Source organism: Streptomyces sp. CB01373, from assembly GCF_002803075.1.
Classification (GTDB): domain Bacteria; phylum Actinomycetota; class Actinomycetes; order Streptomycetales; family Streptomycetaceae; genus Streptomyces.
The window spans coordinates 56,813-167,391 of record NZ_NNBK01000011.1 but is presented as its reverse complement, the minus strand read 5'-3'; the positions used below and the strand labels follow the sequence as shown (position 1 = coordinate 167,391).

General features: G+C 70.0%; 119 protein-coding genes and 4 tRNA genes (2 of these 123 running past the window's edge). 30 read left to right on the top strand and 93 right to left on the bottom strand.

Translation table 11 applies throughout. The features are described 5' to 3' along the window. The 4 genes in view from CG719_RS18665 to CG719_RS18650 are tightly spaced (at most 58 nt apart) and all read left to right on the top strand, a layout consistent with a single transcriptional unit that may run on beyond the window. Positions 1 to 933, top strand: the 3' portion of a protein-coding gene (locus CG719_RS18665) for an ABC transporter substrate-binding protein (RefSeq protein WP_100569786.1). 375 nt of this gene lie to the left of the window's left edge; 933 of the gene's 1,308 nt are visible here — the last part of the coding sequence; its start codon lies beyond the left edge, outside the window; its stop codon occupies positions 931 to 933. After that, positions 930 to 1,826, top strand: coding sequence for a carbohydrate ABC transporter permease (locus CG719_RS18660; RefSeq protein ID WP_100569785.1), 897 nt, complete (start codon positions 930 to 932; stop codon positions 1,824 to 1,826). The genes CG719_RS18665 and CG719_RS18660 overlap by 4 nt, the downstream gene beginning before the upstream one ends. Positions 1,827 to 1,830: 4 nt before the next feature. Then, positions 1,831 to 2,730, top strand: a complete 900-nt coding sequence (locus CG719_RS18655) for a carbohydrate ABC transporter permease (protein ID WP_100569784.1) — start codon at positions 1,831 to 1,833, stop codon at positions 2,728 to 2,730. A 58-nt stretch (positions 2,731 to 2,788) separates the two neighbouring features. Then, positions 2,789 to 5,113: a glycoside hydrolase family 3 N-terminal domain-containing protein gene (locus tag CG719_RS18650; RefSeq protein ID WP_100569783.1), complete on the top strand. Its 2,325-nt coding sequence runs from the start codon at positions 2,789 to 2,791 to the stop codon at positions 5,111 to 5,113. 403 nt (positions 5,114 to 5,516) lie between these two features. Here the strand turns inward: CG719_RS18650 and CG719_RS18645 are convergent, their stop codons facing one another. From CG719_RS18645 to tsaB, 4 genes are read right to left on the bottom strand one after another with little or no spacing between them, the layout of a single operon-like run. Further along, positions 5,517 to 5,780: a hypothetical protein gene (locus CG719_RS18645; RefSeq protein ID WP_100569782.1), complete on the bottom strand. Its 264-nt coding sequence runs from the start codon at positions 5,778 to 5,780 to the stop codon at positions 5,517 to 5,519. Further along, positions 5,777 to 6,883: a tRNA (adenosine(37)-N6)-threonylcarbamoyltransferase complex transferase subunit TsaD gene (gene tsaD / locus CG719_RS18640; protein ID WP_100569781.1), complete on the bottom strand. Its 1,107-nt coding sequence runs from the start codon at positions 6,881 to 6,883 to the stop codon at positions 5,777 to 5,779. The genes CG719_RS18645 and tsaD overlap by 4 nt, the downstream gene beginning before the upstream one ends. Next, a complete protein-coding gene (gene rimI / locus CG719_RS18635) occupies positions 6,876 to 7,406 on the bottom strand; it encodes a ribosomal protein S18-alanine N-acetyltransferase (protein WP_324838210.1) in 531 nt (176 codons plus the stop codon). Before rimI ends, tsaD begins: the two co-directional genes overlap by 8 nt. Further along, positions 7,403 to 8,056 (bottom strand): tRNA (adenosine(37)-N6)-threonylcarbamoyltransferase complex dimerization subunit type 1 TsaB, encoded by a 654-nt coding sequence (tsaB, locus tag CG719_RS18630; protein ID WP_100569780.1) that lies wholly within the window; start codon positions 8,054 to 8,056, stop codon positions 7,403 to 7,405. The genes rimI and tsaB overlap by 4 nt, the downstream gene beginning before the upstream one ends. Positions 8,057 to 8,168: 112 nt before the next feature. On the opposite strand from tsaB, the gene CG719_RS18625 reads away from it, so the two are divergent. Then, positions 8,169 to 8,726 carry a hypothetical protein gene (locus CG719_RS18625; protein ID WP_199836681.1) on the top strand — a complete coding sequence of 186 codons (558 nt, stop codon included), beginning with the start codon at positions 8,169 to 8,171 and terminating at the stop codon, positions 8,724 to 8,726. 289 nt (positions 8,727 to 9,015) lie between these two features. Here CG719_RS18625 and CG719_RS18620 read toward each other — a convergent pair whose 3' ends face one another. From CG719_RS18620 to CG719_RS18585, 8 genes are all read right to left on the bottom strand, one after another. Next, positions 9,016 to 9,204, bottom strand: coding sequence for a hypothetical protein (locus tag CG719_RS18620; protein WP_199836680.1), 189 nt, complete (start codon positions 9,202 to 9,204; stop codon positions 9,016 to 9,018). Positions 9,205 to 9,334: 130 nt separating this feature from the next. Continuing rightward, on the bottom strand, positions 9,335 to 9,853 hold the full coding sequence (gene tsaE, locus CG719_RS18615) for a tRNA (adenosine(37)-N6)-threonylcarbamoyltransferase complex ATPase subunit type 1 TsaE (RefSeq protein ID WP_100569778.1): 519 nt from the start codon (positions 9,851 to 9,853) through the stop codon (positions 9,335 to 9,337). Further along, on the bottom strand, positions 9,822 to 11,075 hold the full coding sequence (locus CG719_RS18610; RefSeq protein WP_100569777.1) for an alpha/beta fold hydrolase: 1,254 nt from the start codon (positions 11,073 to 11,075) through the stop codon (positions 9,822 to 9,824). The genes tsaE and CG719_RS18610 overlap by 32 nt, the downstream gene beginning before the upstream one ends. A gap of 95 nt (positions 11,076 to 11,170) precedes the next feature. Then, positions 11,171 to 12,379: an alanine racemase gene (gene alr, locus CG719_RS18605; RefSeq protein ID WP_100569776.1), complete on the bottom strand. Its 1,209-nt coding sequence runs from the start codon at positions 12,377 to 12,379 to the stop codon at positions 11,171 to 11,173. Positions 12,380 to 12,469: 90 nt separating this feature from the next. Beyond that, on the bottom strand, positions 12,470 to 13,906 hold the full coding sequence (locus CG719_RS18600; protein ID WP_100569775.1) for an NAD(P)H-hydrate dehydratase: 1,437 nt from the start codon (positions 13,904 to 13,906) through the stop codon (positions 12,470 to 12,472). 71 nt (positions 13,907 to 13,977) lie between these two features. Further along, entirely contained in the window at positions 13,978 to 14,349 is a 372-nt protein-coding gene (locus CG719_RS18595; protein ID WP_100569774.1) for a holo-ACP synthase, read from the bottom strand. Positions 14,350 to 14,394: 45 nt separating this feature from the next. Next, positions 14,395 to 14,688, bottom strand: coding sequence for a hypothetical protein (locus CG719_RS18590; RefSeq protein WP_159024892.1), 294 nt, complete (start codon positions 14,686 to 14,688; stop codon positions 14,395 to 14,397). Further along, on the bottom strand, positions 14,689 to 16,002 hold the full coding sequence (locus CG719_RS18585) for an RNA-guided endonuclease InsQ/TnpB family protein (protein ID WP_100569772.1): 1,314 nt from the start codon (positions 16,000 to 16,002) through the stop codon (positions 14,689 to 14,691). A gap of 16 nt (positions 16,003 to 16,018) precedes the next feature. On the opposite strand from CG719_RS18585, the gene tnpA reads away from it, so the two are divergent. Then, positions 16,019 to 16,453: an IS200/IS605 family transposase gene (gene tnpA, locus CG719_RS18580; protein WP_100569771.1), complete on the top strand. Its 435-nt coding sequence runs from the start codon at positions 16,019 to 16,021 to the stop codon at positions 16,451 to 16,453. A 118-nt stretch (positions 16,454 to 16,571) separates the two neighbouring features. Here tnpA and CG719_RS18575 read toward each other — a convergent pair whose 3' ends face one another. Together CG719_RS18575 and CG719_RS18570 are read right to left on the bottom strand one after the other, a co-directional pair. Continuing rightward, the gene (locus CG719_RS18575) at positions 16,572 to 17,393 is read right to left on the bottom strand and encodes a hypothetical protein (RefSeq protein ID WP_159024891.1); all 822 of its coding nucleotides are present in this window, start codon (positions 17,391 to 17,393) and stop codon (positions 16,572 to 16,574) included. A 117-nt stretch (positions 17,394 to 17,510) separates the two neighbouring features. Continuing rightward, positions 17,511 to 17,924 (bottom strand): ATP-binding protein, encoded by a 414-nt coding sequence (locus tag CG719_RS18570; RefSeq protein WP_100569769.1) that lies wholly within the window; start codon positions 17,922 to 17,924, stop codon positions 17,511 to 17,513. Between the two features lie 158 nt (positions 17,925 to 18,082). On the opposite strand from CG719_RS18570, the gene CG719_RS18565 reads away from it, so the two are divergent. After that, the gene (locus CG719_RS18565; RefSeq protein WP_100569768.1) at positions 18,083 to 18,925 is read left to right on the top strand and encodes a helix-turn-helix domain-containing protein; all 843 of its coding nucleotides are present in this window, start codon (positions 18,083 to 18,085) and stop codon (positions 18,923 to 18,925) included. Positions 18,926 to 18,933: 8 nt separating this feature from the next. Beyond that, positions 18,934 to 19,152, top strand: coding sequence for a DUF397 domain-containing protein (locus tag CG719_RS18560; protein WP_100569767.1), 219 nt, complete (start codon positions 18,934 to 18,936; stop codon positions 19,150 to 19,152). Here the strand turns inward: CG719_RS18560 and glmS are convergent. Together glmS and CG719_RS18550 are read right to left on the bottom strand one after the other, a co-directional pair. Next, positions 19,113 to 20,960 (bottom strand): glutamine--fructose-6-phosphate transaminase (isomerizing), encoded by a 1,848-nt coding sequence (gene glmS, locus CG719_RS18555; protein ID WP_100569766.1) that lies wholly within the window; start codon positions 20,958 to 20,960, stop codon positions 19,113 to 19,115. The two genes, CG719_RS18560 and glmS, sit on opposite strands and share 40 nt — an antisense overlap. A 100-nt stretch (positions 20,961 to 21,060) precedes the next feature. Then, positions 21,061 to 21,846 carry a hypothetical protein gene (locus tag CG719_RS18550; RefSeq protein ID WP_100569765.1) on the bottom strand — a complete coding sequence of 262 codons (786 nt, stop codon included), beginning with the start codon at positions 21,844 to 21,846 and terminating at the stop codon, positions 21,061 to 21,063. Positions 21,847 to 22,060: 214 nt separating this feature from the next. On the opposite strand from CG719_RS18550, the gene coaA reads away from it, so the two are divergent. Both coaA and CG719_RS18540 read left to right on the top strand, forming a co-directional pair. Then, the gene (gene coaA / locus CG719_RS18545; protein WP_199836679.1) at positions 22,061 to 23,029 is read left to right on the top strand and encodes a type I pantothenate kinase; all 969 of its coding nucleotides are present in this window, start codon (positions 22,061 to 22,063) and stop codon (positions 23,027 to 23,029) included. A gap of 13 nt (positions 23,030 to 23,042) precedes the next feature. Next, on the top strand, positions 23,043 to 23,996 hold the full coding sequence (locus tag CG719_RS18540) for a DUF389 domain-containing protein (RefSeq protein ID WP_100569763.1): 954 nt from the start codon (positions 23,043 to 23,045) through the stop codon (positions 23,994 to 23,996). A 6-nt stretch (positions 23,997 to 24,002) separates the two neighbouring features. On the opposite strand, the gene glmM is transcribed toward CG719_RS18540, so the two are convergent. The 3 genes from glmM to rplM form a co-directional block, all read right to left on the bottom strand. Then, positions 24,003 to 25,361 (bottom strand): phosphoglucosamine mutase, encoded by a 1,359-nt coding sequence (gene glmM / locus CG719_RS18535; RefSeq protein WP_100569762.1) that lies wholly within the window; start codon positions 25,359 to 25,361, stop codon positions 24,003 to 24,005. Between the two features lie 204 nt (positions 25,362 to 25,565). Further along, a complete protein-coding gene (gene rpsI, locus CG719_RS18530) occupies positions 25,566 to 26,078 on the bottom strand; it encodes a 30S ribosomal protein S9 (protein ID WP_010036632.1) in 513 nt (170 codons plus the stop codon). 42 nt (positions 26,079 to 26,120) lie between these two features. Continuing rightward, complete coding sequence (gene rplM / locus CG719_RS18525) at positions 26,121 to 26,564, bottom strand: 50S ribosomal protein L13 (RefSeq protein WP_100569761.1); 444 nt, start codon at positions 26,562 to 26,564, stop codon at positions 26,121 to 26,123. 392 nt (positions 26,565 to 26,956) lie between these two features. Here rplM and CG719_RS18520 point away from each other — a divergent pair, with 392 nt between their 5' ends. Next, positions 26,957 to 27,838 carry a hypothetical protein gene (locus CG719_RS18520; protein WP_100569760.1) on the top strand — a complete coding sequence of 294 codons (882 nt, stop codon included), beginning with the start codon at positions 26,957 to 26,959 and terminating at the stop codon, positions 27,836 to 27,838. A gap of 41 nt (positions 27,839 to 27,879) precedes the next feature. Here CG719_RS18520 and truA read toward each other — a convergent pair whose 3' ends face one another. From truA to CG719_RS18350, 33 genes are all read right to left on the bottom strand, one after another. After that, positions 27,880 to 28,734 carry a tRNA pseudouridine(38-40) synthase TruA gene (truA, locus tag CG719_RS18515; protein ID WP_100569759.1) on the bottom strand — a complete coding sequence of 285 codons (855 nt, stop codon included), beginning with the start codon at positions 28,732 to 28,734 and terminating at the stop codon, positions 27,880 to 27,882. A 92-nt stretch (positions 28,735 to 28,826) separates the two neighbouring features. Next, a complete protein-coding gene (gene rplQ / locus CG719_RS18510; protein WP_100569758.1) occupies positions 28,827 to 29,321 on the bottom strand; it encodes a 50S ribosomal protein L17 in 495 nt (164 codons plus the stop codon). Positions 29,322 to 29,533: 212 nt separating this feature from the next. Then, positions 29,534 to 30,556: a DNA-directed RNA polymerase subunit alpha gene (locus CG719_RS18505; RefSeq protein WP_003966937.1), complete on the bottom strand. Its 1,023-nt coding sequence runs from the start codon at positions 30,554 to 30,556 to the stop codon at positions 29,534 to 29,536. A 199-nt stretch (positions 30,557 to 30,755) separates the two neighbouring features. Then, a complete protein-coding gene (gene rpsK / locus CG719_RS18500; protein WP_003956432.1) occupies positions 30,756 to 31,160 on the bottom strand; it encodes a 30S ribosomal protein S11 in 405 nt (134 codons plus the stop codon). Positions 31,161 to 31,229: 69 nt separating this feature from the next. Continuing rightward, positions 31,230 to 31,610, bottom strand: a complete 381-nt coding sequence (rpsM, locus tag CG719_RS18495) for a 30S ribosomal protein S13 (RefSeq protein ID WP_100569757.1) — start codon at positions 31,608 to 31,610, stop codon at positions 31,230 to 31,232. A gap of 196 nt (positions 31,611 to 31,806) precedes the next feature. After that, complete coding sequence (rpmJ, locus tag CG719_RS18490; protein ID WP_003974245.1) at positions 31,807 to 31,920, bottom strand: 50S ribosomal protein L36; 114 nt, start codon at positions 31,918 to 31,920, stop codon at positions 31,807 to 31,809. Between the two features lie 65 nt (positions 31,921 to 31,985). After that, the gene (infA, locus tag CG719_RS18485; protein ID WP_004927214.1) at positions 31,986 to 32,207 is read right to left on the bottom strand and encodes a translation initiation factor IF-1; all 222 of its coding nucleotides are present in this window, start codon (positions 32,205 to 32,207) and stop codon (positions 31,986 to 31,988) included. Between the two features lie 191 nt (positions 32,208 to 32,398). Next, positions 32,399 to 33,235, bottom strand: a complete 837-nt coding sequence (gene map / locus CG719_RS18480) for a type I methionyl aminopeptidase (RefSeq protein ID WP_100569756.1) — start codon at positions 33,233 to 33,235, stop codon at positions 32,399 to 32,401. Between the two features lie 124 nt (positions 33,236 to 33,359). After that, positions 33,360 to 34,010 (bottom strand): adenylate kinase, encoded by a 651-nt coding sequence (locus CG719_RS18475; protein ID WP_100569755.1) that lies wholly within the window; start codon positions 34,008 to 34,010, stop codon positions 33,360 to 33,362. Then, positions 34,010 to 35,323 (bottom strand): preprotein translocase subunit SecY, encoded by a 1,314-nt coding sequence (gene secY, locus CG719_RS18470; RefSeq protein ID WP_100569754.1) that lies wholly within the window; start codon positions 35,321 to 35,323, stop codon positions 34,010 to 34,012. The genes CG719_RS18475 and secY overlap by 1 nt, the downstream gene beginning before the upstream one ends. Before the next feature lie 169 nt (positions 35,324 to 35,492). Continuing rightward, positions 35,493 to 35,948, bottom strand: coding sequence for a 50S ribosomal protein L15 (rplO, locus tag CG719_RS18465; RefSeq protein ID WP_100569753.1), 456 nt, complete (start codon positions 35,946 to 35,948; stop codon positions 35,493 to 35,495). 2 nt (positions 35,949 to 35,950) lie between these two features. Further along, entirely contained in the window at positions 35,951 to 36,133 is a 183-nt protein-coding gene (gene rpmD / locus CG719_RS18460) for a 50S ribosomal protein L30 (protein WP_100569752.1), read from the bottom strand. Continuing rightward, complete coding sequence (gene rpsE, locus CG719_RS18455; RefSeq protein ID WP_073725073.1) at positions 36,133 to 36,738, bottom strand: 30S ribosomal protein S5; 606 nt, start codon at positions 36,736 to 36,738, stop codon at positions 36,133 to 36,135. Before rpsE ends, rpmD begins: the two co-directional genes overlap by 1 nt. 65 nt (positions 36,739 to 36,803) lie before the next feature. Next, complete coding sequence (rplR, locus tag CG719_RS18450) at positions 36,804 to 37,187, bottom strand: 50S ribosomal protein L18 (protein ID WP_100569751.1); 384 nt, start codon at positions 37,185 to 37,187, stop codon at positions 36,804 to 36,806. A 3-nt stretch (positions 37,188 to 37,190) separates the two neighbouring features. Continuing rightward, positions 37,191 to 37,730, bottom strand: a complete 540-nt coding sequence (gene rplF, locus CG719_RS18445; protein ID WP_100569750.1) for a 50S ribosomal protein L6 — start codon at positions 37,728 to 37,730, stop codon at positions 37,191 to 37,193. Positions 37,731 to 37,754: 24 nt separating this feature from the next. Further along, positions 37,755 to 38,153, bottom strand: coding sequence for a 30S ribosomal protein S8 (gene rpsH, locus CG719_RS18440; RefSeq protein ID WP_100569749.1), 399 nt, complete (start codon positions 38,151 to 38,153; stop codon positions 37,755 to 37,757). A gap of 212 nt (positions 38,154 to 38,365) precedes the next feature. Further along, the gene (locus tag CG719_RS18430) at positions 38,366 to 38,551 is read right to left on the bottom strand and encodes a type Z 30S ribosomal protein S14 (protein ID WP_003948630.1); all 186 of its coding nucleotides are present in this window, start codon (positions 38,549 to 38,551) and stop codon (positions 38,366 to 38,368) included. 5 nt (positions 38,552 to 38,556) lie between these two features. Further along, positions 38,557 to 39,114, bottom strand: a complete 558-nt coding sequence (gene rplE, locus CG719_RS18425; RefSeq protein WP_100569748.1) for a 50S ribosomal protein L5 — start codon at positions 39,112 to 39,114, stop codon at positions 38,557 to 38,559. Beyond that, positions 39,114 to 39,437: a 50S ribosomal protein L24 gene (gene rplX, locus CG719_RS18420; RefSeq protein ID WP_003992365.1), complete on the bottom strand. Its 324-nt coding sequence runs from the start codon at positions 39,435 to 39,437 to the stop codon at positions 39,114 to 39,116. The genes rplE and rplX overlap by 1 nt, the downstream gene beginning before the upstream one ends. A gap of 2 nt (positions 39,438 to 39,439) precedes the next feature. Then, positions 39,440 to 39,808 (bottom strand): 50S ribosomal protein L14, encoded by a 369-nt coding sequence (gene rplN / locus CG719_RS18415; protein ID WP_003998823.1) that lies wholly within the window; start codon positions 39,806 to 39,808, stop codon positions 39,440 to 39,442. A gap of 213 nt (positions 39,809 to 40,021) precedes the next feature. After that, positions 40,022 to 40,306 carry a 30S ribosomal protein S17 gene (gene rpsQ, locus CG719_RS18410; protein WP_100569747.1) on the bottom strand — a complete coding sequence of 95 codons (285 nt, stop codon included), beginning with the start codon at positions 40,304 to 40,306 and terminating at the stop codon, positions 40,022 to 40,024. Further along, complete coding sequence (gene rpmC, locus CG719_RS18405; RefSeq protein WP_018564811.1) at positions 40,306 to 40,530, bottom strand: 50S ribosomal protein L29; 225 nt, start codon at positions 40,528 to 40,530, stop codon at positions 40,306 to 40,308. Before rpmC ends, rpsQ begins: the two co-directional genes overlap by 1 nt. After that, positions 40,530 to 40,949: a 50S ribosomal protein L16 gene (gene rplP, locus CG719_RS18400; RefSeq protein ID WP_100569746.1), complete on the bottom strand. Its 420-nt coding sequence runs from the start codon at positions 40,947 to 40,949 to the stop codon at positions 40,530 to 40,532. Before rplP ends, rpmC begins: the two co-directional genes overlap by 1 nt. A gap of 5 nt (positions 40,950 to 40,954) precedes the next feature. After that, positions 40,955 to 41,785 carry a 30S ribosomal protein S3 gene (rpsC, locus tag CG719_RS18395; protein WP_100569745.1) on the bottom strand — a complete coding sequence of 277 codons (831 nt, stop codon included), beginning with the start codon at positions 41,783 to 41,785 and terminating at the stop codon, positions 40,955 to 40,957. Continuing rightward, on the bottom strand, positions 41,785 to 42,132 hold the full coding sequence (gene rplV, locus CG719_RS18390) for a 50S ribosomal protein L22 (protein ID WP_030936396.1): 348 nt from the start codon (positions 42,130 to 42,132) through the stop codon (positions 41,785 to 41,787). Before rplV ends, rpsC begins: the two co-directional genes overlap by 1 nt. Positions 42,133 to 42,183: 51 nt before the next feature. Further along, positions 42,184 to 42,465 carry a 30S ribosomal protein S19 gene (gene rpsS, locus CG719_RS18385; RefSeq protein WP_100569744.1) on the bottom strand — a complete coding sequence of 94 codons (282 nt, stop codon included), beginning with the start codon at positions 42,463 to 42,465 and terminating at the stop codon, positions 42,184 to 42,186. A 12-nt stretch (positions 42,466 to 42,477) separates the two neighbouring features. Continuing rightward, positions 42,478 to 43,314 (bottom strand): 50S ribosomal protein L2, encoded by an 837-nt coding sequence (gene rplB, locus CG719_RS18380; RefSeq protein ID WP_100569743.1) that lies wholly within the window; start codon positions 43,312 to 43,314, stop codon positions 42,478 to 42,480. 40 nt (positions 43,315 to 43,354) lie between these two features. After that, the gene (rplW, locus tag CG719_RS18375; protein WP_100569742.1) at positions 43,355 to 43,774 is read right to left on the bottom strand and encodes a 50S ribosomal protein L23; all 420 of its coding nucleotides are present in this window, start codon (positions 43,772 to 43,774) and stop codon (positions 43,355 to 43,357) included. After that, positions 43,774 to 44,433, bottom strand: a complete 660-nt coding sequence (rplD, locus tag CG719_RS18370) for a 50S ribosomal protein L4 (protein WP_100569741.1) — start codon at positions 44,431 to 44,433, stop codon at positions 43,774 to 43,776. The genes rplW and rplD overlap by 1 nt, the downstream gene beginning before the upstream one ends. A gap of 8 nt (positions 44,434 to 44,441) precedes the next feature. Continuing rightward, complete coding sequence (gene rplC / locus CG719_RS18365) at positions 44,442 to 45,086, bottom strand: 50S ribosomal protein L3 (RefSeq protein WP_100569740.1); 645 nt, start codon at positions 45,084 to 45,086, stop codon at positions 44,442 to 44,444. Between the two features lie 17 nt (positions 45,087 to 45,103). Continuing rightward, complete coding sequence (rpsJ, locus tag CG719_RS18360) at positions 45,104 to 45,412, bottom strand: 30S ribosomal protein S10 (protein WP_003948644.1); 309 nt, start codon at positions 45,410 to 45,412, stop codon at positions 45,104 to 45,106. Between the two features lie 437 nt (positions 45,413 to 45,849). Next, positions 45,850 to 47,208: a pyridoxal phosphate-dependent decarboxylase family protein gene (locus CG719_RS18355; protein WP_100569739.1), complete on the bottom strand. Its 1,359-nt coding sequence runs from the start codon at positions 47,206 to 47,208 to the stop codon at positions 45,850 to 45,852. Between the two features lie 102 nt (positions 47,209 to 47,310). Then, on the bottom strand, positions 47,311 to 48,084 hold the full coding sequence (locus CG719_RS18350) for a FadR/GntR family transcriptional regulator (RefSeq protein ID WP_100569738.1): 774 nt from the start codon (positions 48,082 to 48,084) through the stop codon (positions 47,311 to 47,313). Between the two features lie 210 nt (positions 48,085 to 48,294). Between CG719_RS18350 and CG719_RS18345 the strand changes: the two genes are divergently transcribed. Together CG719_RS18345 and CG719_RS18340 are read left to right on the top strand one after the other, a co-directional pair. After that, positions 48,295 to 49,656, top strand: coding sequence for an MFS transporter (locus CG719_RS18345; protein ID WP_100569737.1), 1,362 nt, complete (start codon positions 48,295 to 48,297; stop codon positions 49,654 to 49,656). After that, positions 49,656 to 51,011 (top strand): M20 family metallopeptidase, encoded by a 1,356-nt coding sequence (locus CG719_RS18340; protein ID WP_100569736.1) that lies wholly within the window; start codon positions 49,656 to 49,658, stop codon positions 51,009 to 51,011. The genes CG719_RS18345 and CG719_RS18340 overlap by 1 nt, the downstream gene beginning before the upstream one ends. 104 nt (positions 51,012 to 51,115) lie before the next feature. Here the strand turns inward: CG719_RS18340 and gdhA are convergent, their stop codons facing one another. The 18 genes from gdhA to CG719_RS18245 form a co-directional block, all read right to left on the bottom strand. Next, entirely contained in the window at positions 51,116 to 52,474 is a 1,359-nt protein-coding gene (gene gdhA / locus CG719_RS18335) for an NADP-specific glutamate dehydrogenase (RefSeq protein WP_100569735.1), read from the bottom strand. Between the two features lie 229 nt (positions 52,475 to 52,703). Further along, complete coding sequence (locus tag CG719_RS18330) at positions 52,704 to 53,345, bottom strand: PH domain-containing protein (protein ID WP_100569734.1); 642 nt, start codon at positions 53,343 to 53,345, stop codon at positions 52,704 to 52,706. Between the two features lie 190 nt (positions 53,346 to 53,535). Then, on the bottom strand, positions 53,536 to 56,610 hold the full coding sequence (locus CG719_RS18325) for a glycosyl hydrolase 115 family protein (protein ID WP_100569733.1): 3,075 nt from the start codon (positions 56,608 to 56,610) through the stop codon (positions 53,536 to 53,538). 251 nt (positions 56,611 to 56,861) lie between these two features. After that, positions 56,862 to 58,055 (bottom strand): elongation factor Tu, encoded by a 1,194-nt coding sequence (tuf, locus tag CG719_RS18320; RefSeq protein ID WP_100569732.1) that lies wholly within the window; start codon positions 58,053 to 58,055, stop codon positions 56,862 to 56,864. A gap of 173 nt (positions 58,056 to 58,228) precedes the next feature. After that, complete coding sequence (gene fusA, locus CG719_RS18315) at positions 58,229 to 60,355, bottom strand: elongation factor G (RefSeq protein ID WP_100569731.1); 2,127 nt, start codon at positions 60,353 to 60,355, stop codon at positions 58,229 to 58,231. 39 nt (positions 60,356 to 60,394) lie between these two features. Further along, positions 60,395 to 60,865, bottom strand: coding sequence for a 30S ribosomal protein S7 (gene rpsG, locus CG719_RS18310; RefSeq protein ID WP_003992340.1), 471 nt, complete (start codon positions 60,863 to 60,865; stop codon positions 60,395 to 60,397). Between the two features lie 2 nt (positions 60,866 to 60,867). Continuing rightward, a complete protein-coding gene (gene rpsL, locus CG719_RS18305; RefSeq protein ID WP_003948652.1) occupies positions 60,868 to 61,239 on the bottom strand; it encodes a 30S ribosomal protein S12 in 372 nt (123 codons plus the stop codon). 332 nt (positions 61,240 to 61,571) lie between these two features. Then, the gene (locus tag CG719_RS18300) at positions 61,572 to 62,129 is read right to left on the bottom strand and encodes a DUF1707 and DUF4190 domain-containing protein (RefSeq protein ID WP_384317150.1); all 558 of its coding nucleotides are present in this window, start codon (positions 62,127 to 62,129) and stop codon (positions 61,572 to 61,574) included. A gap of 221 nt (positions 62,130 to 62,350) precedes the next feature. Next, entirely contained in the window at positions 62,351 to 66,250 is a 3,900-nt protein-coding gene (locus tag CG719_RS18295; RefSeq protein WP_100569730.1) for a DNA-directed RNA polymerase subunit beta', read from the bottom strand. A gap of 96 nt (positions 66,251 to 66,346) precedes the next feature. Beyond that, complete coding sequence (gene rpoB, locus CG719_RS18290) at positions 66,347 to 69,832, bottom strand: DNA-directed RNA polymerase subunit beta (RefSeq protein ID WP_100569729.1); 3,486 nt, start codon at positions 69,830 to 69,832, stop codon at positions 66,347 to 66,349. Positions 69,833 to 70,441: 609 nt separating this feature from the next. Beyond that, positions 70,442 to 70,828 (bottom strand): 50S ribosomal protein L7/L12, encoded by a 387-nt coding sequence (gene rplL, locus CG719_RS18280; RefSeq protein ID WP_100569728.1) that lies wholly within the window; start codon positions 70,826 to 70,828, stop codon positions 70,442 to 70,444. A 117-nt stretch (positions 70,829 to 70,945) separates the two neighbouring features. Beyond that, positions 70,946 to 71,476, bottom strand: a complete 531-nt coding sequence (gene rplJ / locus CG719_RS18275) for a 50S ribosomal protein L10 (protein ID WP_100569727.1) — start codon at positions 71,474 to 71,476, stop codon at positions 70,946 to 70,948. Positions 71,477 to 71,770: 294 nt separating this feature from the next. Beyond that, positions 71,771 to 72,706, bottom strand: coding sequence for a hypothetical protein (locus CG719_RS18270; RefSeq protein WP_100569726.1), 936 nt, complete (start codon positions 72,704 to 72,706; stop codon positions 71,771 to 71,773). Positions 72,707 to 72,894: 188 nt separating this feature from the next. Beyond that, complete coding sequence (rplA, locus tag CG719_RS18265; RefSeq protein WP_100569725.1) at positions 72,895 to 73,620, bottom strand: 50S ribosomal protein L1; 726 nt, start codon at positions 73,618 to 73,620, stop codon at positions 72,895 to 72,897. Between the two features lie 95 nt (positions 73,621 to 73,715). Beyond that, positions 73,716 to 74,150 (bottom strand): 50S ribosomal protein L11, encoded by a 435-nt coding sequence (gene rplK, locus CG719_RS18260; RefSeq protein ID WP_019756559.1) that lies wholly within the window; start codon positions 74,148 to 74,150, stop codon positions 73,716 to 73,718. Between the two features lie 179 nt (positions 74,151 to 74,329). Beyond that, positions 74,330 to 75,148: a transcription termination/antitermination protein NusG gene (nusG, locus tag CG719_RS18255; protein ID WP_100569724.1), complete on the bottom strand. Its 819-nt coding sequence runs from the start codon at positions 75,146 to 75,148 to the stop codon at positions 74,330 to 74,332. An 81-nt stretch (positions 75,149 to 75,229) separates the two neighbouring features. Next, positions 75,230 to 75,514 (bottom strand): preprotein translocase subunit SecE, encoded by a 285-nt coding sequence (gene secE, locus CG719_RS18250; RefSeq protein ID WP_100569723.1) that lies wholly within the window; start codon positions 75,512 to 75,514, stop codon positions 75,230 to 75,232. 107 nt (positions 75,515 to 75,621) lie between these two features. After that, positions 75,622 to 75,694: transfer RNA gene (locus tag CG719_RS18245), tRNA-Trp, on the bottom strand. 259 nt (positions 75,695 to 75,953) lie between these two features. Between CG719_RS18245 and CG719_RS18240 the strand changes: the two genes are divergently transcribed. Both CG719_RS18240 and CG719_RS18235 read left to right on the top strand, forming a co-directional pair. Next, positions 75,954 to 77,180, top strand: coding sequence for a pyridoxal phosphate-dependent aminotransferase (locus CG719_RS18240; protein ID WP_100569983.1), 1,227 nt, complete (start codon positions 75,954 to 75,956; stop codon positions 77,178 to 77,180). 134 nt (positions 77,181 to 77,314) lie between these two features. Next, positions 77,315 to 78,379 carry an adenosine deaminase gene (locus tag CG719_RS18235; RefSeq protein ID WP_100569722.1) on the top strand — a complete coding sequence of 355 codons (1,065 nt, stop codon included), beginning with the start codon at positions 77,315 to 77,317 and terminating at the stop codon, positions 78,377 to 78,379. Positions 78,380 to 78,413: 34 nt separating this feature from the next. On the opposite strand, the gene CG719_RS18230 is transcribed toward CG719_RS18235, so the two are convergent. From CG719_RS18230 to CG719_RS18200, 7 genes are all read right to left on the bottom strand, one after another. After that, the gene (locus tag CG719_RS18230) at positions 78,414 to 79,136 is read right to left on the bottom strand and encodes a DsbA family protein (protein ID WP_100569721.1); all 723 of its coding nucleotides are present in this window, start codon (positions 79,134 to 79,136) and stop codon (positions 78,414 to 78,416) included. Positions 79,137 to 79,175: 39 nt separating this feature from the next. Continuing rightward, positions 79,176 to 80,231, bottom strand: a complete 1,056-nt coding sequence (locus tag CG719_RS18225) for a UDP-N-acetylmuramate dehydrogenase (protein WP_100569720.1) — start codon at positions 80,229 to 80,231, stop codon at positions 79,176 to 79,178. Positions 80,232 to 80,297: 66 nt separating this feature from the next. Then, positions 80,298 to 80,726, bottom strand: a complete 429-nt coding sequence (locus CG719_RS18220; RefSeq protein WP_100569719.1) for a MaoC family dehydratase — start codon at positions 80,724 to 80,726, stop codon at positions 80,298 to 80,300. 8 nt (positions 80,727 to 80,734) lie between these two features. Then, positions 80,735 to 81,187, bottom strand: a complete 453-nt coding sequence (locus CG719_RS18215; RefSeq protein ID WP_100569718.1) for a MaoC family dehydratase N-terminal domain-containing protein — start codon at positions 81,185 to 81,187, stop codon at positions 80,735 to 80,737. A 109-nt stretch (positions 81,188 to 81,296) separates the two neighbouring features. Beyond that, positions 81,297 to 81,461: a 50S ribosomal protein L33 gene (rpmG, locus tag CG719_RS18210; protein ID WP_006347275.1), complete on the bottom strand. Its 165-nt coding sequence runs from the start codon at positions 81,459 to 81,461 to the stop codon at positions 81,297 to 81,299. Between the two features lie 89 nt (positions 81,462 to 81,550). Beyond that, a tRNA-Met gene (locus tag CG719_RS18205) sits at positions 81,551 to 81,623 on the bottom strand. Between the two features lie 46 nt (positions 81,624 to 81,669). Further along, positions 81,670 to 81,742: transfer RNA gene (locus CG719_RS18200), tRNA-Thr, on the bottom strand. 218 nt (positions 81,743 to 81,960) lie between these two features. Between CG719_RS18200 and CG719_RS18195 the strand changes: the two genes are divergently transcribed. Beyond that, complete coding sequence (locus tag CG719_RS18195; protein WP_100569717.1) at positions 81,961 to 83,223, top strand: amidohydrolase family protein; 1,263 nt, start codon at positions 81,961 to 81,963, stop codon at positions 83,221 to 83,223. 240 nt (positions 83,224 to 83,463) lie between these two features. After that, complete coding sequence (locus tag CG719_RS18190; RefSeq protein ID WP_100569982.1) at positions 83,464 to 84,120, top strand: SDR family oxidoreductase; 657 nt, start codon at positions 83,464 to 83,466, stop codon at positions 84,118 to 84,120. A gap of 3 nt (positions 84,121 to 84,123) precedes the next feature. Here the strand turns inward: CG719_RS18190 and CG719_RS36480 are convergent, their stop codons facing one another. Next, positions 84,124 to 84,336, bottom strand: coding sequence for a hypothetical protein (locus CG719_RS36480; protein ID WP_100569981.1), 213 nt, complete (start codon positions 84,334 to 84,336; stop codon positions 84,124 to 84,126). Positions 84,337 to 84,609: 273 nt separating this feature from the next. On the opposite strand from CG719_RS36480, the gene CG719_RS18180 reads away from it, so the two are divergent. Next, positions 84,610 to 85,056, top strand: a complete 447-nt coding sequence (locus tag CG719_RS18180; RefSeq protein WP_100569716.1) for a hypothetical protein — start codon at positions 84,610 to 84,612, stop codon at positions 85,054 to 85,056. Here CG719_RS18180 and CG719_RS18175 read toward each other — a convergent pair. Beyond that, on the bottom strand, positions 85,031 to 85,486 hold the full coding sequence (locus CG719_RS18175; protein ID WP_234375635.1) for a hypothetical protein: 456 nt from the start codon (positions 85,484 to 85,486) through the stop codon (positions 85,031 to 85,033). The two genes, CG719_RS18180 and CG719_RS18175, sit on opposite strands and share 26 nt — an antisense overlap. 277 nt (positions 85,487 to 85,763) lie before the next feature. Here CG719_RS18175 and CG719_RS18165 point away from each other — a divergent pair, with 277 nt between their 5' ends. Continuing rightward, complete coding sequence (locus CG719_RS18165) at positions 85,764 to 86,339, top strand: DUF1990 family protein (protein WP_100569715.1); 576 nt, start codon at positions 85,764 to 85,766, stop codon at positions 86,337 to 86,339. Between the two features lie 351 nt (positions 86,340 to 86,690). Here CG719_RS18165 and CG719_RS18160 read toward each other — a convergent pair. Continuing rightward, positions 86,691 to 86,772, bottom strand: a tRNA-Tyr gene (locus CG719_RS18160). A 242-nt stretch (positions 86,773 to 87,014) separates the two neighbouring features. Here CG719_RS18160 and CG719_RS18155 point away from each other — a divergent pair. Then, positions 87,015 to 87,503, top strand: coding sequence for a YajQ family cyclic di-GMP-binding protein (locus tag CG719_RS18155; protein ID WP_100569714.1), 489 nt, complete (start codon positions 87,015 to 87,017; stop codon positions 87,501 to 87,503). Between the two features lie 58 nt (positions 87,504 to 87,561). On the opposite strand, the gene CG719_RS18150 is transcribed toward CG719_RS18155, so the two are convergent. Further along, positions 87,562 to 87,828 (bottom strand): GlsB/YeaQ/YmgE family stress response membrane protein, encoded by a 267-nt coding sequence (locus CG719_RS18150; protein WP_100569713.1) that lies wholly within the window; start codon positions 87,826 to 87,828, stop codon positions 87,562 to 87,564. Positions 87,829 to 88,054: 226 nt separating this feature from the next. Between CG719_RS18150 and CG719_RS18145 the strand changes: the two genes are divergently transcribed. After that, positions 88,055 to 89,311, top strand: a complete 1,257-nt coding sequence (locus CG719_RS18145; protein WP_100569712.1) for an APC family permease — start codon at positions 88,055 to 88,057, stop codon at positions 89,309 to 89,311. Between the two features lie 162 nt (positions 89,312 to 89,473). Next, complete coding sequence (locus CG719_RS18140; RefSeq protein WP_100569980.1) at positions 89,474 to 89,875, top strand: YccF domain-containing protein; 402 nt, start codon at positions 89,474 to 89,476, stop codon at positions 89,873 to 89,875. 9 nt (positions 89,876 to 89,884) lie between these two features. On the opposite strand, the gene htpX is transcribed toward CG719_RS18140, so the two are convergent. The 11 genes from htpX to CG719_RS18085 form a co-directional block, all read right to left on the bottom strand. Continuing rightward, positions 89,885 to 90,748 (bottom strand): zinc metalloprotease HtpX, encoded by an 864-nt coding sequence (htpX, locus tag CG719_RS18135; RefSeq protein WP_100569711.1) that lies wholly within the window; start codon positions 90,746 to 90,748, stop codon positions 89,885 to 89,887. Positions 90,749 to 91,037: 289 nt separating this feature from the next. Then, positions 91,038 to 92,561, bottom strand: coding sequence for an NADH-quinone oxidoreductase subunit N (locus tag CG719_RS18130; RefSeq protein ID WP_100569710.1), 1,524 nt, complete (start codon positions 92,559 to 92,561; stop codon positions 91,038 to 91,040). Continuing rightward, positions 92,558 to 94,132, bottom strand: a complete 1,575-nt coding sequence (locus tag CG719_RS18125) for a complex I subunit 4 family protein (protein WP_100569709.1) — start codon at positions 94,130 to 94,132, stop codon at positions 92,558 to 92,560. The genes CG719_RS18130 and CG719_RS18125 overlap by 4 nt, the downstream gene beginning before the upstream one ends. Positions 94,133 to 94,138: 6 nt before the next feature. After that, positions 94,139 to 96,130: an NADH-quinone oxidoreductase subunit 5 family protein gene (locus CG719_RS18120; RefSeq protein ID WP_100569708.1), complete on the bottom strand. Its 1,992-nt coding sequence runs from the start codon at positions 96,128 to 96,130 to the stop codon at positions 94,139 to 94,141. Next, a complete protein-coding gene (nuoK, locus tag CG719_RS18115) occupies positions 96,127 to 96,531 on the bottom strand; it encodes an NADH-quinone oxidoreductase subunit NuoK (protein WP_100569707.1) in 405 nt (134 codons plus the stop codon). Before nuoK ends, CG719_RS18120 begins: the two co-directional genes overlap by 4 nt. Further along, positions 96,531 to 97,151 carry an NADH-quinone oxidoreductase subunit J family protein gene (locus CG719_RS18110; RefSeq protein WP_100569706.1) on the bottom strand — a complete coding sequence of 207 codons (621 nt, stop codon included), beginning with the start codon at positions 97,149 to 97,151 and terminating at the stop codon, positions 96,531 to 96,533. Before CG719_RS18110 ends, nuoK begins: the two co-directional genes overlap by 1 nt. After that, positions 97,148 to 97,699, bottom strand: a complete 552-nt coding sequence (locus CG719_RS18105; protein ID WP_100569705.1) for a NuoI/complex I 23 kDa subunit family protein — start codon at positions 97,697 to 97,699, stop codon at positions 97,148 to 97,150. Before CG719_RS18105 ends, CG719_RS18110 begins: the two co-directional genes overlap by 4 nt. 2 nt (positions 97,700 to 97,701) lie before the next feature. Next, complete coding sequence (locus CG719_RS18100) at positions 97,702 to 98,670, bottom strand: complex I subunit 1/NuoH family protein (RefSeq protein WP_100569704.1); 969 nt, start codon at positions 98,668 to 98,670, stop codon at positions 97,702 to 97,704. Beyond that, the gene (locus CG719_RS18095) at positions 98,667 to 99,869 is read right to left on the bottom strand and encodes an NADH-quinone oxidoreductase subunit C (protein ID WP_100569703.1); all 1,203 of its coding nucleotides are present in this window, start codon (positions 99,867 to 99,869) and stop codon (positions 98,667 to 98,669) included. The genes CG719_RS18100 and CG719_RS18095 overlap by 4 nt, the downstream gene beginning before the upstream one ends. Next, a complete protein-coding gene (locus CG719_RS18090; RefSeq protein WP_100569702.1) occupies positions 99,866 to 100,483 on the bottom strand; it encodes an NADH-quinone oxidoreductase subunit B in 618 nt (205 codons plus the stop codon). The genes CG719_RS18095 and CG719_RS18090 overlap by 4 nt, the downstream gene beginning before the upstream one ends. Next, on the bottom strand, positions 100,474 to 100,881 hold the full coding sequence (locus CG719_RS18085) for an NADH-quinone oxidoreductase subunit A (protein WP_100569701.1): 408 nt from the start codon (positions 100,879 to 100,881) through the stop codon (positions 100,474 to 100,476). Before CG719_RS18085 ends, CG719_RS18090 begins: the two co-directional genes overlap by 10 nt. 215 nt (positions 100,882 to 101,096) lie before the next feature. Between CG719_RS18085 and CG719_RS18080 the strand changes: the two genes are divergently transcribed. The 5 genes from CG719_RS18080 to CG719_RS18060 all read left to right on the top strand — a co-directional run bounded on the left by CG719_RS18080 (position 101,097) and on the right by CG719_RS18060 (position 107,885). After that, positions 101,097 to 102,350: a sensor histidine kinase gene (locus tag CG719_RS18080; RefSeq protein WP_100569700.1), complete on the top strand. Its 1,254-nt coding sequence runs from the start codon at positions 101,097 to 101,099 to the stop codon at positions 102,348 to 102,350. A 120-nt stretch (positions 102,351 to 102,470) separates the two neighbouring features. Next, entirely contained in the window at positions 102,471 to 103,838 is a 1,368-nt protein-coding gene (locus CG719_RS18075) for a sensor histidine kinase (protein WP_100569699.1), read from the top strand. Between the two features lie 181 nt (positions 103,839 to 104,019). Continuing rightward, positions 104,020 to 104,691, top strand: coding sequence for a response regulator transcription factor (locus tag CG719_RS18070; RefSeq protein WP_100569698.1), 672 nt, complete (start codon positions 104,020 to 104,022; stop codon positions 104,689 to 104,691). 157 nt (positions 104,692 to 104,848) lie between these two features. Continuing rightward, entirely contained in the window at positions 104,849 to 106,777 is a 1,929-nt protein-coding gene (locus tag CG719_RS18065; protein WP_100569697.1) for a 2-oxoacid:acceptor oxidoreductase subunit alpha, read from the top strand. Continuing rightward, positions 106,770 to 107,885, top strand: coding sequence for a 2-oxoacid:ferredoxin oxidoreductase subunit beta (locus tag CG719_RS18060; RefSeq protein ID WP_100569696.1), 1,116 nt, complete (start codon positions 106,770 to 106,772; stop codon positions 107,883 to 107,885). Before CG719_RS18065 ends, CG719_RS18060 begins: the two co-directional genes overlap by 8 nt. A gap of 78 nt (positions 107,886 to 107,963) precedes the next feature. On the opposite strand, the gene CG719_RS18055 is transcribed toward CG719_RS18060, so the two are convergent. Further along, a complete protein-coding gene (locus CG719_RS18055; RefSeq protein WP_100569695.1) occupies positions 107,964 to 108,401 on the bottom strand; it encodes a winged helix-turn-helix transcriptional regulator in 438 nt (145 codons plus the stop codon). A 91-nt stretch (positions 108,402 to 108,492) separates the two neighbouring features. Between CG719_RS18055 and CG719_RS18050 the strand changes: the two genes are divergently transcribed. The 3 genes from CG719_RS18050 to CG719_RS18040 all read left to right on the top strand — a co-directional run. Continuing rightward, positions 108,493 to 109,347, top strand: coding sequence for an SDR family oxidoreductase (locus CG719_RS18050; protein ID WP_100569694.1), 855 nt, complete (start codon positions 108,493 to 108,495; stop codon positions 109,345 to 109,347). Between the two features lie 194 nt (positions 109,348 to 109,541). Further along, positions 109,542 to 110,447 (top strand): EamA family transporter RarD, encoded by a 906-nt coding sequence (gene rarD, locus CG719_RS18045; RefSeq protein ID WP_376495499.1) that lies wholly within the window; start codon positions 109,542 to 109,544, stop codon positions 110,445 to 110,447. Between the two features lie 103 nt (positions 110,448 to 110,550). Continuing rightward, a protein-coding gene (locus tag CG719_RS18040; protein WP_100569692.1) for a VOC family protein crosses the window boundary here: on the top strand, positions 110,551 to 110,579 show its beginning. The gene runs 451 nt beyond the window's last position; the window shows 29 of its 480 coding nt (coding positions 1-29); its start codon is at positions 110,551 to 110,553; its stop codon lies beyond the right edge, outside the window.

Genomic DNA, 110,579 nt, shown 5'->3' with positions numbered 1-110,579 from the left:
CCGGTCCTCAAGAGCGGCTTCCTGCCCTCCGTGCTCGCGGCCGGGGCGCTCGGCGGCCGCAACTACGGCGTCCCGATGCGCGGCATGCAGCCGGTGATGCTCTTCTACAACAAGGCCATGTTCGCCGAGCACAAGCTCCAGCCGCCCACCACCTGGGACCAGCTGCTCGACAACAACGCCAAGCTGAAGAAGGCGGGCATCGCCCCGTTCGCGCTCGGCGGCGCCGACGTCTGGCCGGAACTGATGTGGCTGGAGTACCTGGTGGACCGCATCGGCGGGCCCCAGGTCTTCGAGAAGATCAAGAACGGCGACGCCTCCGGCTGGGGGGACCCGGCCGTCCTCAAGGCCGCCCAGACGGTCAAGCAGCTCATCGACGACGGCGCCTTCGGCCAGGGCTTCAGCTCGGTGGCGTACACCAACAAGGGCGCGCCGGCGGTCTTCGCCAAGGGCAAGGCGGCCATGCACCTGATGGGCTCGTGGGAGTACTCCACGCAGCTCGGCGAGTTCCCGGACTTCGCCAAGAAGAACCTGGGCTGGTGTCCGTTCCCGAAGTTCGACGGCGGCGCCGGCGACATCCGCAACGTCGTCGGCAACCCGACCAACTACTGGTCGGTGAACAACCGTACGGCCAACAAGGACGCCGCGATCGCGTTCCTGAAGGAGTGCGCCTCCGAGCAGTACGCCAAGGACCTGATCGCCAACGGCGACATCCCGACCACGTCCAACGCGGCCAAGCTGCTGGACGCCGCTCCCAACCCCGAGTTCGCCAGGTTCCAGTACGAGATGGTGCAGCAGGCCCCCGCCTTCACCCTGAGCTGGGACCAGGCGGTCGACCCGAACATCTCCACGCCGATGCTCACCGAGATCAACAAGCTGTTCGTGGGCAAGTCGAGCCCGAGCCAGTTCGTGTCCGCGCTCCAGGGGCTGAAGTGAGTTCGACGGTCTCCACCGGGACGAAGGGCAGGCCTGGGCAGGGCGTGCGGGCCGGTCGCCCGCACGCCGCCTGGGCCCTGCCCGGCGTTCTGTTCTTCGCCTTTTTCGCCATCGCACCGATGGCCCTGGCCTTCTACCTGTCCTTCACCTCGTGGAACGGCCTGGGCGACCCCGAACCGGCGGGACTGGCCAACTGGCGGAAGCTGTTCAACGACCCGCGCCTGACCCAGTCGATCACGGTGACCGTGCTGCTCACCGTGGTCAGCTGGACCTTCCAGACGGTGATCTCGCTGCTGCTGGGGGTCTGGGCGGCCGGCCGCCAGCGCAACCGGGCGGTACTGTCCGCGATCTTCTTCACGCCGTTCCTGCTGTCCTCGACGGCGATCGCGCTGCTCTTCTACTCCCTGCTCGACCCGAACTTCGGCATCATCCGCGGGGACACGTTCGGCTCGACGTCCGGCGCCTTCCTGGCGATCGTCTTCGTCGGCGGCTGGCAGTTCATCCCCTTCCACACCCTGATCTACCAGGGCGGGGCGCGGCAGATCCCGGAGGTCCTGTACCAGGCGGCGGCCATCGACGGCGCCGGCCGCTACCGCCAGTTCTTCTCGATCACCCTGCCCCAGCTGCGCAACACGGCGACCACGTCCAGCGTGCTGATGATCGTCGGCTCGCTCACCTACTTCGAGACCGTCCTGATCCTGACCCAGGGCGGCCCCGGGACGGACACCGCGATCCTGCCGTACCTGATGTACGAGGCGGGCTTCAAGAGCTACGACTTCGGTTACGCGAGCGCCATCGCGTCCTTCCTCGTCGTGGCCGCCACCGCGCTGTCGCTGCTGCTGGTCCGGCTGACCGGCTTCGGTGCCATGCGCAGCACCAGGGAAGGAATGTGACGAAATGTCACACGACACGCTGCCGCGCCGTCCGCTGGACGCTCCCGAGGCGGGGGTGACCGCGGCCACCGCGCACCGCCGCCGTCACTGGACCAGGCGCCCGAACCCGCTGGCCGGCCTCGGCTCGGTGATCTGGCTGGTCGTCGTGATCATCCCGATCTACGCGATGATCTCGACCTCGCTGACCCGGCAGGACGAGTCGCTGGGCAACGCCCTGGACCCGCCGAAGCACCCGACCCTGGAGAACTACAACACCGTCCTGCACAGCGGGTTCGGCCATCTCCTCGCCAACACGATCACCGTCGCGGCGGCGGTGGTGGCCATCGTCCTCGTACTGTGCGTCCCGCTCGCCTACGTCGCCGTCCGCACCCGCAGCTTCTGGTCGGGGGCGGCCTTCCGCATGTTCCTGCTCGGAGTCGCGATCCCGGCGCAGGCGGTCGTCGTGCCGCTCTACCTGATGATCGCCAAGCTGAACCTCTACGACAGCCTGCTCGCGGTCATCCTGCCGACGGCGGCGTTCGCGATGCCGGTCTCGACGCTCATCCTCACCGGCACCCTGCGGGACATCTCCGAGGAGCTCTACGAGGCGATGGCACTGGACGGCGCCTCCCCCACCAGGATGCTGTTCCAGCTCGTCATCCCGATGTCCAAGGGCGGCATCAGCACGGTCGTCGTCTACTCGGCCCTCCAGGCCTGGAACGGCTTCCTCTTCCCGCTGATCTTCACCCAGTCCGACGGCCCGCGCGTGCTGACCCTCGGACTGTTCAACTACGTCAGCGAGTTCGGAGTGAACATCCCCGCGCTGCTCGCCTCCGTCGTCCTCTCCGGCATCCCGATCTTCGCCGTCTACCTGGTGGCCCGGCGCGCCCTCGTGGGCGGCCTGATGGGCGTGGGCGGCAAGTGACCCGGCCCGACCGGCGGCAGCCGAATCCCCCCTCAGCGACAGACCCGACAGGAGTTTCATGACCACCGCCCCCTGGCGCGACCCCGCCCTGTCCGCCGCCGCCCGTGTCGACGACCTGCTGTCCCGGATGACCCTCGCGGAGAAGGTCGCCCAGCTCTACGGCGTGTGGGTGGGCGCCGCGACGGACGGCGAAGGCGTCGCCCCGCACCAGGAGCAGATGAACACGGACTACGACTGGGACGAGCTGATCACCCTCGGGCTCGGCCAGCTCACCCGCTCCTTCGGCACCGCCCCCGTGAACCCGGCGCTGGGCGCGCAGGCACTGGCCCGCGCCCAGCGCCGGATCGCCGAGGCCGGCCGCTTCGGCATCCCGGCGGTCGCGCACGAGGAGTGCCTGGCGGGCTTCACCGCCTGGGGCGCGACCGCCTATCCGGTCCCGCTGGCGTGGGGCGCCACGTTCGACCCGGAGCTGGTGGAGGAGATGGCCGGCCGCATCGGGCGGGACATGCGCTCGGTGGGCGTGCACCAGGGGCTCGCGCCCGTCCTGGACGTGGTCCGCGACCCGCGCTGGGGCCGGGTCGAGGAGACCGCCGGCGAGGACCCGTACCTGGTCGGCACGATCGGCAGCGCGTACGTGCGGGGCCTGGAGTCGGCGGGGATCGTGTCCACGCTGAAGCACTTCGCCGGGTACGCCTCCTCGGCGGGCGCCCGCAACCTGGCCCCCGTGCGGGCCGGCACCCGGGAGTTCGCCGACGTCACGCTTCCGCCGTTCGAGATGGCGCTGCGCGAGGGCGGCGCGCGCTCGGTGATGGCCGCGTACACGGAGACGGACGGCGTCCCGGCCTCCGCGGACCCGCAGCTGCTCACCGAACTCCTGCGCGACCAGTGGGGTTTCACCGGCACGGTGGTCGCCGACTACTTCGCCATCGACTTCCTGCGGACCCTGCACCGGGTCGCCGGCACCCCGGCCGAGTCGGCGCACCTGGCCCTGGCCGCCGGGATCGACGTCGAACTGCCGACGCTGAAGTGCTACGGCAAGGAACTGGTCGCGGCGGTCCAGGACGGCACGGTCGCGGAGTCCCTGGTGGAGCGCGCGGCCCGCCGTGTCCTGCTCCAGAAGTGCGAACTGGGCCTGCTGGACGAGGACTGGGCCGCGGACACCCCCACCGAGTCGATCGACCTGGACTCGGCGGAGAACAGGGCCATGGCCCGCCGGGTGGCCGAGGAGTCGGTGGTGCTGCTGGCCAACCCGGACGGGGTGCTGCCCCTCTCCCCCGACACCCGGATCGCGGTCGTCGGCCCCCGGGCGGCGGACGCCCTGGCCATGCTGGGCTGCTACTCCTTCCCCTCGCACGTGGGCACCCAGCACCCCGAGGTGCCCATGGGCATCGAGATCCCCACCCTGCTGGACGCCCTGCGCGGCGAACTGCCCGACGCGAAGGTGACGTTCACGGAGGGCTGCGACGTCTCCGAGCCCGACGTCTCGGGCTTCGAGGAGGCGGTCGCCCGGGCGCGGGAGGCCGACGTGTGCGTGGCCGTCCTCGGCGACCGCTCGGGCCTGTTCGGCCGGGGCACGTCGGGCGAGGGCTGCGACGTGGCGGACCTGGCGCTGCCCGGCGTGCAGGGCGCGCTGCTGGACGCGCTGGTGGAGACGGGCGTCCCCGTGGTCCTCGTCCTGCTCACCGGCCGCCCCTACGCGCTCGGCCGCTGGGACGGCCGGCTCGGCGCGGCCGTCCAGGCGTTCTTCCCGGGCGAGGAGGGCGGCCCGGCGGTCGCGGGCGTCCTGTCGGGCCGCGTGAACCCCTCGGGCCGGCTGCCGGTGAGCGTGCCGCGCGGGCCCGGCGGCCAGCCGTGGACGTACCTCCAGCCGCCGCTGGGCCTCGCGGGCGAGGTGAGCAACCTGGACCCGACCCCGCTGTACCCGTTCGGGCACGGGGTGTCCTACACGGCGTTCGAGTGGTCGGACTTCCAGGGCAACGATGTCATCGGGACCGGCACGGAGATCGGCACGGACGGCTCGTACGACGTCTCCGTGACCGTGCGCAACGCCGGTGACCGGGCCGGCGCGGAGGTCGTGCAGTTGTACCTGCACGACCCGGTGGCGTCGGTGACCCGCCCGGACGTCCGCCTGATCGGCTACCGGCGGCTGGAGCTGGAGCCCGGCGAGTCCCGCCGGGTGACCTTCCGCTTCCACGCGGACCTGTCCGCGTTCACCGACCGCACGGGCCGGCGCGTGGTCGAACCGGGCGCCCTGGAACTCCGCCTGGCCGCATCGGCGTCGGACGTCCGCCACACGGCCCACCTGAGCCTGACGGGCCCGGTACGGGAGGTCGGCGCGGAGCGCCGTCTGCACTGCGAGACGGAAGTCTCGCCGACGCCCTGACCCGCCCCTGGGGGCTGCCGCCCCCAGCCCCCCGCTTCGGCCTGAACGGCCTCGTCCTCAATCGCCGGACGGGCTGAAAAAAACAGCCCACCCGGCGATTGAGCCGAAGGAGAGGGGAGCGGGGGTGCAGGGGGCAGAGCCCCCGCCGGGGTTGGGGGCGGAGCCCCGGGGACGGGATCCCTCAACTCACCGAGACAGCGGGAGGGTGGGCGTAGGCCGCAACAAAAACCCCGCCCCCGGAGAACCGGGGGCGGGGTTTCATCGAGCGCCGGGCAGGCCTTGCACCTGCATCTCCCCGCAGGAAGCGGGACGTCTTTCCTTGGACCACCAACGCACTGCTTGCGAACCTCAGTTGGCCGCTTGCGTGTGATGATCATAGACCACCGGAGGGGCCGGAGGCCAATCAGTCGTCCTGGCCGTCCACCGGCTCGAACCGCCACCGATGCACGGCCCGCGTGACCAAGTCCCCCGGAGGCTCGGGGAGTTCCGGAAGCTCGGCGGTGAACTCCGCGTCCCACCAGGTGATGACGAGCACCCGGTCCTGCGGGGCGCGGAAGGTCTCCCGCCGCAGGGGCCGCCGGCCGAGTTCCTGCCGCCGCGCCCAGGCGAGCAGGTCCTCCCCGCGGCCCGCGACCGCCCGCGCCTCCCACATCAGCGCCACTGTCACGGGTACAGGTTCTCCTTGCTGACCTCGTGGACATGGTCGTGGGTGTGCCCGGTGCCCGGCACATGGGGATCCGTCACGGGCAGGGACGAGTCCGCCGACAGGTCCCAGCCGGAGGCCGCGCGGCCCCGCGAGACCATCTCGGCGCCCAGCGCCGCGACCATCGCGCCGTTGTCCGTGCACAGCTTGGGCCGGGGCACGCGCAGCCGGATCCCGGCCGCCTCGCACCGCTCCTGCGCCAGGGCCCGCAGCCGCGAGTTCGCGGCCACGCCGCCGCCGATCATCAGATGGTCGACGCCCGCGTCCTTGCAGGCCCGTACGGCCTTACGGGTCAGCACGTCCACCACCGCCTCCTGGAAGGACGCGGCCACGTCACGCACCGGCACGTCCTCCCCGGCCGCGCGCTTGGCCTCGATCCAGCGGGCCACCGCCGTCTTCAGACCGGAGAAGGAGAAGTCGTAGGCGGGGTCGCGCGGACCCGTCAGCCCGCGCGGGAAGGCGATCGCCGCCGGGTCGCCCTCCCTCGCGTACCGGTCGATGACCGGCCCGCCGGGGAAGCCCAGGTTCAGCACGCGCGCGATCTTGTCGAAGGCCTCGCCCGCCGCGTCGTCGATCGTCGCCCCCATGGGCCGTACGTCCGAGGTGATGTCCGTGGACAGCAGCAGCGAGGAGTGGCCGCCGGACACCAGCAGAGCCATCGTGGGCTCCGGCAGCGGGCCGTGCTCCAGCTGGTCCACGCAGATGTGCGAGGCGAGGTGGTTGACGCCGTACAGCGGCTTGCCCAGGGCGTAGGCGTACGTCTTGGCCGCCGAGACGCCGACGAGCAGGGCGCCGGCCAGACCGGGCCCCGCGGTGACCGCGATGCCGTCCAGGTCCCGGGCGCTGACCCCCGCCTCCTTCAGCGCGCGCTCGATGGTCGGCACCATCGCCTCCAGGTGGGCCCGGGAGGCCACCTCCGGGACGACCCCGCCGAACCGGGCGTGCTCGTCGACGCTGGAGGCGACCGCGTCGGCCAGCAGGGTGGTGCCGCGGACGATGCCGACGCCGGTCTCGTCGCAGGAGGTCTCGATGCCGAGGACGAGCGGCTCGTCCCTCAAGTCAGTCATGGATCTCGGTTCCTTGTACACCGTTGACGGAGGTTGCCGGGTCGGACAGGCGCATCACCACGGCGTCCACGTTTCCCGGCTGGTAGTAGCCGCGCCGGAAGCCGATGGGCTCGAAGCCGAAGCGCTCGTAGAGCTTCTGCGCGCGGACGTTGTCCACGCGGCACTCGAGCATCACCTCCGTGCAGTCGAAGGCGGACGCGGCTCGCAGCAGCTCGGTCAGCAGCCGGGAGCCGAGTCCGGTGCCCCAGTGGTCGCGGGCGACGGCGATGGTCTGCACGTCGCCCTGCCCGCCGGCGGCGACCAGCCCGGCGTACCCCACGAGCCGGCCGTCCTCCTCGGCCACCAGGTAGCGCCGAGTCGCCTCCGGGCCCCTGGAGTGCGCCAGCTCGGACCAGAACATGCCCCGGGACCAGGCGTCCTCGGGGAACAGGTCCCTCTCCAGTTCGAGCACCGGGTCGATGTCCCACCAGCGCATCTCGCGCAGCACGCACCGGGCGGACCCGGTCGTCGTCTGTCCCGTCACTTCGGGGTGACCACCTTGTAGTTCTTGGGCACCTGCGCGTCCGGCCGGCGCAGGTACAACGGCCGGGGCGCGGGCAGCTCCTCCCCGGCGGCCAGACGCTCGGCGGCCAGTGAGGCGAGAGCGGCGGCCGACACGTGCTCGGGCTCGTGCGCCTGCGGGAAGGTCTCGGGGTAGAGCAGCGCGCCGGCGCCGACCGCGGGCAGGCCCCTGACCTGGTCGGTGATGTCGGCGGGCCGGTCCACGGCCGGGTCGGTGACCCGGGTGCGCGAGTCGGCGTAGCGAGCCCAGTAGACCTCCTTGCGGCGGGCGTCGGTCGCCACGACGAAGGGGCCGGGGACGTCGGCGGCGTAGGCGAGGCCGTCGAGCGTGCACAGGCCGTGCACGGGCACGCCGAGGGCGAGTCCGAGGGTGTCGGCCGTCATCAGGCCGACGCGCAGGCCGGTGTACGGGCCGGGTCCGATGCCGGCGACGACGCCCGTGACGGCGTCCAGCTTGAGCCCGGCCTCGGCGAGCACCCGGTCGACGGCCGGCAGCAGGAGCTCTCCGTGCCGGCGCGCGTCCACCTGGCTGGAGGAGGCGATGACGGCCGATCCGTCGTGCAGGGCGACGGTGACGGCGGGGGTGGCGGTATCCAGAGCGAGCAAGAGCACGCAAACAGCCTACGGCTCCCGCGCCTCCGGCACGGCCGCCCGGGTCGAGCGGATCACGGCTGCTACGGTCGCCGCGGGACGGCTGGTACGACCGATGCGGAGGTGAACGACCGTGGCACGGAGCAGTTCGGGGTTCGTGGCCGGGCTCACCGCCGCGGCCGTTCTCACGGTCGGCTTCCTCGCCTACCAGGCGCAGGCGACCGTGCCGCGGAATCTGACCGGCCGGCCCGGCCCGAAGGCGACGCACGCGGCGAGCGCGTCCAAGGCGCCCCGCGACAATCGGCGCCCGGACGCCCTGCCCCGCGGCTCCGGAACGGGCGAGCGGGTCGTGTACTCGCTGAACGACGACCGGGTGTGGCTGGTCGGCGCGGACGGGACGGTCCAGAACACCTTCAGGGTCAGCCCCGGCAACGTCCACCCGGCGCCGGGGACCTACGCGGTGGCGTCCCGTTCGAAGGCGATCACCGGGACCGACGGCGTCCCCGTCGAGCACGTGGTGCGGTTCACCAGCACGGACGGGGCGGTCATCGGTTTCAGCGCGGCGGTGGACGGCTCCTGGCCCACGCCCAACCCGGCGATCAAAACCGGCGGCATCCGCGAGTCCCGCGCGGACGGCGAGACGATGTGGATGTTCGCGACCATCGGCCAGAAGGTCGTCGTCATCCGCTAGGGCGTGTTTCGAAAGTGGCGTCGTTCGCCCGGAGGGCGGGCCCCGCGGCGTCTGGTGCGTGCGATCGCAAGGCGGAGGGTCGCCCTCGTACTGGGTGTACGTGGGCGATCCCGACAACGCAGCGAGCGTGCGTGCCAGGCGCCGCGGGGCAGACGGCACTTTCGAAACACGCCCCAGAGCCGGTCGCAGCACCGGACGGCCGACCACCGGAGCCGACCTTCCGTGAGAGCCCGCCGTCCGCCGGGCACGCCGCCGCCGAAGTCAGTCGTCCGCAAGTCAGCCGATCGGGTTACGCCGCTTCGCGGGGCTCCCCCACCGTGCGGGGGTCCGCGGGCTCCGGGGCGCGTGGCGGCCGGGAGACGGCGTCGGCGGCGGCGCAGGAGGCCAGCAGGTCACGCATGGACACACCGCCCACCGCGTACGGCCGGGGCCTCGACTGGTACCGGTGCTGGTGTTCGTTGCTCTCCATGGCCGACATGGACGCCTCCTGGGGGCCGGGGGCGGACGTGGTTAGGCGCGCCTAACCACGGGCTGAACACCATGTGACCACGCCCGGAGCGCCCCGCGCAAGAATTTGCCGACGTCCTGTCGGAAACTCCGGGCGGCGCTCAGGCGGTCAGAACGCCCAGGTCGACGGCGGACCACCGGTCCCCGATACCCGTCACCGTCACGTGCCGCACCTCGTCCGTGGTGTCGCCGACGGCCCGGTGGATCAGGACCTGGAGCCGGTCGTCGGTCAGCTCCTCGACCTTGCCCTCGCCCCATTCCACGACGACCACGGAGTCCGGCAGCGACACGTCGAGGTCGAGGTCCTCCATCTCGTCGAGCCCACCGGACAGGCGGTAGGCGTCGGCGTGCACGAGCGGCGGGCCGTCGCCCAGGGAGGGATGCACCCGGGCGATCACAAAGGTCGGGGAGGTGACGGCGCCGCGCACGTCGAGCCCCTCGCCGAGGCCGCGGGTCAGCGTGGTCTTGCCCGCGCCGAGCTCCCCGCTGAGCATCACGAGGTCGCCCGCGCGCAGCAGCTTGGCCAGCCGGCGGCCCAGCTCGCGCATCTGCTCGGGGGCGATGACGGTGATCTCGACGGACCCGGGGTCAGGGATGTGCCGTGCTGCTGGTGCTTCCATAACCGTCAACGGTAGTGCCTGCCGGGACCGCGCCCGCGCGGGCGAGCAGGTCGGCGAGGCGGTCCGTGACGACCTCCGGGTGCTCCAGGATCACCAGGTGACCGGCGTCCGGGACCAGCACCAGCTCCGCCTCGGGGAGCAGGCCGGCGATGGCCTCACTGTGCTCGCTGGGCGTGACCAGGTCCTGCACCCCGGCCAGGACCAGCACCGGTATGTCCGCGAAGAGGGCGAGCGCCTCGGTCTTGTCGTGGTCGGTGAAGGCCGGGTAGAACTCGGCGACCACGTCGATCGGTGTGCTCTCGATCATCCGCTCGGCGAACCGGGCGACCGCCGGGTCGACGTCCCGGCCCGCGAACGAGTACCGCTTGATGACGCCGGCGAACAGGTCCGCGGTGGCCCGCCGTCCCCTCTCCACCAGCTCGGCGCGCTGCCCGAGCGCCTTGAGCACGCCGGGGAGCACCCGGCGCACCGCGTTGACGCCGGCCACCGGCAGTCCGAAGTTGACCTCGCCGAGCCGTCCGGAGGAGGTGCCGACGAAGGCGGTGGCGACGACCCGCTCGCGGATCAGCTCGGGGTACTGGGAGGCCAGCGCCATCATCGTCATGCCGCCCATGGAGTGCCCGACGAGCACGAGGGGCCCCTCGGGAGCGGCGGCGTCGATGACGGCCTTCAGATCGCGGCCGAGCTGGTCGATGGTCAGTTCCACGCCGTCACGGCTCTGGGCGAGGCCCCGGGCGGACCGGCCGTGGCTGCGCTGGTCCCAGTGGACGGTGCGGACGACTCCGCGCAGGGCGGCGCGCTGGAAGTGCCAGGAGTCCTGGCTGAGGCAGTAGCCGTGGCTGAAGACGACGGTGACGGGGGCGGGGGCCTTGCGGCCGAAGAGCCGCCGGCGGCGCGGGCCGAGGTTCGCGGTGGCGTCCGGGTCGATGTCGTCGACCTCGTAGTGGAGCTCGGTGCCGTCGTCGGCCATGGCCTTGCCCGGCGTGCCGCGCAGGGCGCCGTAGGGGCCCACGGAGTCCAGGGCGAGCCGGGCCTTGCGGCGTATGCCGCGGCCGACGGTCATCCGTTCGATGGCGACCCCGGCGGCGGCGCCCGCCGCCACCACGCCTAGCGCCGCGCCGGCGATGCCGGTCGCCCGCCGCCAGCCGCCCGCCGCCTCCGCGGCAGAGGCGACGGCCGCCGTGGCGGCCTTCGCGACGGCCCCCGCACTGCTCTCGCTCACGTACCGCTCCTCTTTTCGCCGTACTGCTGTTCGCCTCAGCGGCCGACACCGGTCCCGGTGGGTGCCGCCGTGCCGCGCCCGGGTGTCCGCGCGGGTCACCCGTCCTGCGCGGCCCGCTCCCCGCCCTCTGCCCCGTCCGGCTCCTCGTTGACATAGACGCGCGGGACGCGCGATCCGATGCGCGTGACGATCTCGTACGCGATGGTGCCGGCGGCCTGCGCCCAGTCCTCGGCGGTGGGCTCGCCGCGGTCGCCGGGGCCGAAGAGCACGGCCTCGGAACCGATCTCGGGCTCGTCGCCGCCGAGGTCGACCACGAACTGGTCCATGGCGACCCGTCCGGCGACCGTACGCCACTTGCCGCCGACCAGGACCGGCCCGGTGCCGGACGCGTGCCGCGGGATGCCGTCCGCGTAGCCGACGGGCACCAGGCCGAGGGTGGTCTCGCCGGGGGTGAGGTAGTGGTGCCCGTAGCTGATGCCGTGGCCGCCCGGCACGTGCTTCACCAGGGCGAGCGAGGCGGACAGGGTCATGGCGGGGCGCAGCCCGAAGTCGGCCGGGGTGCCGAGTTCGGCGCTGGGCGAGACGCCGTAGACGGCGATTCCGGCGCGGACGAGGTCGAAGTGGGTCTCGGGGAGGGTGAGCGCGGCGGGCGAGTTGGCGATGTGCCGCACCTCGGGGCGTAGACCGCGCTGTTCGGCGTGGGCGGTCATCTCGCGGAAGAGGCCGAGCTGCGCGGCGATGGAGGGGTGGCCCGGCTCGTCGGCGCAGGCGAAGTGGGACCACAGCCCGGTGACCCGGATCAGGCCGTCGGCCTCGGCGCGCACGGCCTCGGTGACGAGCGCGGGCCAGTCGGCGGGCTGGCAGCCGTTGCGGCCGAGTCCGGTGTCGGCCTTGAGCTGCACACGTGCGGGACGGCCGGCCTGCCGGGCGGCCTCGCGGACCTCCGCCAGCGCCCACAGGTCGCTCACGGACATGTCGAGGTCGGCCTCGATCGCCTCCCGCCAGGGCCCGCCCGGTGTCCACAGCCAGCACATGATCCGCACCCGTTCGGGCGGCAGACCGGCCGCGCGCAGGGCGAACGCCTCCTCGGGCGTGGCGGTGCCCAGCCAGGTCGCCCCCGCCGCGACGGCCGCGCGGGCGCACGGGACCGCGCCGTGGCCGTAGGCGTCGGACTTGACCACGGCCATGACGGCGGCGCCGGACACGCGGTCGCGCAGGGCCCGCACGTTGGCCCGTACGGCGGCCAGATCGATTTCGGCACGGGCACGCAGCGGCGCCGTTTGTGGGTGTGCTGTGTCGTTCATCGCGCCCCCAGTGTCTCAGAGACACCGGACGGCCCTTCGAGAAGCGGGTCGGTGGCGGCCCCGGTCGCGCCGCCGCGCCCCCTTGGCGGCTCAGTCCCGTACGTCCCGCCAGGCCCTCGGGATGGTCTCCGCGATGTCGTGGGCGCCGATCGGCGCGCCGTGCGCGGCGATCCGGCCGGCCAGTCCGTGCAGATAGGCCGCCGCGCTGCCCGCGTCGAGGGCGGGGAGACCGGCGGCCAGCAGCGAACCGGCCAGGCCTGACAGCACGTCACCGCTGCCGGCGGTGGCGAGCCAGGACGTACCGGTCGGGTTGACCCGTACGGGGCCGTCGTCCGGGTCGGCGACGAGGGTGGTGGAGCCCTTGAGGAGGACCGTCGCCCGGTAGGCGGCGGCGAGTTCGCGTACGGAGGCCAGCCGTGCGCCCTCGACCTGCTCGCGTGCCACCCCGAGCAGGGCCGCGGCCTCCCCGGCGTGCGGGGTCATCAGGGTCGGGGCGGTACGGGCGCGTACGGCGTCTCGGTCGGCCAGGCGCAGCCCGTCCGCGTCGATCAGTACGGGTACGTCGGTCTCCAGCACCTCGGCGACGGTGGCCGCGTCGTCCCCGGCGCCCGGTCCCACCACCCACGCCTGCACGCGGCCGGCCTTGTGCGGGCCCTGGTCGGACACGAGCGTCTCCGGGAAGCGGGCGATGACGGCCTGCCCGGCCGGGCCGACGTACCGCACCGCGCCCGCCCCGCCCCGCAGCGCGCCCGACACGGCGAGCACGGCCGCGCCCGGATAGCGGGCCGAGCCCGCCGCGATGCCGACGACACCGCGCCGGTACTTGTCGCTCTCGGCGGCCGGTTGCGGCAGCAGCGCGGCCAGGTCGGCGTGCTGGAGCGCCTCCAGTTCGGGTGCGGCGGGCAGCTCGGGGCCCAGGCCGATGTCGATGAGGCGGACCGTGCCGGCGTACTCGCGGGCAGGGTCGACGAGCAGCCCCGGCTTGTGCGTGCCGAAGGTGACGGTCAGGTCGGCGCGCACGGCGTGGCCCAGCACCTGCCCGGAGTCCGCGTCCACCCCGCTCGGCAGGTCCACGGCGAGGACGGCCGCCCCGGAGCGTGCCGCGCGCTCGGCCAGTGGCGCGGCGTCGGCGCGCAGGCCGCCCTTGCCGCCGATGCCGACGATGCCGTCGACGACGAGGTCGGCCCGGTCGATCGCCTCCCCGGCGGCGCCGTCCGGGGCCACGCTCCCGCCCGCCCGGCGCAGCGCGGCGAGGCCGCCGGGGTGGGTGCGGCCGCGCGCGAGCAGCACGGCGGTCACCCCGGCGCCGCGCCGGGCCAGCCGGGCTCCGGCGTACAGCGCGTCGCCGCCGTTGTCGCCGCTGCCGACCAGCAGCACCACCCGGCGTCCGTACACCCGCCCGAGCAAGTCCGCGCTCGCTGCGGCGAGTCCGGCGGCGGCCCGCTGCATGAGGGCGCCGTCGGGGAGCCTCGCCATGAGCGCGCGCTCGGCTGTCCTGACCGTCTCAACGCTGTACGCGGTACGCATGCGGTCGAGTCTGCCCCGGATGCGTCCGGTCCCGCACGCGGACCGGTGACGGGAGCGGTGACGCGGGGGCGTCAGCCCTCCGCGATCACCACGGCGGAGGCCACGCCCGCGTCGTGGCTCAGGGACAGGTGCCAGGAGCGGACGCCCAGTTCCGCGGCCTTGGCGGCGACCGTGCCGCTCACCCGCAGCCGCGGCCGGCCGGAGTCCTCGACGTACACCTCCGCGTCGGTCCACAGCAGTCCGGCCGGAGCGCCGAGCGCCTTGGCGAGCGCCTCCTTGGCGGCGAACCGGGCGGCCAGCGACGCCATGCCCCGGCGTCCGCCGCCGGGCAGCAGCAACTCGCTCTCCACGAACAGCCGCGTCGCCAGTCCGGGCGTCCGCTCCAGCGACGCCGCGAACCGGTCGATCTCGGCCACGTCGATACCGACCCCGATGATGCTCATGCGGAGCACCCTACGGGCCGCACCTCACCTGCTACGGTCCCACTGTCAGTCGACCTCGGAGGCCGGGAACAGCCCTGAGCCGCCGAACTCGAACGGCGTGCGCAGCAAGACGCCGTTGCACACGTCTCCGGGCGCGAAGTCGCGGAAGTTGCGCGATACGTAAATCTCGGCCCGGGCGAAGATCGCGCACCCCAGGTGGATGGCGTCGAGCCCCTTGATCTTCGGCTTCTCGGCCGTGATGTCGTTGGCGATGAGGCCGACTCGCCGGGTCACTTCCAACGACGAAGCAGTTGCTGTCCAATTGAAGTGTTCTCCCTCGTAAACGGGGGAGATTCCCACCTACCTTGCGGTGGCGGGCTTGACGCGGCGAGCGCGCCTGACGACTGCCCTTCCGGCAGCCGGGATGAGCGCGAGGCCCATCCGGTACAGGTGCAGGACGTTCCGGGCGGCGTTGTGGTCGGCGTTGCCCACCCATCCGCAGTCGGGGTTCTTGCACACGAACACGGCCTGGGACTCCCGGCTGCCCGGTGTGGTGAAGCCGCAGGCGGAGCAGCGCTGGGAGGTGCCGGGTGCGGGAACTTTGTGCAGGGTGCCGCCCTTGCGGGCGGCCTTGTACGTCAGCATCGTCACGGTCCGGCCCCATGCCTCCTGGCTGATGGAGCGGTTCAGGCCGGACTTCTGCGCGACGTTCCTCCCCGGGGCCTCGACGGTCCCCCTGGCGCTCTTGGTCATGTTCGTGATGGTCAGGTCTTCCACCACGATCACGCTGTACCTGGCGGCGATCTCGGTGGTGGTCTGGTGCTGCCAGTCCTGGTGCCTGCGCTTGGCTCTCGCACGAAGCCCCTGGATCTGGTCGTAGGTCGCCCGCAGGCGGTTCGAGGTGCGCTCTGCCCGTTTGCGGAAGCGCTTGCGGTGCGCGGCCCGCTGCTCCAGGCGGAGCAGCTTGGCCTGTTCCTGCTCGGTCAGCCAGGCGTTCGGTTTGTCTGTGGAGGAGGTCCACTCGTCGTGGTCGTACCGCTCGCCGTTGGAGAGAGCGAGCGGCACGATGATCCCGGCGTCGATGCCGACTTCCGGACCGGTGTGTGGCTCGGGCTTGGGCTGGAGGTTCTGGATGCGGAAGGCGATGTGCCAGCCGAGTGCGTCCTTGACCAGCCGTGCTCCGGTGATCCGGTTCTCGGAGTCGGCCCGCTTGCCGACCGGGAGGTTCTTGGTCCAGCGGAAGCGGACCCGGCCGATCCTGGGGATGTTGACCATGCCCCAGCGGCGGTGGACGCGGGTGATGTTCAGGTCCCGGCCCTGGGGGATGTCCACGGACATCGCCGTGCGGAAGCGGGCCTTGAAGTTCGGTTTCTCCGCCCGCCCTTCCCAGCAGTTCTTCCATGCCTGGACATACGTCTTGAGGACTGCCTGCGCGGCCTGGGCGGGCAGGACGGCGAGCCAGTCGATGTCCTTGCGGGCCCGGCGTATCGCCGCGTCCGCAGCCGCCAGGTTCCGGCGCTCCTTGGGGAGCATCGTCCACCAGTCATGCAGGAGGTTCCACATGGTACGGGCAGCGTGCGCCTGGTCATCCATGAGCCGGAGCTGCGTAGGAGTCAGCGCCAGCCGGGCCCGGTGCCCGAACTGCCGTTTCTCCAGTGCAAGTTCCCTGACCACGCGATCACCGTAGCATTTGGTTTATGTCACCTGGAATCCAAATCCTGATATACGCTCAGGCCGTTATGTCGTCCACAACCTGCACGTCCACTTGGTTTTTGTCACCAAGTACCGCCGCGAGGCCATGACCGACGCCATGCTGACCAGATGCGAAGAGATCATGCGCGAGGTCTGCCAGGACTTCGAAGCCGAGCTGAAACAGTTCAACGGCGAAGAGGACTACGTACACCTCCTGGTGTACTACCCGCCCAAGGTCCAGCTCTCCAAGCTGGTCAACTCCCTCAAGGGCGTCTCCGCCAGGCTCCTGCGCAAGGAGTACGAGTCGCACGTGCGCCGGTATCTGTGGGGCGGCCACTTCTGGTCCGGCTCCTACTTCGCCGGAAGCTGCGGCGGGGCACCGCTGACCGTCGTACGCCAGTACATCGAAAACCAACAGCGGCCAGTGAGCTGAGGTCAACCGTACGGATCCGTGCCCCAGGCCGAGGTCAGAGCATTTTTGAGATGGCCTTCATCTCCGCCCCGTAGGGCGGAGCACTGACCAAGATCAAAGGTAGACCGACTCGGGGCGGTCAATTTCCCCCACGCAGAGCCTCCACATAGTCCACCGCGTCCTGGCCGCCGGTCATGTCCGGCCAGAACCCCGCCCGCAGTTCGTCGTCCGAGAGCTGCGGCTCTGTCGGAAGGAGTTCGATCTCCGTCGCGCGCACCTGGACCACTTGGCCCTGTGCGTTCCCGGTGATCTCGCCGGTGACCTCCACCCGGTCACGCCGCCAAGCCCGCCGCAGCTCGGTGTCCAGATCATCACCGAAATAGACGGGAATCACTTCCCCGCCGACCTCGGTGCGCAGCACCGCCCGGGGACGGCGATGCTTTCCCTCCACCAGGCCGCTGAGACGTCCCCGCCGCGAGCCGAACGTGCGCAGACGCGCACGCGTGGCGGCTTGCAGATTGAACGCGGTCCTCTGTGTGACCTCGGCCGTCCGGACTTCGACGCCGTCCGCACGTACCGCGACGAACATGCCGACATCGGGCGATGCTCCGAGGGAACGGGCGACCTGCTGCCCCAGCGATGCCGCACGGGCGGTCCAACCGGTCGGGATGCGTTCCGCGGTCTCGGCTTCGCCCAGCCCGGTCACGGCGGTCCGCAGCACCCGTTCCACGACCTGGTAGTCGGAGTGTTCGGCGATGCGCAGCGGCTCAAGGACACAGGTGACGCTGCCCAGCCTGAGCTCATTGAAGGACCAGCGGGTGCCATGGCGGCTCGACCGCGCGGTCTCGCTGTTCTCCAGCTCGCGCAGCAGCGACAGCACACTCTGCACGGTGCGCAGCGACTCCTGGGCGTCCATGCCGGCGTGCGGGCCCCGTAGCCTCAGTTCGAGCTCAACGCTCATGCCGCACCTCTTCCCCCCTCATGGGCTAGCGACGTCACGGTACTCAGAGCCCGCCTCCATGGTGCCGCTCACTCACCACGTTTTCACCCGGAAGAGACGCCGTCGAGGAAGCCTCCACTACGCGGCGGCCAGTTCGCACCAGACGATCTTGCCGCGGTTGCCCTCCCGCGCCAGCGGTTGCCAGCCCCACAGGTCCGCGCAGGCCCGGACCAGTGCCAGTCCCCGCCCCTCCTCCGACTCGGCCATCTGCTCCAAGGGCACTGGCGGCTCCGGCGGCGCGGGGTCGGCGTCCCACGCCCCGATCCGCAGCACACCGGAGGCCCACCGCACCCGGAGCGCGGCGGGCCCCTTGGTGTGCCGTACGGCATTGGACACCAGCTCGGTCGCGAGCAACTCGGCCACGTCGACGAGCCGAATCAGCCCGTGCATGGTGTGAATCAGCCGGAGGGTGCGCCGACTGACGGTGACGGCGCGGAGATCGTTGGGGATGTAGAGGCAGTATTCCCAGGGTTCCGACACGTCTTCGGGCATGACTCAACTCCGTTCGGGCGGCGAGTGGTCGCAGACCGCTCCACAGTGCGTGCGCTGCGTGACCGAAGGTAGGGCTAATTGTTTAAGTCTCGCAAGCCGATCCCGTAGTCTGACCCCGAACGAGTCGCATTGGGTATGCGTGTGGGGAGGAGCGTGCGGTGGCACTGAGGCACAACCCGACCGCGCGTCAGGTGCGGTTGGCAGCCGAGCTACGCAGACTCCGCGACAACGCGGGCCTGACGTCACGCCAAGCGGCTGCGCTACTCGGGGTGAGCCCTCCTCAGATCAGCCAGATCGAGGCGGCCATCGCAGGCGTGAGCGAGAAGCGTCTTCGTCGCCTGGCGGCCCACTACACCTGTACTGACGAGGAGTTGGTCGCCGCGCTCGCGGCTATGGCCACCGATCGAACGCGCGGCTGGTGGGAGGAGTACCGGGGGCAGCTTCCCACGCCGTTCCTCGATCTTGCCGAGCTGGAGCACCACGCCACATTCCTGCGAGAGGTCCAGTTCCTGTACATCCCGGGCCCCCTCCAGACAGAGGACTACGCCCGCGCCGTCTTCTCCTACCGGGTGCCGGAACTCCCCGATGGTGAGCTTGAGTTGCGTGTCCGCCATCGAATGCAACGCAAGACGGTCCTCGGCAGCGCCCCGTACGAGGCGATCATCCATGAGGCGGCACTGCGCATCATGGTCAGCAACCGCACCGCCTCACGAGCCCAACTGGCTCACCTGCTGGAGCTGTCGGGTGCGGAGCGGATCGCCGTGCGCGTCATCCCTTTCGCGCTGGAAGGCTTCGCCGGCGCCGCGAGCGCCATGGTGCACGCGGGAGGGGTGGTGCCCAAGCTGGACACCGTCGTGCGCGACGCACCGCACGGCACGGTCTTCATCGACTCCGAGGCCCAACTCGGCGCTTTTCGAATGCTCTTCCGTAAAGTGGAGGACGCAGCGCTCACCTGCGAACAGTCGCGCGACTTCATCCACAGGCTGACGAAAGAGTTGTGAGGCGCCCCATGCACATCCCCGACAACTGGCGGAAGTCTTCCTACTCCGGTCCCGGCGACGGCAACTCCTGCGTCGAGATCGCCAACTCCCCCACCCACATAGCCGTCCGAGACTCCAAGACCCCGGCCGGAGGCATCGTCACGCTTCCGGCCGAGGCCTTCAGCAGCTTCGTGGCGGCACTGAAGCGTCACTCCACCGTGACGGACTTCGCCAGGTTCCGCGGCTGATCCACCTCGTTGCCCCGCGCGGTGGCGAGTTCGCAGGCGAAGACCTGCAACGGGACCGTGGCGACCAGCGGCTGGAGCAGGGTCGGCGTGGCCGGGATGCGGATCAGGTGGTCGGCGTACGGGGCGACCGCCTCGTCGCCCTCCTCCGCGATCACGATCGTGCGGGCACCCCTCGCCCGGATCTCCTGGATGTTGGAGACGATCTTGTCGTGGAGGAGGGACCGGCCCCGCGGGGACGGCACCACCACGACCACCGGCAGGTCCTCGTCGATCAGCGCGATCGGCCCGTGCTTCAGCTCGCCCGCCGCGAAGCCCTCGGCATGCATGTACGCCAGCTCCTTGAGCTTCAGGGCGCCTTCGAGGGCGACCGGATAGCCCACGTGCCGGCCGAGGAACAGCACCGTGTTCTTGTCCGCCAGCGAGCGCGCCAGCGCCCGTACCGGCTCCATCGTCTCCAGGACCCGCTCGACCGCGCCGCCGATCTGCGACAGGTCGCGGATCACGACCTGGATCTCGTCACCCCACTTGGTGCCGCGGACCTGGCCCAGGTACAGCGCCACCAGGTAGCAGGCCACGAGCTGGGTCAGGAACGCCTTCGTCGAGGCGACCGCGACCTCCGGGCCCGCGTGGGTGTAGAGGACCGCGTCCGACTCGCGCGGGATGGTGGAGCCGTTGGTGTTGCAGATGGCCAGCACCTTGGCGCCCTGCTCCCGGGCGTGGCGCAGGGCCATCAGCGTGTCCATGGTCTCGCCGGACTGGGAGATGGCGATGACGAGGGTCTGGGCGTCCAGGATCGGGTCCCGGTAGCGGAACTCGCTGGCGAGTTCCACCTCGCAGGGGATCCGCGTCCAGTGCTCGATGGCGTACTTGGCGATCATGCCCGCGTGGAAGGCCGTACCGCAGGCGATGATGACGACCTTGTCCATCTCGCGCAGCTCGGCGGCGGAGATGCGGACCTCGTCCAGCGTCAGGGAGCCGCCCGCGTCGATGCGGCCGAGCAGCGTGTCGGCGACCGCCTTGGGCTGCTCGGCGATCTCCTTGAGCATGAAGTAGTCGTAGCCGCCCTTCTCCGCGGCCGCCGCGTCCCAGTCGACGTCGTAGGAGCGGACGTCGGCGGGCCGGCCGTCGAACCCCATGACCGTCACCCGGTCCCGGCGCAGCTCGACCACCTGGTCCTGGCCCAGCTCGATCGCGGAGCGGGTGTGGGCGATGAACGCGGCGACGTCGGAGGCGAGGAAGGCCTCGCCCTCCCCGACGCCCACGACCAGCGGGGAGTTGCGGCGGGCGCCCACGACCACGTCCGGTTCGCCGGCGTGCACGGCGACCAGCGTGAACGCGCCCTCGAGGCGCCGGCACACCAGCCGCATGGCCTCCGCGAGATCGGCGCTCACCGAGAACTCCTCGGCGAGCAGGTGCGCCACGACCTCGGTGTCGGTCTCGGAGTGCAGCTCGTGCCCGCGCTCGGTCAACTCGGCCCGCAGCGCGGCGAAGTTCTCGATGATGCCGTTGTGGACGACGGCGACCCGCCCCGAATTGTCCAGGTGCGGGTGGGCGTTGCCGTCGGTGGGCCCGCCGTGGGTGGCCCATCGGGTGTGCCCGATGCCCGTGGAACCGGTCGGCAGTGGCCGGTCCGCGAGTTCCTTCTCCAGGTTGACCAGCTTCCCGGCCCGCTTGGCCGCCGCCAGCCCGCCGTCCGCGAGCACGGCGACACCGGCCGAGTCGTAACCCCGGTACTCCAGCCGCTTCAGACCGGCCATCACGACTTCGAGTGCCGACTGCGACCCCACGTATCCCACGATTCCGCACATGGGCGGCAGCCTACGGGCCCGCACCCGCCGGAAGTGGGGACTTCGTGCCCGAAATCGGAAATTCCCACCGGGGCGGGAAGGGCCCCGGTGGGTCCTGGGATCACTTCAGCTTGGCGAGCTGCGCGTCGACGAGCGCCGTGGGGAAGTCGAAGTCCTTGCCCGAGACGGCCGCCGCGAGGTTGATGGCGGGGAGGTAGACCACGGTGGCGCCCTTGCGGACGACGACGGCCTTCACCGGCGCCTTGACGCCGTCGGCGTTCATGGTCTGCGTCACCGCGAACGCCTCGTCCGCGCCCTCGGGCGCCTGGGTCACGGCCACCTTGGCGATCCCGGTCTTGGTGCCGTCCGCGCTGTAGGTGTAGCCGCCGGCGCACTTGTCGGCGGCCGTCCGAAGGTCCTTCAGCGCCTGCTCGGCGCCGCCGTCTTCGTAGGAGGCGAGGGTCACGACGGCCTTCTCCCGGTCGAGTCCGGCCAGCAGGGCGACCTGGGGGTCGGCGCCCGCCGCGGGCTTCTTCCCGTCGGCCAGCCACGACCGCTTCACGGTGGCGGCGGGCGTGCCCACCCAGCTGCCCGACTGGACGAGCGCCAGCGGCGTGCAGGCGGCGTCGCCGGTCTTCACCTTGTCCTGGGCGATGTCGTCCTTCGCCGGCAGCTTGGTGACCTTGCCGCTCTTGACGTCCGCCTGGGTGAGCGCGGCCTTCTCCAGCTCGGCGGCGCCGAGCGCCTTGGCCGGTGCTGCGGAGGCGGTCTTGTCGGCCTGAGCGGTCTTGCCGTCGTCGGCCTTCGCGTCCTTGTTGTCGGAGGAACCGCCGCAGGCGGTGGCGAGCAGGACCAGAGCGGCGGTGGACGCGGCGAGCGCGGTACGGCGGACCACGAGGGAACTCACGGAAGGTCACTCTTTCTCTTCGGACCGGCGGACGGTCTCCCCGGCCAGTCACCGCACTCTATGTGCCGCAGCCCTGGAGATGATCTTGAATAGGCGGCCCGGTACCCGAACGTGACGGCGACGTGATCTCCACCCCCCGCAGACGTGACACAGCCCACCCTGCGCGCTGTTCAAACTCCGTTAACAATGGAATGTGATCTCTCCGGTCTCCTCGATGCCCCGGAGCGCCCACCGGTCCCGGCCGGAGGCGACTCCCTACGTCGACCTCACCCGCGCCGAATGGAGCGCGTTGCGTGACAAGACGCCGTTGCCGCTCTCCGCCGCGGAGGTCGAGCGACTGCGCGGTCTCGGCGACGTGATCGACCTCGACGAAGTGCGGGACATCTACCTGCCGCTGTCCCGGCTGCTCAACCTCTACGTCGGCGCGACGGACGGGCTGCGCGGCGCGCTGAACACGTTCCTCGGCGAGCAGGGTTCCCAGTCCGGCACGCCCTTCGTGATCGGGGTGGCCGGCTCGGTCGCCGTGGGCAAGTCGACCGTCGCCCGGCTGCTCCAGGCACTGCTGTCCCGCTGGCCCGAGCATCCGCGGGTCGAGCTGGTCACCACCGACGGGTTCCTGCTGCCCACACGGGAGTTGGAGGCGCGGGGGCTGATGTCGCGCAAGGGCTTCCCGGAGTCGTACGACCGGCGGGCCCTGACCCGGTTCGTCGCCGACATCAAGGCCGGCAAGGACGAGGTGACCGCGCCCGTCTACTCCCACCTCATCTACGACATCGTCCCCGGCGAGAAGCTGACCGTGCGTCGCCCCGACATCCTCATCGTCGAGGGCCTGAACGTCCTCCAGCCCGCCCTGCCCGGCACGGACGGCCGCACCAGGGTCGGACTCGCCGACTACTTCGACTTCAGCGTGTACGTCGACGCGCGCACCGAGGACATCGAGCGCTGGTACCTGGACCGGTTCGGCAAGCTGCGCACGACGGCCTTCCAGGACCCGTCCTCGTACTTCCGCAAGTACACCCAGGTGTCCGAGTCGGAGGCCCTCGACTACGCCCGCAGGATGTGGCGGACCATCAACAAGCCGAACCTGGTGGAGAACATCGCGCCCACCCGGGGCCGTGCCACGCTCGTGCTGCGCAAGGGCCCCGACCACAAGGTGCAGCGGCTGAGCCTGCGCAAACTGTGACTACGCTGCCGCCATGCTTCATCTTCGCCTGATCACACCGGCCGAACAGACCGACGCCGTACTGCGTCTGATCGAGACGACGGTCGGCACCGCGCACCTGGTCGTACTGCCTTCCGCCGCCCGCGACCCGGCCGGTGACGTGGTCCTGTGCGATGTCGCGCGCGAGGCCGCCGACGAACTCCTCGACGGACTGCGGGAGCTGGGCATCGAACGGAGCGGCTCCGTCTCCGTCGAGACCCCCGACCTGACGCTCTCCGCCCGGGCCGAGCGGGCGGAGAAGGCGGCACCGGGCGAGGGCGCGGACGCGGTGCTGTGGCAGGAGCTGACGGAGGCCACGCACGAGGAGTCGACGCTGTCGGTCACCTACCTCGCGTTCATCACGCTGGCCACCATGATCGCCGCCTGTGGTGTGGTGCTCGACAACGCCGTCCTGATCGTCGGCGCGATGGCCGTGGGACCGGAGTTCGGGCCGCTGGCGGGCATCGGCACGGCCCTGGTGCAGCGGGCACCGCGGCTGGCACTGCGCTCGCTGATCGCCCTGCTGGCCGGCTTCGCGCTGGCGATGGCGGTCACCGCGGGCTTCGCGTTGTTCATGGACGCCGTCGGACTGTTCAGCAAGGCGAAGCTGGAGGGCGCCCGGCCCAACACCGCCTTCGTCTACGCCCCCGACGCGTTCTCCTTCGTCGTGGCGGTCCTCGCCGGAGCCGCCGGCACGCTCTCGCTGACGTCCGCCAAGTCCGGTGCCCTGATCGGTGTGGCCATCTCCGTGACCACCGTCCCGGCCGCCGCGAACGCGGCCGTCGCGCTCGCCTACGGCGACACCGCCCAGACCGCGGGCTCGACGGTGCAGCTTCTGCTGAACATGCTCGGCATCGTCCTGGCGGGCACGCTCACCCTGCTCGCCCAGAAGTGGTTCTGGGCGAGGCAGCGCGAGCGCACGTCCAAGGCCGGCCAGGGTCTGACGTAGGACCGGTCAGCCGAGCGCCGACTTCACCGAATCGGCCAGGCGGCCCGCCACCGAGCGGGCCTGCTCGATGTCCGCGGCCTCGACCATCACACGGACCAGCGGCTCGGTGCCCGACGGGCGCAGCAGCACGCGGCCCGTCTCGCCCAGCTCCCGCTCCGCCTCGGCGACCGCGGCGGCGAGGTCGGCGGAGGTCTTCACCCGGGTCTTGTCCACGTCGGGCACGTTGACGAGGACCTGCGGCAGGCGCTCCATCACGGATGCCAGGTCCCGCAGCGTACGGCCGGCCCCGGCGATCCGGGCGGCCAGCATCAGGCCGGTGAGCGTGCCGTCGCCGGTGGTGGCGTGGTCCAGAATGATGACGTGGCCGGACTGCTCGCCGCCGAGGGCGTAACCCTTGTCCTTCATCTCCTCCAGGACGTAGCGGTCGCCGACGGCGGTCTGCACGAGCTGGATGCCCTCGCGCTCCATGGCGAGCTTGAAGCCCAGGTTCGACATCACGGTCGCGACGACGGTGTCGGAGGGCAGTGCGGAACGCTCCCGCATCGCCAGCGTGAGCACGGCCAGGATCTGGTCGCCGTCGACCTCCTCGCCGGTGTGGTCCACGGCCAGGCAGCGGTCGGCGTCGCCGTCGTGCGCGATGCCGAGGTCGGCGCCGTGCTCGGTGACGGCGGCTTTGAGCGGGCCGAGGTGGGTCGAGCCGCAGCCGTCGTTGATGTTCAGGCCGTCCGGGTCGGCGCCGATGGTGACGACCTCGGCCCCGGCGCGCCGGAAGGCCTCCGGGGAGACGCCGGCCGCGGCGCCGTGCGCCTCGTCGAGCACGATCTTCAGACCGTCCAGCCGGTTCGGCAGGGCGCCGACGAGGTGGGCGACGTACCGGTCGAAGCCCTCGTCGTACTCGCGGACCCGGCCCACGCCGGCGCCCGTCGGGCGGTTCCAGGGCGCGCCGGTGCGGTGCTCCTCGTAGACGGACTCGATCCGGTCCTCCAGCTCGTCGGCGAGCTTGTGACCGCCCCGGGCGAAGAACTTGACGCCGTTGTCCGGCATGGCGTTGTGGCTGGCCGACAGCATCACGCCGAGGTCGGCGCCGAGCTCCCCGGTCAGGTACGCCACCGCCGGTGTCGGCAGCACGCCGACCCGCAGGACGTCCACGCCCGCGCTCGCCAGGCCCGCGACCACGGCCGCCTCCAGGAACTCCCCGGACGCGCGCGGATCCCGCCCGACCACCGCCGTCGGTCGGTGGCCCTCGAAGGTTCCCGCCTCGGCCAGTACGTGCGCCGCGGCGACCGAGAGGCCGAGCGCGAGCTCGGCGGTCAGGTCCGCGTTGGCGACACCACGGACGCCGTCCGTGCCGAAGAGTCGTCCCACTTGTCCTCCTGAGGAAGCGTCGGTTCGAGAAGAGGGCCGGTCCGTGGGCCGGTCCATGGCATTCGACGCTCCGGGCATCCGATCACACCAGCCGTTGAGCACCTTGTGCCGTTATACGCCCAAGCTTTGCGATAAACGAACGCCCCGGAGGCACATAGGCGTGCCGCCGGGGCGTTCGGAGTACGTGCAGGGGCGCCGTCGAGATTAGCGCTTGCTGTACTGCGGGGCCTTGCGGGCCTTCTTCAGACCGGCCTTCTTGCGCTCGACCGCACGGTCGTCACGACGCAGGAAGCCCGCCTTCTTCAGCGCGCCGCGGTTGTTGTCGACGTCGGCCTCGTTCAGGGCACGGGCGACACCGAGGCGGAGGGCACCGGCCTGACCGGAGACGCCGCCACCGGCGATGCGGGCGATGACGTCGTAACGGCCCTCGAGCTCGAGCACCTTGAAGGGCTCGTTGACTTCCTGCTGGTGCACCTTGTTCGGGAAGTAGTCCTCGAGGGTGCGACCGTTGATCTTCCACTTGCCGGTGCCCGGGACGATCCGGACGCGGGCAATGGCGTTCTTGCGACGGCCCAGGCCGGCGGCCGGCTGGGGCTCACCGAAACGGGACGCCATCGACTCCGAGGTGTACTCGCCCTCGACGGGGACCTCGGACTCGGTGGTGTAGCTGTCGATGTCAAGCTCTTCGAGCGGCTGCTCGGCAGTGGTCTCGGCCACGATTCTCCTCAGATTCTCTTCGGTCTTAGGGGGTGGCCGGACTTACTGCGCGACCTGGGTGATCTCGAACGGCACCGGCTGCTGGGCGCTGTGCGGGTGCTGGTCACCCTTGTAGACCTTCAGCTTCGAGAGCATCTGACGGCCCAGGGAGTTCTTGGGGAGCATGCCCTTGACGGCCTTCTCGATGGCCTTCTCGGGGTTCTTGTCCAGCAGCTCGTCGTAACGGACGGAGCGCAGACCACCCGGGTAGCCGGAGTGGCGGTACGCCATCTTCTGGGTCCGCTTGTTGCCGGAGAGGTGCACCTTGTCCGCGTTGATGATGATGACGAAGTCACCAGCGTCGACGTGCGGCGCGTAGATCGGCTTGTGCTTGCCCCGCAGAAGGGTGGCAGCGGTGGACGCCAGGCGGCCCAGGACGACGTCCTGGGCGTCAATGACGTGCCACTGGCGCGTGATGTCGCCGGGCTTGGGGCTGTACGTACGCACGGTTCGTAGCCTTCGCTTCTTCAGTGAGTGGTCCTGACAAGGTCACCAAAGACGATCACGACAGCCCTGACCGCACAGCGGTGACGCAAACCGCGTGCTGGTCGCTGGTCATCGGCCCGGTGGACCGGTGTAAGGGCCCGTCCCGTGAGAATGAGCAAGCCAATACACAACGAAGATGCAGGATACCCGTGGCGGCCTGGCCGGGTCAAAACGGGTGTACGACCGCGGGTCCCGGCGGTTCCCACCCCCCCGATCCGGACCCGCGATCCCGGCCGCTCCACGACTGGTATCGGCTGTCGGCGCGCCGCTTTGTACCGGCGTGCACCTAAGGCCCCAGGTGGGCGGCCGCGGGCGGCGCGGAGGGCCCTCGGACCCCGTCTAAGATGCGCCCCATGAGTTATGGGCAGGGGGGCTCGCAGTCCCAGTGGGATCCCTGGAAACCGAATTCTGAGCAGTCGCCGAACAGCGCGGGCAGCGGTCAGAACCCTGACTGGGCCGCGCTCGCCGACGCCTCGGAGGCACGGAGCAGACGGCGCCGGCTGCTGTTCATCGGCGGTGGCGTGCTGGCCGTCGTCGGGATCGGCGCTGCCGTCGCCATGGCCGTGGTGTCGGCGAACGGCGACAACAGCGCGTCGGGCGGGCCGGCCACACAGCTGCCCGGCTCCGCCGCCCTGCCGAGCGGCTCCGCCACGGCGCCGTCCTTCGCCCCGACCACCGCCCCGCCTCCGCTGGATCCGAAGGACTTCATATCCAGCGCGAAGAAGGACACGGCCCCGCTCAGCGTGGACACCCTCTTCCCGGGCGCCCAGCTGACCATGGGCGAGACCGTGTACAAGAAGGGCCCCACGGACGACAGCAAGAACTGCGCCGCGGTCGCCCAGGGCACGCTCGCCAAGGCCCTCACGGACAACGACTGCACCCGCCTGCTGCGGGTGACCTACACCCAGGGCGGCGTCGCGCTGACGGTCGGCATCGCCGTCTTCGACACCGAGGCGCAGGCGCTCAAGGCGAAGGGCGCGACGGACAACAAGAGCATCATCAAGCCGCTGTCCGGCGGCGGCGTCAAGGCCTTCTGCAACGGGGCCGTCTGCCGCTCCACGACCAACTCCTACGGCCGCTACGCCTACTTCACCCTCACCGGCTTCGCCAACGGCACGAGCGTGACGAACAAGGACACCGCGGCCTTCAAGGCCGGCGACGACCTCGCCGAGTTCTCCTTCCAGCAGATCCGCCGGCGCGGCGAGACCCAGGCGTCGGCGGCGGCCGGCCAGTAACAGCCGGCCGCCTGCCGCACGGGGGAACCGGAGGCGGCCGCTCAGCAGCAGCCGGCCGCCGGCAGGGACCGCTTGTTGCGTGCCTCCCGGCTGCGCGCGGCCAGCAGCTCGTCGGCCGGGTAGCCGACCTCCTCCAGGGTCAGCCCGTGCGGCCGCACGACGTGCACGGCGGAGTCCCGCACCCCCGCGGCCAGCACCTTCCCCGGCCAGTCCGGCGGACGGTGGCCGTCGCCGACGAACAGCAGCGCCCCGATGAGCGAGCGCACCATGTTGTGGCAGAACGCGTCGGCCCGGACGGTGGCCGTGACGACGCCGTCCCCGCCGCGTTCCAGGCTCAGCTCCTGGAGGGTGCGGATGGTGGTCGCGCCCTCGCGCCTCTTGCAGTAGGCGGCGAAGTCGTGCTCGCCGAGCAGCCGCCGCGCGGCCTCGTTCATGGCGTCGACGTCGAGCGGCCAGTCGTGCCACAGGACGTGGCCCCGCAGCAGCGGGTCGACACCGCCGGGGTTGTCGGTGACACGGTAGGCGTAGCGGCGCCAGACGGCCGAGAACCGGGCGTTGAAGCCGCTGGGCGCGGGCCGCAGCGCCCACACCCGCACATCCCTGGGCAGCCGCCCGGCGAGCCGCTTGAGCAGCTTCTCGTGGTGCTCGCGCCAGACGCGCTCGGGCAGGTCCACGTGCGCCACCTGGCCCCGCGCGTGCACCCCGGCGTCGGTCCGTCCGGCCACGGTCAGCTCGTACGTCTCCCCGGACCGCGTGACCGTGCGCAGCGCGTCCTCGATCTCCCCCTGCACGGTCCGCCTGCCGCCGGCCTGCTTGGCCCAGCCGTGGAAGGCGGTGCCGTCGTAGGACAGGTCGAGACGGACGCGGACATGACCGGGCTGTACTTCGTCACTCACGTGCAGATCCTCTCAGGGCGGATCCCTCGGGAAGAAACGCGGAAGCGGGCCCGCCCCGAAGGGCGGACCCGCTTCCGGCGTCAGGCAGTGCCTCAGGCGTCCTTGGACTCCTCGGCGGCGGCCTCCTCGGCCGGGGCCTCGGTGGTCTCCTGAGCCTTGGCCTCCTCGGCCTCCTTGACCGCACGCTTGGTGGCGGCCTCGGCCTCACCCACGGCGTTCTGCTGCACCGTCAGCGCCTCGACCAGCTCGATCACGGCCATGGGCGCGTTGTCGCCACGGCGGTTGCCGATCTTGGTGATACGGGTGTAGCCACCCGGACGGTTCTCGTAACGCGGGCCGATCTCGGTGAAGAGCGTGTGCACGATGCTCTTGTCCGTGATGACCTGGAGCACCTGACGGCGGTTGTGAAGGTCGCCCTTCTTCGCCTTGGTGACCAGACGCTCGGCGTACGGGCGCAGGCGGCGGGCCTTCGCCTCGGTGGTGGTGATGCGGCCGTGCTCGAACAGCGCCTTCGCGAGGTTCGCGAGGAGCAGCTTCTCGTGCGCGGCGCTGCCGCCCAGACGGGCACCCTTGGCGGGCTTCGGCATGGTTCTTCTCCTAGGTGTCTGCCCCGGCCGTACCAGGTACCGGGGTCAGTATCTGAGCAGACGGTTGTCTGTCAGAGATCCGGTCGCTTTACAGCTCCCGGAGGACCCGCGCCCCAAAGGGGCGCGGGGCTGCGGACACTATGCGGCTCCGCCGCGCGGGCGCGACCAGCCACAGCGGACCCGCAGCCAGAAACCGGCAGTCGGTCCCGAGCTCAGTACTGCTCGGTCTCGACGAACCCGGCGTCCGCGTCGTCGTCCGCGCCGAAGGCGTCCGCGGCGGCGGTCGGGTCGAATCCGGGCGGGCTGTCCTTCAGGGCCAGGCCCATGCCGGCCAGCTTCGCCTTGACCTCGTCGATGGACTTCGCACCGAAGTTGCGGATGTCCAGCAGGTCCGCCTCGGAACGCGCGACCAGCTCACCCACCGAGTGGATGCCCTCGCGCTTGAGGCAGTTGTAGGAGCGGACCGTGAGCTCCAGCTCCTCGATCGGCAGCGCCAGGTCGGCGGCCAGCGCGGCGTCCGTCGGGGACGGACCCATGTCGATGCCCTCGGCGTCGATGTTGAGCTCGCGGGCCAGACCGAACAGCTCCACCAGGGTCTTGCCGGCCGACGCCATGGCGTCACGCGGACGCATGGCCTGCTTGGTCTCGACGTCGACGATCAGCTTGTCGAAGTCGGTGCGCTGCTCGACACGCGTGGCCTCGACCTTGTACGTGACCTTGAGCACCGGCGAGTAGATCGAGTCGACCGGGATACGGCCGATCTCCTGACCCACCTGCTTGTTCTGCACGGCGGAGACGTAACCGCGACCGCGCTCGACGGTCAGCTCCATCTCCAGCTTGCCCTTGCCGTTGAGCGTGGCGAGGACGAGGTCCGGGTTGTGCACCTCGACACCGGCCGGCGGCGCGATGTCGGCGGCGGTGACCAGACCCGGGCCCTGCTTGCGCAGGTACATCACGACCGGCTCGTCGTGCTCCGAGGAGACGACCAGCTGCTTGATGTTGAGGATGAGGTCGGTGACGTCCTCCTTGACGCCCGGCACGGTGGTGAACTCGTGGAGGACACCGTCGATGCGGATGCTGGTGACAGCGGCACCGGGAATCGACGACAGGAGGGTACGGCGAAGGGAGTTGCCGAGGGTGTAGCCGAAGCCCGGCTCCAGCGGCTCGATCACGAACCGGGACCGGAACTCGTCGACGACCTCTTCGGTCAACGAGGGACGCTGAGCGATCAGCATGAGTGGATCAGATCCTTCAGTCGTGGGCGCCCGCTATTTGACGCCCGACCAGGCCGCACCCGAAGGGTGCGGGTATTGCAAGGGTACGGGCGGCACGACCGGAAAAGGCCGTACCGCCCGGCTGTTTACCTGTGGGGGACAACCCCCACACCCCCGGCCGGAAAGCCCGGAGGAACAGCAAGCCCTTGAGGCGCCGACGTCAGACGCGACGACGCTTCGGCGGGCGGCAGCCGTTGTGCGGGGTCGGGGTGACGTCCTGGATGGAGCCGACCTCGAGACCGGTGGCCTGCAGGGAGCGGATCGCGGTCTCACGGCCGGAGCCCGGACCCTTGACGAACACGTCGACCTTGCGCATGCCGTGCTCCTGGGCACGACGCGCGGCGGACTCGGCGGCCATCTGCGCGGCGAACGGCGTGGACTTGCGGGAGCCCTTGAAGCCGACGTGGCCCGCGGAGGCCCACGAGATCACGTTGCCGGACGGGTCCGTGATCGAAACGATGGTGTTGTTGAACGTGCTCTTGATGTGCGCGTGGCCGTGAGCGACGTTCTTCTTTTCCTTGCGGCGCACCTTCTTGGCAGCGCCCTGACGTCCCTTGGGGGGCATGTCGAAAACTCCTACGGGAGGTAGTCGGTCCTACAGCGAAGACCGCTGGACGGCGAGTGTCGCTGCGGACTACTTCTTGCCCGGCTTCTTCTTGCCGGCGATGGCGCGACGCGGGCCCTTGCGGGTGCGGGCGTTGGTGCTGGTGCGCTGACCGCGGACGGGCAGACCGCGGCGGTGACGCAGACCCTGGTAGCAGCCGATCTCGACCTTGCGGCGGATGTCGGCCTGGATCTCGCGACGGAGGTCACCCTCGGTCTTGATGTTGTTGTCGACGAACTCACGGATCGCGACGAGCTGCTCCTCGGAGAGGTCGCGAACGCGGGTGTTCGGGTCGATGTCGGTGGCGGCCAGCGTCTGCTGGGACAGGGTCCGGCCGATGCCGAACACATAGGTGAGGGCGACCTCCACGCGCTTTTCGCGCGGGATGTCAACACCGGAAACGCGTGCCATTAAATGGCTCCAGTTGATCTTCGGAGGTCTTCCGCAGGACCGACCGCCGGCCGCCGTACCAGGTACGAACCGGGTCCCCGGCCTCCGAACCGGGGGTGTCGAGCCGCGCTGGGCTCGGGTCCTGCGTATGAACAATTCAGCTCGCGTCGCGCGAATCTCTGCGAAAGGGAGTGCAGAGGGTTCGGTCGGTCGTGCGTCAGCCCTGGCGCTGCTTGTGGCGCGGGTTGTCGCAGATGACCATGACCCGGCCGTGACGGCGGATCACCCTGCACTTGTCGCAGATCTTCTTGACGCTCGGCTTGACCTTCATGGGATGTGAGGTTCTCCGGGTCAGTTGCCGGCGGCCCCACGAAGAACGTGGAGCCTGGGCAAGATCTACTTGTACCGGTAGACGATCCGGCCACGCGTCAGGTCGTACGGAGACAACTCCACCACGACCCGGTCGTCAGGGAGGATGCGGATGTAGTGCATACGCATCTTGCCGCTGATGTGTGCCAGGACCTGGTGGCCGTTCTGGAGCTCGACCCTGAACATGGCGTTCGGCAGAGACTCGACGACAGTGCCCTCGATCTCGATGGCACCTTGCTTCTTGGCCACGCTTCGCCCTTCGAATCGACTACCTTGATCGACTCCATATTCCGCATGCGGACATGCGAATACATGAGAGCCGACGAGTCAGTCTACGTCAGCCCTCTACGAAAGACGAATCGAGAAAGTCTGCCCCAGCTCCGAGATCATCATGCGACCGGGTCCGGCCCGGTTCGGCGGACGTGGGAGCGGGCCCTTTTTCAGGCCAGCGGGTCCGGTGCCGCCGTGACGCCGTGCTCGGCCAGCTTGGCCCGGCCGCCGTCCGGGGAGGTCAGGACCAGCGGGCCCTGCTCGGTCAGCGCCACCGAGTGCTCCCAGTGGGAGGACCAGGTGCCGTCCGTGGTGATGACCGTCCAGTCGTCCTCGAGGACGCGGGTCCTCGCGGTACCCAGGGAGACCATGGGCTCGATGGCCAGGCAGAAGCCGGGGACCAGCTTCGGGCCCTTGCCGCGCCGCCGGTCGACGTAGTTCAGCAGGTGCGGGTCCATGTGCATCTCGGTGCCGATGCCGTGGCCGCCGTAGTCCTCGATGATCCCGTAGCGGCCGCCGCCGGGCTTCGGCTGGCGGCGGATGTACGTCTCGACGGCCCGGGAGATGTCCACCAGGCGGTTGCCCTGCTTCATGGCGGCGATGCCGGCCCACATCGACTCCTCGGTCACCCGGGAGAGCTCGATCAGCTCCGGGGAGTGACCGGAGCCGACGAACGCGGTGAAGGCCGCGTCGCCGTGCCAGCCGTCGATGATCGCGCCGCAGTCGATGGAGATGACGTCCCCGTCCTTGAGGACGACGTCGTCGGAAGGGATGCCGTGCACCACGACCTCGTTGACGGAGGTGCAGATCGTCGCCGGGAAGCCGCCGTAGCCGAGGAAGTTCGGCTTGGCGTTGTGCTCGGCGAGCACCTTGCGGGCCACCTGGTCCAGGTCCTTGGTGGTCGCCCCCGGCACGGCCGCCTCCCCGGTGGCCGCGTGGATGGCGGCGACGACCAGCCCCGCCTCACGCATCTTGGCGATCTGCTCGGGGGACTTGATCTGCACCATGGGGACTACGGCCTTTCTCGGACCGGAAGGAAGACGGACACCCTCAAGAATACGGGGCAGCGAAAACCTGCCCGCGCACACGTCGGCCGCGGCTCCCATGGGGAACCGCGGCCGAGCAGTGCGGTCAGTCGCGCTTCAGCGCCGCCAGCGCGCGCTGCGTGATCTCGTCCACCGGACCGAGCGAGGAGATCGTCACGACCAGGCCCTGCGCCCGGTAGTAGTCGATGATCGGCTCGGTCTGCGTGTGGTAGACCTCAAGGCGCTTGCGCACGGTCTCCTCGGAGTCGTCGTCCCGCTGGTACAGCTCACCGCCGCAGACGTCGCAGACGCCTTCCTTCTTCGGCGGGCTGTACGTCTCGTGGAAGACGTGCGCCGAGTCGTTGCGGCAGGTGCGGCGACCCGCGATGCGCTTGACGACCTCGTCCTCGGGGACCTCGAGGTCGAGGACCGCGTCCAGCTTCATGCCCTCGCTCTGGAGCAGCTTGTCCAGCGCCTCGGCCTGCGACACATTGCGCGGAAAACCGTCCAGCAGGAAGCCGCCCTCGGCGTCGGGCTGCTCCATGCGGTCCTTGGCCATCGCGATGGTGACCTCGTCGGGCACCAGGTTCCCGGCGTCCATGTAGGACTTCGCGAGCTTGCCGAGCTCCGTCTGCCGGCTGATGTTGGCGCGGAACAGGTCGCCCGTGGAGATGTGCGGAATACGCAGCTTCTCGGCGAGGCGTGTGGCCTGCGTTCCCTTGCCAGCACCCGGCGGTCCGACGAGGACGATTCGCATCAGCGGAGGAACCCTTCGTAATTGCGCTGCTGGAGCTGGCTCTCGATCTGCTTCACCGTCTCGAGTCCGACACCCACGATGATGAGGATGCTGGTCCCGCCGAAGGGGAAGTTCTGGTTCGCCCCGAAGCCGACCAACGCCATTGTCGGTACGAGAGCGATCAGGCCCAGATACAGCGATCCCGGCCAGGTGATCCGGTTGAGCACGTACGAAAGGTACTCAGCGGTCGGTCGGCCAGCCCGGATGCCCGGGATGAAGCCACCATACTTCTTCATGTTGTCGGCGACTTCTTCAGGGTTGAAGGAGATCGCCACGTAGAAGAAGGCGAAGAACACGATCAGCAGGAAGTACATGGTGATGTAGATCGGGTGATCGCCCTTGGTCAGGTTCTGCTGAACCCAGGTCTTCCATCCGGAGTTGCCCCCGGAGAACTGAGCGATGAGCGCCGGAATGTAGAGCAGCGAAGAAGCGAAGATGACGGGGATCACGCCCGCCTGGTTGACCTTCAGCGGGATGTACGTCGACGTACCACCGTAGGAACGGCGGCCGATCATGCGCTTGGCGTACTGCACCGGAATACGGCGCTGGGCCTGTTCGACGAAGACCACCAGGCCGACCATGACCAGGCCGACGAGAATGACGGTGCCGAATTCGATCCAGCCCTCGGCGAGCTTGCCCTGCTTCTTGATCGCCCACAGCGCGGACGGGAACGTGGCGGCGATCGAGATGAACATCAGGATCGACATGCCGTTGCCGATGCCGCGGTCGGTGATGAGCTCACCGAGCCACATGACCGTGGCCGTACCGGCGGTCATGACGATCACCATGACGATCGTGTTGAAGATCGCCTGGTCCGGGACGATGTTCCCGGCCGCCGAGCACCCGGAGAACAGGGCGCCGCTGCGGGCGGTCGCCACCAGGCCCGTGCCCTGGAGGATGGCCAGCGCCACCGTCAGGTAACGGGTGTACTGGGTGATCTTCGCGGTGCCGCTCTGGCCCTCCTTCTTGAGGGCCTCCAACCGCGGGATCACCACGGTCAGCAGCTGAAGGATGATGCTCGCCGTGATGTACGGCATGATGCCCAGGGCGAAGATCGTGATCTGCAGCAGCGCACCGCCGCTGAACATGTTCACCAGGCCGAAGAGGCCCTGGTTGCCCGAGGCCTCGCCGACGCACTGCTGAACAGCCTTGTAGTTGACACCCGGGATCGGGATGTGGGTACCGACGCGGTACACCACGATGATGCCGAGCGTGAAGAGCAGCTTCTTGCGCAGGTCGGGCGTCCTGAACGCCCGGGCGAAGCCGGTGAGCACGGTGCCTCCTGCGACCCCCGCGCCAGTGCGTCAGGGTGACGGTCTTGAGGTTCGACGATAAAGAACGGTGCAGGCCACCTTACCGGCGACACTGCCTCCCTGAAAACGACCAACCGGGGATACCTCGTTGTGAGGTACCCCCGGTCGGGACCGCTTTACGTCATCGGGCTCAGACGAGCTCGGTGACAGAACCGCCGGCGGCGGTGATCTTCTCCTTGGCGGAGCCGGAGACGGCGTCCACCGTCACCTGCAGCGCCACGGAGATCTCGCCCTGGCCGAGGACCTTGACGAGGCTGTTCTTGCGAACGGCACCCTTCGCCACCAGGTCCTCGACCGTGACCTCGCCACCCTCGGGGTAGAGCGCGGCCAGCTTGTCGAGGTTCACGACCTGGAACTCGGTCTTGAACGGGTTCTTGAAGCCCTTCAGCTTCGGGAGGCGCATGTGCAGCGGCATCTGGCCGCCCTCGAAGCGCTCCGGAACCTGGTAGCGGGCCTTGGTGCCCTTGGTACCACGACCGGCCGTCTTACCCTTGGACGCCTCACCACGACCCACACGGGTCTTGGCGGTCTTGGCGCCCGGGGCGGGACGGAGGTTGTGGATCTTGAGCGGGTTCTGCTCCGCCATGATCAGTCGACCTCCTCGACCGTCACGAGGTGGCGGACGGTGTGCACCATTCCGCGGAACTCGGGGCGGTCCTCCTTGACGACCACGTCGCCGAGCTTCTTCAGCCCGAGCGAACGCAGGGTGTCGCGGTGGTTCTGCTTGCTGCCGATGTAGGACTTGACCTGCGTGACCTTGAGCTGCGCCATCACGCACCAGCCCCGGCACGCGCACGGAGCAGGGCCGCGGGGGCCACGTCCTCGAGCGGCAGACCGCGGCGGGCCGCGACCTCCTCGGGACGCTGCAGGCCCTTCAGGGCCTCCACGGTCGCGTGCACGATGTTGATCTGGTTGTCGGAGCCGAGCGACTTCGACAGGATGTCGTGGATACCGGCGCACTCGAGCACGGCACGCACCGGGCCGCCGGCGATAACGCCGGTACCCGGGGAGGCGGGCTTGAGCAGCACGACGCCGGCAGCCTTCTCACCCTGGATCGGGTGCGGGATGGTGCCCTGGATCCGGGGGACCTTGAAGAAGTGCTTCTTGGCCTCCTCAACACCCTTGGCGATGGCGGCCGGCACCTCCTTGGCCTTGCCGTATCCGACACCCACGGTGCCGTCACCGTCGCCCACCACGACCAGCGCGGTGAAGCTGAAGCGACGACCACCCTTCACAACCTTGGCGACGCGGTTGATCGCGACGACGCGCTCAACGTACGCGGTCTTCTCGGCGGCAGCTGCGCCGCCGTCACGGCCCTTCCGGTCCCGCCGCTCGCCGCCACCGGCACCGCCACCGCGGCGCTGGGGTCCAGCCATTGGAATTACCTCTCTCTGTTTCCGCTAGCTCGCAGCAACGAAAAGTCGCTGCCGCGACGGGCGACTCAGAACTTCAGTCCGGCCTCGCGGGCGGCGTCCGCCAGGGCGGCGATGCGCCCGGCGTACTGGTTGCCACCACGGTCGAACACGACGGCCTCGACACCGGCGGCCTTGGCACGCTCGGCGACCAGGGCGCCGACCTGCTTCGCCTGCGTCGACTTGTCGCTCTCGCCACCGCGGATCGAGTTGTCCAGGGTGGACGCCGATGCCAGGGTGTGGCCCTTCAGGTCGTCGATCACCTGCGCCACGATGTGGCGGTTGGAGCGGGTCACGACCAGACGGGGACGCTCCGCCGTACCGGCGATCCGCTTGCGGATCCGGATGTGGCGGCGCTTGATCGCGGCGCGCTTGTAGGCGTCGCCCTTGAGGATCTTCTGCCCGTATGCCATGGCTTACTTACCCGCCTTTCCGACCTTGCGGCGGATGACTTCGCCCTCGTACTTGACGCCCTTGGCCTTGTACGGGTCAGGCTTGCGCAGCTTGCGGATGTTGGCCGCAACCTCGCCGACCTTCTGCTTGTCGATGCCCTCGACCTGGAAGCGGGTCGGGGTCTCCACCTTGAAGGTGATGCCCTCGGGCGCCTCGACGGTGATCGGGTGGCTGTAGCCGAGCGCGAACTCCAGGTTCGAACCCTTGGCCGTCACGCGGTAACCGACACCGCTGATCTCGAGCTTCTTCACGTAACCCTGGGTCACGCCGGTGATCATGTTCGCCACCAGCGTGCGGGACAGGCCGTGCAGGGCCTTGTTCTGACGCTCGTCGTTGGGGCGGGTCACCTGCAGGGTGCCGTCCTCGCCCTTGGCGATCTCGATCGGCGCCACGACGGTGTGAGTCAGCGAGCCCTTGGGGCCCTTGACCGCGACCGTACGGCCGTCGATGGTGACGTCCACGCCGGCGGGAACCGCGATGGGGAGCTTGCCGATGCGCGACATAGCTGTTTCCTCCGTTCCCTTCCGCTACCAGACGTAGGCGAGGACTTCCCCACCCACGCCCTTCTTGCCGGCCTGCTTGTCGGTGAGGAGCCCGTAGGACGTGGAGATGATCGCCACGCCGAGGCCGCCGAGCACCTTCGGCAGGTTGGTGGACTTCGCGTACACCCGGAGACCGGGCTTGGAGATCCGCTTGATGCCCGCGATGGAGCGCTCACGGTTGGGGCCGAACTTCAGCTCCAGGACGAGGTTCTTGCCGACCTCGGCGTCCTCGACCTTCCAGCCCGTGATGAAGCCCTCCTGCTGGAGGATCTCCGCGATGTGCGACTTGATCTTCGAGTGCGGCATCGACACGCTGTCGTGGTATGCCGAGTTCGCGTTCCGCAGACGCGTAAGCATGTCTGCGATCGGATCAGTCATGGTCATGAATTGGCCTTCGGCCTCTCTCGCCGGGGTTTCCTGGTGCGCCATCCCTCTCCCCGATCCGAGACGGGACGGGTGCGGCGCGGTGGACCTACGGCGTAGTAAGTCGTAAGGGCGCGGCAGGCGCCCAACCCCACAAGCCTACGGCATGTGAGGTGGGCCTCCTGCCGACCCCAGTTGCTTACCGAGAGTCCTGCTTCAACCCAAGTGGGCTGTTACCAGGAGCTCTTGGTCACGCCCGGCAGCTCGCCACGGTGAGCCATCTCACGAAGGCACACGCGGCACAGGCCGAACTTGCGGTACACGGAGTGCGGACGGCCACAGCGCTGGCAGCGGGTGTAGCCACGCACACCGAACTTGGGCTTGCGAGCAGCCTTAGCGATCAGAGCCTTCTTCGCCATCTCGCTCACGCCTCCTTGAACGGGAAGCCGAGGTGACGAAGGAGCGCGCGGCCCTCAGCGTCGTTGGTCGCCGTGGTGACCACGGTGATGTCCATACCCCGGACGCGGTCGATCTTGTCCTGGTCGATCTCGTGGAACATGACCTGCTCGGTGAGACCGAAGGTGTAGTTGCCACGGCCGTCGAACTGCTTGGGGGACAGGCCGCGGAAGTCGCGGATGCGCGGCAGCGCGAGCGACAGGGTGCGGTCCAGGAACTCCCACATGCGGTCGCCACGGAGCGTGACGTGGGCACCGATCGGCTGGCCCTCACGCAGCTTGAACTGCGCGATGGACTTGCGGGCCTTGGTGACCTGCGGCTTCTGGCCGGTGATCGTGGTGAGGTCGCGGATGGCGCCATCGATCAGCTTGGAGTCGCGGGCGGCGTCGCCCACACCCATGTTGACCACGATCTTGACGAGACCGGGAATCTGCATGACGTTCTCGTACTTGAACTCGTCACGCATCTTGCCCGCGATCTCCTCGCGGTACTTCTGCTTCAGACGCGGAGTGGTGGTGGTAGCCATCAGATGTCCTCACCCGTCCGCTTGGCAACGCGGATCTTGTTGCCTTCGTCGTCGAAGCGGTAACCGACACGCGTGACGACCTTGTTGCCATCCTTCTCAACGACCAGCTGGACGTTGGAGACGTGGATCGGCGCCTCGGTCGTGACGATGCCGCCGGCCTGCGAACCGCGGGCGGTCGGGCCGGCCTTGGTGTGCTTCTTGACCCGGTTGACACCCTCGACCAGGACGCGATCCTCGCGCGGGAAAGCGGCAATGACCTTGCCCTGCTTGCCCTTGTCCTTGCCGGTGATGACCTGAACCAGGTCGCCCTTCTTGATCTTCATGCTCACAGCACCTCCGGCGCGAGGGAGATGATCTTCATGAACTTCTTCTCGCGCAGCTCACGGCCGACCGGGCCGAAGATACGGGTGCCACGAGGGTCGCCGTCGTTCTTGAGAATGACAGCGGCGTTCTCGTCGAAGCGGATGTACGAGCCGTCCGGACGGCGGCGCTCCTTGACGGTGCGAACGATGACCGCCTTGACGACGTCACCCTTCTTCACGTTGCCACCGGGGATCGCGTCCTTGACGGTGGCGACGATGACGTCACCGATGCCCGCGTAGCGGCGACCGGAGCCACCGAGCACACGGATGCAAAGGATTTCCTTCGCACCAGTGTTGTCGGCGACACGCAGTCGCGACTCCTGCTGGATCACGTCTATCTCCTGATTGTCTGCCGGTTCCCGGGGAGGGCCGTGAGTGACTCACGGGCCTTCGCCGAGCCTGGCGGAACCGTCCTGCGGGTAGCTCCCGCAGGAATTACTGGTGTCTCGGGAGGCGGGAACCCACGCCGGGGACTTCGCCGGGTCCGGGCCGGGGCCCGGGGCGTCGCCCCCAGCGGGGGTCAGCGGGGGCGGTGCCCCCGCTTCTTACTTCGCCTTCTCGAGGATCTCGACGACGCGCCAGCGCTTCGTCGCGGACAGCGGCCGGGTCTCCATCAGGAGGACACGGTCGCCGACGCCCGCGGCGTTCTGCTCGTCGTGCGCCTTGAGCTTCTCGGTACGGCGGATGACCTTGCCGTACAGCGCGTGCTTGACACGGTCCTCGACGGCGACGACGACGGTCTTGTCCATCTTGTCGCTGACGACGAGACCCTCACGGGTCTTGCGGAAGCCGCGCGCCTCTGCGTTCTCAGTCACGTTCTTCTCGCTCATCAGGCGTTCTCCACCGTTTCGATGCCCAGCTCACGCTCGCGCATCAGGGTGTAGATCCGCGCGATGTCCTTGCGGACCGCCTTGAGACGGCCGTGGTTCTCGAGCTGCCCGGTCGCCGCCTGGAAACGGAGGTTGAACAGCTCTTCCTTGGCCTCGCGGAGCTTTCCAAGAAGCTCCTCGTTGCCCAGCTCGCGCAGCTCGGACGCCTTGGTACCGGCCGACATCACGCTTCACCTGCCTCGCGCTTGACGATCCGGCACTTCATCGGCAGCTTGTGGGCCGCACGGGTCAGCGCCTCACGGGCGATCTTCTCGTTCGGGTAGGACAGCTCGAACATCACCCGACCGGGCTTGACGTTCGCGATCCACCACTCCGGCGAACCCTTACCGGAACCCATGCGGGTCTCGGCCGGCTTCTTGGTCAGCGGACGGTCCGGGTAGATGTTGATCCAGACCTTGCCGCCACGCTTGATGTGGCGGGTCATCGCGATACGAGCCGCCTCGATCTGGCGGTTCGTCACGTAGGCCGGGGTCAGCGCCTGGATGCCGTACTCGCCGAACGCAACCTGCGTTCCACCCTTGGACATACCGTTGCGCGACGGGTGGTGCTGCTTGCGGTGCTTGACCCTACGGGGGATCAGCATTTCGGTCAGGCCTCCGTTCCGGTGCTCTCAGCCGGAGCGGCAGCGGCCGGGGCGTCGGCCTTGGGGGCCTCGGCGGCCGGAGCCGACTGCTGCTGCGGCTTGCGACCGCGCCGCTCGCCACCACGGCCACCACGGGCCGGGCGGTCGGCGCCACCACGGGCCGGGCGGTTGCCCGCACGGGCGGCGGCGTTCTCGGCGCGGACCTCGGCGATGTTCTTGACGTCGCCCTTGTAGATCCAGACCTTCACACCGATGCGGCCGAAGGTCGTCTTGGCCTCGAAGAAGCCGTAGTCCACGTTCGCGCGGAGCGTGTGCAGGGGCACACGGCCCTCGCGGTAGAACTCCGAGCGGGACATCTCGGCGCCGCCGAGGCGGCCACCGCACTGGATCTTGATGCCCTTGGCGCCGGCCTTCATCGCCGACTGCATGCTCTTGCGCATGGCACGGCGGAAGGAGACGCGGGAGGAGAGCTGCTCGGCAACGGCCTGGGCCACGAGCTGAGCGTCCGTCTCGGGGTTCTTGACCTCGAGGATGTTCAGCTGGACCTGCTTGCCCGTGAGCTTCTCGAGGTCGCCGCGGATGCGGTCGGCCTCGGCGCCACGGCGGCCGATGACGATGCCCGGACGCGCGGTGTGGATGTCCACGCGGACACGGTCACGGGTGCGCTCGATCTCCACCTTGGAGATGCCGGCGCGCTCCATGCCGGACGTCATCATCCGACGGATGGCGACGTCTTCCTTGACGTAGTCCTTGTACAGCTTGTCGGCGTACCAACGCGACTTGAAGTCGGTCGTGACACCGAGCCGGAACCCATGCGGGTTTACCTTCTGGCCCATTACCGGGTTCCTTCCTTGCTGCTGACGACCACGGTGATGTGGCTGGTCCGCTTGCGGATCCGGTAGGCACGGCCCTGGGCACGCGGCCGGAACCGCTTCAGGGTCGGACCCTCGTCGACGTACGCCTCGGCGATGTAGAGGCTGTCGACGTCGGTGTGGTCGTAGTTGTGCGCGGCGTTGGCGATGGCGCTGTCCAGCACCTTGCCGACCGGCACGCTCGCGGCCTGCGGGGCGAAACGCAGGACCGCCTGAGCCTCCGTGGCGTCCATGCCACGGATGAGGTCCACCACACGGCGGGCCTTCATGGGCGTGACGCGGATGTACCGCGCCTGGGCCCTGGCTTCCATGGTTGTCCCTTCAGTGTTTGACACGTTCGTCATGGTCTTTCACCCCGCTGACTAGCGGCGCTTCGACTTCCGGTCGTCCTTGACGTGACCCCGGAAGGTGCGCGTCGGCGAGAACTCGCCGAGCTTGTGGCCGACCATCGACTCGGTGACGAACACCGGAATGTGGGTCTTGCCGTTGTGCACCGCGATCGTGTGACCCAGCATGGCCGGGATGATCATCGAGCGGCGGGACCAGGTCTTGATGACGTTCTTGGTGCCGGCTTCGTTCTGCGAGTCCACCTTCTTGCTCAGGTGGTCGTCGACGAAGGGCCCCTTCTTCAAGCTACGCGGCATCTCAACCCGTCCTTAGCGCTTCTTGTTCGTCTTGCGGCGGCGGACGATGTACTTGTTCGACGCCTTCTTGGGCGAACGAGTACGGCCTTCCTTCTTGCCCCACGGGGACACCGGGTGACGGCCACCGGAGGTCCGGCCCTCACCACCACCGTGCGGGTGGTCCACCGGGTTCATGACCACACCACGGACGGTCGGGCGGACGCCCAGCCACCGCTTGCGGCCGGCCTTGCCCCAGTTGATGTTGCTCTGCTCGGCGTTGCCGACCTCGCCGACCGTGGCGCGGCAGCGCTGGTCGACCAGGCGGATCTCACCGGAGGGCATGCGGAGGTGGGCCATCGTGCCCTCCTTCGCGAGCAGCTGCACGGAGGCACCGGCGGAGCGGGCGAACTTGGCACCGCCACCGGGACGGAGCTCGATCGCGTGGATCGTGGTACCGACCGGGATGTTGCGGAGGGCCAGGTTGTTGCCCGGCTTGATGTCGGCCCCGGGACCGTTCTCCACACGGTCGCCCTGCTGCAGGTTGCGCGGGGCGAGGATGTAGCGCTTCTCGCCGTCGGCGTAGTGCAGCAGCGCGATGCGCGCGGTGCGGTTGGGGTCGTACTCGATGTGCGCGACCTTCGCCGGCACGCCGTCCTTGTCGTGACGACGGAAGTCGATCACACGGTAGGCGCGCTTGTGTCCGCCACCCTGGTGGCGAACGGTCACACGACCGGAATTGTTACGGCCGCCCTTGCTGTGCAGGGGACGGACCAGCGACTTCTCCGGCGTGGACCGCGTGACCTCGACGAAGTCGGCGACGCTGGCGCCACGACGGCCCGGCGTAGTCGGCTTGTACTTGCGGATTCCCATTTCTCAGTCCTCGTCCGATATCGGACGATCCGGACCGCCGTCAGGCGGTCGGACCGCCGAAGATGTCGATACGGTCGCCCTCGGCGAGGGTCACGATCGCGCGCTTGGTGGCGGAGCGCTGACCGAAGCCGGTCTTGGTGCGCTTGCGCTTGCCCTGGCGGTTGATCGTGTTGACCCCGGTGACCTTGACCTCGAAGACCGCCTGCACGGCCTGCTTGATCTGGGTCTTGTTGGCGTTCGGGTCGACGATGAACGTGTACTTGTTCTCGTCGAGGAGCGCGTAGCTCTTCTCCGAGACGACCGGCTTGAGCAGAACGTCACGGGGGTCCGTGTACGACTTGCTCAGCGGGGTCTCGACGGTGTTCTTGCCCTCGGCGGCGTGGCGGCGCGCCTTGGCGACACGCGCGGCCTTGGCGGCCTTGGCAGCCTTCGAGGCGATGCTCGGGTGACGCGTAGCCATCAGGCCTCGCTCCCTTCGTTGTCGTTGGCCTTGTTCGGGCCGGCGACGAAGGACTCGAAAGCGGCCTTGGTGAAGACCACGTCGTCCGAGACGAGAACGTCGTACGTGTTCAGCTGGCCCGGCTCCAGGATGTGGACCTGGGGCAGGTTGCGGGCGGACAGCCACGCGGCCTCGTCGGCGCGGTCGACGACCAGGAGCAGGTTCTTGCGCTCCGAGATCTTGCCGAACAGCGTCCTGGCGGACTTCGTGGAGGGGGTCTCGCCCTCGACCACGCCGGTGACGACGTGGATGCGGCTGTGGCGGGCCCGGTCGGTGAGGGCGTGGCGCAGGGCCGCGGCCTTCATCTTCTTCGGGGTCCGCTGGGAGTAGTCACGCGGCTGCGGGCCGTGGACGACGCCACCACCGGCGAACTGCGGCGCGCGGGTCGAACCCTGACGGGCGCGACCGGTGCCCTTCTGGCGGTACGGCTTCTTGCCACCACCACGGACTTCACCGCGACGCTTGGTCTTGTGCGTGCCCTGGCGGGCAGCGGCGTTCTGCGCGACGACGACCTGGTGGATCAGCGGGATGCTGATCTTCTCCACGCCGAAGATCTCCGCGGGGAGCTCGACGCTTCCGGTCTTCTCGCCGGCAGGCGAAAGGATGTCAACAGTGCTCATCGGTTACCTCAGGCCCCCTTGGCCGCGGTGCGGACCAGGACGAGGCCGCCGTTCGGACCGGGAACCGCGCCCTTGATGAGCAGCAGACCCTTCTCCGCGTCAACGGCGTGGACGGTCAGGTTCTGGGTGGTGACCCGCTCGTTGCCCATGCGACCCGCCATGCGGAGGCCCTTGAACACACGGCCCGGGGTGGCGCAGCCGCCGATGGAACCGGGCGAGCGGTGCTTGCGCTGGGTGCCGTGTCCGGCGCCGAGGCCACGGAAGTTGTGGCGCTTCATGACACCGGCGAAGCCCTTGCCCTTGCTCTTGCCGGTGACGTCGACCTTCACGCCGGCCTCGAACACCTCAGCGGTGATCTGCTGGCCGAGGGTGTACTCGGCGGCGTCCGCGGTGCGGATCTCGACGAGGTGACGACGGGGGGTGACGTCGGCCTTGGCGAAGTGGCCCTTGAGGGGCTTGTTCACCTTGCGCGGGTCGATCTCGCCGAAGGCGATCTGGACCGACTCGTAGCCGTCGACGTCGTTCGTACGAACCTGGGTGACGACGTTGGGGCCGGCCTTGACGACGGTGACCGGGACGACACGGTTGTTCTCGTCCCACACCTGCGTCATGCCGAGCTTCTCGCCCAGGATGCCCTTGATCTGCTTTGTCATCTCTCAGATCACCGGCCTCAGAGCTTGATCTCGATGTCGACACCGGCCGGGAGGTCGAGTCGCATCAGAGAGTCAACGGTCTTGGGGGTCGGGTCGAGGATGTCGATCAGGCGCTTGTGCGTGCGCATCTCGAAGTGCTCGCGCGAGTCCTTGTACTTGTGCGGCGACTTGATGACGCAGTACACGTTCTTCTCAGTGGGCAGCGGCACCGGGCCCGCGACCGACGCACCAGTACGGGTCACCGTCTCGACGATCTTCTTCGCCGAAGAGTCGATGACCTCGTGGTCGTAGGCCTTGAGCCGGATGCGGATCTTCTGTCCCGCCATGGCTACTTCGTAGTCCTGTCTCTTCTTACGCTCCGGAACCCGGCGCTCCCTTGGCCTTCTCCGACCCACGCGGTCGGGTGTGTCGCGCTCCCGCTGACATGGATGCCCCTTGTTTCGAACATCCCATCGGGATTGCGCACGGTCCCCACCGGTTCCGCGAGCCGGGGGCGAAGGCCCACCGGGTGCCTGGCCGGCGTCGCGCCCACACTTCCCGGAAGATTCCCGTACGTCCGCCCCAGCGCTGCCGTGAGGCAGTTAGGGCGACGAGTACCGTGGGACTCGCTTCCGGTCCTCCCGGCGGGAGGCGCGCAGCATCAACGCTCGACCGAGCAACTCGGACAGTCTGCCACAGCGGACGGCGGCCTGGCCAATCGGGCCGGGGATATTACCCCGCGAGTGACGCACGTCAAACCAGAGGTGATCGGCCGCCTGATTCGTCAGCCGGCGGGGACGGTCATGGTGGCGAGGATCTCGCTGACCGCGTCGAGGGTGATGCCGGGGTGGAGGAAGGCGAAGCGGGCCACCGTCTCACCCTCCCAGACGGTGGGCGTCACGAAGGCGATCTGGCGCTCCAGCAGCTCCTTCGACCAGGCGTAGTAGTCGTCCCGGGCCCAGCCGGCGCGGCGGAACAGGACGACGGAGAGCTCGGGGTCGCGGATCAGTTCGAGGCCGTCGGCGGCGCGTATCAGACCGGCCGACTCCAGGGCGATGCGACGGGTCGCGTCGACGGCGTCACGGTAGGCGTCGGTGCCGTGGACGGCCAGGGAGAACCACAGCGGCAGGCCGCGGGGCCGCCGGGTGAGGTGGTAGGCGTAGTCGCTGGGGTTCCACTCCTGCGGGGCGTCGGTGTGGATGCAGTCCAGGTAGGAGGCGTCCTGGGTGTGCACGGCGCGGGCCAGGGCGGGGTCGCGGTAGAGCAGGGCGCCGCAGTCGAAGGGCGCGTACATCCACTTGTGCGGGTCGACGACCAGGGAGTCGGCGTGCTCGATGCCGGCGAATCTCCCGCGCAGCTCCGGGGAGAAGAGCGCGCCGCCGCCGTAGGCCGCGTCGACGTGGAACCAGAGGCCGTACTCCTGGGCGACCTCGGCGATGCCGGTGAGGTCGTCGATGATGCCCGCGTTGGTGGTGCCGGCCGTGGCGACCACGGCGATGACGTCCTCGGGGGACGGGTCGGCGGCGAGGGCGGCACGCACGGCCTCGCCGGTGAGGCGGTGGTCGTCGACCGGGACGACCAGGGCCTCCACACCGATGATGCGCAGCGTGTTGCCGATCGAGGAGTGGGCCTGGGAGCTGACCGCGATCCGCGGGCGGGCCACCGGTTCACCGGTCGCGGTGCGGGCGGTGTCGCGGGCGACGACGAGGCCGGAGAGGTTGCCCGCCGAGCCGCCGCTCACGAAACAGCCGCCCGCCTGGGCGGGCAGGCCGGCGAGGTCGGCGAGCAGCCGGAGCACCTGGTTCTCGGCGGCGATGGCGCCCGAGGCCTCCAGCCAGGACACACCGTGCAGGGAGGAGGCCGACAGCACCATGTCGAAGAGGGCGGCGGCCTTGGTGGGGGCTCCGGGGATGAAGGAGAGGAAGCGCGGGCTGTCGCAGGAGACCACGGTGGGCTCGATGTGCTCCGCGTACAGGCGCAGCACGTCGTCGGCGGCCGCGGGGCCGGTGCCGATGGCCTCCTTGAGGGCGGTCTCCAGTTCCGAGGCGTCGCCGAGCCTGCCCAGCGGCACCGGATCGAGGGCCAGCCGGTACTGGACGTGGTCGATGACCACCTTGGTGAGCGCTTCGTCATGGCTGTGCACGGTGCCTCCGAGGGAACGCCGACAGTAATGGATCCCATCGGACCCATTGCTGAAGCTAAGCCCGCACCGCGCTCCGGGTCAACAAGGGCTCAGTCCCCGCCCTCAGTTCCCGCCCTCTTCGTAGTGGTCCAGCAGGGCCAGGAACTGGCCGCACGAGTCGGCCAGGTGCTCGCGCATCCGGGCCCCGGCCGCCTCGGCGTCGCCGGCCAGGACCGCGAGCGCGATGGCGCGGTGCTCGTCCCGGAAGACCTGGGCCAGATCCTGGCCGCCCCGGTAGACCACCGACCAGTCCGAGTCCAGCCACAGCGAATTGGCCCGGACGAACATCTCCGTGCGGGCCCGCTCGACCGCCTCGCACAGCACCTCGTTGCCCCCGGCGGCGGCGATGGCCAGGTGGAAACGCGAGTCGACCCGGTGGTAGGCCCCGAGGTCGGCGACCTCCTCGTCGAGCATCCGCACCAGCGCGCGACGGTCGGCGGTGGAGCCGCGCAGCGCGGCGAACGAGGCCGCGGCCGGCTCGATGGTCTGCCGGTACTCCATGTAGTCGCGGATGGTCGCGCGGAAGTCCGCGGCCACGGCCGCCCGCTCCTGGACGGCGGCGGAGGACGAGGCGGCTCGTACCCTGGTGCCACCGGAGCGTCCGTGGGTGGTGACCACCAGACCCTCTTCGACAAGCTGCCGCACGGCCTGGCGCACGGTGTTGCGGCCCACGCCGAGGGCGGTGGCGAGGTCGCGTTCGGTGGGCAGCCTGCTGCCGGGTTCGAAGCCGCCGAGCGCGATGCGCTTGCGCAGGATGTCGGTGACCACCTCCCAGGACGGAGTCCGCTGGGTCTGCTCGGCGAGCACCGGCTGCCCCGCCCGGGTCTCCTTGGCCATGGCGCCAACTCCGTCCTCGGGTAAATGCCCGTTCAAAGAAATGGAATCGACTCAGACCCTATTGACACCCCCTGGTGGCGACAATAGCGTCCCGGGCTACGGGTTCGGACGGACCCAAATTGGCGGGTGCACCCTCCCACCCCGCCGGGCGTCGCTCGTACCCCCTCCCCACGCCGGACGGGCCGCCCCCTCTCTCAAAGGAGCCGGTCCATGAGCACAGCCCTCCGCAGACCACCCGGAACCGACAGTCCCGGCAGGCGCCGCAGCCCGCTGCGGATCGCCACCGCCACCCTCATCGGCACCAGCGTGGAGTGGTACGACTTCGGCATCTACAGCACGGCGGCGGCCCTGGTCTTCCCCAAGCTGTTCTTCCCCGAGATGAACCACGCGCTGGCCGTGCTCAGCTCGTTCGCCACCCTGGCCGTCGGTTCCCTGGGACGGCCGCTCGGCGCGGTCCTCTTCGGCCACATCGGCGACCGCTACGGGCGCAAGAAGGCGCTGATCGGCTCCCTGCTGCTGATGGGCGTCTCCACCTTCCTCATCGGCCTGCTCCCCGGCTACGCCTCCGTCGGCGCCCTCGCCCCCGCGCTGCTGCTGGTCGTCCGCATCCTGCAGTCGCTGGCGGTCGGCGGCGAGTGGGGCGGCGCCGTGCTGTACGCGGTCGAGAGCGCACCGCCCGGACGCCGTGCCCTGTACGGCTCGTTCCCGCAGATCGGTGACGGCGTCGGCTTCTTCCTCGCCACCGGCGTCTTCGCCCTGGCCTCCCTCGCGGGCCATGACGCGCTGATCAGCTGGACCTGGCGCATCCCGTTCCTCCTCTCCAGCCTGCTGGTGATCACCGGTCTGCTGATCCGCAGCCAGCTGGAGGAGTCACCGGAGTTCAGCGAGGCGCAGAAGCGCGCCGACGCGGAGAAGGAGTCCGCCCGGCAGATCCCCCTGGTCGGCGTGATCCGCACCGCGTGGCGCCACTGGCTCCTGGCCTCCGGGGCCTTCCTGGTCACCGTCGGCGGCTACTACGTCATCGTCACCTTCATGTCCGTCTACGCCCTCGATCACCTGCACTTCAGCGAGACGCAGGTCTCCACCGCGGGGATCTTCTGCTCGCTCGTCGTGATCGTCTTCACGCCGGTCTCGGCGATGCTCGCGGACCGGTTCGGGGTCCGCAGGGTCACCCTGATCGGACTCCTCTCGCACCTGCTGGTGGCGTTCCCGATGTTCTGGCTCGCCGACATCGGCACCATCCCGGGCCTGTGGGCGGGCATGGGCCTGGCCATGCTGGCCAGCACCGTCGCCTACTCCACCATCGGCACCATGATCACCACCTGGTTCGCGCCCCGGATCCGCTACACCGGCCTGTCCCTCAGCTACCAGCTCGCCGGCCTGGTGGGCGGCGGTGCCACCCCGGCCCTCGCCCAGTGGCTGGCCGGTCCCTCGGGCACCGACTGGACGCCGGTGGCCCTGCTCTTCCTCGGCATGGCGGTGGTCAGCGTGGCCTGCGTCCTGCTGCACCGGGCGCCCGAGGAGTCCGGGGGCGCCGAGCCCACCGCCACACCCACCCTGTTGGAGGCCTGATGTCAGCGACAGCCGTCACCCCAGCGGCGAGCACCGCCGGCCGCGCGCACCTGGAGGAACTGGCCCGCAGGGCCGCCCGCGCGGCCGGACAGGCCACCGCCTGGACGTCCCCGCACACCGGTGCGGGCGAGAAGCTGCACGCCCGGATCGACGCCGCCGTCGCCGAGGACCGGGAGGCCCTGCTCGCCCTGAGCCACGCCCTGCACCAGGACCCCGAGCCCGGCTTCGAGGAGCACCGCGCGGTGGCGCGCGTCGCCGAACTGCTGCGGTCGCACGGTATCGAGGCCGAGACCGGGGTGTACGGCCTGCCCACCGCGCTGCGCGCCACCGCGGGCACCGGACAGGGGCCCACGGTGGCGGTGCTGGCGGAGTACGACGCCCTGCCGGGCATCGGGCACGCCTGCGGCCACAACGTCATCTGCGCGGCCGGCGTCGGCGCCTTCCTGGCGCTGGCCCGGGTGATGCCCGCGCTCGGCGGCACGGCGGTGCTGCTGGGCACCCCCGCGGAGGAGAACGGCACCGGCAAGGAGACCATGGCCCGCGCCGGGGCGTTCGACGGCGTGGACGCCGCGGTCATGATCCACCCGTTCGCCGGCGGCGACCTGACGGACTCGCCCTACCTGGGCCTGCGGGAGGTCGTCGTGGAGTACCGCGGCCTCGCCGCGCACGCCTCCGCCACCCCGTTCATGGGCGTCAACGCGCTGGACGCGGTGGTCGCCGCGTACCAGGGAATCGCCGCGCTGCGGCAGCACATCCCGCCCACCGACCGGATCCACGGTGTGATCACGGACGGCGGTACACGCCCCAATGTGGTGCCCGACCGGGCGGCCGCTCACTTCTATCTGCGGGCCCGCACCGTCGAGGCGCTCGCGGAGCTCTCCGAGCGGGCCCAGCGGGTCTTCGAGGGCGCCGCCTCGACGACCGGGACCGAGGTCACCGTGCGCTGGGACGACTGCCCACCCTGCATGCCGGTGCGCAGCAACGAGGCCCTGGCCACCCGCTTCGCCCTGCACCTCACCGGGCGAGGCCGCACCGTCCTGCCCGGCAGCGCCGCGCCGGACGCCGTGTCCGGATCCACCGACCTCGGCAACGTCAGCGTGCGGATCCCCGCCATCCACCCGATGCTGTCGGTGGCACCGGCCGGAACGGCCCTGCACACGGCGGACTTCGCCGCGCGTACGGCGGGCGCCGAGGCCGACCGCACGGTGCTGGACGGCGCCGCCGCCCTCGCCCGAACCGCCGCTGACTTCCTGGCCGATCCCGGACTGCGCGCCGAGGTGGCCCGCGAGTTCACCGCGGCCGGCGGCGCACTCGACGTCGAACGGCTGCTGGACACACCGGGGGCCGCCCGGTGACCGTCGGGGCCGGACGAAACCGGCCCCGGCACACCCGCGCGTTCACACCGCAGCCCGCGATCGGCCGGAGGAACACCGGACGATCGCGGGCCGGGGGAAGTCCGTCAGATGACGCCCTGGGCGAGCATCGCGTCGGCCACCCGCTCGAAGCCGGCGATGTTCGCGCCGGTCACGTAGTCGCCGGGGGCGCCGTAGCGCTCGGCGGTCTCGTGGCAGGTGGTGTGGATGTCGCTCATGATGAGGGCCAGCTCCCGCTCCACCTGGGTGGCCGTCCACGCCGTACGGGAGTGGTTCTGCGCCATCTCCAGGGCGCTGACCGCGACCCCGCCCGCGTTCGCCGCCTTGCCGGGGCCGAAGGCCACTCCGGCCTGCTGGAACAGGTGCACGGCCTCGGGCGTCGCCGGCATGTTCGCGCCCTCGGACACGGCCTTCACGCCGTTGCGGATGAGCGTCTCCGCGTCCTTCTCGTCCAGCTCGTTCTCGGTCGCCGAGGGCAGCGCCACATCACCCGCGACGTCCCAGACGCGCCCGCCGGGCACGAACCGCGCGGAGGCGCCCCGGCGCTCGGCGTACTCGCTGATCCGGCCGCGCTCGACCTCCTTGACCTGCTTCAGCAGCTCCACGTCGACGCCCTTCTCGTCGACCACGTACCCGCTGGAGTCCGAGCAGGTCAGCGGGTTCGCGCCGAGGGCGGTCAGCTTCTCGATGGTGTAGATCGCGACGTTCCCGGAGCCGGAGACGACCGCCGACTGGCCCTCCAGCTCCTCGCCGCGCTCGCGCAGCATCGCCTCCGCGAAAAGCACGCTGCCGTACCCGGTGGCCTCCGGCCGGATCAGGGACCCGCCCCAGTTCGAGCCCTTGCCGGTCAGCACGCCGGCCTCCCAGCGGTTGGTGATCCGCCGGTACTGGCCGAACAGGTAGCCGATCTCGCGGGTGCCGACGCCGATGTCACCGGCCGGTACGTCGGTGTGCTCGCCGATGTGCCGGTACAGCTCCGTCATGAACGACTGACAGAACCGCATGACCTCCGCGTCGCTGCGGCCGTGCGGGTCGAAGTCGCTGCCGCCCTTGCCGCCGCCGATGCCGAGCCCGGTCAGCGCGTTCTTGAAGATCTGCTCGAAGCCGAGGAACTTGATGACGCCGAGGTTCACGGACGGGTGAAAACGCAGACCGCCCTTGTACGGGCCCAGCGCGCTGTTGAACTCCACCCGGAAACCGCGGTTGACGTGCACGCGGCCGTGGTCGTCCTGCCACGGCACCCGGAAGATGATCTGCCGCTCCGGCTCGCACAACCGCTCCACGAGCCCTGCCTCCGCGTACTCCGGCCGGGTCGCGAGCACCGGCGCCAGAGTCTCCAGTACCTCGTGAGCGGCCTGGTGGAACTCGGGCTGGGCCGGATTGCGGCGCTCGATCTCGGCGAGCAGGGAGGTGAGCTGGGTCTTGGTGTCGGGTCGGGTCGTCACAGGGTCCCCTTCTGGCACGGCTACTACCGGCCTACAGCCGGTGATGAACGCTCGGCGCCGTTGCCGCGCGCAGGAACTCGGCCGCCCCGGGAGTGGGCATCCGGGAAAACGGCCGACCCTTCAGTGTTACCCCTGGATCGATGCACTGGCCAGTGACCCGGCACCTTCGGTCCACGATGTGAGATAAAGATTCCGAAAAATCGGCTGGTGCGAGCTTTCCCGAGGGCCCCTACGCCAGGGGCCCGTGAGGCAGGAACTCGACCGCGAGGTACAGGATGACGCCCAGCAGGACGATCCACGGGGCGAATCCCGTACCGGCCGGCCCTCGCTCGACCCGGACCGCGGGGCGCAGATCGTCGTGGAGTGCCATGGCACTCAGGGTGTCGGCTGCCCGGCTGCCCCGGCCGGAGCGGGCGACACGGCCCATCCAGGGCGGCGCGAACAGACCGGCCAGGGGCTCCGGAGTGTGGCGGCCGAAGAACTCCAGCTGTCCGTCGTGCCGCATCTCCACGCGGGTGATCGTCGACCACGGCAGCAGCCGTGTGGACCACAGGCGGCGGATGTACACGCCGTCCTGGTCCGCGGTGACGCGCCACAGCGCGAGCACGGAGAACACCCAGCCCATGAACAGCGCCGACCACACCGCGAAGAGCAGGTCACCCGGCCGCGGATGCGCCAGGCCCGCCCCGGCCGGATGCTCGGCCAGCGTGACGAACAGGGCGCAGACGACCGCGGCCGCCGTCTTCCCGCGCCACCCCGCACGCCACACCAGCGGCGCCTGGGGCGCCGTCATCACGCCGGCGAGCTCCTCGACCCGCTCCCGGCGCTCCTTGCGCGCCTGCCGCCGCCGCTCGGCCCGGACCGCTCTCATCCCCACCCCAGCCCCCTCGTCGTGTGCCACGGCGAGCTTACCGACCGGTCGGTCGTCCCCTCGGCCGGTGCCGGACGGCTGCCCCGGCACCGACCGAGGGCCTCTCGTTTGGATCATGCCGGGCTCGCGGGGTCCCTGATCCCGCCTGATCCGAACGAAAGACCCTGGAGGGATGAGGTGGCGAGCCGTCCTACACCCGCCGGCTCTCCAGTGGGCCGAGGTAGGTGTCCGGCAGGCCGCCCGTGTCGATCAGCAGGCGTTGCAGGACCACCGTCGGGTCGACGGTCCAGAACTTCAGGCGGTGCGCTCCGGCGCGGGTGATCCTGTGCCGGGTCGCGGTGCGGTTCACGTTGTCGGAGGTGTTGCGGGCCCACGCCGTGTTCATCGTGCCGTCGTCCGCGCCCGTGGCCGCGTTGATGTCCACCGTCTGCGGTGCGGCGTCGTCGAAGGAGATCCCGTAGCGCAGTCCGCCGGTCGGCAGGGCCGGGTTCCTCGGGGACACCTCCGCCCACACCGTCACCTCGCCCGCGGAGAGGAGGGTCACCTCGTACTCCAGGCGCGGGGAGCTTGAGGCACCAGGGGTACGGCGAGGGGCCGTCACCGGCCAGGGGGTCATGCCCGAGGTGGTGCGGCCGACGCCGTCCAGGCGGCGCCACTCCCCCACCACGCGGTCGTGGTGCTCCGCGTCGATCGCCACATAGCCGCCCGCCTCGACGAAGCCCTGCGCCAGCCGCGCCGAGGTGTTCTCCGCCGTGCAGGCGACCGTCACCGTCGTGCCCGCGCCCGAGATCGTCAGCTTCGCCTCCGCCCGGCCGCCCGGCACCCGGCGCCAGTCCACCCGGACCTCCACCCGCACCTGCTCGTCCACCCGGCCGCGGGCGCGGTCGACCAGCAGCCAAGGGGCCGAGGACTGGATCCGGTAATCGAAGGGCGTGCGGCCGCGGTTGAAGAGTTCCACGTACTGCTGCGGGCGGGTCTGGTACGGGCTGAAGGAGGGCAGCCGCGCCGCGGTCGTCGCTCCTCCCGGCCACCAGCTCCCCGTGTCCTCCGCCCCGTCCACCGAGACGCCCAGTTCGGCGGCGCGCGGCACCTCGATGCGCCGGACCGCGGGGAAGAGGACGTCCGGGATCGCCACGTTGTCGATCTCCGGCTGCTGCCAGCCCGCGTTCGGGCCGTAGCGCTCCACGTCCCCGTAGTCGATGTGCGGCTGGGTCTGGAAGCCCTTCCACTTGCCCCCGGCCACCTCGTGGTTGAAGCGGTCGGCGAGCGCGAAGTCCCGCTTCAGACCCGCTTCCGCCTGCGCCGCGAGGCCGTTGGTGGCCGCCCGGCCCTGCCTGGCGTAGAGGAGGTTCGTGAACTCGGCCTGCCGCAGGTCGTAGAGGTTCGCGGTCGCCTCCACCTCGTAGCCGACCAGTTCGAACCAGGCGTCCCGGGTCCGCGCGGGCAGCGTGCGGGCGACGCGGTCGGCCTTGCGGGCCAGGGCTTTCCACTCCTCGGTGACCCGCTCCAGCTCGCGGTGGGCGAAGTGGTACGGGGTCTGCTGGTCGTCGTAGACGACCTCGCCGTCCCTGAGGGTGATCCGGCGGTTGAGCAGCTCGGGCTTGCGGCGGGCCTGGAGCCGGCCGTACGCGGCCAGTACCTCCGCGACCGGCCCGGAGTCCGCCTCCCCGAAGTTCTGGGCGGCGTAGCGGCGTTCCCACTCCTTCAGCCGCTCCTGGGGCCAGCTGTCCGGGTTCCAGGCGTAGTTGAGGAAGAACTCCGTGGGCAGTTCGTTGCCCTTCAGATCGCCGACGTTGGTGACCCACAGGCCGTGGTTGCCGTAGGCGTGCGCCTGGTGGAGCTGGTCCCAGAGGTTGGTGAGGTTCGCCGTGTCGACCCACTTGTAGTTGCGGCCGGCGCCGACGTAGTCGAAGTGGTAGTACAGGCCGTATCCGCCGGCGCGGTCGCGCTCCGCGGGGTCGGGGTGCTTGCGGATGTTGCCCCAGTTGTCGTCGGTGAGGACGACCGTCACGTCGTCCGGGGCGCGCAGACCACGGTCCCAGTAGCGCTGCACCTCCTTGTAGAGCGTCCACACCTGCGGGGTCTCGGCGGCCGGCCGGCCGGTGATCTCCTCGATGATGCGGCGCTGCTCGGCGATGATCTCCTGCATCAGCTCGATGCCGTCGCCGTCGGGCAGGCTGGTGTCGCCGTTGCCGCGCATGCCCAGGGTGACGACGCCCTCGAAGCCCTCGTCGACCATGCGCCGGATGCCGTCCCGCCAGTACGCCTTGATCGCCTCGGAGTTGCGGACGTACGACCACTCGCCGTTGCCGCCGTAGGGGTCCTTGCCCCCGCCCGCGTGGCGGTTCCACTCCTCGATGCCGCGCATCATGGGCGCCTCGTGGGAGGTGCCCATGACGATCCCGTACTCCGACGCCCGCTTGTGGTTCTCCGGGTCGTCCTCCGCGAAGGCGCGCCCCCACACCGCCGGCCAGAGGTAGTTGCCCTTCAGCCGGAGCAGCAGTTCGAAGACCTTGGCGTAGAAGTCGGCGTTGAAGCCGCCGGGCTGGCCGGGGGCCTTGCCCGGTCCGAAGTAGGCGGGTGCCCAGGTGCCCAGGGCCGGGTTCTCGTCGTTGATGAAGACGCCGCGATACTTCACCACCGGGGTGCCCTGCGTGTGCCGGCCGGGCAGGATCCACACCCGGTTCCGTCGCACCGGCGACACGTCGTCCCACCAGTACCAGGGCGAGACCCCGATGCCGTACGAGACGTCGTACGCCCCGAAGATCGTGCCGCGCGGGTCGCTGCCCGCGATGACGAGCGCGCGGTCGACGCCGGGCATCGGGTGGTCGACCACCGCCTGGAGCGAGGTCTCCCAGCGGCCGCGCACCCCGGTGACGTCCAGCTTCCCCGACTTCACCAGGCCGTCGATCAGCGGGCTGCGGCCGATCGTTCCCACCAGCACGGCGTTGCGGGCGATGGTCCGGCCCGGTCGTACGCCCGTGACCCGCTGGATGTCGTCGCGCAGGTCCCCCACGGCCCGGACGACTCCGGTGTGGTCGTCGGCGCTGACCACGATCGGGGCGCCCACCAGGGAGAACGAGCCCGGCTTCGGCTCACGGGGTGCGAAGGAGACGTAGGCACCCGGATCCGTCACCCGCGGGCCGCCGCCCTCGTTCCCGGCCGCCCAGGCGGAAGCCGCCCCACCCACAGCACCCGACGACAGCACCGGCACCGCGGCGAGGCTCGCGCCCAGGACGGCTCTCCGGCTGACGTGCGCAGACATGGCACACCCCTCACACACCCGAATTTGGTCAGTGGCATGACAAATGTTGGACGAGGGGCCTGCGGTGAACCAGGGGTCGTGCACGCCGAATAGTTTCGTAACAGCTGAACCCCACCGCGCCGTTGCGCACCGGGGAAACCGAACCCGCGGGCCGGTACGCGAAAGGGCCCGTACGACCGGAGTCGTACGGGCCCTTCCGATGCTCGCGATGGAGCTACCGGGTCGAGGGACCCTTCAGCAAGCCGGTGAGCTTACTTCAGGATCTTGGTGACCTGGCCGGCGCCCACGGTACGGCCACCCTCGCGGATGGCGAACTTCAGGCCCTCTTCCATGGCGATGGGCTGGATGAGCTCCACCTTCATCTCGGTGTTGTCACCCGGCATGACCATCTCGGTGCCCTCGGGGAGGGTCACCACGCCGGTCACGTCCGTCGTGCGGAAGTAGAACTGCGGACGGTAGTTGTTGAAGAACGGCGTGTGGCGGCCACCCTCGTCCTTGGAGAGGATGTAGGCCTGGGCCTCGAAGTCGGTGTGCGGCGTGACCGTACCCGGCTTGATGATGACCTGGCCGCGCTCGACGTCCTCGCGCTTGATGCCACGGAGCAGCAGACCGACGTTCTCACCGGCCTGGCCCTCGTCGAGCAGCTTGCGGAACATCTCGATGCCGGTGACCGTGGTGGTGGTCTTCTCCGTCTTGATGCCGATGATGTCGACGGTCTCGTTGACCTTGAGGACACCACGCTCGATGCGGCCGGTGACGACCGTACCGCGACCGGTGATGGTGAAGACGTCCTCGATCGGCATCAGGAACGGCTTGTCGACGTCGCGCTCCGGCTCCGGGATCGCCTCGTCGACGGCGTTCATCAGGGAGAGGACGGAGTCCACCCACTGCTGCTCGCCCTCGAGGGCCTTCAGCGCGGAGACCTTGACGACCGGGACGTCGTCGCCCGGGAACTCGTACTCGGTGAGGAGCTCACGGACCTCGAGCTCGACGAGCTCCAGGATCTCCTCGTCGTCCACCATGTCGGCCTTGTTCAGGGCGACGACGATGTACGGCACGCCGACCTGGCGGGCCAGGAGCACGTGCTCCTTGGTCTGCGGCATCGGGCCGTCGGTCGCGGCGACCACCAGGATCGCGCCGTCCATCTGGGCGGCACCGGTGATCATGTTCTTGATGTAGTCCGCGTGACCGGGGCAGTCGACGTGGGCGTAGTGACGCGCCTCGGTCTGGTACTCGACGTGCGAGATGGAGATCGTGATACCACGCTGGCGCTCTTCGGGCGCCTTGTCGATGTTGTCGAACGGGGTGGCCTCGTTCAGCTCCGGGTACGCGTCGTGCAGCACCTTGGTAATGGCGGCCGTGAGGGTCGTCTTACCGTGGTCGATGTGACCGATGGTGCCGATGTTGACGTGCGGCTTAGTCCGCTCGAACTTCGCCTTCGCCACTGGGTTCCTCCTGTGGAGTGGTTCTGTACGCCTTACTCATCGGCGCCAGGTGATCTTTGCTGGATGGCCCGGAGCTCCGGGGCATTCCTCCGAGTGCGCGGCGAATGGCCGCGAATCCGTGGAATGCCCCGAGAGGCTCCGGAGTCAAGCCTAAAGGCTGGAACTCAGGTGAGTTACTCGCCCTTGGCCTTCGCGATGATCTCCTCGGCGACGTTCCGCGGAACCTCGGCGTAGGAGTCGAACTGCATCGAGTAGCTTGCGCGACCCGACGTCTTGCTGCGGAGGTCGCCGACGTAGCCGAACATCTCCGAGAGGGGCACGAGGCCCTTCACGACACGGGCACCCGCCCGCTCCTCCATGGCCTGGATCTGGCCACGGCGGGAGTTGATGTCGCCGATGACCTCGCCCATGTAGTCCTCGGGCGTGGTGACCTCGACGGCCATCATCGGCTCGAGCAGCACGGGGCTGGCCTTGCGCGCGGCCTCCTTGAAGGCCTGCGAACCGGCGATCTTGAACGCGAGCTCGGAGGAGTCGACCTCGTGGTAGCCACCGTCGAGAAGCGTGACGCGGACGCCCGTCATCTCGTAGCCGGCCAGGATGCCGAACTGCATCGCTTCCTGGGCGCCGGCGTCGACCGAGGGGATGTACTCCTTCGGAACGCGACCACCGGTGACCTTGTTCACGAACTCGTACGAGGCGTCGCCGCCCTCGATCGGCTCGATCGCGATCTGCACCTTGGCGAACTGGCCGGTACCACCAGTCTGCTTCTTGTGCGTGTAGTCGACCCGCTCGACCGCCTTGCGGATGGTCTCGCGGTAGGCGACCTGCGGCTTGCCGACGTTGGCCTCGACCTTGAACTCACGGCGCATGCGGTCGACCAGCACCTCGAGGTGCAGCTCGCCCATACCGCCGATGATGGTCTGGCCGGTCTCCTCGTCCGAGTGGACCTGGAAGGACGGGTCCTCCTCGGCCAGGCGCTGGATCGCGATGCCCAGCTTCTCCTGGTCGCCCTTCGACTTGGGCTCGATGGCGACCTGGATGACCGGCGCCGGGAAGTCCATGGACTCCAGGATGACCGGGTTCTTGTCGTCGGACAGCGTCTCACCGGTCGTGGTCTGCTTCAGACCCATGACGGCGACGATGTCACCGGCGCCCACCGACGGGATCTCCTCACGCTTGTTGGCGTGCATGCGGTAGATCTTGCCGATGCGCTCCTTCTTGCCCTTGACGGAGTTCAGCACGGCGGTGCCGGACTCCAGGCGGCCCGAGTAGACCCGGACGAAGGTGAGCTTGCCCAGGTGCGGGTCGCTCATGATCTTGAACGCGAGCGCGGCCAGCGGCTCGTCCTCGGACGGCTTGCGCTTGATGACCTCTTCCGCGTTGCCCACGGCGTGGCCCTCGATGGCCTCGACGTCGAGCGGCGTGGGGAGGTAGCGCACGACCGCGTCGAGCAGGGGCTGAACGCCCTTGTTCTTGAACGCGGTGCCACAGAACACCGGGGTGATCGTGGTCTCGGAGGCCTTGCCGGACGCGATGGTGATACGACGGATCGCGGCGTGCAGCTGCTCCTCGGTGGGCTCGTTGCCCTCCAGGTACAGCTCCATGATCTCTTCGTCGTTCTCCGCGACGGCCTCGACCAGCTTGCCGTGCCACTCCTCGGCGGCCTCGGTGTGCGTGGCCGGGATGTCGACGACGTCGTACATCTCGCCCTTGGCGGCCTCGGCGGACCACACGAGCGCCTTCATGCGGACCAGGTCCACAACGCCCTTGAAGTCGGCCTCGGCACCGATCGGCAGCTGCATGACCAGCGGCTGCGCGCCCAGGCGGTCCTTGATCATGTCGACGCAGCGGTGGAACTCGGCACCGGTGCGGTCGAGCTTGTTCACGAAGCAGATGCGGGGAACGCCGTAGCGGTCCGCCTGACGCCACACCGTCTCGGACTGGGGCTCGACACCGGCGACGCCGTCGAACACCGTCACGGCACCGTCGAGCACACGCAGGGAGCGCTCCACCTCGACGGTGAAGTCGACGTGACCCGGCGTGTCGATGATGTTGATCGTGTGGTCGACGTTGTCCAGCGGCCAGTGACAGGTGGTGGCAGCAGAGGTGATCGTGATGCCACGCTCCTGCTCCTGCTCCATCCAGTCCATCGTGGCGGAACCCTCGTGGGTCTCACCGATCTTGTAGGACACACCGGTGTAGAACAGGATCCGCTCGGTGGTGGTCGTCTTGCCCGCGTCGATGTGGGCCATGATCCCGATGTTGCGGACATGGGCCAGGTCAAGTGAAGTGGTAGCCATAAGGCTTCAGTCTTCTCTCGGTTCTCGATGGGGTAGCGACTACCAGCGGTAGTGCGCGAAGGCCTTGTTGGACTCGGCCATCTTGTGCGTGTCCTCGCGCTTCTTCACCGCGGCACCGAGGCCGTTGGAGGCGTCGAGGAGCTCGTTGAGCAGGCGCTCGGTCATGGTCTTCTCGCGACGGGCGCGGGAGTAACCGACCAGCCAGCGCAGCGCCAGGGTGTTGGCACGACCGGGCTTGACCTCGATCGGAACCTGGTACGTGGCGCCACCGACACGACGGGACTTGACCTCGAGGGTCGGCTTGATGTTCTCAAGCGCGCGCTTCAGCGTGATGATCGGGTCGTTGCCCGTCTTCTCACGCAGACCCTCCATGGCACCGTAGACGATGCGCTCGGCGGTGGAGCGCTTGCCGTTCAGCAGCACCTTGTTGATCAGGGAGGTCACCAGAGGAGAGCCGTAGACCGGGTCGATGATGACCGGGCGCTTCGGGGCGGGGCCCTTACGAGGCATTCTTACTTCTCCTTCTTGGCGCCGTAACGGCTGCGAGCCTGCTTGCGGTTCTTGACACCCTGGGTGTCGAGCGAACCGCGGATGATCTTGTAGCGAACACCCGGCAGGTCCTTCACACGGCCGCCGCGCACGAGCACGATGGAGTGCTCCTGCAGGTTGTGTCCCTCACCCGGAATGTAAGCCGTGACCTCGATGCCGCTGGTCAGACGCACACGCGCGACCTTACGGAGGGCCGAGTTCGGCTTCTTCGGAGTGGTCGTGAACACACGCGTGCAGACGCCACGACGCTGGGGCGAACCCTCGAGTGCGGGCGTCTTGTTCTTCTCGACCTTGTCCTGCCGGCCCTTGCGGACCAGCTGCTGGATCGTAGGCACTACTTCTCCGGTTTCTGTGTGCCGATGGGTACAGCTAACCTGGAACACCGCCGACCCACGCGGTCGGGTGTGTCGAATCCCGCAGACTCCCACCGCAAGGCAGAAAGAGGCGCTAGATCACGGTGGCCGTCAACGGCTCCCGGTGCGGTTTGAAGGCACGCACGAAAGCCAGGGCACACCCCAGGCACAAGGTCTGAGCGTACCTACCTCATTCGCTGTGGTCAAAACAAATGGGCCCCGCACGCCGCGCCCCGCGGGTCTTGTCAAGTCCGGGACCCGCGGGCGATCTTCGAATTCACGGAATGTGATCTTCGAACAGCGGAATGCCCGCGTCATCCCGACCCCGCGATCCCGGCGATGACGAGCAGGGTCAGGACCACCGCCCAGCCCGCGACGGACAGCCAGCCCAGGACCAGCCCGGCCAGCGCGAGGCCGTCACCGCCCTCCCCGGTGCGGCGCATCTCCGCGCGGGCGGCGTGTCCCAGGACCACCGCCGGCAGGCCCGTCACACCGGCCGTCATCAGCGTGAGCACCCCGCAGACCAGGGAGCCGACGGCCTTGCCGTTGGTGGGCGGCGGCACCGGCAGGAACGTGGACGGCGCGATCGGGGCCACCGCCGAGGTGAGCGGCACCGGCCCCTGCGGCAGGTCCGCCACCAGCAGCGCCAGCTCCCCGACCGTACGCGCCTGGTACGCCCGTGCGATGCGCTGGTCGAGTTCCCGTTCGTCCAGGCGGCCCTCGCCGAATCCCGCCCTGAGCACGTCCACGGCCCGCTCGCGGTCTGCGTGGGAAGCCAGCATCGACGGGCTGCCCGGGCCCTGCCACGGCTGCGGGACCCCCTGTCCCCGCTGCCAGGGCTGCATGGGCTGCATCGGCTGCGTGGGCTGCATCGGCTGCCATGACGGATACGACGGCTGGTACGACACTGGGACCTCCCCCGGACCGCGCGTGTCCTTCCATCATGCGCCAAAGGGGGCCATCTCGTTACGGGACGGCGCGCCCGTTCGGGGACTGAACGAAGTTCGTCGGACATCCATGGCCGAATCACGCCGCGGACACGCCGAAGGGCGGCCACCCCGCAGTGGGAGTGGCCGCCCTTCAAGCTGCTCGCTTACTGGTTGTACGGACCGTAGTCGTAGTCCTCCAGCGGAACGGCCTGGCCGGAGCCGGAGCCGAACGGCGAGTAGTCGATGTCGTCGTAGCCGACGGCCGAGTACATCGCGGCCTTGGCCTCCTCGGTCGGCTCGACCCGGATGTTGCGGTAGCGGGACAGACCCGTACCGGCCGGGATGAGCTTACCGATGATGACGTTCTCCTTGAGGCCGATCAGGGAGTCGGACTTGGCGTTGATCGCCGCGTCCGTCAGGACCCTGGTCGTCTCCTGGAAGGACGCCGCCGACAGCCAGGACTCGGTCGCCAGCGAGGCCTTGGTGATACCCATGAGCTGCGGACGACCGGAGGCCGGGTGACCGCCCTCCTGGACCACACGACGGTTCTCGTGCTCGAACTTCGAGCGCTCGACCAGCTCGCCGGGCAGCAGCTCGGCGTCGCCGGACTCGATGATCGTCACGCGGCGGAGCATCTGCCGGATGATGATCTCGATGTGCTTGTCGTGGATCGACACACCCTGCGAGTTGTAGACCTTCTGGACCTCGCCGACCAGGTGGACCTGGACGGCCCGCTGACCCAGGATGCGCAGCACGTCGTGCGGGTTGGTGGCACCCACGGTGAGCTTCTGGCCCACCTCGACGTGGTCGCCCTCGCCGACCAGCAGACGGGCACGCTTCGAGATCGGGAACGCCGTCTCGTCGCTGCCGTCGTCCGGGGTGATGACGATCTTCTTGGTCTTCTCGGTCTCCTCGATCCGGACGCGTCCGGCCGCCTCGGAGATCGGGGCGACACCCTTCGGCGTACGGGCCTCGAAGAGCTCGACGACACGCGGCAGACCCTGGGTGATGTCGTCACCGGCCACACCACCGGTGTGGAAGGTACGCATCGTCAGCTGGGTGCCGGGCTCACCGATGGACTGGGCGGCGATGATGCCGACCGCCTCACCGATGTCGACCAGCTTGCCGGTGGCGAGCGAGCGGCCGTAGCACATGGCGCAGGTGCCCACCGCGGACTCGCAGGTCAGGACCGAGCGGGTCTTGACCTCGGAGACGCCGCGGGAGACGAGCTCCTCGATGAGCACGTCGCCCAGGTCGGTGCCGGCCGGGGCCAGCACCTGGCCGTCGACCACGATGTCCTCGGCGAGGCAGCGCGCGTACACGGACGTCTCGACGTTGTCCGCCTTGCGCAGCACGCCGTCCGCACCGCGCTCCGCGATGTGCAGCTTGAGGCCGCGCTCGGTGCCGCAGTCCTCCTCGCGGATGATGACGTCCTGGGAGACGTCGACCAGACGACGGGTGAGGTAACCGGAGTCGGCGGTACGCAGGGCGGTGTCGGCCAGACCCTTACGGGCACCGTGCGTGGAGATGAAGTACTCCAGCACGGACAGACCCTCACGGAACGACGCCTTGATGGGCCGCGGGATGGTCTCGTTCTTGGCGTTCGACACCAGACCGCGCATACCGGCGATCTGACGCATCTGCATCATGTTTCCTCGGGCGCCCGAGGAAACCATCATGAAGATCGGGTTGGTCTTCGGGAAGTTGTCGTTCATCGCCTCGGCGACCTCGTTGGTCGCCTTGGTCCAGATCGCGATGAGCTCCTGGGTGCGCTCGTCCTTGGTGATCAGACCGCGCTCGTACTGCTTCTGGACCTTCTCGTCCTGCGCCTCGTAGCCCTTGACGATCTCCTTCTTCGCCTCGGGAACGACGACGTCGGAGATGGCGACGGTGACACCGGAGCGGGTGGCCCAGTAGAAGCCGGACGACTTCAGGTTGTCGAGCGTGGCCGCCACGATGACCTTCGGGTAGCGCTCGGCGAGGTCGTTGACGATCTCGGAGAGCTGCTTCTTGCCCACCTCGTAGTCGACGAACGGGTAGTCCTCGGGCAGCAGCTCGTTGAAGAGCGCGCGGCCCAGGGTCGTCTTCAGGCGGAAGGAGTCACCCTGCTGCCACTCCGGCTCGCCCTCCTCGCGGGCCGGCGGGGTCCAGCCGCGCGGCGGGATGGTGCCCACCGGGAAGCGGACGTCCACCCGCGACTGGAGCGAGAGCTCACCGGCGTCGAACGCCATGATCGCCTCGGCGACCGACGCGAACGAGCGGTCCTCGCCCTTGGCCTCGCGGCCCTCGGCGTCGGTGGTGAGGAAGTACAGACCGAGGACCATGTCCTGGGTCGGCATCGTCACCGGACGGCCGTCGGCCGGCTTGAGGATGTTGTTCGAGGACAGCATCAGGATGCGGGCCTCGGCCTGCGCCTCCGCGGACAGCGGCAGGTGCACGGCCATCTGGTCACCGTCGAAGTCCGCGTTGAACGCGGTGCACACGAGCGGGTGGATCTGGATGGCCTTGCCCTCGACCAGCTGCGGCTCGAAGGCCTGGATGCCGAGGCGGTGCAGGGTGGGCGCACGGTTCAGCAGAACCGGGTGCTCCGCGATGACCTCTTCCAGCACGTCGTACACGACCGTGCGGCCGCGCTCGACCATGCGCTTGGCCGACTTGATGTTCTGCGCGTGGTTCAGGTCGACCAGGCGCTTCATCACGAACGGCTTGAAGAGCTCCAGCGCCATCGCCTTCGGCAGACCGCACTGGTGCAGCTTGAGCTGCGGGCCGACGACGATCACGGAACGGGCCGAGTAGTCGACGCGCTTGCCGAGCAGGTTCTGACGGAAGCGGCCCTGCTTGCCCTTGAGCATGTCGGACAGCGACTTCAGCGGACGGTTGCCGGGGCCCGTGACCGGGCGGCCGCGGCGGCCGTTGTCGAAGAGCGCGTCGACGGCCTCCTGGAGCATGCGCTTCTCGTTGTTCACGATGATCTCGGGCGCGCCGAGGTCGAGAAGCCGCTTCAGGCGGTTGTTGCGGTTGATGACACGGCGGTACAGGTCGTTCAGGTCGGAGGTCGCGAAGCGGCCACCGTCCAGCTGCACCATCGGACGCAGGTCCGGCGGGATGACCGGCACGCAGTCCAGGACCATGCCCTTGGGGCTGTTGGACGTCTGCAGGAACGCGGAGACGACCTTCAGGCGCTTCAGGGCGCGGGTCTTCTTCTGGCCCTTGCCGGTGCGGATGATCTCGCGGAGCTTCTCGGCCTCCTCCTCGAGGTCGAAGGACTCCAGGCGCTTCTGCAGCGCCGCGGCACCCATCGAGCCGTCGAAGTACGTGCCGAACCGGTCGCGCAGCTCGCGGTAGAGCAGCTCGTCGCCCTCGAGGTCCTGGACCTTGAGGTTCTTGAACCGGGTCCACACCTCGTCGAGGCGGTCGATCTCGCGCTGCGCGCGGTCGCGCAGCTGCTTCATCTCACGCTCGGCACCCTCGCGCACCTTGCGGCGCACGTCGGCCTTGGCACCTTCGGCCTCCAGCTCGGCGAGGTCCGTCTCGAGCTTCTTGGCGCGGGCCTCCAGGTCGGCGTCGCGGCGCTGCTCGATCTGCTGGCGCTCGACGGAGACGTGGGCCTCCAGCGACGGCAGGTCGCGGGTACGGCGCTCGTCGTCGACGTACGTGATCATGTACGCCGCGAAGTAGATGACCTTCTCCAGGTCCTTCGGGGCCAGGTCCAGCAGGTAGCCCAGGCGCGACGGGACGCCCTTGAAGTACCAGATGTGAGTGACGGGCGCGGCCAGCTCGATGTGGCCCATCCGCTCACGGCGCACCTTGGCGCGGGTGACCTCGACGCCGCAGCGCTCGCAGATGATGCCCTTGAAGCGGACACGCTTGTACTTGCCGCAGTAGCACTCCCAGTCCCGGGTGGGACCGAAGATCTTCTCGCAGAAGAGCCCGTCCTTTTCCGGCTTGAGGGTGCGGTAGTTGATCGTCTCGGGCTTCTTGACCTCGCCGTGGCTCCACTGACGGATGTCGTCAGCGGTGGCCAGGCCGATCCGGAGCTCGTCGAAGAAGTTGACGTCGAGCACTATGCGTCAATCCCTCTCAGGGTTGTAAGTCTGTGGTCTGAAACGGGGGCCTGGGGGTCGGCGGGCCTCCTGGTCAGGAGGCCCGCCGGACTCCCGTCAGACCTCTTCGACGCTGCTCGGCTCGCGCCGGGACAGGTCGATGCCGAGCTCCTCCGCGGCGCGGAAGACATCCTCGTCGGTGTCACGCATCTCGATGGACATACCGTCGCTGGACAGCACCTCCACGTTCAGGCACAGGGACTGCATCTCCTTGATGAGCACCTTGAAGGACTCGGGGATGCCGGGCTCGGGGATGTTCTCGCCCTTGACGATGGCCTCGTAGACCTTCACGCGGCCGGTGACGTCGTCGGACTTGATGGTCAGCAGCTCCTGGAGGGCGTAGGCGGCGCCGTAGGCCTCGAGGGCCCACACCTCCATCTCGCCGAAGCGCTGGCCACCGAACTGGGCCTTACCACCCAGCGGCTGCTGGGTGATCATCGAGTACGGACCGGTCGAACGCGCGTGCAGCTTGTCGTCGACCAGGTGGTGCAGCTTCAGGATGTACATGTAGCCGACCGAGATCGGTTCCGGGAACGGCTCACCGCTACGGCCGTCGAACAGCTGCGCCTTGCCGGACGGGAGGACCATGCGGTCGCCGTCGCGGTTCGGGATGGTGTGCTGGAGCAGACCCGCCAGCTCGTCCTCACGGGCACCGTCGAAGACCGGGGTGGCCACGTTGGTGCCGGGGGCGACCTGGTCGGCGCCGATGGCCTGGAGGCGCTCGGCCCACTCGTCCGCGAGGCCGGAGACGTCCCAGCCGCGGCTGGCGAGCCAGCCGAGGTGGATCTCCAGGACCTGTCCCGGGTTCATTCGGGACGGCACACCCAGCGGGTTGAGGATGATGTCGACCGGGGTGCCGTCCTCCAGGAACGGCATGTCCTCGATCGGCAGGATCTTCGAGATGACGCCCTTGTTGCCGTGACGGCCGGCGAGCTTGTCACCGTCGGTGATCTTGCGCTTCTGCGCGACGTAGACGCGGACCAGCTGGTTCACGCCCGGCGGCAGCTCGTCGCCCTCCTCGCGGTCGAAGACGCGCACGCCGATGACCTTGCCGGTCTCGCCGTGCGGCACCTTCAGCGAGGTGTCACGGACCTCACGGGCCTTCTCACCGAAGATCGCGCGCAGCAGGCGCTCCTCGGGGGTCAGCTCGGTCTCGCCCTTCGGGGTCACCTTGCCGACGAGGATGTCGCCGGCGATGACCTCGGCGCCGATGCGGATGATGCCGCGCTCGTCGAGGTCGGCGAGGACCTCCTCGGAGACGTTCGGGATGTCCCGGGTGATCTCCTCGGGGCCGAGCTTGGTGTCACGGGCGTCGACCTCGTGCTCCTCGATGTGGATCGAGGAGAGGACGTCGTCCTGGACGAGGCGCTGCGACAGGATGATCGCGTCCTCGTAGTTGTGACCCTCCCACGGCATGAACGCGACCAGCAGGTTCTTGCCGAGCGCCATCTCGCCGTTCTGGGTGGCCGGGCCGTCGGCGAGGACCTGGCCCTCGATGACACGGTCGCCCTCGTTGACGATGACCTTCTGGTTGACCGAGGTGCCCTGGTTGGAACGGGCGAACTTGGCCAGGCGGTACGTGATGTACGTGCCGTCGTCGTTGGTCGTGGTGATGTAGTCGGCGGAGATCTCCTGGACCACACCGGCCTTCTCGGCCTTGACGACGTCGCCGGCGTCGACGGCGGAGCGGTACTCCATGCCGGTGCCGACGAGCGGGGACTCCGACTTGATGAGCGGAACGGCCTGGCGCATCATGTTCGCGCCCATGAGGGCACGGTTGGCGTCGTCGTGCTCGAGGAAGGGGATCATGGCGGTCGCGACCGACACCATCTGGCGCGGCGAGACGTCCATGTAGTCGACGTCCTCGGGGCTGACGTAGTCGACCTCGCCGCCACGGCGGCGGACCAGCACGCGGGCCTCGGCGAACCGCAGGTCGTCGCCGAGCGTGGCGTTGGCCTGCGCGATGACGAAGCGGTCCTCCTCGTCGGCGGTCAGGTAGTCGACCTCGTCGGTGACCTGGCCGTCGTTGACCTTGCGGTACGGGGTCTCGACGAAACCGAACGCGTTGACCCGGCCGTAGGAGGCGAGCGAGCCGATCAGACCGATGTTCGGGCCTTCAGGCGTCTCGATCGGGCACATGCGGCCGTAGTGCGAGGGGTGCACGTCACGGACCTCGAAGCCGGCCCGCTCACGGGAGAGACCACCCGGGCCAAGGGCCGACAGGCGGCGCTTGTGGGTGAGACCCGACAGCGGGTTGTTCTGGTCCATGAACTGCGACAGCTGGCTGGTGCCGAAGAACTCCTTGATGGAGGCGACGACCGGCCGGATGTTGATCAGGGTCTGCGGCGTGATCGCCTCGACGTCCTGCGTGGTCATGCGCTCGCGGACGACGCGCTCCATACGGGCCAGACCGGTGCGGACCTGGTTCTGGATGAGCTCGCCCACGCTGCGCAGACGGCGGTTGCCGAAGTGGTCGATGTCGTCGGTCTCGACGACGATCATCCCGCCGTTGTCACCGGTGGTCTCGATCTCGCCGGCGTGCAGCTTCACCAGGTACTTGATCGTCGAGATGACGTCCTCGACGGTCAGGATGCCCGCGTCCAGCGGGGCGTCCGCACCCAGCTTCTTGTTGACCTTGTAGCGGCCGACCTTGGCCAGGTCGTAGCGCTTGGGGTTGAAGTACAGGTTCTCGAGCAGCGTCTGCGCGGCCTCACGCGTGGGGGGCTCGCCCGGGCGCAGCTTGCGGTAGATGTCCAGCAGCGCGTCGTCCTGGCCCTGGGTGTGGTCCTTCTCCAGGGTGGCGCGCATCGACTCGTACTCGCCGAACTCCTCGAGGATCTGCTCGTTGGTCCAGCCGAGCGCCTTCAGCAGGACGGTGACCGACTGCTTGCGCTTGCGGTCGATGCGGACACCGACCATGTCGCGCTTGTCGATCTCCATCTCCAGCCAGGCACCCCGGGACGGGATGATCTTGGCGGAGAAGATGTCCTTGTCGGACGTCTTGTCGATGGAGGAGTCGAAGTAGACACCGGGGGAACGGACCAGCTGGGACACCACGACACGCTCGGTGCCGTTGATGACGAAAGTGCCCTTGTTCGTCATGAGCGGGAAGTCGCCCATGAAGACGGTCTGGGACTTGATCTCGCCGGTCTCGTTGTTGGTGAACTCAGCGGTGACGAAGAGCGGGGCCGCGAACGTGAAGTCGCGCTCCTTGCACTCGTCGATCGAGTTCTTGGGCGGCTCGAAGCGGTGGTCGCGGAACGTCAGCGACATCGACCCGGAGAAGTCCTCGATCGGGGAGATCTCCTCGAAGATCTCCTCGAGGCCGGACTTGGTGGGGACGTCCTGACCGGACTCCAGAGCGTCCTCGACGCGAGCCTTCCACGCGTCGTTGCCGAGCAGCCAGTCGAAGCTCTCGGTTTGCAGCGCGAGAAGGTTCGGAACCTCGAGGGGCTCCTTGATCTTTGCAAAGGAGATGCGCAGCGGGGCGGTGCTGGCGCCGTTGTTCGTATTCGCGGTCGAGGCGTTGCGCGAGGCGGCCAAGAGGGGGTCCTTCCGAGGGCTCGGACTCACTACGCGCGTACCGGCCCCCCGCCGACGCTTGCGGACAGGTCGTCCTGATCGGGCCGAAAGGCCAGGTCAAGGATGATCTGGTCGTCGTCGCTGAGGCGAGGGCATGCCCCTGGTGACGGGCAGGGGACAGCTAACAGGCAGCGCAAAGGGTCAGTGTAGCCACATGGCACACTGATGTCCAGTGCGGGTTTTTTGAGACCCTCGTAGTTGTCAACGTCTGCGGCATGCCTGCCCTCAACGCACCCTGATACTGCCCTCTTCGTCGTCGATCCATGCCTCGGATTCGGATCCTTGTGACGACGCGTCCCTGAGAATTGCGCGCTGCGTGCGGTTCGTCAAGGCCTCCCATGGCCAAACCGGATGCTGCCATCGTCACGTGCAGCCCGCCGCCGGAAGCTCTGGAGGCACGACGATGATCACCATACCCCTCCCTGCCGCGGGTGCAAGGCAGCCTGCACCGGCCCCCTCGAACGCCGAAGAGCGACCACCCGGATGGATGATCGCTCCTCGGTGCGTTCGCGTTACAGCCCTACGGGGCCGTGTTCAGCGCGCAGGAGTCCTTGGCGGACCCGTGAGGTCTTACTTGACCTCGACGGAGGCGCCGGCGCCCTTGAGGGACTCGGCGGCCTTCTCCGCGGCCTCCTTGTTGACCTTCTCGAGGACGGGCTTCGGCGCACCGTCGACCAGGTCCTTGGCCTCCTTCAGGCCGAGGGAGGTCAGCTCGCGCACGACCTTGATGACCTGGATCTTCTTGTCGCCGGCACCGGTGAGGACGACGTCGAACTCGTCCTGCTCCTCGACGGCCTCGGCGGCAGCGCCACCGGCGGCACCGGCGATCATGACCGGCGCGGCAGCGGCGGCGGTGACGTCGAACTTCTCCTCGAAGGCCTTCACGAACTCGGAGAGCTCGATGAGGGTCATCTCCTCGAACTGCGCGAGCAGGTCTTCCTGGCTGAGCTTCGCCATGATGGGCGATCCTTCCACTAATTCGGCGGGTGCCGGATGTACTGGGTGTGGCGGGCGTACGTCGGCCCGCTGAGACCCTCGCCGCGTCAGGCGGCGAGGATCAGAAAGCGAGCCGAGTTACTCGGCACCGCCCTGCTCGTCCTGCTTGGCACGAAGCGCGTCCACGGTGCGGACGAGCTTCGACGGGAGCGCCTGGAAGACAGAGGCAGCCTGGGACTGCTTGCCCTTGAACGCACCGGCCAGCTTGGAGAGCAGAACCTCGCGGGACTCGAGGTCCGCAAGCTTCTTGATCTCGTCGGCGGACAGCGCCTTGCCGTCAAGGACACCGCCCTTGATGACGAGATTCGGGTTGTCCTTGGCGAAGTCACGGAGACCCTTCGCCGACTCCACCGGGTCACCGGTGACGAAGGCGACGGCCGTCGGACCAGCGAAGAGCTGGTCGTCCAGCGTGATCCCGGCCTCGTTGGCCGCAATCTTGGTCAGCGTGTTCTTCACCACGGCGTACTGGGCGTTCTCACCGAGCGACCGGCGCAGCGTCTTGAGCTGCGCCACGGTGAGACCGCGGTACTCGGTCAGCACGGCGGCGTTGGAGCTGCGGAACTTGTCCGTCAGCTCCGCAACCGCGGCAGCCTTGTCGGGCCTCGCCATAGAGCCTCGGCCTCCTTCCGGGTGATTCGGACCGCGCGGACCCGAAGGAGGACTGGGGAAAACGAAACGCCCCGGCGCAGGCGCACGGGGCGGACTCGACCGGGCGCACACACGGGGATCGACGTGTGCTCCGGGAGTTCTTCCACAGTCACCTGCGCGGGTCGTCCGCAGTTCAGCGGATCCTTCGGCCACCGCACCCTCGTTCGAGTGCACGGCAACGACCAGCGGTCTTTGGCTTCTGTGGGAGCGTACGGGAAGGCGTCATCGCAAAGCAAATCCGCCCCGGGAGGCGGCTCAGGAACTGATGCCGCTGCCGCCCGCGGCGGCGCCCTGCGACGCGATCAGGTCCTTGAAGTCGCTGGTGTCGCCGGCCGGGGGCGCCTGGACGGCGGTCTTCACTCCGTAGTCGCTGAAGTAGGCGGTGGTGGTCATCGTGCCGGTCGCCGTCTCGGCCTTCTCCACCTTCTTGACCAGCAGGTCCTGGTCGTTGACCCAGATGTCGATGGTCTCCGTGGTGACCCCCGCCTTGCTGAGCTGCTTCTTCAGGTCGTCCATCTGGCGCTTGGGCAGGTTCGAGTTCTTGCCGGCGAAGTCGGCGACGTTCACCGTGCCCGCGTAGTGCGTGGTGTGCTCGCCGCGCACCGTCGCCTCGCCGACCTTCCTGACGTCGCCGGAGACCAGCAGCAGCTTCACCGACTGGTTCGGTGTGGCGCTCTTCAACTGCTCCTGCATGTACGCGCCGGAGCCGCCGGCGAGGGCCCCGAGGTCCTCGTAGCGGTACCGGATCCAGTGCTTGCCGCCCACCTGCCGCGCGTAGGCGTCGCTCATGTGCGCGTAGTAGGCGTCGGGCAGGTACCGCGCCTCCATCGTCGTGGCGCCGATCTGGCGCATCGTCTCGGCGACGGTGCCGCCGGTGTAGGTGAGCGTGAGCCGGCCGGTGAGACCGTCGGCCCAGTCGAGGGTGCCGCTGCCCTTCATCGACATCAGGGTGCCGAGGCTGGTCGTCGTCGACACCCGGGCCGAGTCGGCCCCGGCGGTGGAGGTGTCGGCGGAGCGCAGGGCCGCGACGGGGCTCACCTTGGCGGGGCCCCGGCCGGCCGTGCCGTCGTCCTTGCCCGAGCCTTTGGAGGAACCGGACGAGCCGCCCGAGGAGCCGCAGGCGGTCAGTGCCGTCAGACAGGTCACCGCCACGACGGAGAGCGTGATACGGCGCGCGGTCGTGCTCTTCATTCGTCCCACCCCTATGCGGTTGCTGTGATCTTCACGCTAACGCAGCCCTGTGACAGGCGTACGAAAGTCGCACAGGACGTCGTGCACGGGCGTACGGAATACGCCGTACAGGAGTCCCACAGAAAAGGGACGAGCCCCGCACCCGAAAAGGTTGCGGGACTCGTCCCTCAGCTGTGCGAGCCGTTGGCTCAGACCGCGGCCGGGTCCTCCTCGACGAGGAGGTTGCGGGTGCGGTTCGGGTCGACCGGGATGCCGGGGCCCATCGTGGTGGTGATGCCGGCCTTCTTGATGTAGCGACCCTTGGCGGCGGACGGCTTCAGACGGAGGATCTCCTCCAGGGCCGCGCCGTAGTTCTCCACCAGCTTGGTGTCGTCGAACGACGTCTTGCCGATGATGAAGTGCAGGTTCGAGTGCTTGTCGACGCGGAACTCGATCTTGCCGCCCTTGATGTCCGTGACGGCCTTGGTCACGTCGGGGGTGACGGTGCCGGTCTTGGGGTTCGGCATCAGACCACGCGGGCCGAGGACGCGGCCGAGGCGGCCGACCTTGCCCATGAGGTCCGGGGTGGCGACGACGGCGTCGAAGTCCAGACGGCCCTTCGCCACCTCGTCGATCAGCTCGTCCGCGCCGACGATGTCGGCGCCGGCGGCACGTGCGGCCTCGGCACGGTCACCGGTCGCGAAGACCAGGACCCGGGCGGTCTTACCGGTGCCGTGCGGAAGGTTCACGGTGCCACGGACCATCTGGTCGGCCTTGCGCGGGTCGACACCCAGGCGGAAGGCGACCTCGACGGTGGCGTCGAACTTGGTCGTGGAGGTCTCCTTGGCGAGACGGACGGCCTCGAGCGGGGCGTACTGCTTCTCCCGGTCGATCTTGGCGTCCGCAGCGCGGAGAGCCTTGCTGCGCTTGCTCACAACTGCTCCTGTGTGTTCTGTAAGGAGTCGTGGTACGGGCCGAGCCGGCCCTGCCACGTGCGGCCTTCGGCCGCATGGTGCTACGAAGGTGGGGTTCAGCCCTCGACCGTGACGCCCATGGAACGCGCGGTGCCGGCGATGATCTTCGCGGCGGCGTCCAGGTCGTTGGCGTTGAGGTCGGGCAGCTTGGTCTGGGCGATCTCGCGGACCTGCGCCTCGGTGATCTTGGCGACCTTGGTCTTGTGCGGCTCGCCGGAGCCCTTCTCCACGCCCGCGGCCTTGAGGATCATCTTGGCGGCCGGCGGCGTCTTGGTGATGAAGGTGAAGGAACGGTCCTCGTAGACCGTGATCTCCACCGGGATGACCCAACCGCGCTGCGACTCGGTCGCGGCGTTGTAGGCCTTGCAGAACTCCATGATGTTGACGCCGTGCTGACCCAGCGCCGGGCCGACCGGCGGAGCCGGGTTGGCTGCGCCGGCCTGGATCTGGAGCTTGATGAGCCCCGTGACCTTCTTCTTCTTGGGAGGCATTGCTCTCCGGGTCCTTTCGATTCGGGTCCTGCCTGCGCTCGGGTACCACCCGGACGCAGGCATACCGCACAACGATAACGGGTATGACTGTGCGGCTGAAAACCGAGCAGGTCAGGCGACCGCTCGAGCGATCGCCTGACCTGCGCGGAAGCGGTGGGTCCAGAAAGAACCGCGGCGAGCTAGTTCTTCTGGATCTGGTCGAAGCTCAGCTCGACCGGGGTCTCGCGGCCGAAGATCTCGACGAGGCCCTTGACCTTCTTGGAGTCCGGGTTGATCTCGTTGATCGTGGCCTGGAGCGTGGCGAACGGGCCGTCGGTGACGGTGACCGAGTCGCCGACCTCGAAGTCCAGCACCTGGACCTCGACCTTGCGCTGCGGGGCCGGCTTGCCCTCGGCCTCGGCGGCCTCGCGGGCGGCCTTCTCCTCCGCCTCCGGGGCGAGCATCTTCACGATCTCGTCCAGGGACAGCGGGTACGGGTCGTAGGCGTTGCCGACGAATCCGGTGACGCCCGGGGTGTTACGGACGACGCCCCAGGACTCGTTCGTCAGGTCCATGCGGACCAGGACGTAGCCGGGCAGCTTGTTCTGCCGGACGGTCTTGCGCTCGCCGTTCTTGATCTGGACGATCTCTTCCTCGGGCACCTCGGCCTGGTAGATGAAGTCCTCGACGTTCAGCGAGACGGCGCGCTGCTCCAGGTTGGCCTTCACGCGCTTCTCGTAGCCGGCGTAGGTGTGGATGACGTACCACTCGCCGGGCAGCGTGCGCAGTTCCTCGCGGAGCTTGGTGACCGGGTCGACCTCGGGCTCCGGCTCCTCTTCCTCGGCCTCACCCTCGGCCGCCTCGTCCACGACGTGGACGGCGGCCTCCTCGGCCGACTCGCCCGCGGCGGCTTCGGCAGCCTCGGCCTCGTCGACCTCGTCCGCACCCTCGACGATGTCGAGCTCGTCATCCACGGACTCGGTCGGCTCGATGGCGTCGTTCAGGTTCGGGTCAGACACGGTGGCTGCTTCTTCCTGGATACATAGGGGTGGAACATGCGAAAAGGGGCGCCGGTAACCGCGGCGCCCTTCGCTCTTGGCTCAGCCGAAGACGTACTTGGCCGCGTGGTTGAGCCCATAGTCAATCACGGTCACCAGGCCGATCATGATGACGACGAAGACAATCACCACGGTGGTGTACGTCGTCAGCTGATTGCGAGTCGGCCAGACGACCTTGCGGAGTTCCGCGATGATCTGACGGTAGAAGAGAGCAAGGCGCTTCAGCGGGCCCTTCTTGCCACGCTTGCCACCCTTGCGGGCCTTCTTGGAGTCCGTCACCTCGTCCTGGGCATCAGGCGTGTCGAGGGAGCCCACGGCGTCCGTCATTCGTCCTCACCTGATTCCGGGTCGTGGCCGTGCCGCGCCCGGTCGAGCCGCACGGCGGTGCATTGCTGTACGTACATGCGCACACATCCTGGCGATGGTGTGTGTAGCAGGGCCGGAGGGACTCGAACCCCCAACCGCTGGTTTTGGAGACCAGTGCTCTACCAATTGAGCTACGACCCTTTGTGTGCCCCCAACGTACCGCATACGACCGGGTGCTCGGTGTGCACCGGGTGCGACAGCGGCTGCTGAAGACCAACGAGGTGAGAGTGTACGTGTTCCGGCGCCGGTCGTCGAACAGAAAGTGCCCAACCGGCCCCGATCACTGGAAGATCGCCTGGCCGAGGACCGGATCCGGACGGATGTCCGGAGGTTCGACCGGACTTGTTCACCCTGTGGAACGGCGTGCCCCGGGTGTTTCCGGTCTGAAACGATGGACGGTATGAGCGCTGCAACCCCTCCCACCGAGCGCCGGGTCTCCGCCCGCGTCGGCGCGATCTCCGAGTCCGCCACCCTCGCCGTGGACGCCAAGGCCAAGGCCCTCAAGGCCGCCGGACGTCCCGTGATCGGCTTCGGCGCCGGAGAGCCGGACTTCCCGACCCCGGACTACATCGTCGAGGCCGCCGTCGAGGCCTGCCGGAACCCCAAGTACCACCGCTACACGCCGGCCGGCGGCCTGCCCGAGCTGAAGGCCGCGATCGCCGCGAAGACGCTGCGCGACTCCGGCTGGGAGCCGGACGTCTCGCAGATCCTGGTCACCAACGGCGGCAAGCAGGCCATCTACGAGGCGTTCGCCGCGATCCTCGACCCGGGCGACGAGGTCATCGTGCCGGCGCCGTACTGGACGACGTACCCGGAGTCGATCCGCCTGGCCGGCGGCGTCCCGGTCGAGGTCGTCGCGGACGAGACCACCGGCTACCGCGTGACGGTCGAGCAGCTGGAGGCCGCCCGCACCAAGAAGACCAAGGTCGTCCTCTTCGTCTCCCCGTCCAACCCGACCGGCGCGGTCTACTCCGAGGCCGAGACCGAGGCGATCGGCCGCTGGGCCCTCGAGCACGGCCTGTGGGTGCTGACCGACGAGATCTACGAGCACCTGGTCTACGGCGACGCCGTGTCGGTGTCCCTGCCGGCGCTCCTGCCCGAGCTGCGCGACAAGTGCGTCGTCGTCAACGGCGTGGCGAAGACGTACGCCATGACGGGCTGGCGCGTGGGCTGGGTCATCGGCCCGAAGGACGTGGTCAAGGCCGCGACCAACCTCCAGTCGCACGCCACGTCGAACGTGGCGAACGTCTCCCAGGCCGCGGCCCTCGCCGCCGTCTCCGGCGACCTGGAGGCGGTCGCGAGGATGCGCGAGGCCTTCGACCGGCGACGGAAGACCATCGTGCGGATGCTCAACGAGATCGACGGCGTGCTCTGCCCGGAGCCGGAGGGCGCGTTCTACGCCTATCCGTCGGTGAAGGCGCTGATCGGCAAGGAGATCCGCGGCAGGCGCCCGCAGAACTCGGTGGAGCTGGCCGCCCTGATCCTGGAGGAGGCCGAGGTCGCGGTCGTCCCGGGTGAGGCCTTCGGCACGCCGGGTTACCTGCGTCTGTCCTACGCCCTGGGTGACGAGGACCTGGTGGAGGGCGTCAGCCGGATCCAGAAGCTGCTGGCGGAGGCGCGGGACTGAGTTCCGCTTCCGTTTGCGGGCGCTCGCAGGCCACTCACGTGAGTGGCCTGCGAGCGCTCCTTCATTTGTGCGAGCAAGACCACGAATGGGGAAACGACTACCGGGGCACGGGGAACGTGCGGCACCATCCAGGAATGTTGTGCTCTTCAGGGGGACTCCCCCCGAACCCCCCGGGTGTGCGTGATCTCTCTGAGCTGCCGAAAGCCCATCTGCACCTGCACTTCACCGGGTCGATGCGGCCCACCACCCTGCTGGAACTCGCCGACAAGTACGGCGTGCGGCTGCCCGAGGCGCTGACGGCGGCCCTGATCAGCGGGGAGCCGCCGCGGCTGCGGGCGACGGACGAACGGGGCTGGTTCCGCTTCCAGCGGCTGTACGACGCGGCACGCTCCTGCCTGCGGGAACCGGACGACATCCGGCGGCTGGTGCGGGAGGCCGCCGAGGAGGACGTCAAGGACGGCTCGGGGTGGCTGGAGATCCAGGTCGACCCGACCTCGTACGCGCCGCGCCTGGGCGGGCTGATCCCGGCGCTGGAGATCATCCTCGACGCGGTGGAGACGGCGTCGCGCGAGACGGGCCTCGGGATGCGGGTCCTGGTCGCCGCGAACCGTATGAAGCACCCCCTGGACGCCCGTACGCTGGCCCGCCTCGCGGTGCGCTACCGGGACCGCGGCGTCGTCGGCTTCGGCCTGTCGAACGACGAACGCAGGGGCATGGCGCGGGACTTCGACCGGGCGTTCGCGATCGCACGGGACGGCGGCCTGTTCGCGGCCCCGCACGGCGGCGAGCTGACCGGCCCCTCCTCGGTGAGCGACTGCCTGGACGACCTCCAGGCCCACCGGGTCGGCCACGGGGTGCGCGCGGCCGAGGACCCGCGGCTGCTGAGCCGACTGGCCGACCGTGGCGTGACCTGCGAGGTGTGCCCGGCGTCGAACGTGGCCCTCGGCGTGTACGACAAGCCCGAGGACGTCCCCCTGCGCCGGCTGTTCGAGGCGGGCGTCCCGATGGCCCTGGGCGCCGACGATCCGCTGCTGTTCGGCTCCCGGCTGGCGGCGCAGTACGACATCGCCCGCCGCCACCACGCCTTCACGGACGCCGAACTGGCGGAGCTGGCCCGCCAGTCGATCCGCGCGTCGGCTGCCCCCTCGGACATGCGGGAGAAGCTGCTGTCGGGAGTGGACGACTGGCTGGCGGGCTGACGGCGGGCCAGGGCCTGTTCCGGGGGCGCGGCGGTCAGGACCGTGCCAAAGCGCCGATCACCAGGGGCAGCGTCTCCTTGTCGAAGATGCCGCCGGCCAGCGCCGCGTCGACGGTCCTGCCGTCGACCTTCATGGTGGGCGTGCCGGACACGCCCGACGTGTCGAACGCCTTCTCGGAGGAGGTCACGAAGTCGCGGTGCTTCATGCCCTTGACCGCCGCGTCGAACTCCGCCCCGCGCAGGCCCGGGACCTTGGAGGCCATGTCCAGCAGGAAGGCGTCGGTGTAGCCGTCGACCTCCTCCTCGGGCTGGTGCGCGAAGAGCACCTCGTGGTACTCGGCGAACTTGCCCGCGTCCAGGGCGGCCCGCAGGGCGTTGGCGGCCTTCTTGGAGCCCTCGCCGCCGAGCCGGTCGTCGAGGAAGGAGGCCAGCGTGTAGTCGGCCCGGACCTCGCCGGCCAGGACCAGCTCGCGCAGGCCCTCGCCGCCGCCCTCGGTCTCGAACTCCGCGCAGACCGGGCAGCGCAGGTCCTCGTACAGGTGGACGACGGTCTTGGCGTGGGGGGATCCGACGCGGACGGTGGTGCCGTCCGGTGCGAGCCTCTCGTCGATCTCCGACACGCTCGTGTACGCCGCCGCCGCTTCCGGCTCCCCGCCCCCGGCCGGTGTGCCGCCCTTGCCGCATCCCGTGGCGAGCACGCCCGCCAGGAAGGCCGTGGCCACGGCCGCGGCGGCACGTCTGCCGTGTTGCTTCCCCATGGTTTCCCCTCCCCTTGTGTGCTGTCGCGTCTTAGGCGTCTACAGGCTCACGCCGACCGTCACCGGCTCGTTGACCAGGGTGATGCCGAAGGCCTCGCGGACCCCGGCCACCACCTCGCGGGCCAGGGCCAGCAGATCCTCGGTGGTCGCGCCGCCGCGGTTGGTCAGGGCCAGGGTGTGCTTGGTGGAGATCCGGGCCGGTCCGGTGCCGTATCCCTTGGTGAAGGCCGCCTTGTCGATCAGCCAGGCCGCGGAGGTCTTGGTGTGCCCCTGCCCCGCCGGGTAGGCGGGGGGCTCGACGCCGTCGCCGAGCCGTTCCCGCACGCGTGCGCGGAAGGTGGCGAAGTCGGTGTCCGTGAGGATCGGGTTGGTGAAGAAGGAACCGGCGGACCAGGTGTCGTGGTCCTCGGGGTCCAGCACCATGCCCTTCCCGGCCCGCAGCTTCAGCACGGTCTCGCGGGCGGTGGCGAGCGGTACCCGGTCGCCCGCCTCGACGCCCAGGACGCGGGCGGTCTCGGCGTACTTGACCGGCGCCGACATACCGTCGGCGTCCTCCAGCCGGAAACGGACGCGCAGGACGACGTACCGCTCGGGGTCGGACTTGAAGCGGCTGTGCCGGTAGGAGAACGCGCACTCCTCGTTGGCCAGGGTCACCGTGCGGCCGTCACGGCGGTCGTAGGCGACGACCTCGGTGATCGTCGAGGAGACCTCCTGGCCGTACGCCCCGACGTTCTGGATCGGGGTGGCGCCCGCGGAGCCGGGGATGCCGGACAGGCACTCGACGCCGGCGAGTCCGGCCTCGACGGTGCGCGCGACCGCGTCCGTCCAGACCTCGCCTGCGGCCAGCTCCAGCGTCGTGCCGGTGAGTTCGAAGCCGCGGGTGGCGATGCGCAGCGCGGTGCCGTCGAAGCCCTTGTCGCCGATGACCAGGTTGGAGCCGCCGCCGACGACCAGCAGCGGTGTGCCGTGGGCGTCGGCCTCGCGGACGGCGTCGATCACCTCGGCGTCGGTGGTCGCGGTGATCAGCCGGGTCGCGGGGCCGCCCAGCCGGAACGTGGTCAGCGGGGCGAGGGGCGCGTCGTGGAGTTCCTGCACGCGCCCAAGACTACGAGACCCCGCTGACGGTCCCGCACCTCGGCGAGTGCGGGACCGGGGTGGCCGTCAGGCCAGGCGTACGACGGCCCGGGACATCCCGAGGACCTTCTGCCCGTTGCACATGGCGGTCAGGTCGACCCGCACGGTCTTCTCGTCGAGCTTGGCCGCGACCTTGCCGGAGACCTCGATCACGGCCCCCTCGTCGTCGTTCGGGACGACGACGGGCTTGGTGAAGCGGACGCCGTACTCGACGACCGCGCCGGGGTCGCCCGTCCAGTCGGTGACCACACGGATCGCCTCGGCCATGGTGAACATGCCGTGCGCGATCACGTCCGGAAGCCCGACCTCCTTGGCGAACTTCTCGTTCCAGTGGATCGGGTTGAAGTCCCCGGAGGCACCCGCGTACTGCACAAGGGTGGCCCGGGTCACGGGGAAGGTCTGCGCCGGCAGCTCGGTGCCGACCTCGACGTCGCCGTAGGCGATCTTCGCCGTCATCGGATTCCTCACGCCTCCTCGGCCGCGCGGGCCACGAGCTTGGTCCAGGCGGTCACCACGTGCTCGCCCGTCTCGTCGTGCACCTCGCCGCGGATGTCCAGGACGTCGTTGCCGGCCAGGGACTTGATCGACTCGATGGTGGAGGTGACGGTGAGCCGGTCACCGGCGCGCACGGGCCGGGTGTAGGCGAACTTCTGGTCGCCGTGCACCACACGGCTGTAGTCCAGGCCGAGCTGCGGGTCCTGGACGACCTGTCCGGCGGCCTTGAAGGTGATCGCGAAGACGAAGGTCGGCGGGGCGATCACATCGGGGTGGCCGAGCTCCTTGGCGGCTTCCGGGTCCGTGTACGCCGCGTTGGCGTCGCCCACCGCCTCCGCGAACTCACGGATCTTCTCCCGGCCCACCTCGTAGGGGTCGGTGGGCGGGTAGGACCGCCCCACGAAGGACTGGTCGAGCGCCATGGCTCGGCACCTCCTGGTGTCGCTGTGTCGCTGTTCTTCGCGGTTTTCGCACATGAAACACCATGAGGCCGCCCCCATGGTGCGGGGGCGGCCTCATGTCTGAGTTTGATCAGCGCGTCTCGCGGTGCGCGGTGTGCGCCTTGCAACGCGGGCAGTGCTTCTTCATCTCGAGCCGGTCGGGGTTGTTCCGCCGGTTCTTCTTGGTGATGTAGTTCCGCTCCTTGCACTCCACGCAGGCCAGCGTGATCTTCGGGCGGACGTCGGTGGCAGCCACGTGAGTGCTCCTTGACGAACGGGTAGGCTAGTTCAACGCAAGAAAGAGTAGCCGATCGAAGGACCGACCCCGCAATCGGCTACTGTGAGTAGCGGTGACCGGACTTGAACCGGTGACACAGCGATTATGAGCCGCTTGCTCTACCGACTGAGCTACACCGCTGCGATGCGATCGGGCCCCGCCTTGCGGCGGGTACCTCTCACATCAGAGCCCCAAAACGGAATCGAACCGTTGACCTTCTCCTTACCATGGAGACGCTCTGCCGACTGAGCTATTGGGGCGAGCGAGGAAGACATTACACGCTCTGCGGCCGTTCACCCAAATCCGTTTCCCGGCGTCGCTCCGGCCCCGCGGCCACGCCGGTACGACTATTGCGCTCCTCCCTCGTCGGGCCCGGCGGCCGCCCTAGGCTCGACTCACTCTGCGTGATCTTGCGTGGCCCGCGCGGCCCCGCGGTCCGTGCCCCCGAGCCCCAGTCGCCTTTCGTATCTGGAGTGCGATGCCCCCCGGACAGCCACCGCCCCCCTCGTCCTCCTCACCGGGTCCGTCCGGACGGACGGACCCGGACGGGCTGCTGCTCTGCGGGGCGCGGCTGACCGACGGGCGGACCGTGGACGTACGGCTGGCCGGTGAGCGCATCGAGGCGGTCGGCACCGCCGGCAGCCTCGGCGCGGGCGCCACGCGGGCCGGCACGCCACGCGTCGACCTCGGCGGCTACCTGCTCCTGCCGGCCCCGGCCGAACCCCACGCCCACGCCGACACGGCCCTGACCGCCGACAGCGGCGGGCCGGTGTCGTACGAGCCTGACGACGTCCAGCGCCGCACCACCGAGGCCGCGCTGCTGCAACTGGGTCACGGCGCGACGGCCGTGCGCGCACACGTACGCGTGGGTGACGTCCAGGGGCTCGGCGTGCTCACGGCGGCCCTGCGGGCCCGGCGGTCGCTGCGCGGGCTCACCGAGCTGACGACGGTGGCGGTGCCGCGCGTGCTGACCGGGGCGGCCGGCGCGGACGGCCTGGCGATACTGCGGGACGCGGTGAAGATGGGCGCGTGCGTCGTGGGCGGCTGCCCGGACGTGGACCCGGACCCGACGGGCTATGTCGAGGCGGTCCTGGAGGTCGCCTCCGAGCACGGCTGCCCCGTGGACCTGCACACCGACGGCGCCGACCCGGCCCGGCTGGCGCGCATCGCGGCGATGGCGGGCGGGCTGCGGCCGGGAGTGACGCTGGGCCCGTGCGGCGGCCTGGCCGGGCTGCCCGCGGGGGCGGCCGGCCGGGCCGCGGACCAGCTGGCCGCGGCGGGGGTGAGGGTGGTGTGCCTGCCCCAGGGCTACTGCGGCGGCGTCGAGGGCCACGGGACGGCGCCGGTGAGGCTGCTGCGGGCGGCCGGGGTCCGGGTGGCCGCGGGCAGCGGCGCCCTGCGGGACGTGTCGAACCCGGTGGGGCGCGGCGACCCGCTGGAGGCCGCGTATCTGCTGGCCTCACGGCACGGACTGCGCCCCGAGGAGGCCTACGACGCGGTGAGCGCGTCCGCCCGCGCGGTGCTCGGCCTGCCCGAGGTGCGGGTGGAGGCGGGTTTCCCCGCCGAACTGCTCGCGGTACGCGGCGACCGGCTCGCGGGGGCGCTGTCGCTGGCGTACAGCCGGATCGTGGTGCACCGGGGCCGCGTGGTGTCCCGCACCAGCGCGGTACGCGAATTCTCCGACTCCGCGGCCACGGCGGAACTGGGACTGCCACGGCAGGGGCGGGGGGAGCTGTCCTGAGGGTGCGGGGGGGTGGGGTCCGGGACGTGCGTGGCTCGGCGGAGGGCTTCCGGACCCCGCCGAAGTAGCGCTGCGCGGTGGCGCAGCACCGCGCGAGAGGTGCGGCCGGCGGCCCACCCGGGTGTTGCCGGGGGCCGCTGGTAGCCGGCCTGCGCGGACCCGCGGAACACGACGGAGGGCCCCCTGGGCATGGCCGAAGTCGTGCGGCAGATGCGGCCGTCCGGGCGTACGGTCGGAAGCATGCGCATTGTCATCGCTGGTGGTCATGGTCAGATCGCGCTGCGGCTGGAGCGGCTGCTCGCCGCGCGCGGGGACGAGGTGGCGGGCATCATCCGCAGTGCCGAGCAGAGCGAGGACCTGCGGAAGGCCGGCGCCGAACCGGTCGTGCTGGACCTGGAGTCGGCGTCGGTCGACGAGGTCGCGCGGCTGCTGCGGGGGGCCGACGCGGCGGTGTTCGCGGCGGGCGCGGGCCCGGGCAGCGGCGTGGCCCGCAAGGAGACGGTGGACAAGGGCGCGGCGGTCCTGTTCGCGGACGCGGCGGTACGCGCGGGCGTGCGCCGCCACCTGGTGGTGTCCTCGATGCGCGCGGACGCGGCGCACAAGGGCGACGAGGTCTTCGACGTCTACCTGCGCGCCAAGGGCGAGGCGGACGACCACGTCCGCCGCCAGGAGGCCCTGGACTGGACGATCCTGCGCCCCGGCTCGCTGACGAACGACGCCGGCACCGGCCAGGTGCGTCTGGAGGCCCACACGGGCCGCGGCATGATCCCGCGCGACGACGTGGCCGCCGTACTGGCCGAACTGGTGGAGACCCCGGCGACGGCCGGACTGACCCTGGAACTCGTCAGCGGCTCGGCACCGGTGTCGGTGGCGGTGAAGTCGGTGGCGGGCAACTGACCATCAGAACAACGGCAGTTGCCCGGGACACTCCGGAACGGCGTAGCCGTCCAACGACGGCTGCACAGCGCCGAGTTGCGCCATCCGACGCGATCCGTCACAGGAGGTCAGCCCGCCGCTCGCCCGCGTCCCGGGCGCATCGTGCCGGGCGAACCGCCCGGCGACCACGGCGATCTCCCGACGGCACACGGGGCAGAGTCTGCGACGCGAGGACATGGCCCCAGTGTGCACGGCCCCACCGACACTGTTCGGATCCTGGCCGGCCCTGTGGTGTCACTCCGGGTGTGTGACCGCGCGCGCGTGCCGGCCCTGTGGTGTCACTCCGGGTGTCTGACCGCGCGCGTGCCGGCCCCGGCCCCACTTCGGCGCGTCGAGGCGCCGGGTCGCCACGAGAAGTACCCCGACAAGGGCCGGCCACAGGGCGATCACCCCGACAGGCCCGGTCCATGGGCCGAACATCCCAGCCGGAACAGCGCAGCACACGGCTCGGTGGCGTTGGAGTTCCACCGCACGCTGCCCAAGGGCTACACCCTGCCCAAACTGCCCGACGGAACCACGGCACCGGGCACTTCCCTGTTGTGCCGGCGCATGTTCATCGGCGGCGTCCGCATCGACCACCAGGGCGGCCCCTGGGCCGACTGCCAGCCCGTCACCGGCACGGACGACCCCCAGGCCGCCGGCGGAATGGGGCTGTGGGGCTTTCACGACAAGGGCCTCAGCGGCACCCGGCTGATGGTGTCCAACCCCGAAGCCGACGTCGCCTACGGCGTGGTCTCCCTCTCCAACGGCACCCAGGTGAAGGCCACCACAGCCACCGTCCCCGGCACCACCTACCGCGCCTGGGCCGCACCCATCCCGAACGGACAGACCATCACCACGGTCGACCAGTACGACACCCACCACCACCGCCTCAGCCACGACACCAACTGGCGCTGACCACCGCCGCGCCCGCGGCGGTCTTCCGCTGAAGCCGTCGGACTCGGGAATGCACCACCCCGTTCACGTCGAAGATGCGTGCTGCGTCACGATGGCGTCCCGCTCCGCGGCCGACCAGGGTGAAGACGGCCAAGGCGACCGTCGCCGCGGCCCCCGTGGCCAGCGCGTCCGCAACGTAGCGGCCCAGACCCGGACGCAGGACGTCGATGAGAGCGAACAGCACGACAGGCCCCACGAGGCTCGCCGCGACCCCGGCCAGCCAAAAGCGGCGGCTCGCCCAGAACCACTGGGAAAGCCCCATGCCGATGAGGGGCGCAACGGGCACGTGCGGCAAGTCGAGGGCGGCGAGCACGCCGTATCCCGGACCGCTGACCGCCCAGCAGGCAACGGCCACGAGCGCCGCCTCACTCCAGGTGACGGCCCGGTTCACGCCCGCCGCCCCTCATTCATGGCCCGGGCCCGACCACGCTCCCACCGCCGGGACAGGAACGCCGCCGGGAGCGAGCCGACCACGAGCGGTCCGGCAACCCAACGCATCACGTCCGCCGGCCGGCCCGGCTCCCCGCCGGCCATCACGGTCACCGGCTCGATCGTGAGGGAGATCCCCAGCAACACATAGCCGAGCCCCCAGGCGCGGACCACAGCACTTGCGGAGGGGCACCGCCGCGTTACGATCACGGGCCGCCCGCACGCCCCACAGGAGCGTCATGCCCCACCGCCGTACGAGACGCGGCCCGTCAGCCGGCGCACTCACCTACGGCCCGGCCGGGGCGACCCGACCCGCCGACGAGCCATGGCCGTCGGGAAACACAGGTCTGCGCCGCTATGCCCGTACCGTCGTCATCGGCCGCGGGGAGGCGGACTGGCAAGCCGCGGCGGACGCGGTGCTGCGCTGGGGCGTCAAGCGGCGCAGCGGCTTCACAGTCAGTGGCCGCGACGGTGCAGGAGAGCGGGTCGTAGAGGGGGCGGAGTACCAGGTCACCGCGGCATTCGGTCCATGCGTGGTACGGGAGCCGGTCCGGGTCGTCGCCGTCGTCGACACCCCGGACCGCTGCGGCTTCGCCTACGGCACCCTGCCCGGTCATCCCGTCAGCGGTGAGGAGGCCTTCATCGTCCACCGGTCCCCCGACGGCACGGTCGCGCTGACGATCCGCTCCCTGACCGGTGCCGCCCCACACGGGAGGTGGCGCCCGGTGTTCCCGGTGCTGCTGCTCGCGCAGCGGGTCTTCCGGCGACGTTATCTGCGCGCCCTGCTGTCCGGTCGGGTAGCGGACGTGGAGTGACCCGCCGTCCCCCACCCTGCGCGGGACGGCGGGCGGGGCCGGCCTGGTCAGCGGGTGGGCCAGCCGTCCAGGCGGCGGTGGAGGGCGCACCGGATACGGCGAAGTGCGGGTCTCGGCGGGAACGTGCCAACAGCCAGATCGACGGGGTCTTTCGGGAGTGGAACGAACCGGAGTGATCATGTTCACCCCCGGGGGGACACCTGGGGTACACGCACTGATCGGCGGTGGGACATGTGCGGTACGAGGTGAGACACGTCCTCACGCCCTCCCCGTCGGATCAGACAGGGGCCAACAACGAGAAACCCCCGCCGACCAGCCGTGATGGCTGACCAGCGGGGGTCTTTCCCAGAGTGGCGGCGCCAGGATTCGAACCTGGGAAGGCTGAGCCGGCAGATTTACAGTCTGCTCCCTTTGGCCGCTCGGGCACACCGCCTTGGGATGCCGCCGTTCGAACCGCCTTTCGGCGGGCTCCCCGGCAACGACGTAAACAATACCCGATGCCGAGGGGTGCTCCGCCACCCCATTGATCGGCGGCCGTGACCGTCCGGGATGGCTAGGCTGGTGCGGATGCGGCCCGCGACCCGCAGGCCGGGATCGGCGGTTCTCCCGCGCCCGCCGGCACTCATCCGGCATGACACGCACCCCGACACACCTCGATGCAAGGAGCCACAGGACATGGCCGACTCCAGTTTCGACATCGTCTCGAAGGTCGAGCGGCAGGAGGTCGACAACGCCCTCAACCAGACCGCCAAGGAGATCTCCCAGCGCTACGACTTCAAGGGCGTGGGCGCCTCGATCTCGTGGTCCGGTGAGAAGATCCTTCTGGAGGCGAACTCCGAGGACCGGGTGAAGGCAGTCCTCGACGTCTTCCAGTCCAAGCTGATCAAGCGCGGCATCTCCCTGAAGGCCCTGGACGCGGGCGAGCCGCAGCTGTCCGGCAAGGAGTACAAGCTCTTCGCGTCGATCCAGGAGGGCATCTCCCAGGACAACGCGAAGAAGGTCGCGAAGCTCATCCGCGACGAGGGTCCCAAGGGCGTGAAGGCCCAGGTCCAGGGTGAGGAGCTGCGCGTCAGCTCCAAGAGCCGCGACGACCTCCAGACCGTGATCGCGCTGCTGAAGGGCCAGGACTTCGACTTCGCCCTCCAGTTCGTGAACTACCGGTAGGCGGAGCAGAGGACAGAGCAAAGGGCGGGCACCTGCGCGGTGCCCGCCCTTTTCCCGCTCAGTCGCGCGAGTTGCCGAAGAAGATCCGGTAGCCGATCAGCAGCACGAGCGAGCCGCCGATCGCGGCGGCCCAGGTGGCGCCGTCGTAGAGTTGCCGGCTGATCGGGTGGTGCAGCCAGCGGGCGGAGATCCAGCCACCGAGGAACGCCCCGGCGACGCCGATGAGAGTCGTGACGATGAAGCCGCCCGGGTCGCGCCCCGGCAGCAGGAGCTTCGCGATGGCGCCGGCCAGGAGCCCCAGGATGATCCAGCTGATGATGCCCATGCTCTGAACCTGCCCTTCCACGCCGTGCCTGCACTGTCCCGGTGCCTCACGTTCGGTTCGGACAGGCTGTGCTGCTGCACCAGCAGGCCGCGCGTCGTTCTCGTCGTACTTGTCACGTGCTGTGATCGTGCCTACCACACGCGTGTGCGTCCCGCGCCAGGAGCGCGTCGTGGAGGAGGACGCCCCGACGGCGTCCCCCGGTTGCACACGTCAGTAGGGTCGGGCCATGACCCGGTCCGCTGCCCCGTCCTCGCCCGAGCTGCGGCGCACCCTCGGAGTCGGCGACGCCGTGGTCGTCGGCCTCGGCTCGATGATCGGGGCCGGGATCTTCGCCGCCCTGGGGCCGGCGGCCCGCGCGGCGGGCTCCGGTCTTCTTCTCGGGCTCGCGGTCGCCGCCGTGGTGGCCTACTGCAACGCCGACTCCTCGGCACGGCTGGCCGCCCGGTATCCGGCCTCCGGCGGCACGTACGTGTACGGGCGCGAACGGCTCGGCATGTTCTGGGGCCACCTGGCGGGCTGGGCGTTCGTCGTCGGCAAGACGGCCTCCTGTGCGGCGATGGCCCTCACCGTGGGCGCGTACGTCTGGCCGGGGCAGGCGCACGCGGTGGCGGTCGCGGCCGTGGTGGCGCTGACCGCCGTGAACTACGGCGGCGTCCAGAAGTCCGCCTGGCTGACGCGGGTGATCGTGGCAATCGTGCTGGCGGTCCTCGCCTCCGTGGTCGCGGTGTGCCTGGGCTCCGGCGCCTTCACCGCCCACCGGGCGGCCATCGGCGGCTCCGTCGGCGCAGGCGGCGTGCTTCAGGCGGCCGGGCTGCTGTTCTTCGCCTTCGCCGGGTACGCGCGGATCGCCACCCTCGGCGAGGAGGTACGGGATCCCGCGCGCACCATCCGGCGGGCGATCCCGCTCGCCCTCGGCATCACGCTGGCCGTGTACGTGTTCGTGGCGGTGGCCGCGCTCTCCGTGCTGGGGGCGGACGGGCTGGGCCGCGCGGCGGCACCGCTGGCCGACGCGGTGCGGGCGGCCGGGGTGCCGGGGCTGGTCCCGGTGGTGCGGGCGGGGGCCGCCGTGGCCGCGCTGGGGTCGCTGCTCGCCCTGGTCCTGGGCGTCTCGCGGACCACCCTGGCCATGGCCCGGGACCGGCATCTTCCCGGGGCGCTGGCGGCCGTGCATCCCCGTTTCCAGGTGCCGCACCGGGCGGAGCTGTCCGTGGGCGCCGTGGTCGCGGTGCTGGCCGCGACGGTCGACGTCCGGGGCGCGATCGGTTTCTCCTCGTTCGGCGTCCTGGCGTACTACGCGATCGCCAACGCCGCCGCCTGGACCCTCGATCCCGCTCCCGCCCGGCGCGCGGTGCCGGCGCTGGGCCTTGTCGGATGCCTGACTCTGGCGTTCGCCCTGCCGTGGCTCTCGGTGGCCGTGGGCAGCGGGGTGCTGGCGGCGGGCATGGCCTCGTACGGCGTACGGCGGTGGTGGGCGGCGCGGTAGGGCACGGCCCACGGCGCCGGTGCGCCGCGGGATCGTCTCCGAACGTTCCCGATCGCGCTACAAGGGGCCGCGACCGCCCCTGATCCCCCTGACAGCGCCGATACTTGAGCCGGCGGGCAGTACCGGCGGAAACGACATTGAACGACCTGGAGGATGCCGATCATGAAGGTGATCAACCTGCTGCTCAACCTCGTGTGGCTGGTCTTCTGCGGCATCTGGATGGCGATCGGCTACCTGATCGCCGCGCTGATCTGCTTCGTCCTGATCATCACCATCCCGTTCGGCATCGCGTCGCTGCGCCTCGCGGGATTCGTCCTGTGGCCGTTCGGCCGCGACGCCGTGGAGCGTCCGGGTGCCGGGGCCGGGTCGTTCATCGGCAACGTGATCTGGCTGGTCTTCGCGGGCTGGTGGCTGGCGCTGGGGCACCTGATCACCAGCATCCCGCTGTTCCTGTCGGTCATCGGCATCCCTTTCGGGTGGGCCAACCTGAAGCTCATCCCGGCCTCGCTCATGCCCCTGGGGCGTGAAGTGGTGCGGACGGACGACGGATTCGGCGGACGCTAGGCGTCCGTCTCAGAGCCGGCGGCCGGCCATCTGCTCGAGGCGGGCGATGCGCTCCGCCATCGGCGGGTGCGTGGAGAACATCTTCGACAGTCCCTGACCGGGGCGGAACGGGTTCGCGATCATCATGTGACTCGCGGTCTCGATGCGCGGCTCGGGGGGCAGCGGAAGCTGCTGGGTGCCTGTCTCCAGCTTGCGCAGGGCGCCGGCGAGGGCGAGCGGGTCGCCGGTGAGCCGGGCGCCGGACGCGTCCGCCTCGTACTCCCTGGAGCGGCTGATGGCCAGTTGGATGAGGGACGCGGCGAGCGGGCCCAGGATCATGATCAGGAGCATGCCGATCAGGCCGGGGCCCTCGTCGTCGTCGGAGCGCCCGATCGGGATCAGCCAGGCGAAGTTGACCAGGAACATGATCACGGAGGCCAGCGCGCCGGCGACGGAGGAGATGAGGATGTCGCGGTTGTAGACGTGGCTGAGCTCGTGGCCGATGACGCCGCGCAGCTCCCGCTCGTCCAGGATGCGCAGGATGCCTTCCGTGCAGCACACGGCGGCGTTGCGCGGGTTGCGGCCGGTCGCGAAGGCGTTGGGTGCCTCGGTCGGGGAGATGTACAGGCGGGGCATGGGCTGACGGGCCTGGGTGGAGAGGTCGCGGACCATCCGGTACAGGGCCGGGGCCTCGAACTCGCTCACCGGGCGGGCCCGCATGGCACGCAGCGCCAGCTTGTCGCTGTTCCAGTACGCGTACGCGTTGGTGCCGAGGGCGATGAGGACCGCGACGACCAGGCCGGTACGGCCGAAGAAACTGCCGATGAGGATGATGAGTGCGGACAGTCCCCCGAGGAGGACTGCGGTCCTGAGCCCGTTGTGCCGGCGGTGCACGGTACGCCCTCCAAGTGGTGCGGCAGGGGAACCCTTCGCTTGCTGCGTTTCGACTCCACCGGTGCCGTGTGGTGTCACGTCCAGTGGACCCTTCCGAACTGGTCAACGCCAGGCGGCGGCCACGGGTTCCCTGGTGGGTGCGTCGGCGCGCGGGCCGTCCGGGTGAGCGGGGCTCCGGGCGGCGCGCGCGTGGGGCAGGCCGGGGTGGCTCCTAGGGGCGTGTGGCGAGGCCCGGGTGGCTCCTACGCGCGCGGGGCTCCCACGCGCGCGTGGCCAGGCCCGGGCGCGCTCAGAACAGGCCGGTGCCCGCGAAGCGGAGCACCAGCTGGGGGGCGCCGGAGAGGGCCACGCCGAGGACGCCCGTCAGGGCGAGGGCGGCGGTGAGAGGGGCCGGGACGCGGTGCCGGACGGGTTCGCCCTCGGGGGCGCGGAACAGCAGGGCCGTCCACTGGAGGTAGTAGAACAGCGCGATGACGACGTTGACGGCCATGACGACGGCGAGCCAGCCGAGTCCGGCGTCGACGGCCGCGGAGAACACGGTGACCTTGGCGAACAGCCCGATGACGCCCGGCGGAAGGCCGGCCAGGCAGAGCAGGAAGAAGGCCAGCAGCAGGGCGGTCAGCGGGTTGGTGGCGTACAGGCCGCGGTAGTCGCTGACGCGGTTGCGTTCTCTCGTACGACCCACGAGCGCGGCCACGGCGAAGGCGCCGATGTTCACGGCGGCGTACATGAGCGCGTAGGCGACCGTGGAGCCGATCGACTTCTGCGGATCCCCGGAGTAGCCGGCGGCGGCGATCGGCACCAGGAGGTAGCCGGCCTGGCCGACGGAGGACCAGGCGAGCAGCCGTACCGCGCTGTACGCGCGCGTGGCCTGCTGACGCAGGGCGCCGACGTTGCCGACGGTCATGGTGAGCGCGGCGAGCACGGCCATCGCGGGACCCCAGGCGCCGGAGTACGACGGGAAGGCGACGACGGTGACGAGGATCAGTCCGGTGAAGCCGACGGCCTTGCCGACGACCGACAGGTAGGCGGCGATCGGCAGGGGGGCTCCCACGTACGTGTCGGGCACCCAGAAGTGGAAGGGGACGGCGGCGGTCTTGAAGGCGAAGCCGACGAGGGTGAGGACGACGCCGGTCTGGGCGAGTGTGTGGAACTGTCCGTCGACGTGCTGGATGCGTTCGGCGATTTGGGTGAGGTAGAGGGTGCCGGTGGTGGCGTAGACGAAGCTGACGCCGAGCAGGCTGACGGCGGTCGCGGTCACCGAGGACAGGAAGAACTTCAGGGCCGCGTCGGAGGACCTGCGGTCGCCGTTGCGGAGGCCGACGAGGGCGAAGGCGGGCAGGGAGGCGACCTCCAGGGCGACGACGAGGGTCGCCAGGTCGCGGGCGGCGGGCAGGAGCGCGGCACCGGCGGCGGAGGCCAGCAGCAGGAACCAGAACTCCCCCTCGGGCAGTGCCCTGCGCGCGTCCTTCAGCGCGGTGACCGACAGCAGCGCCGTCAGGAGGGCCCCGCCGAGCACGAGGAACTGGATGACGAGGGTGAAGCGGTCGGCGGTGTAGCTGCACGCGTCGGGCAGGCCGGTCTGGCAGAACGTGGCGCGGTCGCCGTCGAGGAGCGGCAGGAGCAGCAGCGCGGCGGCGGCGAGTCCCGCGACGGAGAGCCAGCCGAGGAGAGGCTTGCGCGCTTGTGGCAGGAAGAGGTCGGCGACGAGGACCACGAGGGCGATCACCGCGGTGAGGGTGGGCGGCGCGACGGCGAGCCAGTCGACGGACTGGACCACCGACGGGGCCGCCGTCTGGGCCAGGGCGCTCATCGGGTGCCTCCTGCGAGGAGCTGCTGCACGGCCGGGTCGGTGAGCCCGAGCAGGGCCTTCGGCCAGAGTCCGGCGAGGACGGTGAGGGCGACGAGCGGGGTCCAGGCCGCGAACTCGTAGCCCCGTACGTCGGCGAGCTGCGGTGCCTGCCGCGGTACGTCGCCCATGCAGACGCGGCGGACCACGACGAGCATGTACGCGGCGGTGAGCAGGGTGCCGAAGGCGCCGATCGCCATGAAGGTGAGGAAGGCGGGCCGGCTGAGGTCGGCGGCGGGCCGGAACGAGCCGAACAGGGCGAGCATCTCGCCCCAGAACCCGGCGAGGCCCGGCAGTCCGAGCGAGGCGACGGCGCCGAAGGCGAGGAGCGCGCCGAGGTGCGGTGCCTTTCCGTACAGCGCGGCGCCCGACTTGTCGGCGAGGGCGTCGAGGTCGGTGGTGCCGGTGCGGTCCTTGAGCGCGCCGACGAGGAAGAACAGCAGGCCGGTGATGAGGCCGTGGGCGATGTTGGCGAACAGGGCGCCGTTCACGCCGGTGGGGGTCATCGTGGCGATGCCGAGCAGGACGAAGCCCATGTGGCCGACGGAGGAGTAGGCGATGAGCCGCTTGAGGTCGCCCTTCGCGCCCCGCCTGGCGAGGGCGAGGCAGGCCAGGGATCCGTAGATGATCCCGACGACGGCGAGGGCGGCGAGGTAGGGCGCGAGGGTGCGGAAACCGTCGGGCGCGATCGGCAGCAGGATGCGGACGAAGCCGTACGTGCCCATCTTCAGCAGGACGCCGGCCAGCAGCACCGAGCCGACGGTCGGGGCGGCGGTGTGGGCGTCCGGCAGCCAGCTGTGCAGCGGCCACATCGGCGTCTTGACCGCGAGTCCGAGACCGATCGCGAGAACGGCGATGACCTGCACCGATGCGGTCAGTGACCGGCCGTTGTCAGTGGCGAGTGCCACCATGTCGAAGGTGCCGGTCTTGAGCCCGACGAGGAGCAGGCCGAGCAGCATGACGACCGAGCCGAGCAGGGTGTAGAGGATGAACCGCCAGGCGGCGGCCTGACGGCCCTCGCCGCCCCAGCGGGCGATGAGGAAGTACATCGGGATGAGGACCATCTCGAACGCGAGGAAGAACAGCAGCAGGTCGAGGACGGCGAAGGTCGCGAGGGTGCCGGACTCGAGCAGGAGCAGCAGCGCGACGAACGCCTTAGGGGTGGGGCCCGTGGGCGGCTTGAAGTAGGAGTACAGCGCGCAGAGGAAGGTCAGCAGCGCGGTCAGTACGACGAGGGGGAGGGAAATGCCGTCGACGCCGAGGTGGATGCGCACATGGAGCGCGGGGATCCAGCTGATGTCGGTCGTGGCCTGCATCTTCGACGGGTGGGCGTGGTCGAAGCCGGCCGCGAGGACGATCGCGGCGGCGAGGATCGCGCCGGTCACGGTCACGCCGTGCCGGAGCACGGCCTGCTCGGGTGACTTCCCCTTCAGTCCGGGCGGCGCGGGCAGGAGGGCGGCGAGCGCTCCGAGGAGCGGGCCGGCGACGAGGAATGCCAGAAGGAACTGCATCACGGACTCGTTGATATCGATCACGCCTGCTCACGCTCCCGTGGCCAGAAGGACGGCGGCGACCGCCAGGACGACGGTGCCGGCGAGCAGCGCGCTCACATAGGTCTGGACATTGCCGGTCTGGGCGCGCCGTACGGCGGCCCCGAGCAGGCGGGGTACGGCTCCGGCGCCGCGTACGTAGGTCTCGACGACCTCCCGGTCGAGGAACCGGACGAGGCTCGCTCCGGCCAGCACCGGGCGGACGAAGAGGGCCGTGTACACGGCGTCGAGGTGGAAGCCGGCGGCCGCGTGCCGGTGCAGCGGTCCGAGCAGCAGCCGTCCGGGGTCGGCTGGGTCGGGCGCGTGGGCGATGTCCCCGTACGCGGGCCGGTGGGTGGCGATGGCCTCGGCCTCGACGAGTCCGGCGTCGCCCTCGGGGTGGGCGGCGACGGCGCCGAGGGGGGTCCGGGCGAGCGCGGTGGTGTGCTGCCAGGCGCCGTAGGTGACGATGCCGCCGACCAGGGCCACGCCGGTGCCGAGGATGGAGGTGACGAGCGTGGGGGTCAGGTCCCGGCCGTCGAACCATCCGGGCAGGAGCCGGAAGGCGAGGCCGCCGAAGGCGAGGGACGGGAGGGCGAGCACCCAGAGCACGGCGTTCATGACGAGGGGCTGCCTGCCGTGGTCGGGGGCCTCGGCGCCCCGGCCGCGGAAGGCCAGCAGCCACAGGCGCATGGCGTAGGCGCCGGTGAGCAGGGCGGTGAGGAGACCGGCCACGAGGACGGTCCAGCCGGCCGCCGCGGGGGCGTGGCCGGTGTGGCCGGTGGCCGCGTGTTCGGCGGCGCCGAGGACGGACTCCTTGGAGAAGAAGCCGCTGAAGGGAGGGATCGCGGCGAGGGCGAGGAGCGCCACGGTCATCGTCCAGTAGGCGTCCGGGACGCGGGCGCGCAGGTTGCTCATGCGGGACATGGCGGCCAGCGAGTTGGTGCCGGACGCGTGGATGATCACGCCGGCCGCGAGGAACAGGAGCGCCTTGAAGGCGCCGTGCGACAGGAGGTGGAAGACGGCCGCGCCGCGGTCGCCGACGGCGAGCGCGCCGGTCATGTAGCCGAGCTGGCCGATCGTCGAGTAGGCGAGAACGCGTTTGATGTCGTCCTGGGCGAGCGCGGCGAGCGCCGAGCCGGCCATCGTCACGGCGGCCATGACGGCGAGGACGACCATCGCGGCCGAGGAGGCCTGGAAGACGGGGAGGAGCCGGGCGACGAAGTAGACACCGGCGGCGACCATCGTCGCGGCGTGGATCAGCGCGGAGACGGGCGTCGGGCCCGCCATGGCGTCGGGGAGCCAGGTGTGCAGCGGGAACTGCGCCGACTTGCCCGCCACGCCGGCGAGGAGCAGCAGGGCGATCAGGGTCGGGTGGTGCAGTCCGCCGCTCGCGACGGCGCCGAGGACCTTGGTGATCCGGAAGGATCCCGCGTCGGTGCCGAGTGCGAACAGGCCGATCAGGAAGGGCACGTCGCCGAGCTTGGTGACCAGGAAGGCCTTGATGGAGGCGGCGCGGGCCTCGGGGGTCTCCCAGTAGTGGCCGACCAGGAAGTAGGAGCAGATGCCCATGACCTCCCAGCCGACCAGCAGCACGATCAGGTCGCCGGAGTAGACGACGAGCAGCATCGCGGAGGTGAACAGGGAGACGAGCGCGGCGTACGAGGGGTAGCGCGGGTCGTCGCGCAGGTAGCCCGTGGAGTAGATCTGCACGCAGGTGGCGACGACGGTGACCAGCACGGCGACGAGCGCGGCGAAGCCGTCGATGTGCAGGGCGAGTTCGATGGGCACCGAGCCGGTGGGGGTGAGCTCGGTGGCTGCGTCGACGGCCCGGCCGCCGCCCTGGTCCGCGGCGACCAGTACGGCCAGGACCAGCGAGGCGAGGGCCGGCAGGACGGCGAGCGGGCGGACGAAGCCGGGCGCGGTGCGGCCGAGCAGCAGGCCGGCCACGGCGCCGAGGAACGGAAGGAGCGGAACGAGGACGGCGAGGGTGGTCGTGGTCACGCGGTGGCCTCAGCCTTCTCAGCGGCCTCTGCGGTCGCGGCGGCGCCGTGGGAGCCGTCGTCGGAGTCGTCGGAGTCGTCGGGGCCCTCGGCGGAGTCGCGGAGCCGGTCGATGTCCGAGGTGCCGCGGTTGCGGTGGACGGCGAGGACGATCGCCAGGCCGATGCCGATCTCGGCGGCGGCGATGGCGATGGTGAACAGGGTCAGGGCCTGCCCGGAGTGCAGGGTCTCGATCGCGGCCCTGCTGAGCCAGACGTCGAAGGCGACCAGGTTGAGGTTGACGGCGTTGAGCATGAGCTCGACGGACATCAGGACCAGGATCGCGTTGCGGCGGGCGAGGACGCCGTACAGGCCGGTGCAGAACAGGAGGGCGGAGAGCACGGCGGGATAGGCGAGGTGCATCAGCGGACACCTTCCTTCGCGCCCGGGTCGCCGTCGGCTCCCGCGGCCGGGGTGGCGGCAGCGGCTTGGGCGGCGGCATCGGCCGCCTTCGCCTTGCGGGACAGGACGATCGCACCGACCAGCGCGGCCAGGAGGAGGACGGAGAGGGCCTCGAAGGGCAGGACCCAGTTCTGGAACAGGCTCTCGCCGGTGACCCTCGTCGATCCGGCGGCGGCGCCGTCCAGGTCGATCCAGGTGGCGCGGAAGGCGTCGACGACCACCCAGACCAGGGCGGCCGCGGCGGCGACGGCCACGGTCAGGGCGGCCCAGCGGTTGCCGGAGTCGGCGTCCGGGGAGCGGCCGATGGGCGCCTTGGTGAGCATCAGGCCGAACAGGAGGAGGACGACGACGGAACCCACGTAGATGAGGACCTGCACCCAGGCGATGAACTCGGCGGTGAGCAGCAGGTACTCCACGGCGAGGCCGCCGAGGGTGACCACCAGCCACAGGGCGGCGTGCACGAGCTGCCGGGTGGTGACGGTGACGAGGGCGGCGCCGAAGGTGACCAGGCCGACGAGGAGGAAGGCGATCTCGACGCCGGTCGGAGAGAGGAAGCCGTGGCTTGCGGCGGCGAGGCTCACGCGTCCCCCTCCCCCGGTTCGGCCTGCGCGGCCGCCAGCTTCTCGGCGGTCTTGCGGGCGGCGGCGATCTCCTTGGGCTCCTCGGCGCCGGGGTCGAGGGCGGGTGGCGCGGGCACGGTCCACATCCACTCGCGCAGCTTGTCGCGCTCGTGGGTGAGGTCGCGGATGTCGGTCTCGGCGTACTCGAACTCCGGGGACCAGAACAGGGCGTCGAAAGGACAGACCTCGATGCAGATACCGCAGTACATGCACAGGGAGAAGTCGATGGCGAAGCGGTCGAGGACGTTGCGGCTGCGTTCGCGGCCACCGGGGGTCGCCGCGGGGACCGTCTCCTTGTGGGAGTCGATGTAGATGCACCAGTCCGGGCACTCGCGGGCGCACAGCATGCAGACGGTGCAGTTCTCCTCGAACAGGCCGATGACGCCGCGGGTGCGCGGCGGGAGATCGGGCTGGACGTCGGGGTACTGCGCGGTGACGGTCTTCTTCGTCATCGTGCGGAGGGTGACGGCCAGGCCCTTGGCCAGGCCGCTGCCGGGGATGGGGGCCATGGCTACTGGATCACCACCTTGACGATGCCGGTGAGGGCGATCTGGGCGAGGGAAAGGGGGACGAGGAGGGTCCAGGAGAACTTCTGGAGCTGGTCCTCGCGCAGCCGCGGGTAGGTGACGCGGAGCCAGATGACCACGAAGGCGAGGACCGCCGTCTTCAGCAGGGTCCAGACCCAGCCGAGGCCGGCGTCGCCCCAGGGGCCGTGCCAGCCGCCCAGGAAGAGGACGGTGGTCAGGCCGCACAGGACGACGATCCCGGCGTACTCGGCGAGCAGGAACAGGGCGAAGCGCAGACCGGTGTACTCGGTGTACGCGCCGAAGATGATCTCCGAGTCGGCGACGGGCATGTCGAACGGCGGGCGTTGCAGTTCGGCGAGGCCCGCGACGAAGAAGACGATCGCGCCGACGATCTGCCAGGGCAGCCACCACCAGTGGAAGGCGTGGACGATGCCGGGCAGGGAGACCGTGCCTGCCGCCATCGCCACGGAGGCGGCGGCGAGCAGCATCGGCAGTTCGTAGGCGAGGAGCTGGGCGGCGGTGCGCAGGCCGCCGAGGAGGGAGAACTTGTTGGCGGAGGCCCAGCCAGCCATGAGCGAGCCGAGGACTCCGACGGCCATGACCGCGAGCACGAAGAAGATGCCCGCGTCGACGACCTGGCCGACGGCGCCCTCGCCGGGGCCGATCGGGATGGCGAGCAGCACGAGGAGGTAGGGCAGCAGGGCCACGGCGGGGGCGAGCTGGAAGACGCGGCGGTCGGCGTCAGCCGGGACCACATCCTCCTTCTGTGCGAACTTCACGCCGTCCGCGACGAGTTGGGCCCAGCCGTGGAAGCCGCCGGCGTACATGGGGCCGAGGCGGCCCTGCATGTGCGCCATCACCTTGTGCTCGGTCTGCCCCACGATCAGGGGGAAGGTCAGGAACACCGCGAAGACGATGACCAGTCGCAGGGCGACGTCGACGGCGTCGTTCACCGCGGGCCTCCTTCCGGTTCGTCGGGCGTGGTGGGGGTTTCAGGCGTGGTGGGGGGTTCAGTCGCGTCGGGGCCGTCGTCCTCGGGGGCCGGTCCCGGTTTCGGTTCGGGTTCGTCGAACGCCGGGCGGGCGTGGTGCCAGGGGGCGTCCGAACCGCGCGGTTCCGTGGACGGCTTGGGAGCCGCCTCCTGCCCGCGCCGGGACGCCGAGCCCTCGCTCGCACTCCGCGCCCGCCGAACCCCCGCGGCCCCGGCCCGCTGCGGCGCCGGCCCGCCGGACGCCGGGCGGCGGTCGCCGTCCTCCCGTGTGTTCTCGGCGGGCGGCTCGGCCTTCGGTGGCGTCGCCCCTGGCGGGGTCGCGGCGCGCTCGGGTGCCGTTCCGGCTTCCGCCGCCGCGGCGGACCCGGGCGCAGCCGTGGGTCCCGTCACCGTCTCGTCGCCGCGAGCCGTCTGGCTTGCCGAGCCCTCGCCGGCGCTGCGCATGCGGCGGGGCCTCGTGGCGGGTGGTGCCGTCTCCGTCTGGCCGGTCGAGCCCTCCGCCGCCGTGCGGGTGCGGCGGACCGGGCGGTCGCCCGCAGCTCGGGCCGCGCCCCGCGCCGGGCGGGACGGGGCCGGCGGGAGCTGGCCCTTCTGGGGGCCCCACTCGTTGGGGTCGGGCACGCCCGGCGGCAGCATCTGGCGGCGCTTGGGGCCACCGTGGGCGGCACCCGCCGCAGGCTCCCCGGGTTCCTTGGCGCCCGGCCAGGCCTTGGCGACGCGGGCCGCGAGGACGAAGTCCTTGCGGAGCGGGTGGCCCTCGAAGGTCTCCGGCAGGAGGAGGTGGTCCAGGCCGGGATGGTCCCGGAAGGAGACGCCGAACATCTCGTGCGTCTCCCGTTCGTGCCAGGCCGCGCCCGCGTAGACGTCCACCGCGGTGGGCAGGACGGGCGCCTCGTGCGCGACCGTCGTACGCACCAGCAGGCGCCGTACCGGGGCGAGGGCGACGACGTGGGCCGAGACGGAAAAGCCCGTGCCCGGCTCGTCGACGGCGCTCAGCCAGTCGAAGTACGTGCAGCCCAGCTCGTCGCGGGCGGTCAGCAGCGCGGAGATCCACGTGTCCGGCGGCACGTCCACCGTCAGGACCTCGTAGGACTCCTCCGCCGTGGCGCCGGTCCCGAAGAGTTCCTCGACGGGTGCGGGCAGCCAGCCGGCCCCACTCATCGCGGGTCCCCCTCGCCGGTGGCCGCGGTGGCCGGCGGCCGTACGAGCCCGCTCTGCAGCGCGGCCGTCGATGGGCGGGCCGCCCCGGTCGCGTACCGCTCCCCCAGCGACTCGCGCGCGATCTTCTCCTGGAGTTTCAGGATCCCCTGGAGCAGCGCCTCGGGGCGCGGCGGGCAGCCGGGGACGTAGACGTCCACCGGGATGATCTGGTCGACGCCCTTGGTGACGGAGTACGAGTCCCAGTAGGGGCCGCCGCAGTTGGAGCAGGCGCCGAAGGAGATGACGTACTTGGGCTCCGGCATCTGCTCGTACAGCCGCTTGACCGCCGGGGCCATCTTGTCCGTGACCGTGCCGGACACCACCATCAGGTCGGCCTGGCGCGGCCCGGGCGCGAACGGGATCACGCCGAGGCGGATGAAGTCGTGCCGGGCCATCGACGCGGCGATGAACTCGATCGCGCAGCAGGCGAGGCCGAAGTTGAAGACCCAGAGCGAGTAGCGCCGGCCCCAGTTCAGGACGACCTTCATCGGCTCCGGGGCGAGCCGGGCGAGCGCGCCCAGCCGCTTCGGCTCCGGCAGCGGCACCGGTTCAGGGGTACGGGGGGTCACGTCCATGCCAGGACGCCCTTCTTGTATGCGTACAGCAGGCCCACGGCCAGGAAGCCGAGGAAGATGAACATCTCCACGAGCGTCGTCGCGCCGTAGCCGGGGGCGGCGAAGACCGTCGCCCAGGGGAACAGGAAGATCGAGTCGACGGCGAAGATCACGTACAGGAACGCGTAGACGTAGTAGCGGACCTGGGTGTGCGCCCAGCCCTCGCCGACGGGGTCGACGCCGCACTCGTACGTCAGCAGTTTCTCCGGGGTGGGGACCACCGGGCGCAGCAGGCGTCCCGCACCGAAGGCGACGGCGACGAACAGCACGCCGACGATGGCGAGCAGTCCGACGACCGAGTAGGACTGGAAGTAGTCCGCCGCGACGACGGCGGTCGACCCCCGCAACGTCTCCCGCACCGTCCGTTCCCTCACTCCCTGGCCCTGTCGGGCCCGTTTCCCCTGCCCCGTGGTGTTCGCCTGTTCGACGATCTGTACGCACGGGAGTCTAGGCCCTGATAAAGGACGGGTAAGCAGCCCGTCACACCGTGGGACGCGGAGGTGGGGTTTTCCCCAGTGGGTGAGGGCGGCCCACCTCATGGCGCCGTCGGCCGCCGCACGGCACGCTGGCCCCTATGACCGCTCGCATTCCCGCCGCCGATCCCGCGGCAGACGGCGCCGAGGACCGGCTGCCGCCCGCCCGTTTCGCCTACGACCTGCCCACCTGGAAGGAGATCACGCATCTGCTGGTGAATCTGCCAGTGTCGCTGTGCGGCTTCGTCTATGTGGTGACGGTGCTGTCGACCGGCAGCGCGCTGACACTCACCGTGATCGGTTTCCCGCTGCTGGCGCTCGGGCTGATGGGCTCGCGGTTGCTGGGCCGGCTGGAGCGGGCTCGGGCGCGTGCGCTGCTCGGGGTGCGGATCGACGAGCCGAGCCCGCTGTCGCAGCACGGCGCGGAGGGACTGGTCGGGCGGATCTGGACGGCGCTGAAGGACCCGGTGGGCTGGCGTTCGTCGCTCTACCACTTCATGCGGATGCCCTGGGGGGTGCTCACCTTCGCGGTGACGATGGTCTCGCTCTTCGTGCTCTGGCCGGTGCTGCCCTTCCTCGCGCGGGGCCTGGCGAACGTGGACCGGGCGATGGTGCGCGGCCTGCTGTCGCCGTCCGACGAGCTGGAGCGGCGGATCGCCGAGCTGGAGTCGGACCGCGGTGTCGTGGTGGACACGGCCGCCGCGGACCTGCGGCGCATCGAGCGGGACCTGCACGACGGGGCGCAGGCCCGGCTGGTCAACCTGGCCATGGGTCTGGGCCTGGCCAAGGAGAAACTGCTGGAAGGCCAGTCGGACGAGCATGTCGCCGCGATGGTCGAGGAGGCGCACGGCGAGGTGAAGCTCGCGCTCCAGGAGCTGCGCGACCTGGCCCGGGGCATTCATCCCGCCGTGCTCACCGACCGGGGCCTGGACGCGGCCCTGTCGGCGGTGGCCTCGCGCTGCACGGTGCCGGTGCAGGTGACGGTCGAGCTGGAGGCGCGTCCGGCCGCGGCCATCGAGGGGATCGCCTACTTCACGGTCTCCGAGCTGCTCCAGAACGTCAGCAAGCACAGCGGGGCACGATCCGCCTCCGTCGACGTCTGGCGGACCGACGACCGGCTGCTGATCCAGGTCGGGGACGACGGCCGCGGCGGCGCCCGGCTGGACGGCGGGACGGGCATGCGCGGTCTGGCCGAGCGGCTGGACGCGGTGGACGGCCTGTTCGTCGTCGAGTCGCCGCCGGGCGGTCCGACGACGGTCACGGCGGAGCTGCCGTGGCGGGACCGCACGGACGGGGCGGACCCGGCCGGGTCCGGCGTGGCCGCCTCCGGCAGGGGCGCCCCCGGCCGGAGGTAGGGAAAACCCCCCGCCCAAGACGCCGACGCGCTCCATGGTCCCGCCGGGCGGGCCCGAGCACCCTGGGAGTACGGCGGGACAGCCGCAGGAGACACGGAACGAGGGGACGGGACGACGCCGATGGCCACCCAGTACCGATCGCAGCACGCCCCGGGGTACGGGCCCTACAGCGCGGGCGGGTTCCACGACGATGGCACCCGCCGGGAACGGCACCTGCTGCCGGCCGGGCTGCGGGCGCCGTTCGAGGCGCGCAGCTGGCGCGAGTTCGGGTACGTGCTGCTGAACCTGCCGATCGGCATCCTGCTGTTCACCTACGCGGTGACGATGGTGTCGCTGGGCGCGGGCCTGCTGGTGACGTTCCTGGGAGTCCCGGTGCTGGCGGCGACGCTCGCCGGCTGCCGCCTGTTCGGCGTGCTGGAGCGGGCGCGGGCGCGCCGGCTGCTCGGTATGGAGGTGGCCGAGCCGCAGCCGCTGCGGGCGGCGAAGCCGGGCGTCCTGGCCTGGACGGGAGCCCTGCTGAAGAGCGGCGCCTCCTGGCGGGCCCTGCTCTACGCGATCCTGCACTTTCCGTGGGCGGTGTTCTCCTTCTCGGTGTCGCTGGTCTTCTGGACGCTGGGCTGGAGCCTGCTGACGTATCCGCTGTGGTTCTGGGTGTTCCCGATGTGGGCCGGTCAGGGCGGGCTCCAGCTCTACGGCGACGGCCGGCACGGCATCTATCTGGACAACCCGTTCGAGATCACGGTGACCGCGCTGGTGGGGCTGCTGTTCACGCTGGCCACGCCGTGGATCGTGCGGGCGCTGACGATGGTGGACCGGGTGCTGGTGCACGGGCTGCTGGGGCCGTCGCGGCTGTCGGCGCGCGTGGTGGAGCTTGAGTCGGACCGTGGGGTCGTGGTGGACACGGCCGCCGCGGACCTGCGGCGCATCGAGCGGGACCTGCACGACGGGGCGCAGGCCCGGCTGGTGGCGCTGGCGATGGACCTGGGGCTGGCCAAGGAGAAGCTGACGGAGGATCCGCAGGCGGCGGCGCGGATGGTGGACGAGGCGCACGGCGAGGTGAAGACCGCGTTGCAGGAGCTGCGGGACCTGGCCCGGGGCATCCATCCCGCCGTGCTCACCGACCGGGGCCTGGACGCGGCCCTGTCGGCGGTGGCCTCGCGCTGCACGGTGCCGGTGCGGGTGGAGGTCGATCTGGACGAGCGGCCGGCGGCGGCCATCGAGGGGATCGCGTACTTCACGGTCTCCGAGCTGCTCCAGAACGTGAGCAAGCACAGCGGGGCGCGGTCCGCCTCGGTGGACGTCTGGCGGGCGGAGGACCAGCTGATGCTCCAGGTCGAGGACGACGGGGTCGGGAACGCGGACGTGTCCAAGGGGTCCGGCCTCGCCGGACTGGCCGAGCGGCTGGACGCGGTGGACGGGATCCTCGTCGTGGACTCGCCGTCCGGGGGCCCCACCCGGGTGACGGCGGAGCTGCCCTGGCGGCGCTGAGCACCCACGAAGTCCTCCGATGACGGCCTGCCGTCGCGTCCACTCCGGTCGCGGCGGCAGGCCGAAACATTTGGTCGCCTCCCTACACTTCCCCTGGCCCGGGCGCGGCGCGTTCCGAATACTGGAATGCTGGACCGTGTCGCACGGAAGGCCGTGGGGCGAGGCTGGGGGGCCGAGGATCATGGAGGACAGGGTGCGGGTGGTCATCGCCGAGGATTCAGTGCTGCTCAGGGAGGGCCTGACCCGGCTGCTGACCGACCGCGGACACGAGGTCGTGGCGGGCGTCGGGGACGCCCAGGCGCTGATCAAGACCATCGCGGAGCTGCACGACCAGCAGGCGCTGCCGGATGTCGTCGTGGCGGACGTGCGGATGCCGCCGACGCACACCGACGAGGGGGTCAGGGCCGCGGTGCAGCTGCGCAAGGCGCACCCCGAGCTGGGCGTGCTCGTGTTCTCGCAGTACGTGGAGGAGCGGTACGCCACCGAGCTGCTGGCAGGCTCCAGCCGTGGGGTCGGCTATCTGCTCAAGGACCGTGTGGCCGAGGTGCGCGAGTTCGTGGACGCGGTGGTCCGGGTGGCCGAGGGCGGTACGGCCCTGGACCCGGAGGTCGTCGCCCAGTTGCTCGGCCGCAGCCGCAAGCAGGACGTGCTGGCCGGGCTCACCCCGCGGGAGCGGGAGGTGCTGGGGCTGATGGCCGAGGGGCGGACGAACTCGGCGATCGCCCGGCAGCTCGTGGTGAGCGACGGCGCGGTCGAGAAGCACGTCAGCAACATCTTCCTCAAGCTCGGACTGTCCCAAAGTGATGGGGATCACCGGCGTGTTCTGGCCGTGCTCACCTATCTGAACTCGTGATCGTCCGACACTGTCTCGAAGTCTGCGAGCCGTCTCATCGGCACGTCCAGCATGCGAACGATGCCAGGAAGGCGACCCTCGCGGTCGTAGGGTTGAAGCCGGGAAGGTCTTCGGGAAGGCCGCTCCCACACAGCAGCCTCGAAGGAGGTCCAGTTCAGTGACCAGCCAGGTCAGCAGTCCAGCGGAGCAGGCCGATGGTGCCGTCGTAGGAGAGCAGCGCAGGGCGGCCGGGACGAAGGACGTCCGCCGCCTGGACCGGGTGATCATCCGGTTCGCCGGTGACTCGGGTGACGGTATGCAGCTCACCGGTGACCGCTTCACCTCGGAGACGGCGACGTTCGGGAACGATCTGTCGACGCTGCCGAACTTCCCGGCCGAGATCCGGGCCCCCGCAGGAACCCTGCCGGGTGTGTCCTCCTTCCAGCTGCACTTCGCCGACCACGACATCCTGACCCCCGGGGACGCGCCGAACGTGCTGGTCGCGATGAACCCGGCCGCGCTGAAGGCCAACGTCGGCGACCTGCCGCGCGGCGCGGAGATCATCGTCAACACCGACGAGTTCACCAAGCGCGCGATGCAGAAGGTCGGCTACGACGCCTCTCCGCTGGAGGACGGCTCGCTGGACGGCTACCACCTGCACCCGGTGCCGCTGACCACCCTGACGGTCGAGGCCCTCAAGGAGTTCGACCTGTCCCGCAAGGAGGCCGAGCGCAGCAAGAACATGTTCGCGCTGGGCCTGCTGAGCTGGATGTACCACCGGCCCACGGAGGGCACGGAGAAGTTCCTGCGGACGAAGTTCGCCCGGAAGCCGGACATCGCGGCGGCGAACATCGCCGCGTTCCGCGCGGGCTGGAACTTCGGTGAGACGACGGAGGACTTCGCGGTCTCCTACGAGGTCGCCCCGGCCTCCAAGGCCTTCCCCGTCGGCACGTACCGCAACATCTCCGGGAACCTGGCCCTGGCGTACGGCCTGGTGGCGGCCTCCCGCCAGGCGGACCTGCCGCTGTACCTGGGCTCCTACCCGATCACCCCGGCCTCGGACATCCTGCACGAGCTGTCCAAGCACAAGAACTTCGGTGTGCGGACCTTCCAGGCCGAGGACGAGATCGCCGGCATCGGCGCCGCCCTCGGGGCCGCCTTCGGCGGGTCCCTCGCGGTGACCACCACCTCCGGCCCCGGCGTGGCGCTCAAGAGCGAGACGATCGGCCTCGCGGTGTCGCTGGAGCTGCCGCTGCTGGTGGTGGACATCCAGCGCGGCGGGCCGTCCACCGGCCTGCCCACCAAGACCGAGCAGGCGGACCTGCTGCAGGCGATGTACGGCCGCAACGGCGAGGCGCCGGTCCCGGTCGTCGCCCCGTGCACCCCGGCGGACTGCTTCGACGCCGCCCTGGAGGCGGCCCGGATCGCGCTGACCTACCGCACCCCGGTCTTCCTGCTCTCCGACGGCTACCTCGCCAACGGCTCCGAACCCTGGCGCATCCCCGAGCCGGACGAACTGCCCGACCTGCGCGTGCAGTTCGCACAGGGCCCCAACCACACCACGGCCGACGGCACCGAGGTGTTCTGGCCCTACAAGCGCGACCCCGAGACCCTGGCCCGCCCGTGGGCGGTCCCGGGCACGCCGGGCCTGGAGCACCGCATCGGCGGCATCGAGAAGCAGGACGGCACCGGCAACATCTCCTACGACCCCGCCAACCACGACTTCATGGTCCGCACCCGGCAGGCCAAGATCGACGGCATCGAGGTCCCGGACGTCGAGGTCGACGACCCGGACGGCGCGCGCACCCTCGTCCTGGGCTGGGGCTCCACCTACGGGCCCATCACGGCGGCGGTGCGCCGGCTGCGCGCGGCCGGGGAGTCCATCGCGCAGGCCCACCTGCGCCATCTCAACCCCTTCCCGAAGAACCTCGGCGCGGTCCTGACGGGCTACGACAAGGTGGTGATCCCCGAGATGAACCTCGGTCAGCTCGCCACCCTGGTCCGGGCGAAGTACCTGGTGGACGCGCACTCGTACAACCAGGTCAACGGCATGCCGTTCAAGGCGGAACAGCTCGCCACGGCTCTCAAGGAGGCCATCGATGGCTGAGACGTCCACGGAAGGCACGGGCACGGCCGAAGCGCTCTCCCTGGTGCCGAAGGCCCAGGCCCGGCAGTCCATGAAGGACTTCAAGTCCGACCAGGAAGTGCGCTGGTGCCCCGGCTGCGGCGACTACGCGATCCTCGCGGCCGTCCAGGGCTTCATGCCGGAACTGGGGCTGGCCAGGGAGAACATCGTCTTCGTCTCCGGCATCGGCTGCTCCTCCCGCTTCCCGTACTACATGAACACCTACGGGATGCACTCCATCCACGGCCGCGCCCCCGCCATCGCCACCGGCCTGGCCACCTCGCGCCGCGACCTGTCGGTGTGGGTCGTCACCGGTGACGGCGACGCGCTGTCCATCGGCGGCAACCACCTCATCCACGCCCTGCGCCGCAACGTCAACCTCAAGATCCTGCTGTTCAACAACCGGATCTACGGCCTGACCAAGGGCCAGTACAGCCCGACGTCCGAGATCGGCAAGATCACCAAGTCGACGCCGATGGGCTCCCTCGACGCGCCCTTCAACCCGGTCTCCCTCGCCATCGGCGCCGAGGCGTCCTTCGTCGCCCGCACCATCGACTCCGACCGCAAGCACCTCACCGAGGTGCTGCGCCAGGCCGCCGCCCACCCGGGCACCGCGCTGATCGAGATCTACCAGAACTGCAACATCTTCAACGACGGCGCCTTCGACGCCCTCAAGGACCGCCAGCAGGCCCAGGAGGCGCTGATCCGCCTGGAGCACGGGCAGCCGATCCGTTTCGGGGCTGGGGGCACCTCCCGCTCGAGCGAAGCCGAGAGTGGGGGAGGCGAGCGCGGCGTGGTCCGGGACGCGCGCACCGGAGACCTGTCCGTCGTGGACGTCACCCCGGCCAACGAGTCCGAGATCCTCGTCCACGACGCGCACGCGGCCTCCCCGACCACGGCGTTCGCGCTGTCCCGGCTGGCCGACCCCGACACCCTCCACCACACCCCGATCGGTGTCTTCCGGTCCGTCGACCGCCCGGTCTACGACACCGCGATGGCCGACCAGCTCGACGCGGCGATCGAGCAGCGAGGCAAGGGCGACCTGGCCGCGCTGCTGGCCGGCGGGGACACCTGGACGGTCGTCGGCTGAGCTGCCCCTTCCGACTGCTCGGACTGCTCAGGCTGTTCCGGCTCACGAGGCCCGGGTCCGCGCGACCCGGGCCTCGCCTCATGCCCGGCGGGCCCCGTCCTGCGCCCGCCGGGCCTCGTCGTACGTCCGCCGGGCCTGCTCGACGTCCGCCATGCGCTCCTGGGTCCACAGCGCGAGCGTCCGTACCTGTTCGGCGGCCTCCCGGCCGAGGCCGGTCAGGGAGTAGTCGACCCGGGGCGGGATCACCGGCTTGGCGTCGCGGTGGACCAGCCCGTCGCGCTCCAGGGTCTTCAGCGTCTGGGTGAGCATCTTCTCGCTGACGCCCGCCCCGCTGACCCGGCCGACGGCGCGACGCAGCTCGCTGAAGCGGTGGGGCCGCTCCAGCAGCTCGATCAGCACGAGGACGCCCCACCGGCTGGTGACGTGCTCCAGGACCAGCCGGTACGGGCACATCGCCGCGTCGGCGACGTCGTCCCTCGCCGCACCTCTCGCATCCACTCCTGCACTTACCGCCATGCCAGTACCTTACTTCAAAGTGGGTACTTTCGAAGAGATAGCGCTTCTCCTAGCGTGGGGGCACAGGCACCCCCACAAGGAGACTTCCGTCATGAGCATCGTCGTCACCGGAGCCACCGGGCACCTCGGCCGCCACGTCGTGGAACAACTGCTGGAGAAGGTTCCGGCCGACCAGGTCGTCGCTGTCGTACGCAGCCCCGAGAAGGCCGCGGACCTCGCCGAGCGCGGCGCGCGGATCGCGGTCGCCGACTACAACGCGCCCGAGACCTTCGAGGGCCTGTTCTCGGCCGGCGACAAGGTCCTGCTGATCTCCGGCAACGAGTTCGACAAGGGCCGGGTCCGGCAGCACCGGGTCGTCATCGACACGGCCCGGGCCGCCGGTGTGGCGCTGCTCGCCTACACCAGCGCCCCCGGCCCCCTGAAGGCCTCCCTCGCCGACGACCACCGCGGCACCGAGGAGGCGCTGCTGGCCTCCGGGGTGCCCTACGTGCTGCTGCGCAACGGCTGGTACCACGAGAACTACACCGAGCAGCTCGCCCCCGTCCTGGAGCACGGCGCCGTCGTGCACGCCGCCGGCAAGGGTCGCATCTCCTCCGCCTCGCGCGCCGAGTACGCGGCCGCCGCCGTCGCCGTCCTGACCGGGGAGGGCCACGAGAACCGGACGTACGAGCTGGGCGGGGACGAGGCGTGGAGCCTCGCCGAGTACGCCGCCGAACTGAGCCGGCAGACCGGCAGGACGATCACGTCCAACCCGGTCACCGTCGAGGAGCTCACGGGCGTCCTGGCCGGCGCGGGGCTGCCCGGGCCGATCGCCGCGATCCTGGCGGGCGTGGACGCCTCCATCGAGAAGGGCGAGCTGGTGGTCACCTCCGGCGACCTGTCCCGTCTGATCGGCCGCCCCACCAGCCCGGTCTCGGAGGCGATCACCGCGGCGCTGGAGGACTGAGCGGCACAGGAGGCACCGTCACCCGCTCGTCATGACCGTTCAGCAAGACGGACATGACAGGCGGGGGCGCGTGGCGCTACCTTCTTTGATGCCCGCCGCACGGTACGCGGCCGGGCGTGAAGGAGGAACCAGTGAGCGAGCAGCCGAGTGGCGAGCGGCGCACAGGACTGCTGAACGGCGTCGCCGCCTACGGGATGTGGGGCCTCGTCCCCATCTTCTGGCCGCTGCTCAAACCCGCCGGGGCGATCGAGATCCTCGCGCACCGCATGGTGTGGTCCCTCGCCTTCGTCGCCGTCGCCCTGCTCGTCGTACGCCGCTGGGCCTGGGCCGGCGAACTGCTGCGCCAGCCGCGCAGGCTGGCCCTCGTCGTGATCGCCGCCGCGGTGATCACCGTCAACTGGGGTGTCTACATCTGGTCCGTCAACAGCGGGCACGTGGTGGAGGCCTCCCTCGGCTACTTCATCAACCCGCTGGTCACCATCGCGATGGGCGTGCTGCTCCTCAAGGAGCGGCTGCGGCCCGTGCAGTGGGCGGCGGTCGGCACCGGCGCGGCCGCCGTCGTCGTGCTCACCATCGGCTACGGCCGCCCGCCCTGGATCTCCCTCTGCCTCGCCTTCTCCTTCGCCACCTACGGCCTGGTGAAGAAGAAGGTCAACCTGGGCGGCATCGAGTCGCTGACCGCCGAGACCGCGGTCCAGTTCCTGCCCGCTCTGGCCTATCTGCTGTGGCTGGGCGCCCACGGCACCTCGACGTTCGCCGCGGAGGGCGCCGGGCACGCCGCCCTGCTCGCCTCCACCGGCATCGTGACCGCGCTGCCGCTGGTCTGCTTCGGCGCGGCGGCGATACGGGTGCCGCTGTCCACGCTCGGCCTGCTCCAGTACATGGCCCCGGTCTTCCAGTTCCTGCTCGGCGTCGCCTACTTCCACGAGTCCATGCCGGCCGAGCGCTGGGCCGGCTTCGCCCTGGTCTGGCTGGCCCTGACCATGCTGACCTGGGACGGCCTGCGCACGGCCCGGCGGGCGGCGCGGGACAGGGCCCGGCTCGCCGCCTCCAGGACCGCGCCGACGGCGACGTCTACGGCAGATCCGGTGGACGCGTAGCCGCTGCCGCGGCTGCCGGCCGAGGAACGGGATCGCATTCCATCTCGCCCTCGAATCCGGTGAGTTCCAGCGCCCGGACGGGCCCGCGCATATAACTGGTCGCATGACTCGGACACCCACGGACGACGCGCC

Excerpts from the sequence above, each read along its gene's own strand:
- CG719_RS18575 (WP_159024891.1), bottom strand. The coding sequence starts at position 17,393 with ATGAGCGTTGAGCTCGAACTGAGGCTACGGGGCCCGCACGCCGGCATG.
- rplX (WP_003992365.1), bottom strand. The coding sequence starts at position 39,437 with ATGAAGATCAAGAAGGGCGACCTGGTTCAGGTCATCACCGGCAAGGAC.
- rplE (WP_100569748.1), bottom strand. The coding sequence starts at position 39,114 with ATGGCTACCACCACCACTCCGCGTCTGAAGCAGAAGTACCGCGAGGAG.
- rplK (WP_019756559.1), bottom strand. The coding sequence starts at position 74,150 with ATGCCTCCCAAGAAGAAGAAGGTCACGGGGCTCATCAAGCTCCAGATC.
- glmS (WP_100569766.1), bottom strand. The coding sequence starts at position 20,960 with ATGTGCGGAATCGTGGGATACGTGGGGTCGCAGTCGGCACTCGAAGTC.
- CG719_RS18055 (WP_100569695.1), bottom strand. The coding sequence starts at position 108,401 with ATGGCGGTAAGTGCAGGAGTGGATGCGAGAGGTGCGGCGAGGGACGAC.
- coaA (WP_199836679.1), top strand. The coding sequence starts at position 22,061 with ATGCCCCGGAGCGCCCACCGGTCCCGGCCGGAGGCGACTCCCTACGTC.
- CG719_RS18090 (WP_100569702.1), bottom strand. The coding sequence starts at position 100,483 with ATGGACGTGACCCCCCGTACCCCTGAACCGGTGCCGCTGCCGGAGCCG.
- tsaE (WP_100569778.1), bottom strand. The coding sequence starts at position 9,853 with ATGGAAGCACCAGCAGCACGGCACATCCCTGACCCCGGGTCCGTCGAG.
- rplD (WP_100569741.1), bottom strand. The coding sequence starts at position 44,433 with ATGAGCACTGTTGACATCCTTTCGCCTGCCGGCGAGAAGACCGGAAGC.
- CG719_RS18095 (WP_100569703.1), bottom strand. The coding sequence starts at position 99,869 with ATGAGTGGGGCCGGCTGGCTGCCCGCACCCGTCGAGGAACTCTTCGGG.
- CG719_RS18195 (WP_100569717.1), top strand. The coding sequence starts at position 81,961 with ATGCCCCCCGGACAGCCACCGCCCCCCTCGTCCTCCTCACCGGGTCCG.
- CG719_RS18475 (WP_100569755.1), bottom strand. The coding sequence starts at position 34,010 with ATGCGAATCGTCCTCGTCGGACCGCCGGGTGCTGGCAAGGGAACGCAG.
- rpsJ (WP_003948644.1), bottom strand. The coding sequence starts at position 45,412 with ATGGCGGGACAGAAGATCCGCATCCGGCTCAAGGCCTACGACCACGAG.
- rpsG (WP_003992340.1), bottom strand. The coding sequence starts at position 60,865 with ATGCCTCGTAAGGGCCCCGCCCCGAAGCGCCCGGTCATCATCGACCCG.
- CG719_RS18540 (WP_100569763.1), top strand. The coding sequence starts at position 23,043 with ATGCTTCATCTTCGCCTGATCACACCGGCCGAACAGACCGACGCCGTA.
- rplP (WP_100569746.1), bottom strand. The coding sequence starts at position 40,949 with ATGCTGATCCCCCGTAGGGTCAAGCACCGCAAGCAGCACCACCCGTCG.
- map (WP_100569756.1), bottom strand. The coding sequence starts at position 33,235 with ATGGTGCAGATCAAGTCCCCCGAGCAGATCGCCAAGATGCGTGAGGCG.
- CG719_RS18655 (WP_100569784.1), top strand. The coding sequence starts at position 1,831 with ATGTCACACGACACGCTGCCGCGCCGTCCGCTGGACGCTCCCGAGGCG.
- rpsQ (WP_100569747.1), bottom strand. The coding sequence starts at position 40,306 with ATGAGCGAGAAGAACGTGACTGAGAACGCAGAGGCGCGCGGCTTCCGC.
- CG719_RS18650 (WP_100569783.1), top strand. The coding sequence starts at position 2,789 with ATGACCACCGCCCCCTGGCGCGACCCCGCCCTGTCCGCCGCCGCCCGT.
- rplC (WP_100569740.1), bottom strand. The coding sequence starts at position 45,086 with ATGACAAAGCAGATCAAGGGCATCCTGGGCGAGAAGCTCGGCATGACG.
- CG719_RS18350 (WP_100569738.1), bottom strand. The coding sequence starts at position 48,084 with ATGGCCAAGGAGACCCGGGCGGGGCAGCCGGTGCTCGCCGAGCAGACC.
- CG719_RS18520 (WP_100569760.1), top strand. The coding sequence starts at position 26,957 with ATGAGTTATGGGCAGGGGGGCTCGCAGTCCCAGTGGGATCCCTGGAAA.
- CG719_RS18105 (WP_100569705.1), bottom strand. The coding sequence starts at position 97,699 with ATGGCCCCCATCCCCGGCAGCGGCCTGGCCAAGGGCCTGGCCGTCACC.
- rpsS (WP_100569744.1), bottom strand. The coding sequence starts at position 42,465 with ATGCCGCGTAGCTTGAAGAAGGGGCCCTTCGTCGACGACCACCTGAGC.
- CG719_RS18560 (WP_100569767.1), top strand. The coding sequence starts at position 18,934 with ATGCACATCCCCGACAACTGGCGGAAGTCTTCCTACTCCGGTCCCGGC.
- rplO (WP_100569753.1), bottom strand. The coding sequence starts at position 35,948 with ATGGCGGAGCAGAACCCGCTCAAGATCCACAACCTCCGTCCCGCCCCG.
- CG719_RS18130 (WP_100569710.1), bottom strand. The coding sequence starts at position 92,561 with ATGAGCGCCCTGGCCCAGACGGCGGCCCCGTCGGTGGTCCAGTCCGTC.
- CG719_RS18070 (WP_100569698.1), top strand. The coding sequence starts at position 104,020 with ATGGAGGACAGGGTGCGGGTGGTCATCGCCGAGGATTCAGTGCTGCTC.
- CG719_RS18215 (WP_100569718.1), bottom strand. The coding sequence starts at position 81,187 with ATGGCGCTCGACCAGTCCTTCGTGGGGCGGTCCTACCCGCCCACCGAC.
- CG719_RS18230 (WP_100569721.1), bottom strand. The coding sequence starts at position 79,136 with ATGGGGAAGCAACACGGCAGACGTGCCGCCGCGGCCGTGGCCACGGCC.
- rplQ (WP_100569758.1), bottom strand. The coding sequence starts at position 29,321 with ATGCCGAAGCCCGCCAAGGGTGCCCGTCTGGGCGGCAGCGCCGCGCAC.
- rplR (WP_100569751.1), bottom strand. The coding sequence starts at position 37,187 with ATGGCATACGGGCAGAAGATCCTCAAGGGCGACGCCTACAAGCGCGCC.
- CG719_RS18155 (WP_100569714.1), top strand. The coding sequence starts at position 87,015 with ATGGCCGACTCCAGTTTCGACATCGTCTCGAAGGTCGAGCGGCAGGAG.
- secE (WP_100569723.1), bottom strand. The coding sequence starts at position 75,514 with ATGACGGACGCCGTGGGCTCCCTCGACACGCCTGATGCCCAGGACGAG.
- rarD (WP_376495499.1), top strand. The coding sequence starts at position 109,542 with ATGTGGGGCCTCGTCCCCATCTTCTGGCCGCTGCTCAAACCCGCCGGG.
- CG719_RS18620 (WP_199836680.1), bottom strand. The coding sequence starts at position 9,204 with ATGTCGGCCATGGAGAGCAACGAACACCAGCACCGGTACCAGTCGAGG.
- rplB (WP_100569743.1), bottom strand. The coding sequence starts at position 43,314 with ATGGGAATCCGCAAGTACAAGCCGACTACGCCGGGCCGTCGTGGCGCC.
- CG719_RS18270 (WP_100569726.1), bottom strand. The coding sequence starts at position 72,706 with ATGAAGAGCACGACCGCGCGCCGTATCACGCTCTCCGTCGTGGCGGTG.
- CG719_RS18330 (WP_100569734.1), bottom strand. The coding sequence starts at position 53,345 with ATGAGAGCGGTCCGGGCCGAGCGGCGGCGGCAGGCGCGCAAGGAGCGC.
- rpsM (WP_100569757.1), bottom strand. The coding sequence starts at position 31,610 with ATGGCACGCGTTTCCGGTGTTGACATCCCGCGCGAAAAGCGCGTGGAG.
- rplF (WP_100569750.1), bottom strand. The coding sequence starts at position 37,730 with ATGTCGCGCATCGGCAAGCTCCCCATCGCGGTTCCCGCCGGCGTGGAC.
- rplW (WP_100569742.1), bottom strand. The coding sequence starts at position 43,774 with ATGGCTACGCGTCACCCGAGCATCGCCTCGAAGGCTGCCAAGGCCGCC.
- fusA (WP_100569731.1), bottom strand. The coding sequence starts at position 60,355 with ATGGCTACCACTTCACTTGACCTGGCCCATGTCCGCAACATCGGGATC.
- CG719_RS18300 (WP_384317150.1), bottom strand. The coding sequence starts at position 62,129 with ATGCAGCCCACGCAGCCGATGCAGCCCATGCAGCCCTGGCAGCGGGGA.
- CG719_RS18600 (WP_100569775.1), bottom strand. The coding sequence starts at position 13,906 with ATGCGTACCGCGTACAGCGTTGAGACGGTCAGGACAGCCGAGCGCGCG.
- CG719_RS18140 (WP_100569980.1), top strand. The coding sequence starts at position 89,474 with ATGAAGGTGATCAACCTGCTGCTCAACCTCGTGTGGCTGGTCTTCTGC.
- CG719_RS18150 (WP_100569713.1), bottom strand. The coding sequence starts at position 87,828 with ATGGGCATCATCAGCTGGATCATCCTGGGGCTCCTGGCCGGCGCCATC.
- CG719_RS18505 (WP_003966937.1), bottom strand. The coding sequence starts at position 30,556 with ATGCTGATCGCTCAGCGTCCCTCGTTGACCGAAGAGGTCGTCGACGAG.
- CG719_RS18060 (WP_100569696.1), top strand. The coding sequence starts at position 106,770 with ATGGCTGAGACGTCCACGGAAGGCACGGGCACGGCCGAAGCGCTCTCC.
- rplJ (WP_100569727.1), bottom strand. The coding sequence starts at position 71,476 with ATGGCGAGGCCCGACAAGGCTGCCGCGGTTGCGGAGCTGACGGACAAG.
- nuoK (WP_100569707.1), bottom strand. The coding sequence starts at position 96,531 with ATGCACCTCGCCTATCCCGCCGTGCTCTCCGCCCTCCTGTTCTGCACC.
- CG719_RS18080 (WP_100569700.1), top strand. The coding sequence starts at position 101,097 with ATGACCGCTCGCATTCCCGCCGCCGATCCCGCGGCAGACGGCGCCGAG.
- rpsH (WP_100569749.1), bottom strand. The coding sequence starts at position 38,153 with ATGACCATGACTGATCCGATCGCAGACATGCTTACGCGTCTGCGGAAC.
- rplV (WP_030936396.1), bottom strand. The coding sequence starts at position 42,132 with ATGGAAGCCAGGGCCCAGGCGCGGTACATCCGCGTCACGCCCATGAAG.
- tsaD (WP_100569781.1), bottom strand. The coding sequence starts at position 6,883 with ATGACTGACTTGAGGGACGAGCCGCTCGTCCTCGGCATCGAGACCTCC.
- CG719_RS18240 (WP_100569983.1), top strand. The coding sequence starts at position 75,954 with ATGAGCGCTGCAACCCCTCCCACCGAGCGCCGGGTCTCCGCCCGCGTC.
- CG719_RS18430 (WP_003948630.1), bottom strand. The coding sequence starts at position 38,551 with ATGGCGAAGAAGGCTCTGATCGCTAAGGCTGCTCGCAAGCCCAAGTTC.
- CG719_RS18595 (WP_100569774.1), bottom strand. The coding sequence starts at position 14,349 with ATGAGCATCATCGGGGTCGGTATCGACGTGGCCGAGATCGACCGGTTC.
- CG719_RS18325 (WP_100569733.1), bottom strand. The coding sequence starts at position 56,610 with ATGTCTGCGCACGTCAGCCGGAGAGCCGTCCTGGGCGCGAGCCTCGCC.
- rpmC (WP_018564811.1), bottom strand. The coding sequence starts at position 40,530 with ATGTCGGCCGGTACCAAGGCGTCCGAGCTGCGCGAGCTGGGCAACGAG.
- rpsK (WP_003956432.1), bottom strand. The coding sequence starts at position 31,160 with ATGCCCCCCAAGGGACGTCAGGGCGCTGCCAAGAAGGTGCGCCGCAAG.
- rplL (WP_100569728.1), bottom strand. The coding sequence starts at position 70,828 with ATGGCGAAGCTCAGCCAGGAAGACCTGCTCGCGCAGTTCGAGGAGATG.
- CG719_RS18220 (WP_100569719.1), bottom strand. The coding sequence starts at position 80,726 with ATGACGGCGAAGATCGCCTACGGCGACGTCGAGGTCGGCACCGAGCTG.
- rpmJ (WP_003974245.1), bottom strand. The coding sequence starts at position 31,920 with ATGAAGGTCAAGCCGAGCGTCAAGAAGATCTGCGACAAGTGCAGGGTG.
- CG719_RS18050 (WP_100569694.1), top strand. The coding sequence starts at position 108,493 with ATGAGCATCGTCGTCACCGGAGCCACCGGGCACCTCGGCCGCCACGTC.
- rpmD (WP_100569752.1), bottom strand. The coding sequence starts at position 36,133 with ATGGCGCAGCTCAAGGTCACGCAGGTCAAGTCCTACATCGGCAGCAAG.
- CG719_RS18570 (WP_100569769.1), bottom strand. The coding sequence starts at position 17,924 with ATGCCCGAAGACGTGTCGGAACCCTGGGAATACTGCCTCTACATCCCC.
- CG719_RS18075 (WP_100569699.1), top strand. The coding sequence starts at position 102,471 with ATGGCCACCCAGTACCGATCGCAGCACGCCCCGGGGTACGGGCCCTAC.
- CG719_RS36480 (WP_100569981.1), bottom strand. The coding sequence starts at position 84,336 with ATGTCCTCGCGTCGCAGACTCTGCCCCGTGTGCCGTCGGGAGATCGCC.
- CG719_RS18145 (WP_100569712.1), top strand. The coding sequence starts at position 88,055 with ATGACCCGGTCCGCTGCCCCGTCCTCGCCCGAGCTGCGGCGCACCCTC.
- CG719_RS18345 (WP_100569737.1), top strand. The coding sequence starts at position 48,295 with ATGAGCACAGCCCTCCGCAGACCACCCGGAACCGACAGTCCCGGCAGG.
- alr (WP_100569776.1), bottom strand. The coding sequence starts at position 12,379 with ATGAACGACACAGCACACCCACAAACGGCGCCGCTGCGTGCCCGTGCC.
- CG719_RS18165 (WP_100569715.1), top strand. The coding sequence starts at position 85,764 with ATGCCCCACCGCCGTACGAGACGCGGCCCGTCAGCCGGCGCACTCACC.
- rpsC (WP_100569745.1), bottom strand. The coding sequence starts at position 41,785 with ATGGGCCAGAAGGTAAACCCGCATGGGTTCCGGCTCGGTGTCACGACC.
- CG719_RS18190 (WP_100569982.1), top strand. The coding sequence starts at position 83,464 with ATGCGCATTGTCATCGCTGGTGGTCATGGTCAGATCGCGCTGCGGCTG.
- CG719_RS18340 (WP_100569736.1), top strand. The coding sequence starts at position 49,656 with ATGTCAGCGACAGCCGTCACCCCAGCGGCGAGCACCGCCGGCCGCGCG.
- rpsE (WP_073725073.1), bottom strand. The coding sequence starts at position 36,738 with ATGGCTGGACCCCAGCGCCGCGGTGGCGGTGCCGGTGGCGGCGAGCGG.
- CG719_RS18235 (WP_100569722.1), top strand. The coding sequence starts at position 77,315 with ATGTTGTGCTCTTCAGGGGGACTCCCCCCGAACCCCCCGGGTGTGCGT.